The sequence below is a fragment of the Pseudoalteromonas sp. MB41 genome (assembly GCF_020966275.1).
In the GTDB taxonomy this organism is placed as follows: domain Bacteria; phylum Pseudomonadota; class Gammaproteobacteria; order Enterobacterales; family Alteromonadaceae; genus Pseudoalteromonas; species Pseudoalteromonas lipolytica.
In genome coordinates, this window is the sequence record NZ_JAJJZF010000011.1 from 1 (window position 1) to 115,343 (window position 115,343).

Consider the following 115,343-nt stretch of genomic DNA (forward strand, 5'->3'; position numbering starts at 1 on the left):
GGTCAACCTGCACATTTAACTCGACTACTTTGCACCCTAACTGCTCACAATAAACTTGTATGCACCTGTAAACATCTCTGCCTACTTTGTTCTTCAATATTCTGAACCTATACTTTGGTGTCCAGACTATATGATATTGACATCGCCAATACACATGCGATGCTTTCTCGTATCTACTCATGTTTTTTCCTTATATGACTTCGCTAAAAATCAAGTAAGGAATTAACATGAGTATTTTTTCAGGCAAAGCCTAAATGATGATAACCACCTACTGAAGTAGGTGGTTTAGGGCCGAAAATCAAAAATTGCTATTTTTTTACTTCACAATGGATTAAACACTGAGCGTTCTCTTGCCCATTACCAGCACCAAATACCCATACTGTTTAATAGTCTAGCCCGACGAAGGTACACGGTGCTAAATGAGTGTTTTATTCAAATCAGCGATATTGGGCATGCACTGCTTATCTTTTAATTTAACGTCAATCGCGTCAGTTACAAAGCAGCATTTTCAATCAGCGCTTACTCATAGCCATCACGTTAAATATTCTCACGAAGAAAATTGAGTCTATAGCCAGTGGTATTGATTAAACAGGCGCTATTTTGTAATCACTGCCGCCAAGGCATGCCGTTTCTTATTGTTCAAGCAGATTATCTGGCCGCAGGCTGTTAAAGAGCATGGCTGACGGTGAAATAAACCGCTTTTTGGTGTTCATCCTCCCCCTTTTTAATCATGCGGTACGACTGTCTTTAATTACCTAAAAATGTATATACATGGTATGTGTGAATGTATTTTAAACACACTTAAACAGTGATTTTTCCACCAATAAAAAACGCCATAAATAGGGTTAAACACACCAAAGTATTGCATTTAAATAAATAATAAAAACCATTCAACCGCTATTTACATGTAATTAAAAATACAAAGACATGAATAAAAAAACAAATTTAAAAACCGATTAATCCTTCTTTACCAGTTTATTTATAAAATCAAGACTAACCCTAACGTACTAAAAAATATTCCTTACACTACCCTTAGTTAGGTACTCCTTACTAGGTATATCATCTCTCTAAAATTTATACTTAAATTAATTATTAAATTTTCTGTAACACATTAACCCCACTCGAAAAAACACATGTAGTTAAATGTTATCTAGTCAAAAATTGATCAAGGTCACTAAAATCATTGTAAAGAAGAGTAAGGTTATTAATGAAAAAAATAAAACAATATAACTTTCCTAAATAAAGCCATTTATAAGGAATTGTTGGTGCTGTTATGAATATAAAATCAACCTGGCTTTTGTACCTCTGCGCGATGATGTTATTTATACTTACATTACCCTGCGAGGCGGTGTTTGTAAGCCCACCAAAAGATCCCATGCCATTCATTGAGGAAATTTTTCCTCAAGCGACACATATTGGTGAAAAACAGCGGATATCTAACGACGAAAGTGCGCCTTTCGCATGGGTCGTTTATCAAGACAAAAACGTACTGGGCTACGCTTTTGAAACCAATGATATTGCCAAAATTCCAGCTTATTCGGGCGAGCCAGTGAATATGCTCGTTGCCATTGACCCCCAAGGTAATTATTTAGGGGTGAAAGTATTAGAGCATCACGAGCCGATTATTTTAACGGGTATCCCAGAATCAAAACTATGGGAGTTTACTGATCAATACACGGGCTTACATGTTAGCGATCGCCTTAAAGTAGGAGGCAGCAGCTCAGATAATATCGTCAACATTGATGGACTTTCTGGTGCCACAGTCACGGTCATGGTCATGAATGATGCGGTAACTAAGTCAGCAAAAAAAATCGCCGCACGTTTAAACATAATTGATCTTCAAGCTTTAAATCGCTTACCAATGGCCACTATAAAGCACGATGTTTATCAACCAGCAAGTTGGCAAGCGTTAACGGGTGACGGGTCTATTCGCCGCTTGTACCTAAGTCGAGAGGCCGTTGATGAGGCGTTTGTAGGCACAGAAGCAGAACACATTGATGCAGCTGCTCCTGAACAAAAAAGCGCTATGTTCGCTGAGCTTTATTACGCGCAAGCTAATATTCCTCACATAGGCATAAACTTACTTGGTGAGAGTGAGTACCAATGGCTTATGGCGCAATTAGCCCCCGGTGAGCATGCCTTTATTGTGCTAGGAAATGGCTATTCTTTTAAAGGCTCAGGCTACGTTCGTGGCGGTATTTTTGACCGTATTCAACTTTTGCAAAATGGCGACACCATTTCATTCCACGATTTAGACCACTTTCGCGTCACTGATATTTATGCCACAGGCGCACCCAAATTCAAAGAAATGTCTATTTTTATCGCACGCGCTCACGATGAGTTTAACCCCGGAGCCGATTGGCAATTAGAGCTATTAGTACGCCGTCAAATGGGCGCTATTGACAGCACATTCACGAGTTTTAAAGGCGATTATCATACTTTAGATAAATATGTCAGTCGCCCCGCTATGCCTGAACCCGAAGCTGAATTATCACTGACGCAACAAGTATGGCAAGACAAGCAAGTGGAAGTGATTATTCTGCTGTTCCTCATGCTTCTATTAGGCGCTACCTTAATATTTCAGGATATTCTGGTGCGTCACCCAACCTTTTTACACAATTTCCGACACATATTCCTTATCGTGGTGGTGGTGTTTATCGGCTGGAGCTGGGGCGGACAACTCTCTGTAGTGAACGTATTCACTTTTTTACAAGCACTGATGTCTGATTTTTCGTGGGATTTATTTTTACTCGACCCCGTTATTTTCATTCTTTGGTGTGCTGCAGCGGTGACCATTATGATGTTCGGGCGCGCCGTATACTGTGGTTGGTTATGTCCATTTGGCGCTTTGCAAGAGCTACTAAATGTATTTGCACGCTATGTGAAGCTGCCGCAAATAGAGCCCCCTTTTGCAGTGCATGAACGTTTATGGGCCATTAAGTACCTTATTTTACTGGCTTTATTCGGCATGTCTCTTGACTCTATGGCTGTTGCAGAGCAAATGGCTGAAGTTGAACCATTTAAAACCACCTTCTTACTCAAGTTTGATAGACAATGGCCATTTGTGCTGTATGCCGTGTCTTTGCTGGTAATTAATTTATTTAACCGAAAATTCTTTTGTCGCTACTTATGCCCATTAGGCGCAGCGCTCTCTGTGGGCTCTAATTTACGCTTGTTTAGTTGGTTAAAACGTCGGCCTGAGTGTGGTCAGCCATGTAAAACCTGCGCTAAAGAATGCGAAATACAAGCTATTCACCCTGATGGTTCAATCAATATGCGCGAGTGTCACTACTGTCTTGACTGTCAAGTCACCTATTTTAATGAACAGAAATGTCCACCACTAAAGAAACTTGCCAGGAAGAAGAATAAATTTCAGGAAAAAGAAATACCCACGGTGGACGTTAGCTAACTACGCCCATCACCAAGCACAATGAAATAACCGGAGGAAGTCCATGAGTGATAGGAAAAAGCTCCCAGAACAAAAACAGCTGAAAGACGAAAGCAGACGTAAGTTTTTTGCTAAAAGTGCTTTATTAGGTGCAGGTGTAGTTGCAGCGCCTATGTCAGCTACTATGTTCGCATCAATGGCTAAGGCACAAGCCGCAGAAGCAGGCAGTAACAGTGCCACTGTTCACCCAGGTGAACTAGATGAATATTATGGTTTTTGGAGTGGAGGCCACTCGGGGGAAGTGCGTATTTTAGGTATTCCGTCAATGCGGGAACTCATGCGTATTCCTGTTTTTAATACCGACAGCGCAACAGGCTGGGGTCTGACGAATGAATCTAAACGCATCAAAGGCGACAGCGCACATCTGCAATGTGGTGACTCACACCATCCGCATATGAGTATGACTGATGGCCGTTACGACGGTAAATATGTGTTCATTAACGACAAGGCCAACAGTCGTGTAGCACGTATTCGCTGCGATGTTATGAAAACCGATAAAATGCTAACCGTTCCTAATGTTCAAGCAATCCATGGCTTGCGTGTGCAAAAGGTTCCACACACTAAATATGTGATCTGTAATGGCGAATTCGAAATTCCCATGAACAACGATGGCAAAGCATCAATGGACGACATTAGCACCTATCGTTCATTGTTTAATGTGATTAATGCCGAAACCATGGAAGTCGCATTCCAAGTAATGGTGGATGGTAATTTAGATAACACCGACGCCGACTTTGACGGAAAGTATTTTGCATCAACCTGTTATAACTCAGAAATGGGAGTCACACTCGGTGATATGATCTCATCTGAACGTGACCATGTTGTTGTATTTAACTTACCGCGATGCGAAGCCGCCATTAAAGCAGGCAAATTTAAAACCTACAATGGCAATAATGTCCCAGTGTTAGATGGCCGTAAAGGGTCAACACTCACAGCGTACATTCCGGTTCCTAAATCACCACATGGTTTAAATACCTCACCCAATGGCGACTACTTTGTTGCTAATGGTAAGTTATCACCGACTGTTTCTGTGATTTCAATTAAGAAACTAGATGACCTATTTGATAACAAAATTAAGCCTCGCGACACCATCGTTGCAGAACCTGAACTAGGCTTAGGGCCACTTCATACCGCATTTGATAACCGTGGTAACGCTTACACCACGCTGTTTATCGACAGCCAAATTGCGAAGTGGAGCGTTGAAGATGCTATCAAGGCATACAATGGTGAGAAAGTGAACTACATACGTCAGAAGTTAGATGTTCACTATCAGCCGGGGCACAACCATACTTCACAAGGTGAAACCCGTGATGCAGATGGTAAATGGCTTATTGCACTGTGTAAGTTCTCAAAAGATAGGTTCTTACCTGTCGGGCCATTACGTGCAGAAAATGATCAGCTCATAGATATTTCAGGTGATGAAATGAAGTTGGTTCACGATGGCCCAACTTTCGCTGAACCTCACGACTGTATCATTGTTCACCGCTCTAAGGTGAAGCCAAATAAACTGTGGGAGCGAAACGATCCTTTCTTTGCCGATACTATCGCAATGGCAAAAGCAGACGGCGTTAATGTTTACGCTGATAACAAAGTGGTGAGAGACGGCAAAAAAGTACGTGTCTACATGACCTCAATTGCCCCTAGCTTTGGCATGACTGAGTTTAGAGTGAAACTAGGTGACGAAGTCACTGTGGTTATTACTAACTTAGACCAAGTTGAAGACGTGACACACGGTTTCTGTATGACCAATCATGGTGTGCAGATGGAAGTTGCACCGCAAGCAACGGCATCCATAACGTTTATCGCTGATAAACCGGGTGTGCAGTGGTACTACTGTAACTGGTTCTGTCATGCACTGCATATGGAAATGCGAGGCCGCATGTTAGTTGAAGCGTAAGCTTCGTATTTGGGTATGGGACTTTCCCATACCCTTTATCGTTACAAATAGAAGGTTTATTGAGTGCAATTAATTTGGTTACACCGTTTATGTGGAGCAATACTGCTCTGTTTTTCATGTTATTCGTTGGCAGTGAGTACGCGACTCTCTGCAGCTGATGATTTACAAGCGCAGTTAGATAGCGCAAAAGCAGGCGACACAATTGTTTTAACGAAAGGTATTTACCAAGGAAATTTTGTTGTCAATAAAGCCATCCACCTTATTGGTGAAACAGGTGCTGTCATTGATGCTTTAGGCGAAGGCCACGCATTACTGTTAAAAAGTTCACATATTTCGATTAAAAATCTCGAGATAGTGAATTGGGGAAATAACTTAACCGAACAACATTCCGGTATTTATTCAGATCAAAAAGCAGAGCAACTAATGATTGCCAATAACCACCTTAAAGGCGATGGTTTTGGTATTTGGTTACAAAAAGGCCAGCATGTACAGGTTTTAAATAACGTGATTGTTGGCAATAAAGCCCTGCGTTCAGCAGATCGCGGCAATGGTATTCAGCTCTCCAATGTGCAACATGTACTGGTTAAAGGAAATGATGTCTCTTACACGCGCGATGGCCTGTACATAATATCAAGCCAAGATAACGTATTAGAAAATAACACGCTTCATGATCTACGCTATGGCGTTCATTACATGTATTCCCACGACAATAAAGTACTCAATAATAACGCATACAATACGCGGGCTGGTTATGCCTTAATGAGCTCGCGCAATTTAGTGATCCAAGGTAATCGAACGACTAACAGTGAAGATTATGGGTTACTAATGAATTTTATTACCTCGTCAGACATCCTAAACAATCACATTTCTAATGTGTGGACCAAGCCCGAAAACAAAGTATTAGGGCGAGACGGAAAAGGCTTTTTTGTATACAACTCAGCGTATAACAACATTGTCGATAACGTGGTTGATACCACAGAAATTGGTATTCACCTCACTGCAGGCTCTGAGCATACGCAAGTGTATGGCAACAGCTTTATAAATAACCCCACGCAAGTCAAATACGTTTCCAATAAAAAACAAGAATGGAGTCACGATAGCCGCGGTAACTATTGGAGCAATTATTTAGGCTGGGATATGAATAATGATGGCGTGGGTGATGTTGCCTTTGAACCCAACGATGGAATTGATAAATTGGTTTGGCAATACCCAGAAATGAAAATGCTAATGGATAGCCCATCGGTATTAACACTGCGCTGGGTACAACGCCAATTTCCTGTATTAAAGCCTGCAGGGGTTAAAGACAGCTACCCATTAATGCGCTCCCCACACTCACCTCATGTTATTAAATCGCAGAGTGATATCAAGGACAAACAACATGACTAACACGCCCGTGGTTTCAATGAACCAAGTAACAAAAAGCTATGGCAGTCTCACAGCAGTCAATAACCTTAGCTGCGAGCTCGCGCCCGGTGAAGTGCTCGGCCTTTTTGGTCATAATGGTGCTGGCAAAACAACCATGATGAAACTCATTCTGGGTATCACATCGCCAACAAATGGCCGTGTCGATGTACTCGGTGCTAAACCAGACTCCAAAGCCGCATGGCATATTCGCTCCCAAGTCGGTTACTTGCCTGAAAATGTCAGTTTTTATGAGCATTTAACAGGAATAGAAGTACTCAATTACTTTGCAAAACTGAAAGGTTTTAACAAACAACACGCAAAAGATTTAATAGCGCAAGTAGGATTAACAGAGGCAATGAACCGCGCGGTTAAAACATATTCCAAAGGAATGCGTCAACGTTTAGGACTTGCCCAGGCATTTTTAGGTAAACCTAAATTACTATTACTAGATGAACCAACGGTTGGGCTTGACCCGGTTGCAACAACTGAATTTTACCAACAAGTTGACAACCTTAAAGCACACGGCACCAGTATTATCCTGTGCTCTCATGTATTACCAGGGGTTGAGCGCCATATTGACCGTGCGATTATTCTGAGTAAAGGACAACAACTTGCTTGCGGTAATTTAGCCAGTCTACGCGCACATGCAAACTTAGATATACGCATTAAAACTCGCGGTGTTTCCCCTTCTGAGCTCGTTAATGACTCACAATTAATGACTCATGTTGAACTCTGTCACGATACCGATTTATTGGTAAAAGATGAGAATAAAATGAATGTTCTCCGCGAGCTCGTTAAATACCGTCATTTAGATGATATACACATTGAACAACCCGATTTAAATCAGGTTTATCAACAAATTTTATCTCAAGCGCCACAAAAGGGAAGCATATGAAATCAGTCTTCACTGTTGCTGCAAAAGAGTTTAGCGATGGTCTTCGCAACCGTTGGTTGCTCTCAATTACAATTATTTTTGCCTTATTATCAGTAGGGCTGACCTATTTTGGCTCAGCGGTCGCAGGAGAAACAGGGTTAACCTCAACCTCGACCACTGTAGCAAGCTTAGCAAGTTTAGCTGTTTTTCTTATTCCCTTAATCGCCTTGTTACTCAGTTACGACAGCTTTGTAGGTGAGCTAGAAAGTGGCACCTTACTCTTATTACTCACCTACCCTATCAACAAAACCCAATTACTAATGGGTAAGTTTATAGGGCAAGGAAGTATCATTGCACTGGCAATTTTAATTGGTTTTGGTGCTTCAGGCGTCATTTTATATGCCCATACTCAACAAACAGAAATTATTACCGTATTTTCATTATTCATAGCCAGTGCCGTTATGTTAGGCCTTAGCTTCATTGCTATTGCCTTCATAATTAGTATCTCGGTGAGTGAAAAGTCAAAAGCTGCCGGTGCCGCTCTAATAGTCTGGTTTATTTTCGCACTCATATTTGATCTCGGTTTACTCGCTCTTCTCGTAGGCACAGAAGATGGTATAAGCCAACAATCACTCACGTTTCTGATGATGTTGAATCCCGCTGATATTTTTAGATTAGTGAATCTAGCAGGCTTAGACAGCGCCGATGTAAACGGGGCTCTTGCTATTGCAATACGCTCAAGCCTGTCGCTTACTCAGTTGCTTTGCATGCTCGTCGTCTGGGTTATCTTGCCATTAATTTTAGCCATCACACTATTTACTAAAAAGAGAATGTAATGAACGTTAAAACCTTACTGCCGATACTGCCACTTCTATTCATGCTTTGTGCCTGTGGGGAGAATGAAATTAAACAGACACCCAGCCAAGCAGTTGCAATTGAAGCAACCGATGAATGTCATTTATGCGGCATGTTGATTTCAGAATTTCCAGGCCCGAAGGCTGAACTACTGCAAACTGATACAAACTCGGGCTCGGGCAAAAAAATACATAAGTTTTGTTCAACACGAGATATGTTCAGTTACTACCTAGAACCTGAAAACACACGTAATGTAAGCGATATTTTTGTACATGACATGAGTAAAACACCCTGGCATAAACCCGCCGATAATTACTTTATAAATGCGCGAAAAGCTTGGTATGTTGCGGGCTCATCTCAACAAGGCGCTATGGGGAATACATTGGCCAGTTTTGCAACTGAACAAGATGCGATAAACTTTCAAAATGAATTTGGCGGGCATGTCATTCGTTTCGAAGATATCACACACGCTATTCTAATGCCTGCTCATCATTAAAAATGATAAAAGCGATACGCAATCTACCCATGTAAATCAGGTAGATTGCTTTTATGTACACGATACTTTTTCTAGTTTACTAGCTTCTGACAACAGTTCCCAAAGATTCACGGTGTTGAAGTAATTCATCAACGCCTTGCTCATGCAATATAGCAACGAGCTATTCAAGCACGTCATCTTTTTGAGGCGCTACAGGCTGCGTTAATAGCAAAGAAGTAAGATTACCAAACCCAGGATGCTCAAAATCTGGATTCTCAAGGCCATGATGTGCTCTTAGCGTTAACAGCATAAGTGCAGCATAAGGTGTAAATTGCCAATTCATATTGTCGAACTCAAAAAACATCTTACTTGGTGGCGATGCAACCTGAGCGACTTGATCATCATATAACTGATTAAGATAAGCGGTGATTTTTGTTACGTCAGTACTATCCCTGTTATCTAAAATAGCTTGGTAAGCAAAATCATCAACTACTGGTTTTAAGGTATTGCCACCAGCTATGTTATCGAGAACGTAATCTAAATCGACTTAAAACTATATAAGAAGCAATACCTGGTACAAAATTGGGGGTTAAGCGATAAGTACAGTGTTGTTGGTGAAGCGAGCACCAACAACACATAATAGTTGAAGATAAAATTGAGCAAAACGCCGTTATAGCGTTTACTTTTTCAAACTCAATGTGCCAGTACGTTTTGTGCTACTTCGCTTTATTTGGTTTGACCTAGGTTTACCTTGATTCGCTTTATTCGAGCCTGGTTTTGAGTCTGTGCGGCCTTTTTTAACATAGCTAGAAAAGTCGCGTTTTTTCTCGCCTTCTGAACGTGGTTGAGGCGTTCTTGGCTTAGTTGGCTGTTTATTATCGTCAATTGAACGTTCCTCTGTTTTACCCGAGTCAGCAATTGAGTTATTAATTTCAGCCATCTCTTGCTCAGTTAAATGGCGCCATTGCCCCACTTTTAAGCCTTTTAACGTCACATTCATAATACGTGTACGTTTAAGCGTGACCACTTCGTAGCCGAGGTATTCACACATACGGCGAATTTGACGATTTAGCCCTTGCGTTAACACAATAGTAAACTGCTGTGGGCCAGTTTGTTTCACTTTGCACTTTTTCGTCACGGTATCTAAAATTGGAATACCATTTGCCATTTTGTTTACAAACTGACGATTAAGTGGCTTATCGACAGTGACTACATATTCTTTTTCGTGGTTATTGCCCGCTCGTAAAATCTTATTAACGATATCGCCTTCGTTGGTTAAAAAGATTAAGCCTTCAGATGGGCGGTCTAATCGACCAATTGGGAAAATACGCTCAGGATAATTAACCGCTTTTACGATGTTACTTTGAATTTTTCGCTCAGTGGTACAGGTAATACCAACGGGTTTATTATATGCAATATAAACACGTTTCGGTTTGGCTTTGAGTGGTTTACCATCAATAAGTACTTCATCAGCATCACTGACTTTAACACCCATTTCTGGCAAATTACCATTAACAGTAACACGACCTTCCTCAATATATTTATCAGCCTCTCTGCGCGAACAAAACCCTGTTTCACTGATAAATTTATTTAATCGCTTTAACTCTGTCATGGCACACTTCTGTCTTAATTTTAAAGCCGCTAGTTTATACCAGAACCCTATAGCACGCTAGGCAGATTAATCTTCGTTTAACGGCTCGCTTTAATGCAGTGCAGGTTTTTCGGTGAGCAACGTCTGCAATGTGTCAAAATCAAACCGATACTCTGCATTGCGAGTATTGCGCAGCAAAAAAGCATCGAATGGAATAACTGACCAGTCCGTGATATCACTGAGCCAATGGTAACTTGTCACATTTTGGTTCGTGATCACGCCTAATTTAAATTTAATTTCATGATGAGTTTGCCAATATGGATGACCATTATGATGATCGACCAAACTAATTAACGCCCACGCCCCCATCATAAAGTGCCCGCCTACACTGGCTGTTAAGCGCCCTTGTTCAATTAACCTTAAGTTGTCATCAAGCCAGTCTATGCCGCCGATAAAATAGCGTTTGCCTGACTTTTCTTTAACTGCATCAAGTGCGCCCAGTGCCATTAAATCCGATGCACACCAAATAACATTCGTTTGTGGGTAACGGTGCAATAGACGGCGCACTTTTTCAGTGGCTTCGGTTTTATTCCAATTTGCATAAACAACTTGCTCAAGCTCGACATGTTGGGTTCGTAAATAGTGACTTAAACCATTACTGCGAGTATCTGATTCAGTCCCATAGTGACCGTTAATGGCCACAAATTTGGGTTCTTGTTTTGCTTGTTTAGCATTATCAAACAATGCTTTTCCTAATTGTATACCCGCTTCAAAATTATCGTGATAAACCTCTGCGAGCCAATATTTAAAATGCTCTGAGGGTTTACCAATTTGCTGGCGCTCTGCGCCGAGGATGGTTTCTTCTAATGTGATGAACTTTATCTTGTGACTTTCAAGTAAGCTCATTGATTGCTCTGCTCCCCCAGGGTAATTAATCAGTACAACATAGTCGGGAGTGGCGTTGTATTTAAGATAGTGTCTGAGCTCTTCTAACTGAATATGCCGATTGCCACCACCGTAAATAATATCAAGCTTGACGTTACTGTGTGTTGCCGCAGCTTGCATTACTGCTGTGACTTTTTGCCAAAAAGGCTCCGCTTTTACCGAGGGATTTACAAATAGCACCGAAAATTGCTCTACAGCAAAGAGTGGTAAAGAGCAAAGCAGTATTAAAACAATCAATATAACCCGTATGTTCATTCCAGCACGTTATTTTTTAAAAGTGTAGTATACGGGTAATTATCGTGACAGTTTTCGCCACACAGTCTCACACGGACCGTATCGAAACAGTTGAGTATATACTTTGCAAAATACCAGCTGAAAGACAACCACACCCGCAATAAGAAGCCAATAATTAATGCGATCAAAACTCAACACCCACTCAGGGAACATGACTTTAAAACACACTAAAAATATCACGGTTTGCATTAAGTAAAGGGTTAAAGACATACGCCCTGCTTGTTGTAATACTAAACACTTTTCGGGGTTATTCTTAACGTATTTTACGAGTATATGAATATACAACGTTGCCATCGCAAGTGCTGCAAACCAAGAGAAAGGCTCAGCCAATGCGACCATAAGTACATGTGTATTTGGTTCAACCGCTAATCGTAAAACGGTAAAGCCCAGCGCTGCAGGCACAATAAAGTTTAACTGTTCTCTAGTAAGGCCATTTGCGAAGATCTTTTGTTTATACAAATACATCCCAATCAGCATGAGCCCGCCAGCCATCCACAGCGTAATAAGCGGAACAGCTATAATCATGATGATAAACATCAACATATTACTCATAAAGCCCGCTAAATAGGATGAAAATGCCGCATTGTATGCCTCTAAAAAAGCCGCAGAGTCACGCGTAACAGGAAGCAGTTCAGGTTCAATAAATGCCAATAAAAAAGAGGAGAGTGCACCGAGTAGCAGAAATAGCATGCCCATTCTTACTATTTTATCATTCGGTTCATGGCTGAACTTGAGTGCCAACCACCCTGCACATGCATAAATGAATAAAATATCACCAGCCCAAAGTAAAAACCCATGGGCCAACCCTATAAACGCTAATACTTTTAAACGCTTATGCAATGCATCTATGCTTTGCCAGCGCTGTAATTGAATTGTAAGTGCTGCGCCAAACAATAAACAAAAGAGGGTTCGAAACCGGCCATCAATAAAGACTAAGTTAATAATATTTATAAACTTATCCGCCACAGAAGGTGTTGCACTTGTTACATAGCCATACTCAAAAACACCAAAGTAATAGGCATTCATGAACATTAAACCCAGTACCGCAATCCCTCTTAACACATCCATATTAATATTGCGCATATATCACTTATAAATTTTGTCTGCAGCTATCGCTCCAATTTACAGCATTTTCATATATTTTGGGAAGGTCTGCGCTTTCTATTGTTAAAAAAGCCACTGCTTGTTCTAATGCCCACCAGCTTCCAGTTTCGTAGGCTTTAACTGTTTCGAGAATATAATAAAGAATGTTCTTTTCTTGCATTAATGCACTGTGTATTTCATCTGGAAATGGTAAACGTTCAAGCAACTTTTCCATTGGTTGGTCAAGAATAGCATCGAGTAATGAAAACAACCCTGTTAAAAACGCTTCTCCGGTTTGCTGCTTAGCCACACGCTGTGCTATTAGCTCACAAAATCGAGCTCTTACAACACAAAGCCGCGTGAGCTCGGCAGGTTTAGTTTGTGCGCTATGTGCAGTAATAATTAAGCTAACAAACTTTTTCAGTCGTTCATGACCAAGATAAACAAGCGCTTGTTTTAACGAACCTATTTTACTTTTTATAGGAAATACACCACTGTTTATTAAGCGTAAAAGCTTATAAGCTAAAGCAGTGTCTAGCGAGAATAACCCCGCTATTTCGCTAATATCGGGGTCTGGACGCATGACTTCAGCATAAATTGATAAAACCAATGCGTAGTTATAATCAATATCACGCTGTTGGATCATGGTTGGTTTGGCAAAGAAATAGCCTTGAAAAAAGTCAAACCCCATTTCGTAGGCTTTTTCAAAATCATCTGCCGTTTCGAGCTTTTCTGCTAATAACTTTATTTTTTTGTGTTTTTTTAATTTTTTAACTACGGGTAGAATTTCTTCAAATGGGGTTTGTTTTACATCAAACTTGATAAGTCGAACAAGCTTTAAAAAGCGGTCCCACTCGGGCTGGTACACGAAGTCATCTAAGGCAAGTTTATAATTGTTATGAAATAACTCACGACAAAACGCATAGTTTTCATCGGTAGGCTCCATCGTTTCTAGCAGCTCGATAACGACATCTTTCGTTGGCAAAAAAGCACATAGATCCAGTTTTAAAGACTCTGGACCTATATTAATTAATGCTTTTTTGCCCGACGTGATATGGCGGGTACCTAAATTGAGCTGATTTTCCATAATGAGACGTGCCGTTGCGGTGCTTTCTGACACGTTTGGAAAACTGTTTTTTTCACTATCGCGAAATAGTAGCTCATAGGCGACAACTTGTTGACGACGATTAAAGACCGCTTGCCTAGCAACAAATACAGCCACTTTACCTACTTTTTATCATTTATATAACACTAAGTAATTAATAGCGGAAATTGACATAAAAGTCACTTAATTGCCATGAATCAGGGTGTTTTTATTGATATAAGTACGATAAATAACCATCTGCGACTGATTGCCACGAGAAACGCGCATTTTTAGCCTGTTCACAAATTCCTTGCCACTTTTTAGGATCTGCATTTTTTAGCGCAAGCGCTTCAGTAAAACCAGTAATAAGTTCGTAACTTTGAGCGGTTAAACTCTCACCTTTAAAACTAAATCCCGTTTCAAGGTGCTGCACAGTATCACGAAGTCCACCGACACCATGCACTAGACACGGTTGACCTGCGCGCATGGCGAGCATTTGACTAATACCACAGGGTTCAAATGAACTGGGCATTAAAAACAGATCGCCTAAATGATACAAGTACTCGCCAACAAAATGAGCATATCCTTTCAAAAATAATAAGTTATCTTGTCGGGCCATGACTGTGGTCATCACTTTTTCAAGTTCAGTATCACCTGAGCCAAGAATAATCATATACCCATCATGTTGCTTTAAACGCTGGCATAATTCATCTAGCACTAATGCTTTATCATACGGCTGACAAAGCAGGAGCACTTTTTGATCTGTTAATCGCCCAACACTCGTCACTAAAGGGCCAGAGAAAGGCTGTGTTTTAAACTTAAGCACACGCTGATGTGCAATATAATGCGCTGAGTCAAGCTCAGACGTTTTTGCCATCCACTGAAAAAGTGCTGACTCAGCGTGCTGATATAAATGAGCAAAACTGACATCGGATAGTTCATCACCTGGATACTCACACCCGTTTAGAATGCCTACTACACGGCCTTGCTGATATGCAGCTTGTAAATCAAGCTCGAGCCCTTCTCCGCCAAAAAAGCCATTAACAGGATCGCTTGGTTTTAGCACCTCTTGGCAATATGTGGGTGATACTAAATGTATTTTATCAACCAAGTTAATCGCTGTGCGCATTGGGTTGAAACAGTCGGGGTAACGTGGATCGCATAACTTTTGGCCATCATAACCCAAGCTTGGAAACCACGCTTCTAAACTCGAAGTATCCCCTTTAAAAGGACGGATCCCTTGCAGAGCAAGGTTATGTACGGTGTAAGCTAAAAATAAGGTGGAGAAATCGTTATAGCGACTATCTGTTTTAAGTAACAACGCAACACACGCACTATGCCAATCATGTAAATGAATAACATCAGGCTTACAAATGAGTCCTTGTAATAAGGCTTCGCACACAGCGGCATTAAATAAGGCAAATTTACTGGCATCGGTTGCAAATGGGCGACCTGCCTCGTCATTACAATAAACAGCGCCATGGTGACGGCTAAATTCCCAATGAGAAATAACCAGCTGTCTAACCCCTTTCTGAGAGTGAGCAAGTTGCCACACTTCGAGTTGTTGCATGTGTCCGGCAAACGCCACATTGACCACACCTAGGCTATGACGCTCTAAATCGTGAAAACCATAATCGGGGATCACCACATCAACTGTCAGCCCCTTTTCAACAAGGGCTTTGGGACAATCTCTTACGACATCGGCAACACCACCTACTTTTGCATTCGGTAATGCATCATTCTCTGCAGCAACCATCAATACATGCATGCTTTGCCGTACTCCTTTTTACTTCTATTTTTTATGCTGGGGGGTGATATTAGTACCTTCCACCCCACCCATATTTAAGCAAGGCGTTTGTTATCTTGCTCTTGTTGTTTTAACTTTTTTGCCAGTTCATTCAACATATCACGCGTCACTAAGACAATCCCTTTTTTCGAGACTCTAAAACCATTTTCTTTATCAACTTTATGATCATAGCCTATTTCAAGACCTGCGGGTATCTCGCAGCTACGATCAATAATCGCGCGTTTTATGCGACAATTACGTTGAATTTTAGCCCCTGGTAATATAACTGACTCTTCTATTTGACAATAAGAATGGACATGTACATTAGAGAACAATAGCGATTTTCTCACCAAAGACCCCGAAATAATACACCCGCCAGACACTGTTGAATCGACCGCCATACCTCGTCTGTCATCATTATCAAAAATAAATTTAGCCGGTGGAAGTTGCTCTTGGTAAGTCCAAATAGGCCAGCTAGGGTCGTATAAATCTAGCTGCGGTTCTGGCATAACCAGCTCCATGTTCGCTTCCCAGAACGAATCAAGTGTTCCTACATCACGCCAATAAGGTTGTCCATCATAGCCTGGGTCTCTAAACGGATACGCAAAAACGTTATGCTCTTCAATAATGGCAGGAATGATATCATGACCAAAGTCACGGCCAGAGCCCTCTGTTTCGGCGTCTTTTTTCAGTTGCTCAAATAAAAACTCAGTATTAAAAATATAGTTCCCCATTGAAGCGAGGCACGTGCCAGGTTTGCCGGGGACTGAGGTTGGCGACGCAGGTTTTTCATCAAACCGGCGAACGCGCTTACTTTCATCCACAGTCATGACACCAAAAGTATTCGCGGCCTCTTCACACGGTACCTCGATACAACATACGGTCATGTCTGCACCATTTTCAACATGCTTTGCGAGTAAACCACCGTAATCCATCCGATATACATGGTCGCCCGATAATATCATGACGTATTTTGGCAGCTCATGACGAATAATATCCATATTTTGAAACACAGCATCAGCTGTACCACAATACCATTCATCACCATAACGCTGTGACGCTGGCAGGATTTCAACCGACTCACCCAGCTCTTTCTTAAAGTGACCCCATGCACGATTAACGTGGCGGATCAGTGAATGCGATTTATATTGTGTAGCAATGCCAACACGACGAATGCCCGAGTTAATGCAGTTCGACAGCGGAAAGTCGATGATCCGGTGTTTACCACCAAAATACACCGCCGGTTTAGCTCGCCAATCTGTTAATTCGTGTAAACGTGAACCTCGCCCCCCTGCTAAAATAAGGGCATACGTTTCTCTTGTTAAACTACTTATATATCGATTTGCATAACTTGGCATAACTCTCTCCGTCTTAAGTTAGCTGCTTTTTTTCTGTGTGTGTTGCTGTGCGCTCGTGTCTAAAAGTGGTTCCAAATGCCAAATATCATCGCTGTATTGACCAATGGTTCTGTCGCTTGAAAACATGCCACTGGCAGCAGTATTCAAGATACTCATTCTGGTCCAGTGTGCGCTGTCTAAATAGGCTTGTTCAACTTGCTCTTGCGCTTGAACAAAGCTGGCAAAATCATGGGCTACAAGCCATGGATCGTGCGGACTCTTTATCGCAGCAATAATGTCGTCGAATAAATTTGGTTCAAATAAATTAAAATGACCGCTTTCTAAGAGTTGCATTACTTTGTATAAGCTTTCGGTCTGATAAATAACTTGCTCCGGATTATAGTGCGCTTTTATATCGTCAACTTGCTCTGCTCGTGCGCCAAACAAGAAGAAATTATCAGCACCTACAGCATCACGGATTTCAATATTTGCACCATCTAATGTCCCTATCGTCAACGCGCCATTCATCATAAACTTCATGTTACCAGTGCCCGATGCTTCTTTACCGGCTGTTGATATTTGCTCAGATAAATCGGTTGCAGGACAAATCGTTTCCATCGCGGTGACGTTGTAATTAGGTAAAAATGCAACCCGTAAATATGGCTTTGCAAGGGGGTCTTTATTAATGACTTCAGCCACATTATTAATTAACTTAATAATTTTCTTCGCCATGTAATAACCTGGCGCAGCTTTCCCCCCGAGGAGTACACAACGTGGCACACAGTTTTCTGTATCGCCCTGACGAATCCGGTCGTATAAATGAATAATATGCAAAACATTAAGTAATTGGCGCTTGTACTCATGAATGCGTTTAACTTGCACGTCGAACATCATCGTGGCGTCAAACTCAACACCACATCGGCTTTTTACAAGCTCAACAAGACGTTGTTTGTTGGCATATTTAACATCCTGCCACTGTGTATGAAATTCGGTATCGTCGTAATATCGGCGCAATTGGCCAATTTTGCTAAAGTCAGCCACCCATTCATCGCCAATTTTGCTGTTCAGTAACTTAGTCAGTTCTGGATTACAGTGGGCAAGCCACCGACGCGGCGTAACACCATTGGTTTTGTTGTTGAATTTTTCTGGCCATAATTGATAAAAGTCATTAAATAAACCGGCTTTTAATAGTTCAGTATGAAGCGCCGCAACACCATTGACAGAATAACTGCCGACAATCGCAAGGTACGCCATGCGAATTTGTGGCTCTGGGCCCTCTTCAATCAGAGAAAGGGCGCGCTGTTTAGCCACATCTCCCGGCCATGCTTGTGCGACGTCGGCGAGGAAACGGGCATTAATTTCGTAAATTATTTCTAAAATGCGCGGCAATAAGCGCGAAAATAATGACACTGACCATTTTTCTAAGGCTTCTGGTAACAAGGTATGGTTGGTATACGCCATGGTTTTTGTCGTAATGTGCCACGCTTTATCCCAATCAAGTTCATAGTCATCGATTAACACGCGCATTAATTCTGCAACCGCAATACTGGGGTGAGTGTCATTGAGTTGAAAAACATGGTAGTCAGCAAACTCATCAAAGTTTTCACCTGACTTGTTTACCCAAATATCAACCACATCTTGAATACTGGCAGACGATAAAAAATACTGCTGACGTAAACGCAACTCTTTGCCATTTTCGCTACTGTCGTTGGGGTAAAGCACCATGGTGATTTGTTCAGCGAGATTTTTACGCGCCACCGCTTCTGAGTAGCTGCCCGCATTAAACTCACTCAAGTCAAACTCATCGGTTGCCTCTGACTTCCATAACCGTAACGTGTTTACAATATCGTTTTTGTAGCCTGGGATCGGCACATCATATGGCACCGCCAAGACATCTTGGGTATCGAGCCATTGACGAAGCACACGCCCTTGCTTGTCGGTGTAACTTTCTACATGACCAAAAAATTTGATTCGCTTAGACTGCTCTGGTGCGCTTAACTCCCATGGGTGGCCTTCGCGTAACCAGTTATCGGGCTGTTCAATTTGGTGACCATTTTCTATCGCTTGATTAAACATGCCATATTCATAACGAATGCCATAACCAATAACAGGTAGCGCAAGGCTGGCACAACTATCTAAAAAACACGCAGCTAAGCGACCTAAACCACCATTCCCAAGCCCTGCATCATGTTCAGCTTCGGCAACACTTTCAAGCTCAGTACAATACTGTTGCAATGCCTTTGCTACCTGCTCATCAAGGTCAAGATTTAAAATCGCATTACCCAGTGCACGCCCCATCAAAAACTCCAGCGATAAGTAAGCAGTTTTGCGGCGTTTTTGTTCATGTATTTGCTGTTTTGTGTCACGGCATCGCGCCACGAGCCTGTCGCGAATAGTTAACGCCAGTGCATGGTATAAATACAGTTGTGACTTACCCACTTTGTCACGCCCTAAGGTGTAATAAAAATGGCGTGATAGGTCATCCTCTAAGGTGCTTTTATCAATAATAGGCGCATCTTGCCATCCTTTTACAACACATGCTTGTTCACCTTTTTTAGTCATGACTTAAGTCCTCTGAATCGGCGGTAAAAACCCAGCTGCTCATCGCAGCAATCTGTTGTTCGGTGTCAACATTCGCTGTCGAAACCGAATGAATACTGGTAAGTGCCAAAGACCATTGACCGCTTGATAAGCGCGGTAATTGGCAAGTGATAGGCAAGGAGCCAGCATTTAAAATAATCAGTAAAGCTTGTTTCGTGTGCTTATCAGTCAGGCTATACATTAAAAATTGACGGTCGCTCTGATGCCAGTCATCTTGTTGCATATCGGTGCCTGATTCTGTAAACCACGCAACGGCATAACGAGGGTCACTGTCATGCACAAAGAAGGGGTGCTGAAAAATGCTAAATTGCTTGCGTAATCTAAGCACATCATCAATAAATCGGGTCAGTGGATGGTTAAATTGCGATTCTTTCCATGCAAGCCAACTAGTACGATTATTCTGACAATAAGCGTTATTATTACCGCCTTGCGAGTGCGCCATTTCGCTTCCTAAAGAAAGCATAGGCACCCCTTTGGAAAGTAACAAAGTCAGCAGCATATTTTTTTGCTGTTGCAAGCGTAATTTGCTTATAGCTTGGTCGCTGGTATACCCCTCTACACCACAATTAAAGGAATGATTCGCACTGTGTCCATCGCGATTTTGCTCGCCATTCGCTTCATTGTGTTTTTGTTCATAACTCACTAAATCTGCCAAGGTAAATCCATCATGGCTGGTGATAAAGTTAATACTATTAAGGGGTCCACGCAGGTTATGTTCAAACAAATCAAACGAGCCATGTAAACGCTTAGCAAGTTCCCCTATTACACCTTGTTCTTGCTTCCAAAAACGTCTTACGGTGTCGCGGTATTTGTCGTTCCATTCGCGCCAAGGCGCTGGAAATGCCCCGAGCTGATAACCACCTGGGCCTATATCCCAAGGCTCTGCTATTAATTTAACTTTATTTAAAACAGGGTCTTGATTAACAGCTTGCATAAAAGCATGCGCATGATTAAAGCCATTTGGATTGCGCCCAAGTATGGTGGCCAGATCAAAACGAAAACCATCAACCCCCATTACTTCTACCCAATAACGCAGGCTATCAAGCACCAATTGCAAAGCACGTGGTGAATCGATATTAAGCGTATTTCCGCAGCCCGTATCATTTATATAATGCTGTGGCTTATCGGCAACCGTTCGGTAGTAACCCAGATTATCTAACCCACGTAGAGATAATAGCGGCCCATCAGTGCCAGCCTCTGCGGTGTGGTTATAGACGACATCTAGAATGACTTCGATATCAGCTTTGTGCAGCTCAGCGACCATCTCTTGAAACTCGCTAATATCATCGTCGACCAAGTAGTCTTTATGTGGGATAAAAAAATTAAGCGTGTTGTAGCCCCAATAATTTTGCAGCCCTTTAGCCGTTAAAAATTGCTCACTAATAAACGCATGAATAGGTAAAAGTTCTAAACACGTGATACCTAAAGTCCGCAAGTGTTCAATAAAACGAGGGTGGCTTAAGCCTAAAAATTTGCCTTGCAACGCTTTCGGTATATCAGGGTGGCGACAGGTCGCGCCTTTTACATGACACTCATAAATGACGGTTTTTCCCCAACTGTGCTGTGGCTTAGTGCCCTTGTAAAGCGCAAGCTCTCTAACGCGTGATTTAGGCATATCTATCGCGTTGTTCACAGTGCTTAATGTGCCAACCGGCATCTGCCCGTAGTGGCGCTCGCTCCACGTAAACTCGCCATAAATGTCGCGTGCATAAGGGTCGAGCAATAACTTATGAGGATTAAAAAATAACCCTTTTTGAGGTGAATAGTCACCATCAGCTCGAAAGCCATACAACGCACCGGCTTTTAAAGGACTAACACGTAATGTCCACACTCCCCCTTCATTCATTCGCATGGGCAGTGTGAGAATTTCTGAATGACCGCTGCTGTCAAATAAGCATAAAGATAGGCTGTGTGCCTGGGGTGCATAGACGGCAAAGTTAACCCCATCCCCCTGCACCGAGGCGCCTAACGGCATCGTTACCCCTGTTTCAAGTGCAACACTATGACTCATCGCTCACCTTCTTAAGGTACACAGTTGCAAGGCCTGGTAATGACACGACCACGCTCTGTGTAAACCCATGATTGAGCATATTTTGAGTTAAAATAATCTGTTCAGGATCGCTTGTTACCTCAACCCCTGAGCCAAAAAATTCGGGTTTGTCTGTATTCAAGATCACTTGATAACGCCCTGCTTTTGGCACCCCGATAACGTAATCATGGTAAACCTGTGGGGTTAAGTTGCTCACAACCACAACAAAATCATCAGCTTGTTTTGCATAACGAATAAAGCTAAAAATGCTTTGTGCTGAGTTGTTGCTATCGAGCCACGCAAACCCCGCGGGGCTAGTATCTTGCTCGTAAAGTGCGGGTGTATTGCAATACACTTTATTGAGCGCTTTTATTGTTTCTTGAACACCACGATGACTCGTGTGCTCCAGTAAATGCCAGTCAAGAGATTGATCATGATTCCATTCTCGACGCTGGGCAAACTCAGCTCCCATGAATAACAACTTTTTACCTGGGTGAGCCCACATAAAGGCGTAGTAAGCGCGTAAATTTGCAAATTTCTGCCAGTCATCACCTGGCATTTTTTCAATTAAGGAACCTTTGCCGTGCACTACTTCATCATGGCTTAATGGCAAGACATAATTTTCGCTGTAGGCATACACCATCGAAAATGTCATTTCATGATGATGGTGAGCACGATACAAAGGATCGCGTTGCATGTAGTGCAAACTGTCGTTCATCCACCCCATGTTCCACTTATAGCCAAATCCTAAGCCATCATGCTCAACGTGTCTGGTTACGCCTGGCCATGCTGTCGATTCCTCAGCAACCATCATTATGCCGGGGTTATTAGCATAGCAGCGCAAATTAACTTGCTTTAGACATTCTATTGCTCCGAGGTTTTCGCGCCCACCATATTGGTTCGCAACCCACTGCCCTTCTTCACGGCTATAATCGAGGTAAAGCATGGATGCCACGGCATCAACCCGTAAGCCATCAATGCCAAACTCGTGTAACCAATACATGGCATTGGCTATTAAAAAGCTGCGCACTTCAGCACGGTCGTAGTTATAAATGTATGTATTCCAGTCAGGGTGGAATCCTTGCCGTATATCGGCGTGTTCATATAAGTGCGAGCCGTCAAAGCGATGCAAGCCATGAGGATCACTTGGAAAGTGCCCAGGGACCCAATCAAGAATAATCCCTAAGTTAGCCTCATGGCATTGTTGTACAAAGTAAACAAAGTCGTCAAAACTACCGTAACGACTTGTCACAGCAAATAAACCAACAGGCTGATAGCCCCACGAACCATCAAACGGGTATTCACTAATTGGCATTAACTGTAAGTGAGTAAACCCGAGTGCTTTGGTATAGGGAATCAAATTATCAGCTAATTCACGCCACGTTAGATACCGGCTACTATCATCTCTGCGCTGCCAAGAGCCCGCATGTACTTCGTAAATACTAATAGGCGATTCAATACTGTTACGCTTTGCACGATTTTTAAGGGCGTGCTCATCAAGTTTTACGGTTGCTTTGCTAGCGTGTAAAACCGATGCTGTACCCGGTGCTTGCTGCATTTTAAATGCAAACGGGTCGGCTTTATCGAGCACTTCACCCATTAGAGTAGTTATTGCAAATTTATAGCACTGATCTTCTTTAAGCCCTGCAATAAATAACTCCCATACGCCACTTGCTGGGTGAAAACGCATAAAGTGACGCTGGCGTTGCCAAAAGTTAAATTCACCAATAACCGATACGCTGCTAGCATTTGGCGCCCATACGGTAAAGCGCACGCCCTCTACACCTTGCTGTGTAGTAAAATGCGCGCCAAAATGGCGATAAGCATGCTCTAAACTGCCCTCATTAAACAAATACATTGCTTGTTCATCGAGCGTGCTCGCAAAACTATATTCATCGTAGTGTCTGTGGCTCGCTTTGTCGGCGTAACTCACATCTAACTGGTACTCAGGGACTGATGTGCAATCAATCGTTGCTACAAATAAATCACTTTCCCCTTGCCTTTGAGCTGCAATCTGCTGCGACCCCATAACAACAGATACCATAGTGGCACCCGGTAAAAAACAGCGCACTTCATAACGGCTATCATTAATTTTATGCGGTCCTAAGAAACTAAAAGGATCTTTAAAACAACCTGCTGACAACGCCTCGATTTGCGACTGATAAATCAGTGGTTGTGCACTTTGCTCTTGACGAACACGACTTCGCATTTATTGATTCCTTATAGAAATTAAACTGGCTAAAAATGACTGCTGCGAATGCATAATTTGCTGCGTCGGGCGCGACAATAAGCGCCGCCAGTTGGGGTATTCTTTATCCGTTCCGGGAATATTCACCGGTAAAATTTGCTGATCTAAATCATCTATCTGAATGGTAAACAATCGAGCGGGTGCTGCCGCAAGGCAACATGCTAATGCTTGGTATACTACAGAGGCCTCTGTATCTAAGGTCAGCTGCTGAGAAGTTTCGCGCATGATGAAATTAAGCATACGTTGCTTTTCAATCTCTCTGGCTTCGAGCAAGGCGTTGCTTTGCGCTTCATCAATTAAGCTATACTGTTGTTTAACAGTTATATCGTGCCCTGTCCACCAGCCATTAAAGGGGGGGACATCATGATTAGCAATCATCAGTAAGCTATGTGGAGCAAAATGTTCACTGGCTAAAAACTCACCATTGTGATCTTTTTCAAAGTAAAATAAGCCATTAGAATATATAGCACTGCTTTTCAATGCATCACGCACTTCGGTGGGCACAACCCCTAAATCTTCGCCTATAACCACGCATTGGTTAAGATGTGACTCTATTTTTAAAATAGCTAACAAATGCTCAAAAGGGTAATAAACATAGCAACCATCCTGTTGGCCTTGATTATCAAAACACCACCAGAGCCTGCGAATAGCCATAACATGGTCTATTCGCAACCCACCCACATCTTCCATATTGGTGCGAATAAGCGATCGATAAAACGCAAAATTATCTTTACTTAATTTTTGCGGGTTGAGTGCAGGTAAGCCCCAGTTTTGTCCTTGTTCAGCCCATGGGTCTGGCGGTGCGCCAACATTTGCACCATGAGAAAATAGCTCATCTTGGCTACGGTATTCACTGCCGTCACCCGCACACCCCACCGCTAAATCGTTGATGAGACCAATATCCATACCACATTCATTCGCTATTTGCTGGCATAGGTTAAGCTGTAAATGCGCTTGCCATTGCAAGTAGCTAGCGTATTCATTATCACCCACCACCAGCGTTGCTAAACTGTGTTTGTGAGTTAGGCAAAATGCTTCGAATTGTGCTTTACGCTCAACCGATGCTGTCTCACGAAAGTGATGATACAAACAGCTAAATAATTGGTATTTAAAATCACTGACACTTGTGTAATCAATGTATGTATCGGTGCCTTGCGGTTTTTCATTAAGCAGCTTTTCGAGTGCCAAATTATCTTTAGCGTCTTCGCATAATGACAATGCAATATAAAGCGGATTTAATAACGCACGACTATTAGGGCTATACGGACTGGCTCGCTCAGGGCTGTGTTCAAACAATAAATGCAATGGATTTAATAAAATATAATCCATACCATTGGCCGCAGCTTCGCGCATTAGCGACGCTAAATCTGCAAAATCGCCGATACCTAAACCGTGCGCGTTAAATAGGCTATATAGCTGTATCGACACACCCAAGCGCTTTTTATCATCCACTGTAAAGCACTGTTTTGGCATGATCCACAGCTCAGAATGTGCTTCTTGATCAGCCACTGTAATCACAGCATCATGATAGCCTATGGGCATGTCGGGTAAGGGAAGCGCTACTTCAAGGTAACGAATATCATTAAAACGGTAATCACCTGTCACGCTCAATTCGTGCAAGTTCTCTCGACTAACAACAATATCGAGCGATGGCAGGCGTAACTCACAGCCGCGTGATAAAAGACGCTCATCAACTCGCACTCGTAAAAAGGGCTCATCTGACTCAATAAGGCTAACGTTAGGTAATAACGTTAACCACGTTCCTGCATCCAGGGCAAAGTTGAGCTGGTTAATGGTGTCTGTATCAGTGCAATCGATACCACAACAACTGAGTGCACTGCGGCGCGTACTTTCATCAAAAACGACGTGCTCGCCAGTGTACTTTGTATATTCGTAACCGATACCATGCAGATAAAATAACTGCGCAAGTGACTGCATTAATACACCTAAGCGCGTTGAGTGTTAACAATACTGTTTTCGGTACCAAAACCGTTTGGAATATACCCATCAGCTTGATGATCGTTATCCCAAACTTGGCCATTGATCAGATAGCGGAAATGAAATTCTTTATCCAATGGCAGACGTTGCTTACACTTGAATACTTGTTCTTTTTTACTGAACTTCATTGGCACAGGTTGCCAATCTGTAAATTCAGCAACTAATTGCACATCTTCAGCATCAGGGTGCTGAAATTCAAAGGTGACTTCTGTTTCGTCTTTAGTCTTAAAAAAACGTTTACTTAACATAGTGGGCTCCAATTCAACCAATCGGTAAATTAATCCTTGCCACAGTGCCGTGTTCAACTACTCAACAGACGGAGGCTGTGCGTTACATGATTTAAAACAACGTCCAATCTAAAGCATGCATTTTGCTTTAGTTAATCAAATCTATATTTACGCATTATGACAGTGCAATTTTTTATTTTTCGCACCATTTCAGTGCGCAAAATAAATAAAAGTACTCAAAATCATATTGCTTATTCAATAAGAGCAATAACCGAACCAAGTTGAAAATAAAATACACTTAATTTTCAGGCTCTTTTATTGTTTTGATCAGCGCATACTCATAAAAGTAGTTAACAAGTAGACAGGGGTAAAGTGAATAAAATTTAAGTCAAAAATAGAGTAAAAACACTAACGTAGATGCAAAATTTTTCATTTGCAAAACTATTAACAAATTAATTACATTAAAAAGACTTTGTCTATTTTAGTGACAAACAATATACTGAATAACTCAGAAGTGGGTTAAAAACTATTTTACCCGGGATGGTAGCGACTAATGACCAACGCGTTTCGTACATTATCTATTTGTATTATTACCTTAATTGCATTTGTGTATGGTTTAAATATTTTATTAACGAAACAAGTTAATGATTTAGCACATTTCAATAATAATACGCAGTTACAATCTCAGCCAAAAGTAAACACTCAGCTAGAATCTGCACCGTGGTATAATATGGTGTTTAGAGGTCAGCAACTCATTAACAAAGATGAGCTGCAGTATGTTGTAGTCAAATCAACACCCACTTCATTTATTACTATCAGTGCATCATCCCTGTTTTGGTCAACGCTCCTCTCGCCCATCAATATCAGTATATTTTTATTGCTCGGTTTAGCGATTAGTTGGCTTATCAATATAAAAAGACAAACAGAAAACGATACACACACCTTAACTGAGCTCAATAATCAACTATCAAACCTTCTCAAATCCTTACATTTAGCGCGTAATAACGATACAAGCCAACCAATAGTAAGCCAGCTAAAAACACACATTCATACATTAAGCTCACACATTACGACCTACACCCACGAATCGCAGGTCAGTATCTGCCAAGACAAATTAACGCTGTTAATTGACCGCCATGCCTATATTGAACATTTAACAAGGCAATTAAGTCTGGCTGAAATCGATAAGTTAAATTGCGCGTTATTATTCATCGATTTAGATGGGTTTAAACAAGTTAACGATTCATTCGGCCACAGCTTTGGTGACGAAGTGCTTATTCAAGTTGCAGCCCGTTTAACCAGTGTGGTACGCCACCATAAACTTAATAATGTGTCTGCTACAAATGGGCTTGAACAAAACTTAGCGCGTCTAGGCGGTGATGAGTTTTCAATCTTTATAAGTCAGCTCGACCACAAAGATAAAGCCCTAGAAATTGCGCAAAATGTATTGCAAGAAATCGAACGCGATTTTGTGCTCGGCAATAAACTGATTAAAATTAGTGCAAGTATTGGTATTGCCGTTTATCCCGATAGTGCAGCAACGCCCCATGCATTATTACAAATGGCCGATGTTGCAATGTATCGCGCTAAAACAGATGGTCGCGGTATCTTTAAGGTGTACTCCCCCGAAATGGGCAATAAAATGCGCCGTTATCACTATTTACTTGAAGAAATGCGTTTGGCGATTGCCTGCGAGAACTTTCATTTATCGTTCCAGCCAATTGTGCACGTAGAAAACTGCACTATCGATTACTTTGAAGCTCTCACCCGCTGGGATCATCCGGTAGAAGGCGCAATCGCACCTGCTGAGTTTATTCCTATTGCCGAAGAATCGAACCTGATCCTCGAACTAGGCGATTGGATTTTACTCGAATCATGCAGACAAATGTCAGCGTGGTATAACGCAGGGATGAAAAAAGTTAAAATATCGGTGAATATATCAGGCATTCAACTTAAACACCGCGCTGTGTATGATTGGGTAATGAACATATTGGCTAAAACAGGCTTGCCTGCAAGTGCCTTAATGTTAGAAATAACCGAATCAACACTTATTACAGCCAGTAAACACATTATTCAGCAACTTGAGAAATTACGAGCCAGTGGCGTCACTATTGCAATTGATGACTTTGGAACGGGTTTTAGCTCGTTAAGCACGCTGGCTGATTTACCAATCGACGTCATTAAACTCGATCGTCTGTTTATTGCCCAAGCGAATAGCAATCCTAAATACAATGAAATACTGCATTCAATCAGTGAGCTTGGCCATAAATTAGGACTAAAAATTGTGGCTGAGGGTGTCGAAGAATTTGCCCAGTTTGAACTCGTAAAATCAATGGGGATACGCAGTGTACAAGGTTATTTAGTCAGCCACCCAGAATCATCAGTGAATGTTGGACACAAAGTCTTGCAAGACAATATTAACTTTATGGCCGCGACAGGAACTGGGGTATGGAATATACAAAGATAAAGATTGTAGGGTATACTACTTTACATCTTCCAAAGCCATTTCCTTGTTAATGTTAAAGAAAAGCGTATTCACCTTTTTTATCCTTGCCGTGACTGTTGTTGCAGCGCTGGTCGGGTCTTCTATTTACACCCTTTACAGTAAAAAGCGATTAACTGTTGATCCTAAAGTCAAAGAAATCTCTGGTATTGAATTTGATAAATACAAACGGCTTTGGGCAATAAACGACAGTGGCGATAAGCCCAAGTTATACCGCCTTAACCAAGATGGTTCAATTGCCAAAGAAATCCTTGTCACTAATGCCAAAAACATTGACTGGGAGGACATGACCCAAAACACCTTCGGGCATTTCTTCTTAGGCGATTTCGGCAATAATAAAAACGACAGAAAATGGCTAACAATTTATAAAATCGAAAACCCCATTGATATCAAAGGGGACACAACTGAAGCCGAAATCATCAAATTCACCTATCCAGAAATGGATGGCACCCCTATTGAGCCTGACAAACGAAACTTTGACCTAGAGGCCTTTGTCGCCTTCGGTCGTCATTTATACTTATTTACTAAAAATAGAACAGAACCATTTGATGGTATAACGAATGTCTATAAAGTAGGCGATCACGCTGCTAATTTTGACGCTGAGCTGATTGATTCATTTCAGACCTGTACCACATTAGAAAAGTTATGTTGGATCACCTCCGCGGCTTTAAGCCCCGATAGAACTAAGTTGGTTCTTCTCGATTCAACAAGTATCTGGCTATTTGAAAACTTTAAAGAAGACAAATTCTTTTCGGGTGATGTATCACGTATCGACCTAGGTATCGTTACTCAAAAAGAGGCTGTCACCTTTTATGATGACAACACCATCGTGTTTACCGATGAAGAATTTAAAGGCATTGGCGGCAATGCCTACGTCATAAAACTGGATGAAGTTGAAAAGAAAGTTATTCGTAAAGCAAGCAACTAACCCAACATTAAGCGCTAAATGGCCCTATTAGCGCTTAAACTTTGTTTCTAATATTACCGACGAAGTTGTTCTTTCTACTCCATCTAGATTACCTATATCATCAAGCAAATGACTCAATTTTTCGAGGTTTTGAGCTTGTACGACTGCAATCAAATCAAATTCACCACTAATCGCATAAAGCTGAGAAATTGCGTCAATTTGCTTCAGTTCTATATTCGTTTTTGTGGTTAACTTTTGTTTCACCTTAATTGATACATGCGCTGAGACCATTTGGCTTAAATAGGCATCACCGTAATCAACGCTATACCCTTTGATCACACCCGACTCTTCCAGCCTTAACATCCTACTTTGTACCGTAGAGCGTGATAAATTTAAGGCTCTTGCTAAATCCGACACACTTGCGCGAGCGTTAGTTTTTAATATCGCAAGCAACTTTTCATCTTGAGGAGTTATCATTTTGTTTAATTCTTTCGTCAATTTGCTTTTTATTTTAGTCAATTTACACAAAATAGCACTGCAAATTTAAGTTCGCAAACCAGATAATATAAATAATTGATAAGAAAAATAATCTCATCGTGCGTAACTAGGCAGGAACGGCTTAACTAACCTAGTTTTTGCAATTTTAATTTTTTCATATTAAGCCAGATTTAGGTGCAACACATGCAAGTAACAAGAGAATTATTCAACGACGTAATGGTGCCAAACTATAACCCTTCAGAGGTTATCCCAGTTCGTGGCGAGGGTTCACGCGTGTGGGATCAAAACGGTAAAGAGTTTATCGACTTTGCAGGTGGTATTGCAGTGAACTGCTTAGGTCATTGTCACCCTGCCCTTGTTAATGCATTAAAAGAGCAAGGCGAGAAAATTTGGCATTTATCAAATGTAATGACGAACGAACCGGCATTGCGTTTGGCTAAGAAGCTCACTGATGCGACCTTTGCTGATAAGGTTTATTTTGCAAACTCAGGGGCAGAAGCAAACGAAGCAGCTTTAAAACTCGCGCGTCGTTGGGCATTAGATGTACATGGTGAACAAAAGAATCAAATTATTGCCTTTAATAAAGGCTTTCATGGCCGTACATTTTTTACTGTTACGGTAGGTGGTCAAGCGGCGTATTCTGATGGCTTTGGTCCAAAACCAGCTGCCATCGATCATTGTGATTACAATGACCTTGCTGCATTTGAAGCGCTTATCAGCGACAACACATGTGCGGTTATGATGGAACCTTTGCAAGGTGAAGGCGGTATTATTTCACCAACTAGCGACTTTGTTGAAGGGGTCCGCGCATTATGTGACAAACACAACGCACTTCTCATTTTTGATGAAGTACAAACGGGTGTTGGCCGCACAGGCGCTCTATACGCTTACCAAGATTTAGACGTAACACCTGATATCCTAACAACAGCAAAAGCACTGGGTGGTGGCTTCCCTATCGGTGCCATGATCACCAAAGCTGATATTGCCGAGCACCTAAAAGTAGGGACACATGGCTCTACTTATGGCGGTAATCCATTAGCGTGCGCTGTAGCTGAAGCGGCATTCGATACAGTTAACACACCAGACGTGCTTGCTGGAGTTAAAGAGCGCGAACAACTTTTACGTGATGGCTTAAAAGCCATTAACGAAAAATACGACGTATTTAGTGAAGTACGTGGTAAGGGTCTATTATTAGGTGCAGTGCTTAACAGTAAATATGAAGGCCGTTCTCGTGACTTCCTCGTTGCAAGCACTCAGCACGGTTTAATGAGCCTAGTTGCTGGCACAAATGTTGTGCGCTTTACGCCTTCTTTAGTGATCCCACTTGAAGATATCAAAGAAGGTTTAGCACGCTTTGAAAAAGCGGTTGCAGACGTTGTAAACGGTTAATCCAAGTTGGCGTGCTGTTAATTCAGCACGCCATCGGAGAGCAATGAATGCAAGTATTACGTCCAATTACTGCAAATGATTTTGCAGCTTTAAAGCAAATTGCCATTGAATCGGGCCATGGTTTTACCTCACTCCCGGTTGATGACAATTTATTGCTAGAAAAAATTGACCGCGCTGAACGCAGTTTTGCCAAAGACATCAACAAACCACATGATGAAACCTATTTATTTGTTTTAGAAGACAGTAAAACCGGTCAAGTCATTGGTACCACAGCCATTGAGGCTGCGGTAGGTATGTCGGTCCCACTTTATCATTATCACTTAGGTAAAACAGTCCATCATTCTCGCACGCTTAACGTGTATAACACGGTTGATATTTTGAGCATGTGTAATGATTACACAGGCTGTTCCGAAATTTGTACCTTATTTTTACGTGAGCAAAACCGTAAAGGGTTAACCGGACGATTTTTATCACGCTCGCGCTTTTTATTTATGGCGCAGCACAGTGAGCGTTTTGCAGACACCGTTATCGCAGAAATGCGCGGTGTCAGTGATGAAAAAGGACATTCACCCTTTTGGCAATGGTTACAAGAACACTTTTTTAGTATTGAGTTCCCACAAGCAGATCACTTAGTGGGCTTGGGCGATAAAGTATTCATTAGCGAACTCATGCCAAAATACCCAATTTATGCCAACCTTTTAAGCAAAAAAGCGCAAGCTGTGATTGGTAAAGTGCACGAAAAAACCAAACCAGCACTCAAATTACTCGAAAAAGAAGGTTTTGAGCATCGCGGCTATGTTGACCTATTCGATGCAGGCCCCACGGTAGAAGCAAAACTTGGCAATATTCGCAGCGTTCGTGAATCACAGGTATGCCCTATTACCATTGCTGAACTGGCGCATATAAACGAAAAAAGCTCAGACACATTGGCAATCTGCAATCAAGGTGTGAATGACTTTAGAGCCACATTCACAAAGCATGCTCATTATAACCACGCGAAACACACGCTTATTGTCAGCCAAGAAGTGGCCAATGCACTTAAATTAAAACAAGGGGATGCAGCGCGATTTTTCCGCCTGTAGCCGCTTAAGGAGATTACGGTGAGTCAAATAACTCAAGATACGCAATTAATAAATAACCAGTGGCAGCATGGTCTAGGCCACGAGTTCAACTCTGTTAACCCAAGCAATGGTGATATTGTTTGGCAAGGCAAAACAGCCACAGCAGAGCAAGTGGATGCTGCCATAAAAGCAGCACGAGAAGCACAACTAGACTGGGCAGACAAAACCGTTGATGAACGCATTGCAGTATTAGAGCGCTTCGCAGACCAATTAAAAGAACATAGCGAAGAGTTTGCAACAATTATTGCCCGTGAAACCGGTAAGCCATTATGGGAAACGCGCACTGAAGTAGGCGCGATGACCGGTAAAATTGCTATTTCAGTTAAAGCATACCACGAACGTACTGGCACAACCGAGAACCCAATGCCAGGCGCCAAAGCGTTTATTCGACACAAACCACACGGTGTTGTCGCAGTGTTTGGCCCTTACAATTTCCCTGGTCACTTACCAAATGGCCACATTGTTCCTGCTATTTTAGCGGGTAATACCGTGGTGTTTAAACCTTCTGAACTGACCCCCCATGTTGCAGAGTTTACATTAAAACTGTGGCTAAAAGCCGGTTTACCAGCAGGTGTCATCAACCTTGTACAAGGTGAAGTGGATACTGGGATTGCCCTTGCCAGCCATAAAAATATTGATGGTTTATTCTTTACCGGCAGCTCAAACACAGGTCACCTATTACATAAACAATTTGCAGGCAACCCAGGTAAAATTTTAGCGTTGGAGATGGGCGGTAATAACCCGCTTATTGTAAAAGATGTCGCTGATATCAACGCTGCGGTTCACGATATCATTCAATCAGGTTTTATTACCTCAGGTCAACGCTGTACCTGTGCACGCCGATTATTCATTGAGAATACACAAAATGGTGATGCTATCTTAGACAAATTAGTGGCAGCAACTAAGCACATTGTCGTCGCAGATAGCTTTAGTGAAGAGCAGCCATTTATGGGCGCAATGATCAGCGAAAAAGCAGCGCTTGGCATGGTTGCTGCGCAGCAACAACTTATTGAAATGGGGGCAACTTCCCTTGTTGAACTAACACATCTACAACCGGGCACAGGCTTTGTAAGCCCAGGAATTATTGATGTGACGAATGTAAAAGAGATGCCTGATGAAGAGCACTTTGGACCACTCATCAAGGTATATCGCTATACAGACTTTGATAGCGCGATTGAAGAGGCAAATAACACCGCATTTGGTTTATCTGCCGGTTTATTAAGTGATGCAAGTGCAGACTATGATCACTTCTTAAAACGTATTCGTGCTGGTATTGTTAACTGGAATCGTCCAATAACAGGGGCTTCTAGCGCCGCACCGTTTGGTGGTATTGGGGCAAGCGGAAACCACAGAGCAAGCGCATACTATGCAGCAGACTACTGTGCATACCCTGTTGCTTCTGTAGAGGCCGACAAAGTTAACTTACCTCAAACCCTTGCGCCGGGCTTAATTATTGAATAATTGATTGGCGGTCTTACCGCCTTAAATGAAGGAATTTAAAATGCACACAGATGTAAATGCCCTATTTGAAAAACTATGGGATAACTATTTATCAGTTACGCCTTCGGCAGTGAAAGTTCATGAGTTACTGGGTTCGACACAAAAAGATGATGTAATAAACGACCACATTGCATTACGTACTTTTAACCATGAAAAGATTGGCCTCGAAAAGCTCGCAGCCCACTTCTTAGCCGTGGGCTATAAAGAGTGTGGTGAATACCACTTCGAAGCAAAAAAACTGTATGCAAAGCACTATGAACATTCAGATCCGAAACAACCTAAAGTGTTTATTTCTGAATTACTTGTAGAGCAATGTTCAGCAGAGTTACAAGCCATTGTTAACGACATGGTAGAAAAAATTGATGCCGATGCCGTCACTGCTGATGACTTTTTATACTCAGGGACTCATTGGCAAGTAAGCTCAGACACTTACAAAAAACTATTAGCTGAGAGTGAATATGCAGCGTGGATGTCAGCATGGGGCTACCGTGCCAATCACTTCACAGTTAGCATTAACGAACTTGCCAAGTTTGATAACATTGAGAGCGTAAACCAAGCATTGAAAGACGCAGGCTTTGCACTCAATACCTCTGGCGGTGAAATTAAAGGCTCACCAGAGGTACTTCTTGAGCAATCATCAACTTTAGCTGATGACAGTGAAGTAGAATTTAGTGATGGTAAAATGGCAGTACCAAGCTGTTTTTACGAGTTCGCGCTACGTTATCCAAAACCCGATGGCGAACTTTACACGGGCTTTGTGGCGGCCTCTGCTGATAAAATATTTGAAAGTACCAATGCACGCTAATTAGCGGCAAGGTTCTGCAATTATAGAATTGATAAATCCCCTTTTTAAAGGGGATTTTTTTCGTTTAACAAACAATATTAATCCATAGAATAAATATTATCAATCGATTTATACCATTGAAAAATAACAATAAAAAATTATTTTTATTTTCCTAAAAAATTTTATTGCACAAATAAAAAACCAGATCTATTATCTCGCTGCTTCTTGATGATAGCCAATCCGAGTACATTACAAACCCTGTTTGTAGCAAGGCGATAGAGCAACTATCCAAGAGTGAATTTGATTGCACACCCTGTATAAATATGTGCGCTTTTAATGACACTCAACTGACTCGGACTTCCATTTTTACCGAGCGGTTGCTTAATTGCCGGAGAGTAAAATGGCTATTTCAACACTTACACAAGACTTAACAATCAAAGTACCTGCAGCTACGGTTGCTGCAAACCAAACATTACATTTTGCACAATCGTCGAATCAACTTATTGAGCAATTAGTTGCACAACACGGTGCCCCGCTAATGGTTTTAGACTGCGAGTCTGTTCGCCAACAGTACCGAGCTTTAAGCCGTGCTTTGCCGGGTGTGACTTTATACTTTGCACTGAAACCACTCCCGCATGCTGCTGTTGTACGAACTTTACTTGAAGAAGGTGCAAGCTTTGACTTAGCAACCAGTGGGGAAATTGATTTAGTTGCAAACCAAGGCGTGCCCAGTGAGCGTACTATTCACACTCACCCAATAAAACGCGATGCAGACATTCGTGATGCGCTTGAATACGGTTGCAATGTGTTTGTGGTTGATAACATCAACGAACTCGAAAAGTTCATTGCATACAAAGACGACGTTGAACTTCTTGTTCGCTTAAGCTTTCGTAATGCAGACTCATTTGCTGATTTATCGAAAAAGTTTGGTTGCAGCCCTGCAATGGCGATTGACATTATTACCTACGCACAGCAACTGGGTATTCGTATTAAAGGTTTATCGTTCCATGTTGGTTCGCAGACAGCAAACCCAAGCAAGTACGTTACAGCAATTTCAGCATGTAACCACGTAATTAATGAAGTGACAGCGCTGGGATTACCTGCATTAAGCACGCTTGATATTGGTGGCGGTTTCCCTGTGCCTTATAACAAAGATGTACTGCCTATTGATGAGTTTTGTGCGCCAATAAACGACGCGTTAGCGCAATTACCAGACACCGTTCGTGTAATTGCTGAACCCGGCCGCTTTATTGTTGCCGGTGCCGTCACCAGTGTTGCATCAGTCATGGGTCAAGCTGTACGCGAAGGCAAACCATGGTATTACTTAGATGATGGTATCTATGGCTCATTCAGTGGTTTACTTTTTGACGAAGCGAGTTACCCGATTGACTCATTAAAACAGTCAGGCGAGCGCGTAGAATCGGTACTGGCAGGCCCAACATGTGACAGTATTGACGTAGTAAGCGAGTCAATTATGCTACCAAAACTAAACAACGGTGATTTAATCATCAGTCGCATGATGGGTGCATATACATTAGCAACCGCAACCGACTTTAACTTTTTTAAACGTGCAGAAGTCATTGTGTTAAACGATGTTGTACACGTTGATGCACTAACAGGTTAACAAGTTCCTCGACAAAGCATGCAAGGCAAACATGCTTTAACTCTACAAAACGCAGCTGCTCATTCCAGCTGCGTTTTTTTATTAAAAAAGCCTTTTCAAATGAAAAGGCTTTAATTATTAAACGACTTAGAGTGCTGTCTTAAAACTTAAAGCTTGCGCTTAAACGAACATAACGCGGCTTTTGATAGTTAGTTGCTAACAAGTAATCTGGGTTAGCTGCACCTCGATAACCACCAAAATCCGGATCATATGCTGAAATAAACTCTGCAGTTTCATTGTATTCCGTTATTTCATCATTGTTGAATACATTGAATACATCCGCTCTAAATGTTAAGTCATGCTCAGAAATTTTCATGTTATATTGCAGACTTAAATCTAGGTTCCAAGTGTTTGGTGTGCGTCCTGCACTGCCACGAGGCACTAGCTCACCGTCTTTATAGAATGCTTCTGCACCATATAAAGATGCAAAGGCATCAGTTGGGTGTAGACCAAATGCTCCATAAGGACGACCAGTACGCCAGAAGAAATTAGAACCCATTGTTAGGTTTTCTGTAATTTCATAAGCAAACTGCATCTTAACCTGATGGCGTCTGTCATTTGGTAAGTTACCAGACGCACCATCCGTTAAGCCTGGTTGGTCAAAGTTAGTTGTTAAACCAGCATCGGTCTGTTCATTATCTGAACGAACATAACCTTCATTATTACCCCAGCTATGTGACCATGTGTAGGTAAAGTCTAACATCCAGCCATCAGCCCATGCTTTATTGAAGTTCACATCAACAGCACCATACTGACGCTCAGCTTTAGGATAGCCTAAATCTGAATTTGGAATCGTGTAGGCTCCGTATGCAAGTGGACCATCGCCATCAGGGTCAGTGGTAATTGTTACGTCTTCACCTGGATTTGTTAGTACATAATAATGGAAACCATCACACATGGTACATGAACTACCAAACTCTCGCTCAACATAATCGTTAAAGCCTTTATCGATAGCGATATCTTCTAATGAGCTTTTCAAGTCACGGTATGTTGCTTTTACACCCATACTCCAATCTTCAGTTAATACCGTTTGGAAACCTAAGATAAACTCATCTTGATACATTGGCTCAATGTCAGCGTTAACTGTTTCATCCGTGCCTTTTAACGTACCATCAGCAAGGATATCTTTTGCCGACAATGCTTCTCCAAGAATAGGCGCCTTCGAAATATCATCTGCAATTCCTAACACTTCGAAAAACTGACGAGTGTACAGTTCATCACCAGCTAGACGAATGTTGGTATTTGTTGCAACTGGTAAGAAGTAACGACCGTAGTTTGCAAATACTTTAAACTCGCCTTCACCGAATGGGTCCCAACTTGCACCTAAGCGCGGCGCCCATTGATCTGACACATCAACAAATTTTTGATTTTCTTTATTATAGTTTTCGAAGGTTTCATTACGTAAACCAAGTGATAGGGTTAAGTTATCGGTCACTGTCCACGTATCAGTAATATAGTATGCAGAGCTTTTCGTTGTGAAATCACCGTTGTTTATATAAAACTCTTGGCGAACCACACCACAGCTAGACGGATCACCGGCTTTCACAGCATCTAAATCATCACAGCCTTGATAACGATAAGCAACACCACCTGAACGTTGAGTATTCTCAGTAGAATCAAGCTCTTCATAATCTAGACCAAAACGTAGTGTATGAGAATCTGTCGCATACCAGTCAAAATCAAGACGATATGCAGTACGTTTATCTTCTTGTAAACTAGGCGAGCTTAAGGCCCACTCGCCTAAATCAGTACCGCTAAAGCGCTCGTAAACCATAGGGTATTCACCAAACGGACTCGAACCAGCGTTTACATTACTGTAGTTCGCTTCGTTAATTCCACCCATCGCACTGACCGTTAAAGTGTCAGATAAAATACCTGTGTATTTTAATGAATAAGTCTTACCACCGCGTTTTAAAGTATAGTCACCTCGACGGCTAGTAATTTGACTTGCCTCTGGATCCCAATTGTATTTAATACTATCAAGATCACTTGAACTATCCCAACCCGTGAACTCTAAGATGTGATCATCTGTAATATAGTAATCAAGTTTAAGTGCTACAAATAAGTCGCCTGACTCACGTTCATACTTATTAGAAGTTGATGCATAGTCAGAGACACGTTCGTTGTAATTAACTAAACCAAAAAAGAATAACTTATCTTCAACAATTGAACCGCCAGCCCATAAGTTATAGTCATTTTCACCAACTTTACGCTGACTTTGGTCGCCATTAAAATATTCAGTGCCGTAAAGATCGACCCCTTCCTCTGTACGGTATGTTTGTGGAATGTCTTCTGCCATTGAGCTTGGCTCGAAATAGGTGCTCGCACCCCATACAAATTCATTTGTACCACGTTTGGTTGTCGCGTTGACTACCCCACCAGTAGAGCGACCAAATTCTGCAGAGTAGCCACCGGTTTTAACTTCAAATGTATCGTAAAATTCAAATGGTACATCTGCACCACCTAAACCGTTTCTGAAGTTAGTTACGTTCATGCCATTCACATAGTAACTATTTTCACCCACTGACGCGCCACCAAATGATGCTAAATTACCGAAACCTGCATCACCTTGTGTCGTTCCTGGCGCTAATAATGCAACTGAAGTTACATCACGTGCGACTGGTACGCGTGCCAATAATTCTTGGTCAACAAAAGTCACGGACTCACTTGATGAAACATCAATTGAACTAATTCGATTACCCATCACTTCAATCACTTCAGGTTTTTCTCCTGATGCGTATAGCGTCACAGGTAAACTTGTTTTAACACCCATATTGATTCTTAAACCAGACTCTTGAGCCAGTACATAACCGTCTTTTTTTACAGACACGGTATAAGAACCCGTTGGTAATAGAGGAAAACGGTATGAGCCATTTTCTGATGTAACAAGCGTACGTGTTAGGCCTGTTTCTTCATTTTTTATTTCTATTACAGCCCCTGACAATTGCTGACCCTGGCTAGATTCCACAACACCTGTTAAAAAGCCCGATGATGCACTATCTGCAGCCATTACATTGTGTGCGCTCAATGCACCCATAATAGTCAACGCTATTATGCTTTTTTTATAATTATTAAATCCCATTTGGACACCTCTCGTTATTGTTACCAAAATGTAACATATCTTTTCTATCACTATATCGTTTACAACAACAGTAAGATGAGTAACAAAAATAAAAACATAACGTTAGCATCATGTAAATTAGCGAAAAGGAGGTTATACGGGGGCTGTAAGAAAAACCAGGCTGTTTACATAAAAGAAACAAAAGTATATATCGTAAACAAAAATTTACGATATATACTAAATTTAGATGGAATTTGCTTTATATAATTATTGCATTACTTTTGAGTTTTTTATTCTTAAATAAACAAAGGTTTATAGTCATTCTCAAGTTGTTCAAATGACAAGTTGCCAATAAAACGCCCGAAACTGAGCCACGTAGCTAAACCTCTTAAATCTTTGAAGTGTGGAGGAATAAATTTAGGATCTTCAATCACTCCTAAGTCATGTAATTGTGAGATAAGCCTAAAATCATCAATTGAGATTTTACCGACTAACAATAAATGTAATTGATCAATGCGACCTAACTGAATTGCAACACGGATCAAGTTATACACCAACACAAAACCTTTAATGTAAGCAATGTCTTTCGTAAATGGCAGACCCGTTGCTGTGCTTCCTCTAAAGACACGTTGCGTTAACGTATAGCTGTCGTCTTTACTTAGCCCTTGCGCAATATAATCTCGATAAATATCAACAAACTCTGCACCATCAATTACTTTGGTAATACCTTGAATACGATTAACTAATTTAGCTAACCGCCTTGGTGTTGACTTAAGCGTAATTATTTCTGTCAAAACAGCTAAGCCTTCTTGGGTAACTGTTGAACTTGGGGTGCCCTTACTTAAACAGGTTAAATAAGGTTGAGCTAAACCATTTTGCGTGGTGCCGACGTGGATCCAGCCTTCATGCACTTCAAGAATATCAAGTTCTCGTTGTGAGAATTTCACATCTTGATTCAGCTTAATATTGTCAGCCCCTGCTGCTGCATCACTGACAATACCATCACTTAAAATAACTTCTACATTTATACCCGGCATACTCTGCTTCACTTGCTCAGCCAGAATCTTTACCGCATCCACTGCCTCAATATTTTTTGGGTCATCGGGTAAAATGTCTGCATCAAGCATGCTTTTAAGAGGTTGTTCTAACATCGTAGCCAATTCAGCAAGCGAAGGTTCACCCGCATGGAATAAATCTTTTGGGTGACCAAATAACTCCACCGACAGGTCATGAAACTCGGGGGTTCCACGATATTCAATCATACTAAGTACGGTTTTATACTCTGTGCACATTTTACTCATGTACTGTGCAATAGGATTTAACTGACCGAGTTGACTGATGATATCGCGGTTAAGATCTGAAAATGCTCGGCGTAAATCACTTGGCACAAAACCAAGGTCACGCTGTTGGTAATAGGCTTGGTCAACAGTCGGGTTTTTTTGACATTTATGTTTAAAAAACTCTTCTTTGATCTGTTTATCCCAATTAATCGCATCAAGAATTCTGATCGGAGTTTGTAGGGCGATTAATCGGTCAGATAATTCGCGAGTTTTTGTTAATAATGCCTTATCAATCATGCTTTAAGCTCACAAGTAAATGAGCTTTGAGCATAGGCTAAATTCAGTGAATTACAAAGCAAATTCGCAGCGTTTTGACTAAAATTTTTCGCGTTTTGCAACACGCTTTCCATTCTCAAAGATTAATAAACTTGGCACCGAATTTATCCCATATTCAATAAATAAATCATTACCATAGTCAATTGAAACCGGCATATTGGCGGTGAATTTTTTAACATACTCAGCGACCGCATTATGGTCTGTCCAAAGCTGACTCACTTTTACTTCCACATCAATTCCCTGTACTGCAAGTTCATTAATGTACTTTTGAGCAAGTACACATTGCTTGGCCATTTGTGGACGGGTATCAGCTAAATACCAATCGCACCACGTTGTTGTAAACAACACCGCTTTTTTAGCGTCTTTGGGGATCACTAATTGCGTGCCACTCTTTTGCTTTTCATTAAGCAGCCTTACTTTATCAACTCGGCCATTGTGCGAGAGTAACCGTAACGTATTATCGAGTGGCTGATCGGCATCATGCCCTTGAAAAATCACATTTTGGTTATTATCAATTAAGACATGAAAAGGCGTACCTAAAAACTCATAATGCTTTGCAACCTTCGCTGTATGGTCTGTGTACATAGGCATTGTGAGTGAAAACTGGTTTTCAACTTTCGCAACGGCATCCGCGTTATCATTAAGGTCTATATTGATAGCGATAAACTGAATTTTATCACCGTACTGTTCATAACTTCGTTGAAAATGTGGCATTTGCTGCATACAAGGTTTACACCACGTGGCCCAGAATTTTAAGTAAACAGGTTTTTGTCCAAATAGGCTATTAAGACTAACCTCTTCGCCTGTGTGGGTTTGTAAAGTGAGTGGAGGTTGCGCTGACAACGGACTTCCTATACTCATAAGTAACGTGAATAAAATTGTAATAGCTAAACGGCTCATACGGTCACCTGCAAATAGAAAACAGTTTAGTGGTGGGGTGTCGCTAAGGTATTGTAAATTTTCGACACCCACGGCACTTTTTTTGTTTTTTAATGACCTAACGCAAAACACTGGCGTATGAAAATTCACATTACACAAAATAGCACTAAACTTTTTATAGGTATTTAACGTACTGAGAATAAAAGGAGTCATCATGAAAAATGAATTAGACGGTAAATTAATTCTTTCTGTTTACGAAAAAATTATCCAACACGGTGAAGACCATGAAGACGGCAAGCTCTATGAAGGCATTTGCGCTTTCTCTGATATTGATGGCTACACCGTTTACTTAAAAGGCAGTGGTGTTTTGCTTCGCTTTGGTTTTCATAATACTTATCACCTTGATTACCAACATGAGAAGAATAAAGACGACTTTATAAAGAAAATTCAATTTATTGCTAACGAGGAGCACTAACTTAACAATGTCGCGACGTGTAAAAGCTGAATCAAAGCAGCAAGTTGCTTACATAAATGAGGTAATTAGCGCACTGAAGGATGATCCTCGTAAGTTAGACATCATTCGTAAAAACTTGGACTTTTATCGCGAACAAAGCTTTCTCAAACGAGGTTTCTTGCTAGCAATAGAACGTTTCGATTGGGTCTTTGAAGCCAGTAACGGTGTAGACGAAGTGTGTGCGCAAATTCTTGCCGATGATTATATCGGTAAACGTTTACGCCGTTATCCTTTGCTGTACAAAGGGGTAATCAACCGCACTTAAAACATATCTTATCGCTAAAAACATGACCCAGAGGTCAAAAAATGCTAGGTTAACGCCATTTTGTAATTATGAGAACTGGATATGTCAAAAGCAGTAGATTCACCAACCACAAACGATGGTGATAACAATGGATTGTTTAACAGGTTCCTAGCGACTGTCGAATTTTTAGGGAATATGCTCCCCCACCCAATCACACTCTTTGCAATGTTTTGTGTAGCAATTATTGTTTTTAGCGGTGTTGCAGATTGGTTTGGATTAAGTGCCATAGACCCGCGCCCCGAAGGTGCCGCTGGCCGCGATCCTGATGGTGTGATTGAAGTAGTCAGCTTACTTAGCGCTGAAGGCTTGCAACGTATTGTGACAGGTCTTGTAACCAACTTCACCAGTTTCGCCCCGCTGGGCACTGTATTAGTTGCTCTTTTAGGTGTCAGTGTTGCTGAACATTCGGGACTACTCTCTGCAGCAATGCGCGGTATGGTCATGGGTGCATCAAAACGTTTAGTCACGTTTATGGTGGTCTTTGCGGCAATATTATCAAATACTGCATCTGAGCTTGGTTATGTTGTATTAATTCCTTTAGCCGCAATGATTTTCCACAGCTTGGGGCGTCATCCATTAGCAGGTCTTGCTGCAGCATTTGCAGGGGTATCCGGTGGTTACAGTGCGAATCTATTGCTAGGTACGATTGATCCACTGTTAGCGGGTATTACGACACCCGCTGCACAAATGATTGATCCAAATTATCAAGTAGGCGCCGAAGCTAACTGGTATTTCATGATGATTTCGGTATTCCTAATCGCTATTTTAGGCACTTTCGTTACCGAAAAGATTGTTGAACCACGCTTAGGTAAATACAACCCAGAAGAAGCAAGTAATGACTTACCTAAAAACGATATCGCAGGCTTAACGGCAAAAGAAAAATCAGGATTAAAGTGGGCGGGTGTCTCATTATTGGTTGTATCGCTGTTACTTGCATGGACCATTGTTCCTGACGATGGCATTTTGCGTAACCCTGAAACAGGCTTAGTTGCACACTCACCTTTCTTAAAAGGTATCGTGGTTTTTATTTTTGTCACGTTTGGTATTCCTGGATTTGTCTATGGCCGAATTGTCGGCACGATGAAAAACGATAAAGACGTCATCGATGCGATGAGTAAAAGTATGAGCTCTATGGGCATGTATATCGTCTTGGTGTTCTTTGCAGCTCAATTTGTTGCCTTTTTCAAATGGACTAATCTAGGTACTATTTTAGCTATCAATGGTGCTGCACTTCTGCAAGCTTTAAACCTGACAGGCCCAGAGGTTTTCGTACTCTTTATTTTAATGTGTGCGCTAGTTAACTTGAGTTTAGGCTCATCCTCTGCACAGTGGGCAGTAACAGCACCTATTTTCGTACCTATGTTAATGCTAATTGGCTACGCACCCGAAACCATTCAAGCGGCATACCGTATAGGTGACTCTGTGACAAACTTAATTACACCAATGATGAGCTACTTTGGTTTAATTTTGGCGGTTGCCACTAAATACAAAAAAGACATGGGTATTGGCACACTCGTCGCCACTATGTTGCCTTATAGCATGATTTTCTTTGTCGGTTGGGTTGCCCTATTTTATCTTTGGGTATTTGTATTAGGCCTTCCGGTGGGACCTGAATCACCTATTTATTACCAACCTTAATCACGATTAACGTTTAAAAGCCAAGTAGAATACTTGGCTTTTTTGTTTCGATTGTTGTGAGGCTGTGTATATACTTCTATGATTATTACTCCTGTTCCTATCCTTTATTTTTTATGACGTTACCGATAAAAGTCTGTGCTTTACTATGCTGTGTAATGACTTTCAGTTTGCAAGCAAACCCAACCAAACAGCTTGAAACTGCTTTATCAACGTCTTTAGTACTTACTGATGGCGACAGTATTACCTTGGGGTTTGGTGATTTTGATCCTCAAAAAATATTTAACCCTCACTTTACCAATAAAGATGGCGAGAGCATTGCCCTTCGCAAAAAGTTGCGCTTATACAGTGTTCCTTTCTCATGGGAGGCAAAACAGCCCTACTATGAACATAAGTGGCATATAAACGGCCGGGTCAGTTATTTGAATCAAGCTGATTTCATTTCACTCTTTGACGAAGCCCAATCCGACTCTATTTCTGAAACTGTCTATAGCGCCACGTTTGGCATTAATGCTGAAAAAGCACTCGGCTCAAAATGGTCCTATATTATTGGCTTAAATAGCCACTACCTACATTACGACAATGACTACGATTATAACTCTCAGCAAAGCCGTGACGTATTAAAACCGCTAACCAACAATCTCTATACTAATTTAAACAGTAATGCGCTGGTGTTAAATCCCAGCCTGTCTATGGTTTATAGATTGCCTCGACATTGGGGCTATTATGAATATAAGTTAAATATTAATTATTATTACGGCTGGGCTTTATCACAACCTAACGAAATTGAAAGTGCAAAGCCTGAAACAACACGGATACTTAATGGCATAAAAGCTAAATTTAATATGTTCAAAGTGGGCCCCTTTGAACAAGCTTTCTACATTAAAGGGCAACGCATTGACTTAGGTGGAGACAGCCAAGCTGCGTTTGGCACTGATCACTTTTATGAATATGGCCTTGGCTTTTTGTGGGACAGCCGTCACTGGACCTCATGGTTCGATAATTTTGGTATTGGTATCAATATTCATAGTGGGAGTAGTCTAGAGGGAGCCGCCATTGTGCTTTACTTCAATGAAATTTAGTTACTCAATTTTGATAGTTATTTCTCTTTTAAAGCACAACAATCAAATTTAAAACTAAGATGTACATTTTTAATCCGACAGATTAGAGTAAATACATAAAAGCAGTGTAAAAAGGGATGAAAACACATTTTATCATCCTAAGTAACCACGCCTTTACTGAATAAGTCATCATAGACTGAGCATACGTGCGTGCGAACTGTTTATACCAAACATTAACCTAATTAAAAGAGACATTATGAATAAGCTCATACACTTAGCGTTATTCGCTTTACTGTCGTTTTCAACGATAGCCGCTCAAACAGACGTAACACAACTTGATATTTTAAACTTAAAAGCACAATCAGAGTCTGTTTATACCTCGGGTCAACCCAGCCAAACAGACTTTGCTAAGTTAAAAGACGTGGGGCTGCAAACAGTTATTAACTTACGCGGCGATAATGAAACTAGCTGGTCGGAGAAAGAGTTAGTAAGTGGACTCGGTATGAATTACTACCATATTCCAGTTCGTTCGAAAGCAGATATTACGCTTGAGAATGCCACAAAACTTCAAGCCTTACTGCAAACACATCAACAAGAAACCACCTTATTGCACTGTGCTAGTAGTAATCGTGTCGGTGCTTTGGTTGCGCTTTATCATGCTGTGACACTTAAAAAACCGATAGATGAAGCAATTGAAACCGGTAAACAATGGGGCCTGAAAAGCCTTGAAAGTGTGGTAAGAAATAAAGTTAAAGAAGAGATTGGTCAGCCATAGGCTGACCAACTTAATTAGATCGCTGTTTTTTCAGATTTATTTTTGTTTTTGCTTTCAACTTGCTGAAACATCGCATCAACCAGTTCGATAATTTTATCATTAGCATCAATAAACTTATCTAGCCCACCACCAGTGCGGTAGCTTGCTTGAGCAATCGTTTCTTTTTGCTCAGGATCCATCACCCAAATATTAGCATACGCCATGTACAGGGCGAGATCCCAATGCCAATTAGCGACATAAAAAGCAACTGCATCACAGCCATCCGTGTTAGCCGATGTAATATCCGTTTGGTACGCTTGATGTTTTAAAACATAATTTGCTGGGATAACACGAGTTTTCACGTTATGTTTGGCAAACCCTGATTCTAGCGCCGTTACGACCCCCTCTTTAACAGCTTGATGCTCTGCAATACACACTGTTTTTGGTACTTCGGCTTCAAAATGTGAGACGTCTTGTTTTGCTGCACACCCAGCAAGCACTGTTGCTACCGCAGTAACGACTGATAACTTTAATAACTTCATTGTTTTCCTTACTTATAATTATAACTAAAGCTGCCATGCATAGCTTAGTTTTGTGAAAAATGTTCGTTGATCACGTTCTAGCTCTTTTAAAGAGTCATCCTGATAGCCTTTATCCGAATAACCTAAATAGAACAGGGTTTGTGAATTTATTTTGTATGAATACACTAATTGGCTGGCGAAATCACGGTTAATTTCACTCACGTTAGAAAAATAGGCATCTCTATCACGATCTATGTCTTTAAATTGCAATACCAGCTTGAGCATTGAGCGCATATTAAATTTATAATACACACGTAAATCAGTGAGGTTTGCAGTATAAACGCGTTCATTTTGCTCGTTATCAAGGTAGCTATAACTATGCTCTAATTGAACTTGCCAGTGGTCATTAATATCCCAAGTCATTTCAGGCTCGACACGCACCATCGTGCCAAGTTGCGCATTGCTGTAGTCTATTTTGCTGCCATACTGAGCATACAGTAAAAAGCGGATATCGCGGATGGGCCTAAAACCGCCATAAATATAAGCGATGTTTTGATTAAAGAACTGCCCTGCGTAAAATTCATTGCGGTGAATAAAGCCGATTTCAGTCTGTGACTGCATTTTACCTTTAAAGGTAAAGAAGCCATCGTATTCTTCTTCGAGTAGGTCACCATTTTGTGCCCAGGTTTTATCCCACTCAGCATTATAGCTGTACTCAGTGACAATATCATCGGCATCACGATACCAGGTTTGACCGCCTCCGAGTTGAGCTTGTTTATAGTCAACTTTTGCTTGATAACCTAAGTCAGAGCGATACTCCTCACCAATGTTTTCATAGCTTGCATACAGTTCATAATCACGTTTGGTACGACTAAACTCTACTTTATAGGCCTGATCTGATTGCGTTTCTTCTAAGCCATAAACATCAACTAAAAAATCAGAGTTTTTTGTATCGGTTGTTGCAACTTGGTATTGCAAGCTGTCTGTTTGGTTAAACCAATAACTGCCATCGAGTGATAATACCGAGTTATGATAATCATCATTTTCCCGGTGTGTACTCATAACCCCAATAGTGCCTTTTTGACCAATATCAAATTGATAGCGCCCCACAGCGGCATGAGTTTTATCGCCTAGATTTGCAAAATATGAGCCTTGGTTGGTTGGTAATAACACACTGGTGTTGTCATCATCTGCATATATAAACCCATAGCTGTGGTTACCGGTCTTGCCTGTTAACTTAACGCCTACGTCAGGCTCGGCTATTGTGCGTGTATATAACAACTCGAACTGACTGGTTTTAAAATAGGATGCTCCATCTAAAAAGAATGGGCGTTTTTCAGCATAATAAATCGAGTAAGTGGTGTTAACATCAAGTTCAAGAGAGTCCGCTTCAACTTGCGAAAAGTCAGGGTTAATCGTTGCATTAATCACTGCATCTTGTGTAACGCCCCAGCGTAAATCAAGGCCCGCTTCTGTATCAACATCTCCATTTTGCCAATCACCTGGCAGCGTATTTTTTGTATCATTACGAAGCGCAGTTAAAGTCGGGGTAAGCTGAATATTCATACTTTGTGTCATGTCAGCAAACCCCGTTAGTTTATCAAACTGACAAAAACTGCACTTTACATCACGGTCAAAGCCTACGTTAGACATTTGATAAAACACATCACGCGGATAATTACGCCAAACAGCCAAGCTCCAAGTCAGTTGTTCTTTACCTTTTGGAAAACGCAGTGCCGTAAAGGGAATGCGCATCTCAACCACATAACCCTCATCGGTAATTTGACCCGCACTATCCCAGATTGCATCCCATGATGGGTCTTCCACCCAATCATCGATATCGGTCATGCGCATATCGCCTTGCGCACCTAGTGGGTTTACGTAAAACTCATAACCCGTTCGTTCGTCGTTAAAGGTATCGATCATCAGGGCAACATTATCGTCTTGCCACAGTGTATCTCTGTCACGAAGTGCTGCACGTATTTGTGACGGGTCTGGGTCTTTAGCAATAAAGCCAACGTACAAGTATTGGCCATCTTCATACAGGTAGGCATCGGTGTGTACCGGTGGCGTGCCCTTTTCATTAGGCTCATTCTGATATTTTAGCGGTACTTTTGTTGCTTGTTGCCAATGAGCTTCATCCATAACGCCATCAACACTGATTGATTCTTTAATATGCGCTAAAGCAAACTCCACTTTGTCGCTAGCCGTTGCTAGCGAAGAAATACTGACGCAACTGAAAATTAGGCAGGATTTTACAACACGGGTTATTATTTTTTTTAAGTACAGCATAAACATCCATTTAGACACGTGCGCACAAATTACACGACTTCATTGATTAAAAAAGCAATTGTAATTCAACAAGGTACACTTGTTAATAACAAACCACTCTTTTAACCATAAAAATTAACAAAAACACTCCTTTTGGACTAGTTTTAGGTTCAAAAAAGCCCCATGGCCGAAAGGCGATGGGGCTAATTACGACCAATAAACGCTATTTTTTTAAGCTAAGTTTATTGCCTTTAAGTGATTTTCTCACTTTAGCAATACGCGAGCGGTTCTTGGCTCTGGCTTCGCCGGTTGCCTGCCCTGATGGCTTATTGCTTCGGCTACGACGTAAATGAGATGGCTTTTTACCAATTTTGTCGATCAGGACTTCACGATTACTTACTTCATAACCCGGCAGCACTATACGGTTAATACGTTGACCAATTAACTTTTCAATATCGAATAACGTATTCTCTTCTTCGCGACTTACAAATGAGATTGCCTGTCCCGGTTTACCAGCACGACCTGTACGACCAATACGGTGTACATAGTCTTCAGCAAGCCAAGGTAAATCAATATTGATCACTCGTGGAAGGCCTTCAATATCAATACCACGAGCTGCGACTTCAGTTGCAACAAGCACACGTACTTTACCTTCTTTAAATTCACGTAGTGCACGACGTCGATTACCTTGGGTTTTATCACCATGGCACACAGCCGCAGGAATACCATCAAGGTTCAATTCTTTAACGAGCTCATCGGCTGTTTCTTTCATGTTGACGAACACTAACACTTGCTGCCAATTTTTCTTACCGATCAGTTCTGAAAGAAGCTCTTGTTTACGGCGCTCTTCAACAGGATAAACAACGTGCTGTACGGTTTCTGCGGTACTGTTTGTTTGATCGACACGAATAATTTCAGGTTGTTTAAGAACTTTGCTTGCAAACTGTTTTATCGCCGCGGGGTACGTTGCTGAAAAGAGTAAAATTTGACGTGTTTCATCACAGCCGTTTATAACCGTTTGCATATCAGTTATAAAACCCATATCGAGCATACGGTCTGCTTCATCAAGAACCAAGTGCTTTACATTTGCTAAGCTAATATTACCCAAACGAAGATGATCTAATAAACGACCAGGTGTCGCCACAACGATATCAACACCCGCTTTAAGATCGTTTGCTTGTCCGGCTAAATTAACACCGCCAAATAAACACACTGTTTTTAGCGCCGTGTATTTAGCAAACGCTTTAACGTTATTGGCGATTTGCTCAGCAAGTTCACGCGTCGGAGCAAGCACAAGTGCGCTCGGCGCATTGTTATCGCTTAAGGTTGATTCAGATAATTTTTGAATAAGTGGCAGCGCAAACGCAGCGGTTTTGCCGGTGCCTGTTTGTGCGCTAGCAAGTACATCTTTCCCTTTTCGTACCGCAGGAATTGCACTGCGTTGAACGGGAGTAAGCGTATGGAAATTAAGTTCTTCTAATGCCTGTAAGAGCTCAGAAGAAAAACTAAACGATTTAAAGTTCATGCTGTATAACCTGCGGCCATCATATCAAGGGTCGCAAATTATACAGAAAAAAAATGACTTTAGTTAGTTATTACTTCACTAAAGTGCCTTTTAATAAAACAAGTGAGGGGAATCGTCGTTTAATATGTGCCACACTCATTAAAAATGCTTACGGTAGAATTTCCACGCAACACCAAAGCCAATAGACACATTATAGTCTTGCTTAACGAGCGGGCTTGCATGTTGCTGACTATTAGCAAGATGATGATATTTAACAAAGCCACCTAGCCAGTAGTTAGGTGTATCGAAATGGAGCCCAATTGACACATCAGCGCCTGAAAAACCTGAACGGCTTGCGTATATTTGCCGTGTTGCATTACTTTCTATTTCGTTAACCGCGTAGTAATAGTTCAAATAACGCTCTGTCGCAAAATTTACATTACCACGAAATGCGACTGAAAACTGTGAGTGTGCTTGCTCTAAAAGCGGTATGGTGTAATAAATACTGGGACCATAACGCCAACCTATATCATCTACATCACCAAAATCAGTCGCAATGGCTTTACGTACAAAGAGACTAAAATACATGTGCTCTTTGCTATTTGGTTCACCGATAACGTAATAATTTAAGGATGGTCCTAATTCAAACACCCAATCAAGGTCGTCCATGCCCTCGCGTGCTTTGTTATCTTTACTATCAACGGCTAAACCAACACCCGCCGATAAATCTAAATGCAGGTTTTCATGTTGCCACAGGTAACCGGTGAAGTTATTACGGTCAATGGCCATTTTCTCACTTTGATAGCGGAAATAAGGCACTGGAAGTAAATATTTTTCGCTCTCATCTGACCCTAAATAATGGGGAATATCAGCATAAAATACCCCAGCCCCCAACTCCATTTTTGCTGCGCTGTACGCCTTAACGCTAACCAGAACTAAAATAACAACAACGCAGCGCCAGATCATGCTTGCCACTTCTTAAAAATTAACGATGTATTAATACCACCAAATGCAAAATTGTTAGACATAATATAGTCCGTACGCATTTCGCGGCCTTGTCCAGTTATGTAATCAAGGTCAGCACATTCAGCATCAACGTGGGTCAAATTAATAGTCGGTGCAAACCAGCTATCATTCATCATATTAATACTTGCCCATGCTTCAATTGCACCACAGGCACCGAGTGTATGTCCTAAGTAACTTTTTAATGAACTAATTGGCTTTTTACCTAAGGCATTAAAGGTCGCATGAGATTCAGCAATGTCACCTCTATCAGTCGAGGTGCCATGAGCGTTAACATAGCCAATATCATCGGCACTTAACTGGGCATCTGCCAGTGCCAATTCAATAGCAACTTGCATGGTTTCAGCTGTAGGTTGGGTCACATGTTGACCATCTGAATTACAGCCAAAACCTACCAGCTCTGCAAAAATTGTCGCTCCACGAGCGACGGCATGTTCATACTCTTCTAAAATTAACGTACCAGCCCCTTCACCAATAACAAGACCATCTCGATGTTGATCAAACGGACGTGGCGTCTGTTTTGCTGCATCATTTTTTGTGCTGGTTGCATATAACGTATCGAAAACCGCCGCTTCGGTAATACATAACTCTTCGGCACCACCCGCAACCATCACTTTTTGACGCCCAAACTTAATGGCCTCATACGCGTAACCGATTCCCTGTGAGCCTGAGGTACATGCGGAGCTTGTCGTGATTACTCTGCCCTTTATTTTGAAAAACACGCCCACATTGACGGGGGCCGTATGTGCCATCATTTGAATATAGCTGGTTGCTGTCACCCCTGTCATTTCGCCCGTTTCCATCATTTTGGCAAAGGCAAGCAACGGCGGCGTTGAGCCTGTTGATGAGCCAAACGCAATCCCTGTAGAGCCATCGGTTAAACTTGGGTGCTCTAACAGTCCCGCATCTTGTAAAGCATGCTCGGTCGCACAGGTCGACATTAAGGCAACTCGCCCCATTGAACGCACTTGTTTACGCTTGTAATGGCTGGGTTTTGTAAAATGAGTAACCGGCGCAGCTAAGCGAGTGTTAAGCTCTGGTGCGCTATCCCAGTCGGTCATGTACTGAACGGCGTTTTCACCTTTTTGCAAAGCGGCTTTAAATTCCCCCCAAGTATCGCCCAGCGCAGTAATAGCCGACATACCTGTAACAACAACACGTTTCATTACAGCATTCCGCCATTGACCGAGATAACCTGACGCGTAATGTAAGCCGCATCTTCAGAGCATAGGAATGAAACGGTTCCTGCAACTTCGTTTACTGAGCCCATACGTTTTAATGGGATCATTTTTAGCATGTCATCGACGGGTAAATCATCGGTCATTGCTGTTTCAATAAGTCCAGGGGCAACACAGTTCACCGTAATTTTGCGTTTTGCAAGTTCTAGCGACAATGCTTTGGTTGCACCAATGATCCCCGCTTTTGCGGCACTGTAGTTTACTTGACCACGGTTACCCGCAATACCAGACACTGATGCCATAGTAACAATGCGGCCCCCTTTACGGGTTTGAACCATTGGCATTACCGTGGGATGAACCACATTGTAGAATCCATCAAGACCAGTGCGAATAACTTTATCCCAATCATCACCTTGCATCGCAGGAAAGGCCATATCGTTAGTAATACCCGCATTACAGATCACGCCGTAATATGCCCCATGTGCTGCAATATCTGCTTCAATTTGTTGTTTTGCCAACGCCCGATCACACACATCAAACTGTAACAAGCTTGCATGACAACCACGCTCCCTGATTTCTTTACAAGTTTGCTCAGCCTCAGTCACACCACTTCGACAATGAACCGCAATATCAAAGCCATCTTTTGCTAATCGTAATGCGATTGCTTTACCTATTCCACGGCTCGAACCTGTGACTAAAATTCGTTTTGTCATTGATTTTCTCTTATAAACTGCATGGGGTCCTGAGGCTGAAACACATTTATTTTTGCTTCTGCTAATAATGTTTCAGCATCATGAATTTGACACTCAAACACACTCAACCCGGATTCTTCTTGATATAACCTTGCAACGGATACTTTTAACGTACTGCCGTTATTAAATACAGGCGCATACGTTTTATACTTACGCGTCCCGATTAAAAAGCCAATTTGGACAGCATCGCCTCTGTCTTTTGCCAACGCCCCCGCATACGCAGCAATGGCTTGTGCCATATATTCACAGCCAATATAGCTGGCAACGCCGCGCAAACTCTCATCGTAAAAAGGGCTGTCAGGGCTGATATCTACTTCACAGCAGCCAGATTCATCGGTGTAACCGTTAAGGCGATTGAGCAAAATCATTGGGTCACTATGAGGGACGACGTGCTCAATTTTATAGTTATTCATGCAGATGTCCTAATATTACACTGACATTATTGCCCCCGAAGGCAAAAGAATTCGATAAACAATAGCTAACAGATGCGTCTCTGGGCTGAGTTATTAGGTTAATGTCACTCAGGGATTCATCTACTTCTGCGTTATTAAACACCAAGCGCGTAAACTCAGGGTAAGCTAAATATAACCAACATAGGCCTGCTTCTAGTGCACCTGCAGCACCTAAAGTGTGACCCGTTAAATGTTTTGATGAGCTAACGGGCGTATTGTTGCCAAACACCTTACTGATTGCAAGTGACTCCATGGCATCATTTTGCACTGTTGCAGTTCCATGAGCATTGATATAGTCAATATCTGTTGCGAGTAGATTGGCATCATTAAGTGCTTTTTGCATTGCACTTATTGCACCCGAACCATCACTAATTGGCGCTGAAATATGGTGAGCATCGGAGCTTTCCCCCCCTCCTAAAAATGCCACTGCGTGATCATTGAGTTGCTCTTTACTCATCACAAACACGGCTACTGCTTCACCAATATTAATGCCTTTTCTATCCTTACTAAATGGCTTACAAATTTCATCGCTAATTGAAGAGAGTGAATCAAAACCGTTCACTGTCAGCTGGCACAAGCTATCAACTCCACCACAAATAACCACATCAGCTAAGTCTGCACTGAGCAAGGCACGTGCACTGATCATTGCCTTGGCACTTGAGCTGCATGCTGTCGAAATGCTGTAACAGGGACCCGTTGCATCAAGTGTCTTTGCAATGTAAGCCGCGGGTGCGATGAGAGCTTGGTCGTAATAATTAAACTGAGCCGGCCATTTTCCTTCTTTAGCGTGTACTTTACGTGCCCTCTCCCCCTCTTGAATAGCAGCCGTGCTAGTGCCCATAACCACTGCAATACGATCGCGTGAACATGTTACTTTTGCTAGCGTGTCGGTCAGTTCTGCCAAGGCTAAGTCAATAAGCTTATAGAATCGCATTGATTCTGTTAACGGTAACACATCCACTAACCCCACAAATGTTGGGCGCTGTTCAAAAACAAGTGAAGACACGTTTGTAAGTGTTTGAGTTGGCGCTTGACTGATGCGCGCCATGGTGTGCTTTTGCCCAACCCCTAATGCACTCACAATTCCTAAATCATTGAGCCAAAATGGCATAATCAATTAACCCTTTGAAATATTATTTTGTAGTTTCGCTGATAATTTACGAGCTCTGTTTTTTCTTCTAAAAAACGGATCTCACTAATCAACTCATCACCTTTATAAAGCAAACGCTTTGAGTCTTTTGCAACTATTTTTAAACCATAAAGCTGCGAACTGAGTACTTCCACTGGCCAATGCACAAGCATTATATCGGCCAAAATATAGCGCGGGTCAAGACGCTCAATTGGCAGCATTTTTTTACTTTTAACGGGTCCTGAAATCGCTTTTTCCAATTGAAAAACAGGCACTCCTTGTGCGGTCATTACCACGAGGTTAATTCCACTAAGACTGTTAATATCGAGCTGTGCTAGTAACGTGTGGCTTTCATCGTTGTGACTGACTTCTAACACCTGCTGCCAATTATCTGCAACAAATGAAGCAGGCGGATCCATTAAATAAATCCCCGCATTGGGAGCAAGATCCACCCCTGTTTTAACTGCAAACTCACTTGCACAGCTCGCTAATAACAGCACCATTGCTGCAATGACTAACGTTTTTAATCTCGACATAGCTCAACCAAGGTATTCAAGCGTCGCTCGCTTTGTTTTACAAATGGATTATCAAGGTCCCACGCGTACCCTGCCAAAATAGCACTGATCATTTCTCGTACTTGCTGGTTTTGTTCACTGTAAAAAATCACATCTTGAAACGAAGTATCATACCAAGCAGCCACATAAGTTCGAAAACAGTTTACACCCTGCTGCAATGGCTCACTGTACTGTGCTTGAAAATCAACCTGTTTGCCCTGTAAGTAGTCATCGACTAATGGCGCAACTAATGATGCCGATTTTAACGCAATTGTGACTCCCGATGAAAACACCGGATCTAAAAACTCACCCGCATTGCCCAGTAACGCAAAGTGTTCCCCATGAAGCGAGGCTACATTGGCTGAGTATCCTTTAATTGTTCGTGCTTCGCCAATTGCAACTCTACGTGCAAGTAATTCACTTAAATACGTATCTTGCTCAATAAACTCATTTAAACAAGCTAAAGGCGCTGTGTCTTCAAATTGGCTAGGTTTTCCAACCACACCGATACTGGCAGTCCCATCACTGAATGGAATAAGCCAATACCAAATATCGTTATGTTTTGGATGCACATTGATCAGGATTTTTTCGCGATCAAATTTATCATCAGTAATATTGTCTTCAAAATGACTGAAATACGCCCAGCGTACAGGAAAATTTGATGGCGTTTCTAAATCAAGTAAACGTGGTAATACGCGGCCAAAACCACTGGCGTCTAATACAAACCGCCCTTTTATTTGGTAGCGTTGATTTTTTTCATCATCAACGGTGAGTAAAGCACCATCGCCATGGTCTGTGTACTCTATGACGCTGTGCTGATAACGAATTTCAGCCCCTTGTTCCATTGCGCCATCTGCTAAACACTTATCAAAATCAGCCCGTTTTACTTGAAATGTCGTACCAGGGCCTTGAGTAAATTTTTCGGTAAAGTCGATCGCCGTATGCTCGCCTCGACGTTGAAATGCAGCACCATTTTTAAATTGGAAGCCCAACGTGTCAGCTTGCTCTTTGACACTCTCAGCTAAGTTTGCTTCTGCAAGAAAGTGCATACACTGTGGCAGTAAACTTTCACCAATTGAAAATCGAGGGAATACTTGTTGTTCTAGCACCACGACACGCCAGCCTTTATTCACCAGTAAACTGGCTGCAACGGCACCCGAAGGCCCTGCGCCAATAATGACGACATCTGCCTGTTGAATCTGATTATTCACCTATTATTTTTCCTTATTATTAGGTAATGCGACACAGAGCGGCGCTAACAAATAAATGCAAATCAGCCCCACTAACACGGTTAAACCAAAACTAAAAATAGCGGGCGTTTCTGATACCGCTAGCATACCAAATACCCACATAGAAGAGGCGGCAGATAAGCTAATCGCTAATACATTGCTCGGGGTTAACTTATTGATTTGATAAAACACTAAATAGTCGATTGCGAGCGCTAAAATAAGCAAGCATCCCAATAAGTTAAATATTGATAATTGTGTTTGAATTGCACTACAAAGCAGTAAAACGGCTGCTAATGTTAACCCCAATATTAACCCTTGCTGGTAAGCGACTTTAAAACCAAACTTTAAGGCAAACAATAACATGGCAAACGTGATAGCGATTGCAATGGTTACCAATAACGAGTGTGAGTAATCCTCTAGCCCCGCAGTTATCATGGCCACTTTATCGTACATTAGCAGCTCGCTTTCAGCGCGAGCCCACTCAGCTAATTGCGTTTTATCGATACCCGTAACCATAAACCAGCTTGCAGCAAATTCGTTGTTTAAGATCACTTGATTAGCAATAAGAGGACCTAACGGTGAGTTTAGTGCAGCGTCCAGAGTAAGGATTGAATCTGACAACACTAAAGGACTGCCTGTCAATTGTGTGACAACATCGAGTGATGCGTGATGCACACGCATCTCATTGTTATTTTTTTGTTGTGTACTTGCACTCGGCACAAGGTCACTGAGCATCAATGCCTGACCACCTTGCTGCTTAATTTTAACTTTTAGTGCTTCTTGTTTAAGTAAAAGCTGCTCAGCATTTTCGGCAAACATGATCATTATTTGCCCATTATCTTTACCTAATAAAGACATGTGCAAGGCTTCGTTGTTCATAAGCACTTGAGGACTTGCATTGAGCAGCTTCACATCATCATTTAATACGGGAGGTTTTAACAGCGAAAACACACTGAGGCTAACGAGCAGTAGCAAGATGATCGCGACTTTTTGCCGATGAATAGACTTAAGCAGGCCACTTAATTTTTCCGCAAATTTTCCTGCCTCAACACTGATTGTGAGTCTTGCTTGCCAACTAGGGAGTAAAAGCCGTGTAGTGAGCCACGCGGTTATCAGTCCTGCTACAACAAAAACCCCAACCTGAGTTAATAACTGCACAGGCGAGAAAAATAAACTCGCATAGCCTAATGTTGTCGTCACTAAAGACAACAAAAGAGCAAGTTTAAGGCCCCGACTAAAGCCATTTTTATGCGTTGTTAAGTCCAGCATGCTATGAAATGCGTAATCAATTGCAATACCAATTAAGGTCACCGCAAAAACAAGCGTTAACACATGAATCTCAGTAAAAAAGATAGCCAAGGCTATGCTGCCACCAAGCGCTGCGCTGATAACCGTCACAGAAGCAAGCCATAATGCGTTAAACGACCTGAAAACCCAAACCACCATAATAATCAGCGCGATTAAGCTCAAAGTCCCGAACAAGGTCATTTCAAATTTTGCTTGTTGTGCATTTTCTGCGGTATGAAATAAAGCACCTGAATAATGTATACTGGTGTGTGGGTAATTCGTATGTAGTTGGGCAAGTTGAGCGAGCACATCATCATTTAATGCCACTGCTTGGTCTATCGAAAATGCATTATCGGCTGCGTGTACAAACAACATCAAATAGTCATTATCTAAATGGCGAATACTAATGCGGCCATCTGACATTTCAAATTGCTGTAATTGTGTGATTACCGAGGTTAAAAATTCTGCGGTACTTAAACTCGGATCCAGATTAATCGTACTCGATACAAAAGGATCGGCCACTTTACTCAATTGACTAAAATAGTAGTGCTGAAAACGACTCGCATCAGTTAATGCATGCTGATAGCTTGGAGTCAGCAAGTTGCCCGCATATTGACTATAGAACGTGGCAAGCTGTTCGACCTTGGGGACGCTAAAGCGCGGTGTGATATTTTTTTTAGCTAACCATGCAACCATTTCATCGTAAGCTTGCTCTTTATTTTCTCCCGAAAATGAAAAGCTTAATTGCTGTTTGTTACTAGCAAAAAAGTGCGTTTCGAGCTGTTGGAGTCTAGGTTCTGACTGGGGAAGTAATGCCAAAATATCATTATTTAAGGCGGGCTGTTTTATGACAAAAACAGCAACCAATAAGCTCGCCATTACTGTTAACCAACCCAGTGTTACCCCCCAAACTTTCACTGTGGGCTTCCATCTTGTGGGTATGAAAAGCGCAGTAACGTAACATTGCCATTTATCTCTTGTAAACGCACGCTGTTAACGTTTTTTTCATCAGCGCACACTGTAAACTGGCTAAAAATCTGCTGGAGCGTTTCATCGTTAGGAAGTAATAATTGGCAATCATTGTCAGCGTGTTCACGGGTATCAAACTGTAAAGCCAGCGCCGCTTTATCGTGCTTTATAATCGCTTGTAAAAGGGCTACATATGGCTCGGCACCTTTTTGTAATTGCGCTTCCCCACGCTCATTATAGGTATAAACTTGGCCTTGTTTTATGACTAGTTTACTTTTTATGGGTGACTCTACTTGCCAAATAAGTCCTTGCTCAGTAAGTTTGAATAGCCCTTCAGATATAAACGGCTTAGTGAAACCTTTGAAATGTTTTTCTTGGCTAAAGGTGCCTTGCTTCAGACCAACTTGGTTTGCCATAAGTGGCCAAGCCATCATAAAACACAGTAACATTAAGAGGCTATTTCGCATTACATCACCTTTTGCAGCTTGTCATGCAACACGGGGGGAGACACAAATTGCATGTCTTTAGACTCAATATCAACCGCCACCTGAATCGTCGTTGCTTTGGTGAGCTTTTTCCCTGTTTCGACATCGCTAATAACATAATCAATACGTAAGCGAGTTTCGTACTCTTTTAAATACGCATCAACCCTAATTTTTTGAGTAAACAATGCTGAGCCCACATACTTAATGTGCATATCAATGATCGGCCATGCATAACCCGACGCCTGCATTTGCAAATAGTCATAATCAAATAAACGCAGTAATTCACACCGCGCTACTTCCAAGTAACGCGGGTAATTACCATGCCATACCACATTCATTGGATCGCAATCATGAAAAGGAATTTCAATCTCTACATGGGTGCTTAATAATGCGCCACGACTATGCATATAAACTCCATCGTTTGGTTTGAATCGCATCAACAGTAAAACGTAATACGGCTTCTAAAGGACGATCTTCATCAAGCAGTGGGAAAAACTCACTAATATCTTGATACATGGCCTGCACATCGGCCGTTAAACTAGTAAATTCAAGCTCGCCTTGTGCAATACGCAAACGTAAACCCTGAATACTTGCTAACAGCGTGCTTGCAATCACTTGTTCTGTAAGCTGTAAAATACGCAAACAATCGCGCGCTGCAATCGTACCCATACTCACTTTATCTTGGTTATGACACTCGGTTGAACGTGAAAACACACTCGCTGGCATAGTCAGCTTTAATGCTTCAGCCGTATAAGCACTGGCACCAATTTGCACAGCTTTAAAGCCGTGGTTAATATAACGACGTTCGTCGTTACTGCCCGATAAGTTCGATGGCAAACCGTTGTTGTAACGCGTATCAACTAACGACGCAATTTGACGATCGGCTAAATCAGCTAAATTTGCAACCGCCGTTTTCATTGTATCCATTACCATTGCTATATGGCCGCCGTAGAAATGACCGCCATGGAGCACATGCTCTCCCTCACCATCGATAATAGGATTATCATTTGCCGAATTAAGTTCATTTTCAATCATTTGCCTGAACCATGGCAGGCTATCTTGCAGTACACCAATCACATGAGGCGCACAGCGTATTGAATAACGGTCTTGTAAGCGATCAGCATTTCGAGGGTGTTCAACATGATTTAAATCCCCTCTGATCCACGCTGCAACCTGCTGTTGCCCGGGGTGAGGTTTTACAGAAAACAGTATGTCATCAAAGTGGTGGCTATTCCCTTTCAAAGCAAGGCTGGCAAGCGCCGTAATACGGCTAGTTAATTGCGCTAAATACGCCGCTCTGTCGAAGGCTAAACACGCCAGCGCAGTCATAACTGCAGTGCCATTCATCACTGCCAACCCTTCTTTAGGGCGCAGTTTCAATGGGGTTAAACCCAATGATTTCATCACTTCTAAGCTGTTTTTAATTTCGCCTTGATAGTATACGTCGCGCTCACCGACCATCGCACCAGCAACGTATGACAATGGCGTTAAATCGCCACTTGCTCCCACTGAGCCTTCTTGTGGAATAACCGGTACGATATTGTGATTTAAAAAGTCTTTTAGCAGGTTAAGCATGTCCCAGCTAACACCTGAATACCCTTGTGAAAGTGACGCTAATCGCGTGGCTAAAATGGCACGTCCTTGCTCAGGGGTAAACATACTTCCCATACCGCAACCATGAAAACGAGTAAGATGAAGAGGTAATTCATTCACCAAATCAAGCGGCACTTTAACGGTCACAGAATCGCCGTAGCCCGTAGTTACGCCATATATAACGCCATCATCTTCCAAAAGCTTGTCTAAAAATGCTACAGCACTGTCGATTTTCTTGGCAAATTGATTGTCTGACGTTAACGCGACAGCTCCTTGCTCTAACGCAATATGAACAATATCTTCGATAGATAAACGTTGCTTGCCAAATGTTGTAGTAGAGTGCTCTGGCACCTTAGTTCTCCTTGTTTTGGTCGCGAGACACGTGCTCGTCATTTTGCCAAAAGTCATAAAAATTAAACCATTGATATGGGTATGCGGCAGCGTAATAGCTTAGCCTTTGAGCATAATCGCTGACAATCTTGTGTAATGTCTGTTGCCTTGTTTTACGCGGTAGAACAAGTTTATCAGCGTATTTTTCAAAAATAACACGATAAAATACTTTGCCATCGGCCGTCTTATCTTTTAAACAAAACAAATGAAAAACAGGGCAATCTAATAACGCAGCTAGAATAAATGGACCTTGAGAAAAAGGAGCTGGTTTTTCTAAAAAATCGGCCTCGATGACACGCCCCGCTGTTGTCGTACTGGTTCTATCGCCCACAATAACAACTATTTCGCCTTGCTCAACTTTATCTTTAAGCATTATTGCCATATCAGGGCCTAAGTCTGTCACTTGAATTAGGTTAATTGCGACATCTGGATTGATACTTTTTAAAAGTTTATTAAATTCCACGGCATGATGCGTAAATACCAATACATTAATCACTTTACTTGAGCGGTGCTGACTTAAAGCGCGGCACACCTCTAAATTACCCAAGTGTGAACCAATAAAAATGGCACCTTGCGCGTGTTCATCAAGCTCTATGAACAAAGCCTCATTGGTGTAAGAAATGTTACTTTGGGGTATACGCGCAAGCCACGCATCGATTTTGTCAAAGGCGCTGTCCGCAAAACAACGAAAGTGTCGAAAGCTGTCTCGCCACGTAACTACTTTGTCATTACCATTAACTTTGCGTACTTGCGTTAAAAAGGCATAGGATGCGCGGCGCGCGGTTTTACCTGTTAAAAATAAATAAAACACCACAGGAAAAAGGATAATCCAGAGCCCTTTTCGACCCAATATACGGTAGCTAAATAACAATATTTGCATACCCAGTCGATTGCCACGCTCTTGCATTTTTGACCAGTGCTTTGCAGCCATTAACCCACCACCTTTCGCCAAATAAGTAGGGGCGAACGTAACAGCATGCCAAAGAACAAACGCGTGTGAAGCCATGAAATCCCCAAATTATCATGTAAAGCGCGAAAGTGAGAAACGCCGTTTTCGGGGTAAATAACCTGAGTGGGTAAGAAGGTAACCTTGACACCTTGCCAGTAAAGTCTGACCAATATTTCAATATCAAAGTCCATGCGTTTGCCAAGCGCTTGCTTTGCCATTAATTGCTTTACTGCGGTGAGTGGGTACACCCTAAAACCACACATTGAATCGACAATATCAAAGCTCAATGTTTCAACCCACACCCAAAAGTGAGTGATGTATCGACTCAAGTAACGATGTTTTGGTACTGAGCTGTCATATATTGGACAACCACTGATTACATTGTTTGGCTCGTTATTACTTAACTCAATGAGTTTAGCAATATCGTCTAGTGAATGCTGACCATCAGCATCCACCTGAATTGCATGACTAAAGCCGTGTTCATGCGCATATAACAACCCAGTTTGTACAGCGCCGCCTTTGCCCTGATTTTCTGCGTGTGTAAGTACCGTTAAATCGTCATATTGTTGCTGTAAAGACGCAAACACTTGCTTTGCATCATCGCAACTCCCATCATCCACCATAATAATCGGTAGTTTTAATGCATTGAGTTCTAAAATCACGGTTGCGATAGCATGGGTGTGGTTATAATTAGGAATGACAATACAAAATTGATTCATTGTTTATTCGCAAAACACTATTCGACCAGACGCATGCTGGCCTTTATCTGATTGATAACTAAATACACATTTGCCTTTAGCGTTGCGCTCAAGGGTTAAATTTACGGTCATATTTGGCATGGTGACGACCTGAAACTTTAACACTTCTAAATCTTGCACCTGTGGACCAAACCCAAGGTACTGCTGCGCATATTTCACAGCCCAATCTAACTGCACAACCCCAGCTAAAATGGGAGCATCAGGGAAGTGCCCTCGAAAATAATCTAAATCAGCCGTAATCGTTAACGCTAGACTAACGCGGTGCTCTGTTTGCGATAAAACCGCCACCTGTGGGGTGACTTTATTCAGGCTTGGCAAAATACTGCTCCAGTGTTTTTAAACTCAACTTTGCTTGACTGTTAAAAGGTAATGCATCGATATAGCGCCACTTGCGAGGTAAACAAACACGCTCAAATCGGTTTGACAAATACGCTTGCAGGGTACGATTTATGACTAATTTACCATGTTCTTCAAGTTCATGACTGGCCTTATCCGTGAGCACAACGACAGCCCCAATTTGAACTCGTTTGCTTGGCAGAACCACCAGCTTAGCCTCTTTCACCCACTCGTGACTGAGTAAAAAGCATTCTAGCTCATCAAGGTTTAAGCGTTTTTCTTCTATTTTAATGGTTCTATCAATACGCCCAAGGAGCTTAAATTGCCCATTACTATGCACAATGGCTCTGTCATCTAATGGGTAATTCGCATGTTCTAATATAGATGAGTCAAGCATTAAGCGTCCTTCATGGTTAACTGACAAATGGTTACCATTAAAAGGCTGCCAAGGTACATCGACAGCGGCTTGAGTGACTTGCCGATAAGCAATTCCCCCCGTTTCAGTGCTGCCAAACACTTGAGTTACCGGTCGTGCAAGTTGCTCACACAACATTTCGGCTTGTTCGTTATTTAAAGGACCACCCGATGAAAATAACCATGTCAACCTTGCGCGCTCTGGTATCAGTACATTATCTATGCACAATCTGCCTAACTGCGCGGGGCTTGATACAAGCACAGCATGCTGAATATGCTGCAACTTTTGCGCTATGTGTTCTGGATATTGAATTTGTTCACTGTCAATAACCTGCCCTTTTACAAGTGGCCAGAGTAAACGAAATAACAGACCATAAATATGCTGATGAGAAACTGTCGCCAAAAATGTAAACTGGCTTGGCAAATCAAACGCCATAGACAGAACAGATAACTCACGGTTGAGTACCCGCCATGGCTTCACTACCGGCTTAGATTGCCCTGAAGAGCCCGAAGTATAAAAAATAACGGCGGTTTTCGTTGGCCACTGTAAGCGTGGCAAACGGCTGTGAGTATGCTGTTGGCTTAGCTCAAGATTATTAAACACAATGCGAGTGTCTAATTCACGTGCATCACCCGCAAAAATAGGCGACTGCGCTAACAGGAGGCGCAACGTTTCCGGCTGACCATTTGGCGGCAAAATAACATTGTGCCCGCTGCAGGCGAGAGCAAATAGACGCACAGCAAATTGATACGTATCTGGGTGAAACAACACCACATGGCTGGTAGGTTTTAATCCCGCTAATTTATGTTGAAACGCACTGATATCAGCAAAAAACTGCTCACGGGTTATGTGTTTTTCTGCAACAACAAACGCTGAATTTGGGTGAAACTGTAGGTTACTCGCCACCATTATTTTTTACCTTTTGTCTAACTAGCCATTCCACTAGCATCAAAATAGCTATCAAGAGATAGGCAACCAAGCCATTGTAAAGTGTCCACATTGATAACGACGCAAATAGACTGGTGTAGAGCGCAACCGTGCCGTTTAAAATAAAGAAAACGCTCCAAATTTTGGTCACTTGGCGCGTGTACCTTACTCCCTTACTATCTAGATCAGGCTCTTTTAATCGGGCGAAACTTTCAATCACTGTTGGCCCCTGTCGCAATGAGTAGATAAATGTAATCGCCATCACGGTGTTAATGATCACAGGGTATAATCTTAAGCCTAATTCGCTATTAAAAAACGGCGTAGTCGCAAGCGCCACAATTGCCAAAAATGACGCAGGTTTGAGCCAAGGCATTGTGCTTGTCAATTTTTGGCTCAACATTAACCTTATCGCAAGTAATGCGATTAAAATTAAGCTTACCTGCTTGATCGAAACATGCTGTAATCCAAAATACACAATAAATGGGTATAACGATAAGCACACTAAGACCAATGTTGTGGCGATTGCTTTAAGCATAAGCTGTACTTAATAGCTTAAGAAACGAGCTTTTCTACTTCATTTACAACATCTTGAACTGTACGCACTTGCTTAAACGCATCAGGTTCAATTTTCTTGCCCGTGATTTCACGCAATTTCACTACTAAATCAACGGCATCAATACTATCAAGATCTAAATCTTGATAAAGGTGTGCATCTAAACTGATGTCATCAGCGTCAATTTCAAATTCATCAACTAAAATGCCCTGTAAAACGTTGTAAATATCAGCAGCGGTTTTCATGCTTTTTCCTACTTCTAAGTCTGTATTATGATGTGTGTTGGTTTATAAAATTAGCGAGTGCATCAACAGATGCAAAATGTGCTTTTGTTTGTTCTGAGTTGGCATCAATTTTTACGTTGAACTCTTTCTTAATTGCAAGACCAAGTTCAAGAGCATCAATGCTGTCTAAGCCTAAACCATCAACAAAAAGAGGTTGATCATTTTCAATATCATCCACGGTAATATCTTCAAGATCTAAGCTGCTAATGATTAGTTGTTTTATTTGGTTCTTTAGTTCAGTCATAGGTGCCTGAGTTCCTCTGAAAAGTAATGCTGTAAATCACGGGTTAGTTGGCGTGCTTGCATTGCAGGTTGTTCGTTATTATAAAATTTATCGCCTGTAAAGGCGTGCTTTGCAAAGCGCATAGTAAAATGAGCTTTTGTAGGAGCAACACGATACCAAGGTGTGTCTTTCGTTAACGTACTTGGTTTCATATTGATCATGACAGATGTAATCGGTGCTTTGCAGCGCGCAGCTATATTTGCCGCTCCTCGTTTAAACTTGAGGGGATCACCTGGCGTTGTTCGCGTGCCTTCTGGAAATATTATCAGGTTATTGCCCGCAGCCAATGATGCTTCGCACTCATTTAATAACTCCTGAGGATCTTCGTTGCTAATGTACCCAGTCCCTTTTATAACACCGCGCATAAATGGGTTTTTAAATAAATGCGCCTTCACCACACAATCGGCATGTTTAATCACCGAAATAAGCACAACAACATCAATTAAAGAGGGGTGATTTGCCAATACTAGCTGGCCTTTTAACTGACTAAAGCGCTGTTTATCTTCAACAGAAAAATGGATAACGCCCATGTAGTGCATCAGAGCAACAAAAAATTTAAAACTATAATGTACGGTGATACGCGCTTTTTGTTTTTGCTTGTGCTTACACGGTTCAAGCACTCGCTGAAGTGGCAACACCAACAACGTTAAAACGACACCACCGACACCAAACACAGCAAAACAAAACCCTGTTGCGATAATGCGCCAAATTTGATTGAGTCGCTGAAAAAGTTTAGCCACCATAATGTTGAAGCATCCAAGCTGATTGTTGATGTGAAAGTAGTGCACTGGATTCCTTGCTTGATAAAGCCTGTGCTAATTGGATGCTCAAAGGTAAAACTGAGTCCGTATTACCGGCATCAGTGCTGCCCGATAATTTAGTTAACTCAAAATAAGATTCGCCTTCAACGTAAGGAGATAATACAAAAGCCACACTGTGATCGATTTGCTTCTCATCTGCAAAAGGTAAATACTCTTCAGGCAGCACACTTTCAGTGTGCGCTACTAAAATACAATTTTCGATACCAGATTGAATACGGGCGTACCCATCGATCAGATTGCTTATTACACTGTCTTGACCACCGGCAATCGCATTCATAGGCGCGGTGTTATTTTTAATAATTGAAAAAATACCGGTCGCAGCATTATGCACACTGAGCCCAAACGCTGTAGGTGACAGCGGCTCTTCTTCAACAAGCGCATGTAACAAATGGGCCGTCTTTGGCAGATCACCATGACGAGAAGAAAAATTGATAGCAATGTGTGAATGTTCAGCTTGTGCTTGTTGCAAAGTATGCAAGGCCATTTTCATAAAAGGGCTGAGTCTTCGCCGTTGCATAGGTGCAACCCAACTGAGGTCGAGGTCGCAGTATGTATGTTGGCCTAGTTCTGCTATTTGCTGCTCGGGTGCAACCCATAAACACAAATTATTAACAACAAATTTCACAACTTTTATTCTTATAACGCCAAACGATTGCTAATTTTACCCATTAGCAACAAAAAAGTAAAACGTTGGCGCTTAAATGTATCCAAAATTAAGCGCCAATTCATTTTTAGCGTAAAATAACATCCTTTTCGGCTAAAAGTTGAGCTTTATCTCCCACAATGTCAGCAACATTTAGTTCATTAATATAGCCTAAACCCACTTCTTGTTGTGCAGGTGCTAACGGTACGTAGGGTAAGCGGAATACCGGATTGACGGCTCCCGTCATCATTAATGCTGTGTTTATTGCGATTGGGTTTGGCTCACAAAACAACCAGTTCATTAATGGCTGTAGCTTGGTGTTTAATGCATCATTTTTTTCGTCCATTAATTGACGAAACAAACCTGGGATCAAGTTAGATGTCACTGAAATAACACCGTGTGCGTTATAAATATGACGCGCATCATGGCTTTCATCATCATTACCTGACCAACATGCAATACCTTGTTTTTCGTAATGTGCAATACGCTCATTGCCACCACACTCTTTAACACCAATAAAGTTTTCGTGCTGCGCTAACGGTTCAATAATATCAGGGGTTAAATCTTGCCCTGTGCGCCCTGCTACGTTATAAATAAATGCTGGGCCAATATCAAGTAAACGCTTAAAGTGCTCTTTTACTCCAGCCAATGAAGTACGTCCATAATACGGGTTAATTTGCAATGCTGCGTCCATTCCCGTTGCAAAACCATATTCTGTCGCTTTGATAGCTTCGCGCGTGTTATTGCTACCTGTGTTACCCACAATAAGTAAACGAGATGAGAATTTACTGACACTGTGTGCAATAAGCATCAAGTGCTCTTCCCAATTCATTAGTTGGCCTTCGCCGGTTGTACCACCTACGATAATACCGTCAACACCCGCTGCGATTTGTTGTTCAACAAGGTCATCATAGCAGGCAAGATCAATTTCACCGTTGCTTAGGTAAGGCGTTTTAATTGCAGTGATCAAGCTTGCTTGTTTAATTGTTTCTAGGCTACGCATAACTATTTTAATGTTTGGAAAATTTGCGCTAGTTGTATCATAAACACAGGCAATTTCCGAGTAATGTAACGTAATAAATAAAAAACTTGTGAAATGGACAAAGTTAAGACAAAATTAAATACTGTACAAATAAACAGTATTTATTGTGAGTGACTGATAATGCAACTTTCTAAATTCTTGGCAACCTACTTTTATACCACAGAAGAGCTGTGTCAAACCCTCTCGATTGATGAAGATACACTGGGAGCATGGCAGCAAAGTAGTCTATTTCCAAAGCCGAGTTATTGCTTGCAAAGCCAATTAGAGTGCAGCTCTTATTCTGGCATTTACCAATGCGAAGAATACCAAGACTACTACCCTCGCGGTGCCGCAAGTTGGGGTCAGCTAATCATCAAACATGATATTAACTCATCATGCCAAGCTTTTAATTATTTTGCCCAACATTATTCGGCACAATTAAGTAAGCTCACTGAGCAAGGCTTTGCAATAGATGAAGAATTATTTGGCGCTGAAATTGACGAGCATTTACAACAAGTGTGGCAACAATTCTTGTGCAGTAAATATGGTGTCTTGACCCAAAATGGCTTAGTAGAGGAAGCTGTTCAGCTTGATGTCGCCAAATTACTTATTGATGATATCACCGAACTACGCACTAAAACGGGCTTATCTGCTGATGAACGCCAAGCTCTTCATAAAGCATTAAAGCTAATGAACCGCGCATTGAGTCATGGTACAGGCAACGAAGGTAAAAATACGCTTCGCTATCGTTACATTGATAGCGTGGTTGCTAAATACGATTTATCGGTAAAATAGAGACAAACACTCCCTTTCCTCTTCTGAAAATGAAGGGTAACTGAACACCTGAACAAGGTTGCAACAATGTATACATTGTTACATTTTGGTTAATACACTTTGGTACATTTGTTTTGTAGGTTTTCATCTTTTTAGTCGTTAGATTGATGTAGTTGAGTTATTTCTTTTGTCATTTTTGCAGTTTTGACACCCTTGTAATAACTCCTCTATTCAAACTAATTACATCATAATAAAGGATAAATAGATGAAACCTTTTCCAAGGCTGGGTCGATTAAAAGCGACCTACTTGGCTATGCTCGGTTTGAGCTTAGCGCAACCAGTAGCGGCACAAAACACTGCTTTTACAAATAAAACATCCGCTGATGCCCTAACATTTACGTTAATAACAGGCGATAAAGTGTCTGCCATTGTTAATAAAGATGGCCAATTAGGCGGTATTCGTCTGCTAAATGCTGATGGCTCTGATGCCTTCACCAGTATTTTTAAACGGGGAAATAATACGTATGTAGTCCCTGCTCATGCGCAAGCATTTGTTGATTCACAGGCAATTGATTTAGAACTTTTCAACATCAACAAATTGTATGAATCGGGTTACGACGATGCGTCTACTAATGCTTTACCCGTTATTGTTGAATACCGAGACGGGACGTTAGCCGGCAGCGCCGTGCCTAAAGCATTGTCTGGCATGTCATTAACAGGTGAAATTGAACTAATCGACAGTGCTGCCTTTGCCATCACAAAAGAAAACGCCGCTAAAACATGGCAGTCTCTTATTGCTGAAGCAAATGTTGAAGGTATTTGGCTAGATGCCGTTGTCCATGCTCACAAAGTAAGCAGCGCCAATACGCTGAGCCCAACGGTGCCATTAACGGGCGCTTATGGTCAATCAGCTATTAATTATAATGGTGCAGGCATTAAAGTCGCAGTGCTTGATACGGGTTACGACATTGAACACCCAGACCTACAGGGTCGCGTAATTGCATCTCGCGATTTTACTTATTCAAGCAATGGCGTTGATGATATTAATGGTCACGGAACTCACACTGCTTCAACGGTTGCGGGGAATGGTCATGAATCAGATGGTAAATGGGTGGGTGTTGCACCCGCTTCGGATCTCATCATAGGCAAAGTACTTAGTAATGTGGGTTCTGGTTCAACATACGGTATATTAAGTGGTATGCAGTGGGCTGTGCTTTCTGAAAATGCCGACATCGTTAATATGTCTTTAGGTGGTACAGCTACAACGTGTAGTGGCCCACTTGTAGACATGGTTGAGGCACTTAGCGACAAAGCATTATTTGTTATTTCTGCTGGTAACAGCTTTACGCGCGAAACGATCGGTTCACCCGGTTGTGCCCCAAGCGCACTGACTGTTGGTGCAATAGACCGTGAAGGCAATACAGCGTCGTTTTCATCACGCGGCCCGTCACCTGATGGTCATTCAGCAAAGCCTGATATCGCTTCGCAAGGCGTATCTGTTGTTGCTGCAGCATCAGGTGGATTAGGCGAAACAGCCTATCGTGTTTATTCGGGTACCTCTATGGCTGCACCACATGTTGCTGGCGGTGCAGCTCTGGTTATGCAGGCGCGCGGTGACTTAACACCAAAAGAGTTAAAAGACGTGCTTACATCATCCGTATTTAGCGGTGATTCACACGTGCTTGAGCAAGGTGCCGGCGCAATGAACGTTGACCGCGCAATTTCACAAGCTATTGTAGCACCCGCAAATAGAGAGCTTGGCTTTTTCCAAAACGCTATCAATGATGAGCTTACGCATACACACGTAACCTTAACAAACACGTCTGATACCGACATTACGCTGAAACTAAAATTAGACCTACTTGGCGAAGACGGTAAAACGCAACTTCCAGCAACACTTGCTGGCTTAGATGCAAAATCAGTGACTGTTCCAGCGAATGGCGAAGCACAAGTACCTATGTGGATTGACCCAAGTGTTGCACTTAATAACGGTGCTTACGGTGCCATTACAGGCCGTATCACTGGTACAACGGTCAGTAATTTAGACCAACAAGTTACTGTGCCTGTATCATTCTGGATTGACCAGCCTCAGGTTAATTTAACCGTTAACCTAACAGACCGCTGGGGGCACAATGCAACGTCACCATCAAAACTTTATTTAATTAATGAAGAAGATGATTGGGGCAGTATCGTTAGATTAAATAACGGTAAAGCCGATATCAATGTACCTGCGGGTTATTATACTTTAATCGCAAATATCATGACGTTTGATAACCCTGACTCTAACTCGGGACTTGTTGAGTCAGCGGCACAAATGGCAGTGCTTAACAAAAAAGTAGATGGCGCGACTGAAATTAACTTTGATGCGCGTAATGCACAACAAGTGACCTTTAAAGCAGAACAACCCCTTGATCCACAAGGTTACTCATTCGGTTTTACATACGCACTTGATGATGAAAAATCAGCCAAGTTAGCAGCTATCGAGATGGCGCCTGACTATGTAAATGATATGTATGCTTGGTCACAAGGTCATGACAGTCGTTTTCGCTCATTTATTACAACCCGTGCAGTTGCACCAGAAACCACTGTAAAAATGCAAAATGGTGTCGAGTTTGATTACATCAAACAAGGCCTTGCATTATCGTTCCATGGTGAAGGTTCAGCAGAAGTATTACCTGTTGGTGATGCCGGTTATAGTACCGACTGGAGCCAATTTGATCTTGATGGCAAAATTGCTTTAATCGCAAACCCTAACTACCTAACCAATTACATGGTCGGGAATGCAATGAAGCATGGCGCTACGGGTGTTATTTTTTATCGTCCGGGGCGTGAAGGCCGATACAAAGGCACCGTGACTGGCACACCAAAAGTGCCTGTTATTGGTATTAGCTCTGAAGAAGGCGAAGCGCTAATGGCCGAGATTGAAGCGGGTAATAATATTATTACTTGGTCAGGTGTTGCTGCTGAGCGTTCACCTTATGCTTATTCAATCAACCACATTACTGATGGCCATATTCAGTCTGGTCAAATTAATATTGCCGAACACAAAATGCATAAGATTACGGCGACGTATCACTCACAAAATGATGAGCGTCCTGCATGGACCGATGTCATGGCAATGACCAACAGTACGGGAGAGTTTTACTCAACGGGCAGCACACAATTGATCATGCTTCCACAAGTACGTGACGAGTATTACACCGCGACAGCCAAAAATGGCTGGACAAATATTGTCATGCCTAACCATAAAATTGAAAGCAATGGGGCTTATTTTGATGGGCCAAGAGCAATGACTGAAGGTGCACAAGAGACGACCTCATGGTTCAAAGGTCCACGTGGCGGTGCTTTAGGTAGCAGTGGCGCGCCTATTATCACGCGTGATACCAACGTGCTTCATTTTAACCTTGCCTCGTTTGGCGATGCAGCTAATCACGATGGTATTTTTGGTTATATTGGCAGCTCAGCGTTTGGCTTAACTTTAAATGGTGAGCCTGCATCTCCTACAGAAGGGGCATTAACACTTGAGCCGGGCGATCATCAAATTACTCTAGGGATGCGTTCATATGCACGTGGTGTTGGCGAGCGTTCACCTGTAAATGATAGCCTTGGTTCACTGTACCTAGGTTATTACACCTTTACTGCTAACGAGTACCAACAAGGTGTGCAACCCGTACTTGTACCTATGATTGATTTACCTGTTGACATCAACAACACAATGTCAGTAGGTGAAGAAGCAAAAGTGAAGCTCACAGGGCTACTTGATGGCGTCGGCGACGTTGCATTAGCGAATGTGCAATTCCAATATGCATACGGTAAAGAATGTACCATTGAATCGGTGCCTGCTTACATCTACTGCCCTGTGTCAGAAAAATTCTCAACAGAGAACTGGCAAGATGCGAAAGTAGAACAAGTGGATGGTGAATGGACAGCCACAATTCCAAATACAGGGAATACAGGTGAGTTTGTTCACATTCGAACAGTGATCTCAGACTATGGTTCAAGCTCAGCAGAGCAAATTACCATGCGTGCCTACATGTTGAAATAGTAAACGCTAGAAGAGTAAAGCCGCCATTAAGGCGGCTTTTTTACTTTAATAATCCCAATCAGGTGCAAAATCAGGATTGGCTAGGCGCTTATGTTTGTCAAGCGCATCAATTCTGTCTAAATCCTCGTGATCAAGTTTTACGGAATCATCAAAATTGTCCGCTAAATTTTCTCGCTTCGTTGATGATGGAATCGTCGTCATCTTATGTGCATTTATCCACGCAAGGACAACTTGAGCAGGGCTCGCATCATGCTTTTTAGCTATATCAACAATCACGTCGTCTTTTAGCACTTCACCCACGGCAAATGGCATATAAGCCGTAACATGAATACCCTGTTGCTGACAAAAAGCGCGTAACTTAGTGTTCGTCAGATAAGGGTGTACTTCAATTTGATTAGTAAATATTTCCCTCGCGTCAAGGGTTTGCATGGCCTCTTTTAGATTAGCAATTGTGAAGTTTGAAACACCAATGTGTTTTGCTAAACCCAGCTCTTTTACTTTTTTGAGCTCAGTTAAGTATTCACTCATTTTTTCTCCGTTAGACGCAGAAGGCCAGTGAATAAGTAATAAATCAACATAATCGAGTTGAAGCTTTTCTAAACTCTGCTTTACGCTCTCAATAAACTGAGCGCTGTTAAGTTTGTCATTCCAAACCTTGGTTGTAATAAAAATCTCACTACGAGGCACAGAGCTGTCTTTTATCGCTTTACCGACGTGCTCCTCATTACCATAAATTTGCGCCGTGTCGATGTGTCTAAAACCGATATCGAGTGCCATTTTCACTGAATTGTAAGCTGTTTTTCCTTCTAGGCGAAACGTACCGATACCTAAATCAGGCATTTCAATAACATGGTGTGACATAACCTCTCCTTTTGAAGTATTGGTTATACCAATTTGCTTAATTAAGAGCGCTATTTTGACGCAGCTAATCTCAGATTTAGCAGCTCAAAATGATTAAGTATTACTGCAAATTGGTATGATGAGCTTACTTACTTCACTGAGGCCAAAATATAAAGTTTCAAGGTGGGTTTTAAAATTAGTTAACTTTTTGGGCGAGATAATGAGTAGTAACTAAGCATTACTAAACATGCCTATCACCATGAGAGTGAGGAAAACAAACAGTTTTTAAGCTGGGCTAGCAATGCATTTTATATTTTAAGTCATACATTAAAATGTGATTAAAAGTCTAATCTAGGTGCTCATATTGACCACGATACACTTCAAAGGTTTTCACTACCGTATGCTGTTCTTTCGTTAAGTTATCAAACCAAGTATCAAAACGTTCATCGTCTTCTTGTTCACTCAAAGCAAGATACTGCGCTAACAGTTCAATGATATCGTTATGGCTAAATAATAACGTATCGACGCGGTGTGCAAGTGTAGAATGATCCTTATCACGAAGCGTATTCATTACATTTTGGTCTAACTGCTCAGTTTGAATTTCATCGTTCACTGCCTTACTCCTTCTCTTTGTATAAGCGCGTATACCTAGTTATAACAGCCTTCAAGACAATAGCCAGTTTTTTGAATTCAACTGCTTAAGGATTGCTCACACTGCTTATTTTTAATGCTATTTAGCATACATAAATAAGAATTGTTTTTATCTTGAACATTCCCTATATTTACTTTATTATAATTGATACATTATCACATAACATAAGTTAAAGAGATGAAACCTAACATTCACCCGGATTACCAACAAGTGGCTTTTCACGATACAGCCGCAGACAGCTACTTTATAATTGGTTCAACAATTAAAACATCACGGACAATCGCGCTAGAAGGTAAAACATATCCTTATGTACCAATTGATGTATCAAGTGACTCGCACCCATTTTACACCGGTAAACAAAAAGCGGTGGCAAGTGATGGTCGTGTCGCCGCATTTAACCGTCGCTTCAAAAACCTAGCAAGCAAATAACCGCCTAATACGGAGCAAAAATGAAAGTACTGAGTTCTTTAAAAAGCGCTAAAACTCGTTCTGGGTGTCAAATAGTAAAACGCAAAGGGCGTCTTTATGTGATCAATAAAGAAAACCCGCGTTTTAAAGCCGTTCAGGGTAAAAAGAAACGTTAAAAAAGGTGCTTAAGCACCTTTTTATTTACCAAATAATAACTCCCAAAAACCTGGTGGCTCATGAAGTTCATGGTATTTTTTTCGTAATTGATCAATTGATTTAAGGGGGGCTTTTGCAGCTTCTAACCCCTGTACTTCTGCAAGCTGCTTCGCGGATTTTGCTTGCTGAATAACTTTATCAAGTCCCTCTAAAGATTCACTTTCATGCTGTTTAAAATCAGCCTTTTTTGCTTTCTCTAGTAGATGAATAAACTCATCGATGGCTGTATTAAAAGAGTCTAGGTCAGTAGCGCGCACTGAGTTTTTATAAGCCAGCCCCATATTTTTCATATTAGCTTCAAGATCCAGTGGTGCATCTGCCATGCTACTAAGAGAAAAAAGTGTCAAAAAGCACACAAAAAGCGTTTTCATGTTGAGCCCTATTTAAGAATAATGTGCCAATTATACGCTTTAAAAAGAGTGAAACCTAGCCTCCATTTAAGCCAAAGAGTGGGTCGTAACCCTCTGGTATTAACTGTATAATCGATTAACTCTCACTCTTTAATTTATAAAATATTATGTTAAAAACCGTGCTATTCATTGCTTTGCTGGCTTTCTTACCGAGCACCTATGCACAATACAACGTTATATTTATCAATCCGGGGCATGCAAACACCAATGTTACCGGTCCGTTTTGGTATGAAGTTTCACAGTTAATGCGCGATGCAGCCGAAGATTTTGATCTGAACTTGACCATTCATTATGCAAATAGAAATCATATACTGATGAAAGAATTAGTGGCTGATGCAGTAAAACAATCACCCGATATGCTGATACTCGTGGATGAAAAAAGTGTACTCTCCCAACAGCTTTTAAATTTGCCGACCTTCAATACGCCCGTTTACTTTTTATTAAATCGCCCAACAGATAACGAACTACGCGCTCTCAAAAACAAAGGGATTAACATTGCTGGCAGTGTTGTGCCAGATAACGTTCAAGCGGGACACTTACTGGCAAAACAGCTCATTTCTAAAGCCCAACTCCCTGCCAGCATTTATGCTATTAATGGTGATCACACGACCCCTGCCGCTCTAGATCGTAAAACAGGGCTTGAAGCGTTTACTGCTCAACATGCACAAGTAAACATTGCAGCACAAGGTGTTGCTAATTGGTCATCGCCACAAGCATACCGACAAAGCTTAGGTCTATTAACTCATCATCCAGATATTCAGGTTATTTGGAGCGCTAATGATGCGATGGCATTAGGGGCCATTCGCGCATTAAATGAAAAAAAACGACGCACCGATGTGCTCGTTGGCGCAATAAACTGGCCACTCAGAGCCGCAGCTGAAAAAATCGATGTGTGCATTGGGGGGCATGTTACCTTAGGCGCACTCGCAATGATTAATATCCATGCTATTTTAGAAAATCCTAAGCACGATGTTTTGCACCAAAAGATGGCGATTTTTAGGCCTCATACAGAAGAAACACTAAAGTTCGTTGAGCAAATTCATAGCAATACCCTGGCAATTAACTTTAAAGTATTTAGTAAAGCGCAAAAGACACCACGGGTATTCAGCATTGAATCATTACTAGATGAAGCCAGTAAAAACGCGCTGTAAAGGGCGTTTACAGCGCACAATTAAACATTACTTATTGCTTAACCAAATAGCTTGGTAAGGCGATAGCAGCATTGTTTGGGTTTCTTCAGTAATAAGTTCTTCACTTATTAAGTCTTTCCACTGCTCTGTGCCAATTAAATTTAAGTCAGCTAGTGTCAACGTTTGTGGCTCATCACTTATGTTGTAAACACAAAACATGCTTTGCGAGCGATTGATACTTTGACGCCAAAAACCGAATAGCCCTTCACTTAAATGTAACGTGTATTGGGTGGCATTTGGATGAAATGCAGGCTGAGATTTACGAATTGCCATTAAGTTTTTCATCGCTTTAAACACAGTACGATGATGGGCATTTTCATTGCTCAATTTTGCTAATAGGTCTGACTCTTGCCAGCGATGACGATTAATAGCTCTATTATGTTGGCTGTTTTCAAAGCGTTCATAGTCATTGGTTGTCCCGAGTAAGCTATGAATATAAAGCCCTGGTATGCCTTCAAGAGCGAACATAATTGCGTGAGCACATAGAAACCGTGCAATGCCCCATTTATCTGGCCCTCGATGCGTTCCTTGCAAAGCATCAAACAACGCAATATTTAACTCGTACGGCGTATTTGTACCATCTGGAGCCGTTCGCAAAGACACCTTGCCACCGTATTTTGCTGTTGTACTGACCATTTCAGCTATTTGGGTTTGATCGAGCAAGCCTTCGACAGGCCGCAGCCCTATGCCATCGTGTGACGCAATAAAATTAAAATAAGCCGTGCCTTGCTGCGCCGGTGGCATACTCATCATCCAGTGTTTTAATGCGGTGCTATTACCACTGAGTAATGTGTGCAATAACAAAGGTGGCAATGAAAAGTTATAAATACAATGTGCTTCGTTGGCATTACCAAAGTACGACAGATTTTCGCGGTTAGGAATGTTGGTTTCGGTGATAATAATCACATTAGGTTCAACATGCTCTATAAGGGTACGAAGTAACCTGATCACTTCATGCGTTTCAGGTAAATTAATACAGCGGGTATTGAGCTTTTTCCATAAAAAAGCCACCGCATCAAGGCGAAAAATACGCACACCATTGTCTAAATAATGGCGAATTATAGCGACAAATTCATTTAAAACATCGGGATTAGCAAAATCAAAGTCAACTTGATCGTGGCTAAACGTACACCACACATGCTGCAAACCATCTTTCGTTTCTACTGCTTGTAAAAGTGGCGATGTTCGCGGACGAACAACTTGAATTAACTCATCGGTGGGGTTTGCTGTTTTAAAATACTCCCTGCCCGGCTCTTTGCCTTGAATAAAGTTTTCAAACCACACGCTACGACTAGAACAGTGGTTAATAACTAAATCAGCCATCAGCCTGACATCGGCTGAAATATCGCGGATATGCTGCCAGTTACCGAGCGCTTCATTCACTTGCACATAGTTCATCACCGCAAACCCTTCATCGGAGCTGTAAGGGTAAAATGGCAGAATATGCAATGCGTTAAGTTCTGGTAAGCATTGATTTTTAACAAAGCGATGTAACGTATGCAATGGCGGCTCTTCTGGTTTTGCCACTGCTTCCTCCGTGTTTGCATGGCGAATAATCGAATCACCGTACGCAATTAAAATCATATCTTGTTCGTCCCAACGGTTTTTGTGTGGCGTTGGGTCTCGAACAGGATCATCGCATTGCATGGTGTTAATCAATCTATCAGCGAGTTGTTCTAGGGTTGTATTAAGATCAACTTCGCCGTAGATACACGTTAAATGCTGTATAACTCGTTGTTGGAGTAGCTCTAATGTCACGTGTCTTCTCCGTTAAATATAGTCTTTATTATCAAGCTCTACGGCTTCTTCTAAGCGCGCAAATACATCGGGCATCGCCGATGCAACCCGGTTCCAGCTTGGCACAAAGGGGGCTTCCATTGGATTTTCTAAGAAGTGTTGTCCCGCATTCATTATATTTTGCGCAAACATCTCAACGGCTTTTTCTTCTTGGTGAATATCAAGCGTTAGGCCATTCATTAGCGCATCGTTGTGATACGTTTCGATAAAATCCAGCGCAATGCGATAATAGGTCGCTTTTAGAGAGCGGATAGTCTCAGAGGTAAACGTTACGCCTTGCGTTGCTAGCTTTCTAAACAAAGCTTTAGTGATATCAATCGACATTTTTGACAAGCCAGCAGCTTGATTACCCAACGATAAATCTTGGTGTATATGGTCGTAATTATCAGCAATATCAACCTGACATAACCGATTATGTGAGTAGTTACGATACATTTCTGATAACACACCAATTTCAAGACCCCAATCACTTGGAATACGAATGTCGTTCAGTACATCACGGCGAAACGAGAATTCACCAGCAAGTGGGTAACGAAACGAGTCCATGTATTCAAGATAGTCACTGCTACCTAAAATAGTTTTAAACGAGCGCAGCAGTGGCGTGACCAATAATCGTGACACTCGGCCGTTTATTTTCCCCTCAGCAGTGCGCGGATAAAATCCTTTACAGAACTCATAGTTAAAGCGCGGGTGTGCAACGGGGTAAATAAGTCGAGCCAGTAATGCTCTGTCGTAAGTTAAAATATCACAGTCGTGTAACGCGATAGATTCAACTTTTGCCGTTGCAAGTTTATATCCCATGCAGTACCAAACATTGCGACCTTTACCGAGTTCTCTTGGCGCGACGCCCAATTTTTGCAACTCTTTATCGAGCGCTTGTAAACGCGGACCATCGTTCCAAAGCACCTTGTGGTGTTGGTCAAGCTCAGCAAAAAATTGTAAAGCATGGCGATATTGGCTTTCATCGGCACGGTCTAAACCAATGGTGATTTGTGAAAGGTAAGGTACATGCTTTAGTTCAGCAATGATGTTTTGCAGCGCGGGTCCTTCAAGCTCACTGTATAACGAGGGTAAAATAAGCCCCATAGGCCGTTGCTTTGAAAAGCTAATTAACTCTTTTTCTAGTTCTTCTACTGGTCGATCAGCAATATTGTGTAGCGTAGTTATGATGCCATTTTGATAAAAATCAGCCATGAGATTGCTCCTTTTTTGCTGCTAAATGCGCTTTAATAATGCTTAATGCCGAGACTTCTTGAACCCAGCCCTCAGGGGCGGGTTTATCACTGAGCTGCCACGCTTTTTGTAATATGTGTGCTTGCACTTGACTGCCCGGGTTCTTGATAAGAACAGCGGTATCTGCCGCTTTTAGCATGGCAACATCATTTTGACTGTCGCCCAAAGCAATAACGGTAAAGGGGTTGCGATATGCTTTTTTAAATTGATTTAATAACCACTTTTGCGCTAATCCCTTATTTGTCCCTTTCGTAATATGAATAAAACGACCGCCAACCAACACCTCGTAATCGAGTGACGACATAATGTCTATAAATTGTTGTCGCTGTGTATCACTGCCTGAAAAACAAATAGGATCTGAATATTGACGCTGTAAAGCCAGTTCGCTTTTATCGAGGGGTAAACCAGTAAGTTCAGCAATTTCTTGGGCTGAAAACTGACTAAATAAACGCACACAATGACTAAACTGGCTTGCATGCTGATTAAGGTCATCGTGTAATTTATCGCAGCTTTGTGTGAGAGCATACCGCCAAAACCCATGATATTCGTCACAACCAATTGGTTTTACTGCAAAGTAGTTTTTGGGAATATACACTGCCGCCCCATTCTCAACAATAAAGGGCTGGTGATGTTCAAGGCCCGCTTGAATATCTATAACCTCAGCAAATGTTTTACTCGTATTAAAAATAACGTTAATACCCGTATCGTTCAGCTCAGCTAAAAAAGGTTTTATAACGTCACACTCGTAACTATCGTGATCAAGCAAAGTGCCGTCTAAATCGGTAAAAATAAGTGGTTGTGAAATTTTATCTGCCAACAACTGCATTTTTGTAATATCGCGTTGGCTATCAAGTAATAATAAGGCATCAACATCATGTGCGAGCGTCGCTAAGTTTTCACGGGTGATTCGTTCAAAATGAGATATAAAGCGCCTCAGTGTTATTTCATCAAATGTGCCTTTACCTAATCCATTTTTAGCAATTAACTTGTGTTCTTGCTCTAAACGCCATGCATACACATCTTCAAACGATGGTGCTTTTAACATAATGGTGTAATCAGCCATAGCAAATACATTCTGATATTCATTCGCTAAACAGCTGTTCACACAACGCCGCCAAACGCCATCAGCATCCTCGTATTGCTCTAAGTCATTGATAGGTGTTTGCAGCTGATATGGCTGCTGCGCAGTACTGGCAACGCACCATCCTTCAAAAAATATGATATCGACCGGCTTTTGGTTAGTTGGCCAGTGTTCTTTTGCGACAGGGTCATCCGTGAGCTTGTCGAATTGCGGTAAAGGCACATTCTTTTTGCCAGCCATTAACGCCGATAAGGTTTGTTCCATTAACTTTATATCGTGAGTACCGGGGACCCCTCTCGTTACAAAGAGTGGGTGTACGTCTTCGGCCAACTCGGCTCGTGCTGCATGACTAAGATAAAAGTCATCAATAGACAAGGAAACACTATTAAACTCTGTATTGCTGTTGACCCACGTCACAAGAAAATCAGCAAGGGTTGTTTTACCAGAGCCCTGACAGCCATTAATCGCCACCAGCATCGGCTGTCCAGCCATTTTTGCGCTTAACACATCGTGCGCGAGGGGTATAAAGAATTGTTCACTTAAATATTGATATTTAAGTGGTAACTGATGTTTCGCTAAAAACGGGGTTATATCCACAACATTTGCCTCTTGCATAATCGCTCCTACCAGTATGACATAGAGATAAATGCAGTTAGTAGACCAGTTTTATAATTCCTTACTTTTTATGAGGTTACAAAAAAAGCGCATATTAAATGCGCTTTTTTGGTGCAAATTCACATCATTTTTTACATGCTATTGCTCAGTCTGCACTGCTTTGGGGAGCACGGCATTTAAAATAATACCGAGAATGGCACATAAGCTTACACCTTGTAGGCTAAACTCATTACCACCAATATGCATACCACCAATACCAAACACTAATATAAGTGCGATAATCGTTAGGTTGCGTGGGGCTGTCAAATCTTCTCCCGATTTAACCAAAGTATTCAAACCAACTACCGCAATAGAGCCAAACAGCAAGATCATAATACCGCCCATCACTGGCACAGGAATGGTCTGCAAACCCGCGCCCATTTTTGCTACAAAGGCCAGCACAATAGCAATAATCGCTGTCCACAACATCACACGCGGATTAAAGTTTCGTGTCAGCATCACTGCCCCTGTCACTTCAGAGTAAGTGGTATTCGGTGGCCCACCGAAAATGGATGCCGCAGACGTTGCCAAACCATCACCTAATAAGGTGCGGTGTAACCCTGGTTTTTTTAAGTAATCTTTTCCCGTTACTTGGCTAATAGCCATCATGTCGCCAATGTGTTCTATTGCAGGCGCAATAGCAACTGGCACCATAAACAAAATAGCTTGCCATTTAAACTCTGGATACGTGAATGCAGGCACAGCAAACCAATTGGCTTCGGTTACTGCATTAAACTGCACAATACCAATGTATAAAGACGCAACATAACCAGCAACAACCCCAGCCAGAATAGGAATAAGCTTAAAAACACCTTTGCCCCACACAGCAAAAATAAGTGTGACGAGCAAAGATAAACCCGACACCCAAATAGCTTGCTCGTAAGGCACTAACTGCGCAATGCCATCACCAGCCTTGCCCATTGCCATGTTTACAGCCACAGGTGCAAGTGCTAACCCTATCACCATGATGACAGGACCAACCACCACTGGCGGCAACACTTTTTCTAAGGCGCTAACACCTTTAAACTTAACAACTAAGCTTAAAATTAAATAGCAGAACCCTGCTACCATCAAGCCACCCATTGTGGCTGGAATACCCCACATTTGCACTGAAGCGATAATAGGAGCAATAAACGCAAATGACGAAGCTAAAAAAATGGGAACTTGGCCTTTAGTCACAAAATGGAACAACAAAGTGCCTAAGCCTGCGGTGAATAGCGCAACATTAGGGTCAAGCCCCGTCAGTAAAGGGACAAGTACCAACGCGCCAAATGCGACAAATAGCATTTGCGCCCCCGTTAAAATAGTTTTTAACGAAAATGTTTGATGATTTTCCACGCTATTTACCTAAACTGTGCCAAAAATTTTGTCGCCGGCATCTCCTAAGCCTGGAATGATATATCCTTTTTCATTTAAGTGACTGTCTAATGAAGCCGTAAAGATTTCAACATCTGGGTGAGCTGCCAATGTTTTCTCAACACCTTCGGGTGCTGCAACGAGAACAATGACTTTAATATCTTTACAACCTGCTTTTTTAAGCATATCGATAGTGGCAATCATTGAACCACCTGTCGCAAGCATTGGATCAATTACGAGACTTAAACGCTCATCAATCTTGCCAACTAATTTTTCAAAGTACGGAACGGGTTCTAAGGTTTCTTCGTTGCGTTGCAAGCCAACAACACTCACTTTTGCAGCAGGTAATAACTGCATAACACCATCCATCATACCAAGCCCAGCACGCAAAATAGGCACAACTGTAATTTTTTTACCTTTGATATGCTCAACTTCTAAGGGAGAGCCATCCCACCCTGTGATTTGCACATTTTCTAGTGGTAAATTTTTAGTCGCTTCGTAGGTAAGCAGGGTCCCCACTTCAGACGCTAATTCACGAAAACTTTTAGTACTAATACCTTCTGCGCGCATAAGGCCAAGTTTGTGTTGAACTAACGGGTGAGTAATTACATGGATAGACATAAGTAGAACCTAAAAGAAATAAATTACGCCTATTTTAGCGCATAATAGACAACTCGACTGCAAAAAATCCCCCTTCATTGCATTAATTTCTTTAACTGGTCTAATATTAAACAGTAGGCAGTGTCTATTAAGCGCTTTGCAACAACATCGGCTACTTCCGCTTAACAATTCATTTAATAAAATTGGGCATCAGAATGGCATGAAACTATACGCAACGATTCTTTTATTATGTATTTATGCTGTGCCGGTTAATTCTGAGCCATTGCATGTAAAAATAATGACTGACTTTATTCCGCAAGCAGACGGCAGTCCCGAGAATGAGGCAACTGAATTCGTGTTAGCTGCGGTCACTGAGTTGGGCAATAAAATCAGCTTACAGTTTGTACCTGGCAGCCAATTACAGGACTGGAAACAACTTAGTCAACTTCCCGATGTCTGTTTACTCAACAAGCTTAAAACACCTGAACGAGAAGCGAGTGCTATTTTTACTCGGTATCCTCTGATGGCCTTTCCCGAAAACAAACTGATTGTATTCAACAAACCAACCTTACCCAACTCGATTTCATTAACCGACGCCGTAAATTATTATGACCTCACCATTGGCGTGACGAGTCGGCGGTCTTACTCTGCTAAAATCGATGATTTTATAAAACGACACGAAGAACATTTTTTTAAAGTAGATGGGGCTGCCAATGCAATTCAGCTTGGCTACATGCTTTTTGAAAATAAAATTGACGCTATTTTTGAATATAAATCAATGTTCATTCACCGTTATCAACGCGCACATGGTATTGATAAAATCCGTTACTTAACGATTGAACCCTCTGAGCCTGCTGCATTTGGTTACATAACCTGTTCGCCCTCGCCGCAAGGTAAACAGGCCATTGCATTATTTGAACACGCATTGCAAACAGAGAAAATAAAGACTCTCATTAGTACAAGGCTCATGGAATTATTTCCTGCACCCGACAATACGTTGATTGTTGATGCTTTTAATGCCGCCTATAAAAATTAAGACATTAAAATTTGTTCCATTACCCAGCTGGTGTGTAAAGCGGTTACACCGGTTGAGGGATGAGGCGCGCCCAAATCAAAAAATTGAGCCATATTTTCTACATGAAATTGCTGTATATGAGTTGGGTTTTCAATAGATAGTTGGCGTATACCCTGTGTGTTGTTGAGCTCGATAGGTTTTTCGTCAAACACACTAAAACATATTTCACCCTCACTGCCATAAATAATAACGTCGTCAAAGCGGTTCGCACACGCAAAGTTCCAACTGCCAGAGCCCGTAATCCCCGATTTATGATGCCAGTGCGCTGTAATAGCATCAAAAGCGGAATAAAGCCCTTGTTGATTAGCACAAAAACCGTGTACTTTTTCAAAATCACCTAATAAATACGCTAACAAATCAAGACCATGGCTTGCTAAGTCATCAAAGTAACCGCCACGTGCAATCTGTTTATCAGTTCGCCAGTTATATTCTCTAGATAAGTCCAAAGCACTTGCTGGTTTGCTCAAATGCCAACTTACATGACGCACTTTACCAATTGCGCCACTTTCAATAAGCGATTTCACTTTATTAAAACGTGGCAACGAACGACGATAATAAGCAACAAATAAAGGCTGTTTTGCCTCTTTGAATGCTTCAACAATGGCTAAACTGTCTTCATAGCTAGGCGCTAAGGGTTTTTCGATACAACAGGGTTTGCCAGCCGCCGCCACTTCAAGTGCAAACGTTTTATGGCTGTCGGGCGGCGTTGCAATGTATACGGCATCAACCTGTGCATCGTTTATTAACTCACTGGGGCTTGCAAACACCTTGGGCACATGATGACGCTGTGCATAGTCGCGAGCTTTGTTTAAATCTCGACGCGTCACGCCCACCAGCTCAATGCCATCGGTTTGTTGATACGCGGGACCACTTTTAACTTCGGTTACTGCGCCACACCCAATTATGGCAAAACGAATTGGCTTATTCATTACATTCCTTTTTTAGTGAGATAATAGTTAAACTGACTTTGCATATAGCGATTAATTTTTAAATGCTCGGGACTCCACCCAGCTAAAAAGCGGTAAAAATCAGCCCAAGCATATGCCCAGAGTTCATCCCAGCTAGCAATCACATCTGCCGCACTGATATTCGGTTTATAACGTTTTAGAGCTAAGGCGAGCTCATCGTAATACTGGTCTAAATATGCGCTGGCATAGGTATGGAGCGCCTTATCACTTAAGCAACTACCTAAAAAGTACATAACATCAATAATACCGACACCCTTTCCAACGTATTGAAAGTCATAGCCATATACACAATTAGTGTGTGGCTTTATGGCAAAATTAGCAAGTTTCGCATCGCCATGTATGAGCGTTTGATATACACACTGCTTAAGTGCTGTATCGATATTTTCTGCTTCAACTTTTAGGCTTGAATGTGTCATTCGCGCATACTCATCTGGACGAGTCGCTAAGTGCCAATAGCTACCTTGCGGCCAAAGCCCCTCAGCAGTGCTACTTAAATTAACAGCATGAAAATGCGCTAACCATCTAAGAATCGCATCAATATAAGCAGAGCTTGCTTGGGCTTGTTGATAACCACACGCAGTAAAATCAGCAAATAAGAGTGCTTGCTGGTTATTTTCTTGCACCGCGTTTAAGCAGGGAATGGCTGCAGCCTCAAGCGGTAACTGTCCACTAAACTGCTGATACCAATTAAATTCGACTAAATATGATTGCCGCTTTCTTGCTAATGCAAACTCACTTTGCGTGATCCGACTATGATTAATTTGCCGAGGGACTTCTATGGCTTTTATGACACATGCCTCACCGTTAAGTTTACAGCGAATAATTTCGCCGCAATCACTCCATACAGAGGCTGCATGCTCTATGTCTTTAATATCAGGAAAGTGCTTTTTAACAAATTGCCTTACGTTCATACAGTCATGTTTTAACAAAAAATCTATGGGCAATGGTAGGTGATATCCCTTTCGGGCACAATATTGCATCCCTAAGCTGAACTTTTTACACTGATCACACTCATTAAAAAAATAAGCGTATTTGACCTGAAAAACTCAGGATTAGATCCACGCATTTGATATGTTTTTAATCCATGTTTTTCTACCATAAGTCATCAAGCAAAAAGCGAGGGGCGGCTTATGAACACCACGGTAAAAGATTGGTACATTGTTGCTGTTATGGATGGTGAGCAATTGGTCGGTGAAGTGCTGTACGGTACAGTTATAGAAGATGCGACCATCCGCTTTTATGAAGGGGACTACGTGACAACATCAAGGATCGTATCAATAGATGTTAAGGCTCAGCAGATAATAACAGCAAGCAACTCTTGCTACGCTCTCAAGGGACGCGGAAAACGAGCTGTTATCGATTTAGACGATTTCGAAATGCTTCGCCACGGATTTTCGCCTGAGCAAATTAGGGCGTTAAATAGCTCATCGCCACTTTTAGCCCATTAGCACTGGCACCAAGCGGACTTTCATCAATCAACCACTACTACGTTGGAGCTAATAATGCCGACACACAAAATTGATTTTCACAATGCCGAATGCTCGGCCTGCCATAAAAAGCATGTCGATATTAGAACTGAGATAATTGCACCATCACCAGATAGACCAAACGCTATTCGCAAGAAAATTATCTTTCGATGCGAAGAACACCTCGATTGCGATGTCGATGAGATTGAAAAGCTTGCGCTAGTCAAAAAGCGTTTTCAAAATCTAGACGCAAATGACCTTGTTGATGGTGAAACTTTCCTAAAGCAATTGGACTCTGATTAAGTAAAGCATAAAGCAGGTCACCTAAAAAATTCAAAGTATTGCCAAGTATTAAAAAAATAGTAATTACTGAAATCCATAATACTTCCCAGTAATTGGAATGCCTTTGATGAGAATAGCCGTCTTATTCTAATCAAAAACAGGCTAATTTTGATTAGAATAAGGCGGCTTCCCAGCCCACCTCTTTTGGCATCAAGCCAAATAGAGTTAACTAAGTAGGAAGTGAGCTAGTCCCTATTAATTTCTTCAATGTTATCACTTAAGGAAGGTAGTCGCTTAGTCATTTCGTCATGATCTTCATGCTGCACTAATAAAGGCATTACTGTTATATTTAATGCATTAATCATCGCATAACGATGATTGCCACCAAGTAATAGCACTTCACCATCAAAATGTGGTTGTGGCTTAGCAACTACAGGCGTTAAAGGATTCCCCTCACTACAATAAGCAATAACATGGGCAAGCTTGTCAGCAAAGCCTAGTTCCCATAATTCTTCTGGTGAGCGTTTATTGTAGTGGCATAAACTATTGTAAAATTCAGTTTGAAACACCCAGCAAAGCCTAAGGCCATCTGGATACTCTTTGGCATATTGATTCGGTGACATACCATCGAAAGCGAACCTAAAGTTATTAGGGCAAAGATCCCAATTAATATCAAACGAAGGCCAGAATTTAACTGGCTTGTCTATAATATTTTTTGCTTTGTCTTGAAGGCTCAACCTAAGCTCCCTGATTTTTCGATATTGCGCTAGGTCCCTACCATCATCTACTGCTTGGCTCTCCATGATCGATTCATGAGTAATACCTTCTGCTTCCATTTCCTTCAATATACTCTCAAAATCAGTCACGAATTACTCACGCAAAATTATAACGGGCTTATCACCATAATTACTTTCTAGATTAGAAAGTTCATCATATATCTCTTCAACTGAGATTGGCGAAGATATATTGGTTGATATTCTATCTAAGATAGTTATTTTCGGGCCATTTACTTCGTATTCTCGCTCCGTATCTTCACTTTTTACAATTTTATCCTCAGCGGAATACAACGTATAAAAAATGACATCACCTATGCGGTAAGCTATTGCGCCCAGCAATACAATTTCATCATCTAAATTTAACTTCCCGTCTACAACATCGAATGAAATACGAAATCGAATAGCATTCCCACTAAAAAAATCAAAAATACTAGAACATGATGGCGCTAAATACTCAACTTCTTCGAGGCTAACATAAATTTCATTTCCGACATCAAATAATCGTGCAATTCGCATTAACGTATTCAATGCCTCAATATTATCGGAGTAGTCAATACTATTTCCCTCAGAGTTGATACTTCCCAAAACCTCCTGTCCACTATCACCCTTTATTAAAACTTTAAAAGTATCGCCACTAGAAACATCAGAAATAAATTTCAAATGTTCTCTTAAATCTCTTAATTTAAAGGGCTTTACACCGAAATCAAATCTGAAATTTAAATTTTTACTATTGTGCTTAAGTGTAAGGTCAAAAAAGCTAGACTTATATCGTGACTTAAATAGAGGATGATTAAAGTCACCTAAGAACTGAGGAAAGTAGGCTTCAACATCAAACCTGTAATCATTACTGATACTACCTTTGCGAAATATCATTTTTGCTTTAGCAGTAGGCTCTAGGCGAGTTAACGACAGCTCAGCCGACTCTGCACTCAGATCAGTTTTTTCGTGCAACAGCCCAAATCGCTTTTCTACAGCAGCTATATTTGAGATGTTAGCCTTTTCTTTTAGGCCAAGATGCACATCAATAAGCGCTTCTAGGTTTTCTTTTCCTATTAGGTCAAACTTTATTTTTAAGCGCTCATCATCATACCCCACGTTTTCCAAAAAATTCTTTTTGCGATAGGTATAATCATTAAGATTGCCAATATAAGATTTCAACTTTTGCGATAGTGATGCACCTGTTAGCTCACTTAATAAATGGCTTTCATCATAATGAACGGTGTAACTCTTTTTATCTGTTGTAGCGATTAATTCAAGGACTTTTTCAATAAGCTCTTCATCCATATGCCTAAGAAAAGCCCTGATGGGCTGGTTAGTAGCGTCATATTCAATGAAAATGTAAAAACAAGGAAGTGGATCAACAGCCAATTTACGTAGATTAGGCAAATCAATAGATAGCTTTCGTTTTTGACCATCTGTTGCCTTGACCTGCACTTTACACTTTGGTGCAGACTGATGAACTGTTAGACCTGTGATTTCGTTGCTAAATGGAAACTCAACGATGAAATCCCAGCCCATTTTATCTTTAGTAGATTTGTTAGCGATTAAGCCAACTTCTGAACACCAAGCATAAAAGTGTGACTCACCTAGATCGCCCAAATCTCTCATTTCTTGACTTCCTTAATAGCTTTCGTTATTTCTTAAAATAAGAAAACCAGCTCCCGCTGGCTTTCGTTTGCTTGGCTTAGGTTGTCCCAAACTAAATCAAGGTATTAGCAGAGTGATTTTAAATCAATGGTTCTGCCCACCTTGATTCTTATATATTACCATTTTGCTCTCGCTTCTCGTTGATGAAAAGCATGATAAACATAAAGGCAATTACAAAATAAATTGCACTATAATTTCCAAAGTTTGCTTTTTTCTCTTCTAAATATTGCTCAAGGCTGTATAGCTGCTCTCCCTTAATATTAAGAGACATAATTTCTCCGCCATTCACATTAATATGAGAGCTAACCAAATCGCCTTCTTTTAGTTTATTTAAAGCAAATGCACAATTAAAAGCACCACCAATATGAGCAAATAGTGAAACCCCATTTTCCTTAGCTACGAGTTCAAGCACATCACTTGTACGATTCTTTGACGTACATTGAACCTTATCAATAGTAAAAGAGACCAATTTAGCTTCTTTTTCTATTTCAGTAAGATAGCTGCTAGGTTCAGTAAACCAAAGTTGCTTAATTCCTAAAACTAGAAACAAGACGGTTCCAAATAAAAAACATACTAGTTTGATGTTCATAGATTTAATTGTCCCGACTTAGTAGTTTTTAAGCGTATTAGCGTCATTGATGGCATTAATCACATCCATTGTATTTCCCGTACCATTATACAAATTCAAGGTTGATACACCTGCACCTCCTGCTGCAAAAGTCGATATATCAATTATTGTACCTGCGGCATTGTGCGGGTTTTCTATAAATGGAAATGCAGCCCTTGCGTCAGGGTGAGACAGTACATCCCCTAGGTATTGCTGGCTTGTAGTCATATTGTTTCCATTAACTAATGCATGAGTCTGATCTACACCATAAGCGATCATTGGCCCCCCCAATATACATCCCTTAACTGTCATGCAAGCCGCTAATCCACCAATAACTGATCCGCCAGCAGCTAATGTTTTAGATGGGTTATTATATGCAATACTTGCTGCATTAGCTGCACTATCAGCCGTAGTTGTAAGTGCATTACTAATTGAGTTTCCTAAATCAGTTAAAGCGCCCTCTATGCTACCTCTAATTTGTGCAGCTCCATCAGCAATACTTCTAAACCATTTAGCTAATGGGGCATCAGGCGATTCAAACTTGGGATGGTTGGCGTCATTATACGCTTTCATGAAGGCTGCGGTTATTGCACCATTTGCAAACTTACCACCTGTAACTTGGCTAACAGTACCACCGACGACAGCAGCGGCAACAACTCTTGCTCCCGTATCCTTGAAGGCTGCATCAATCTTGCCTCCTGCCATACTTGATACGCCTGCCGCAGCAAAACCATGTCCAAACTTACCACCAGAAAGGACACTACTTATTCCGCCTGCCATCCCTCGAATAAGTCCTTTTCCGAGTATATTCTGTATCCCGTTATTGGCAATTAACTCACCAGCACCGTAGAAAAGCGCCCCACTAAATGCTCCAACTAATGCCCCCTTTAGAGAGCCAGTTGCAACGTAACCAGATAATGCCCCTCCTGCAATTGCCCAAGCTAATCCAGCTCCAGCAGTCATCACTGTAATGCCTATTTGAACAATCGTTTTCCAATACTTCTTAACAAACTTAGTCAATGACTTAAAGAAATACCCACTCGGATCGGTATAGCTCATCGGATTATTCAAAACATAACTATAACGGTTATAGTTTTGGCTATTCATTGGAGCTTGAATATGCGGATCAGCCTGAAGGAATCGTCCCAAGGTTGGATCGTAGATCCGACCGTTCATATGGATAGTGCAGCTTTAAGAACCTTTACGAACCTTTAAGAGTGGAAAACATCTGACCTTTAATGTACTTAAGAAACTTATAATAACGAGGCTAAAAATTTTGTAAATGGTACAATATCTTCACCAACGCTAGCAGCTTCTAATACTTGCATATACTCGTCTCGTCGCTCCATAGGTACAACAGTCCATGGGTAACCGCCAGAGGCCATCATTAAATTCATAATGAACCTGCCCATTCTGCCGTTACCATCAAAGTAAGGGTGGATGTAAACGAAAATGAAGTGCCCCAGTACCACTCTGACTGCTGCATTACCCTCCTCTGCGAGTAAATCGAAAAATGTCGGCATCATGTCGCGTACCGCATCTCGATTAGGGGGAGTATGCATAGACTGGCGAATATAAACAGGCCCTGTTCGGTAACCAGCTAAGTCCGATTGTTTAATAATACCAGCCGCAACACTTGGGCCAAATAAGGCAAGGTAACAATCACTGTGCGTCTGTTCCAATACGTCACCAGAGTTCTTACCTTCTAATACTGCTAAAACGGCTTTTTTAACTTCTTGGAACGCATCCCAGTAACCTTTAGCAGCCATGGTATCTAGGTGCTTTTTACTCTCGTCTGAACCATCAATTTGCCAGTTACCTGAACGAACAAGTTCAATTAGTTCACGAGTCACTCGATAGCCTTCAATAGACAGTGAGTGGTAGGCGTCGGTAACGTACTTGTCTTCTACTTCTGCCATGTAGGTTTCGATGTCGATGGTTTGGTGTGGTTGTTCAGGGAAGTGCGCAATAACACTTTCACGCATTTGCGCCCACATTAACCGCATGCGATTAACATAGGGCGATACATCACGACGACCAAAACTCACCTGTAAATTCTCGGCGAATGGGTCTTCTTCTTGCACTTTCAAATCGGCTGCCTGCATACCTTTTAAGATATTGTCAGCAATTAGGTCGCGGCCAATATTTCTAAAAGCCCCCACTAATCTGCCTGCAATCACGCTGTGATTACCGGCAAGTAAAACAGACAATACGTCTGATGCATCTGTCACCATTGATAAGGCTGTACGCATTAAGATGGGTGCATTTTTAAATTGGTTAGCCGAGCAATAAACCAGTGCTGAAGCCAAGCTGTATACGTTTAGTCCTGCTACGTTTTTAATATACTCAACATCAGGTAAATTTAACCTAACATCGAAAATAGAGGTATTGTGTAAAAAAGCGGTGGGTTTATTGTTGCCTTTGGGGGAGCGAACGAGCAATTGCTGAGGCACGGTTCTATCGCCGATATGCAGACTAAGTGATTGCTCAGGTGAAAGACACCATGATTTGGAGAACCGCTGTGACAAATATGCACCGCAAAAATCCCAGAAAGAAGTATACCAAGATGTACTGTCGCCCGGCTTTTCATCTGGCATAGCCGGTATGTACCAGCCTCGAATAACTTCACGAATAAACCCATGCTTCAAGAGCCGCTCTCGATGCACTCGACTAAGTTGCTTTGACTGAATGGCTACAACTCCTGACTCCTGAAGCTGTTGTAATTGCTCAAGCGAAGCTGCCAGTTTTTGTGATATGTCATTCATGTTCGCTCCAACCATTACTTACGATACTTACCCGTTATTAACTTCACCGCTAGGTTTTAGAGTTATATCATTTATAGGTTTTAATGTCATATCATTTATAGGTTTTAATGTTTCTAGGTAAAGCTAGTAATGAAGATAAACACAACACATCACGGGTTGATGTCTTTTTTCCACAATCGTAATTACTTAAGAGTGATGCAACTGAAAATATTCATCTAATCCAAAGTATATCTGCTTGGGGTTCATAATGCAGGTCTGTTGTACATTTTGTACCATGGCTATGTTGAATTATTCCATTCGCTTAATTACGGTCTATTTTTAGGCAATAAAAAACCCGTGTTAAACACGGGTTTTTAAAGATAAAGTCCTAGAACTGCTGAGGACTTGCATTGTTGAATGACTTACTCGTTTACCACACTTTTAAGTGGGTTAACTGGCTTTGCATTATCGTCTAGCAAGTTCATATCAAAATCGAACTCGTCAACGCGAATAGCTTTTTCGCGTTTCTTGTTGTAATCGATTAATTGCGCATATTCTTGCTCACTAATCACGTTAGCAACAAGTGCGTTATCAAGTGTTTCTGCAAAACGAACGCCCGGTTTAATTGTTTTAGCACGCAATGCTTTCTTCACTTTTGCAAGTAGTTCAAGACACGCCATTTTCGCTTTGTAAGCCTGCTCATTGATGTAATGACCATCACCTTCAATTGGCGTTACTAAGTGCGTGATTTGTGCCTTAAACGCAGTATCCATTTGTGCTTGTGTTGCTAGCTCACGAATTAGATCATCGCTAATTTTCGGCATTTTCATCGAATAATTCATGGTGATGAAACGCATGAACTTACGCGTACCACTTGCAGGGAAGTTATCTAAGAACTTGTGCAGTGCTTCTTCAGCACTTTGAAGTGCAAAGCGTGTTGCATAGTGGAAATACGGCGCAGCTTGCTCGCGTTCACTGCTTGCTACTTTTTGCTCGTAATACTTAATTGATGCCATGGCAGCGTATAAGAAACTCATTACATCACCTAAGCGTGCAGATAGCATTTCTGCTTGTTTAAGCTTGCCACCTAACACAAGTAACGAGAAATCAGCATAAACAGCTAACTTAGCCGACAGCTTTTGTGCCGCTTTTTCGTAATCACGAACTTCTGGTAACGACGACTTAGCACCTGCTGTAAATGGTAATACACCTAAGCGGAATGCACGTAAGCTGTTCGCGACACTGTAGCCCACTGTTTTACGTAAAATACGGTTAAATTCTTTATCTGCGTTTTTGTCTTCACTATGAATAGACTCAACCATAGATTGCAGATATGGGTGACAACGCATTACACCTTGTCCAAAAATCATTAGGTTACGGGTAAGAATGTTCGCACCTTCAACCGTAATAGCAATCGGTTGAGCAACATAGCCACTGGCTAATGTATTTTGCGGACCATTTTGAATCGCTTTACCAGCTTGAATATCCATTGCTGAATCGAGCACATCACGGCCAATTTCAGTCATGTGGTACTTTGCAATTGCAGTCACAACCGATGGTTTTAAGCCCATGCCTAAACCTTCGGTTGTTAGTACGCGCATAGCTTCTTGTAGGTATGTTTTACCTGCAATATCAGCTAGTTTCTCTTGGATACCTTCAAATTGACCAATCGCTAAACCAAACTGTTCACGAACAGCAGCGTATTCAGAAGCCCCTTTAAATGCCACTTGTGACGAGCTAACACCTAGCGCTGGAAGCGAAATACCACGGCCAGCACCTAAACAGCTCACCAGCATCTGCCAACCACGACCAATGTTCTTTTGACCACCAATGATGAAATCCATTGGCACGAATACTTTTTCGCCACGAGTGGTCCCGTTATAAAAACGGATGCCCATTGGGTCATGACGATTACCAAGTTCAACACCTGGGTGATCTTTAGGAATAAGCGCACAGGTAATACCTAGGTTTTCTTTGCCACCTAGTAAACCATCAGGGTCAACAACTTTAAACGCCAAGCCTAATACAGTCGCAATGGGTGCAAGCGTAATGTAACGTTTGTCCCATGTGATCTCTAAGCCTAAAACTTCTTCACCATTAAATTGACCACGCTTAACAACACCAATATCTGGAATGCCACCGGCATCAGAACCCGCTTCAGGGCTCGTTAACGCAAAGCATGGAATGTCACGACCATTCGCAAGGCGAGGTAAGTAATGATCTTGTTGCTCTTTAGTACCAAAGTGCAGTAATAGCTCACCTGGGCCTAATGAATTAGGCACCATAACCGTTACCGCGACCGCAGAACTCTTCGTTGCAATCGTGCCAACAATTGTTGAGTTTGCATAAGGGCTGAACTCTAAACCACCGAATGACTTAGGAATAATAAGCGAGAAAAAACGCTCTTTTTTCAAGAAATCAAGAATGTAGTCAGGAAGATGAACGCCATTTTGGATTTCAGAATCATCAATCATCGATAATAATTCTTTAACAGGGCCATCTAAAAACGCTTGCTCTTCGGCGCTCAGCTTTGCAGCGGGGACATCACGAAGTGCATCGAAGTCAGGTTTACCTTGGTAGATTGAACCTTCTAACCAAACATCACCTGCATCTAACGCTTCTTGTTCTGTAATTGAAATACTAGGTAATACTTTTTTTAATTTTGTACGTAAGCTCATAATAAACTCATCCGACCAGACAGTAATACCTACATTACGTCATAAATTGCACAATAGATCAATTGGTCCAACCAGTTTTTTTAACATTTTTTTATATTTATTTTTTCCTTGCACGCTAAGCACTTGAATATATTGAACTTACACGTGTACGCTCAATTTCGATTTTTTATATCAAAATAGTTAAACCTAAAGGATGAAAATAAAAAGCCCAACTAAAAAGTTGGGCTTAGGAATAAATAACGTTAAAGCTCGTCTTCGATAGGAAATAAAGAGATAAACCATACTTGAAAGCGCCGCCAAGACGAGGTTTGTGGCTCTTCATCAAATTGCTGATTACTTATGGTATCAAGCCAAATTAGTTCGTCATCATCTGGGCTTTTTAACTCAACTTTCCACGCATACTCAGGCATCTTTTTATCAACCCAGTGGGCTAAAAAGCCGCTCAACTTTTCACTGTCTATTAGTACGCCCATTTCGGTATTTAAATCAAGTGATCGCGGGTCAAGATTCATGGTACCAACGAATATTTTTTCATCATCAAATGTCATCGTTTTTGCGTGCAGACTTGCCTGTGATGATCCGGTAACCTTTCGGCCTGCTTTTCGTTTAATTGCCACTAAGTCACTTGGTTTTAGTTCCCACAATTTAACACCGCCACGCACTAAATCAGCACGGTATTTTTTATAGCCCGCATGCACAGCAGACACATCCGTAGCAGCCAGCGAATTAGTCAGCACAGTTACATCAACGCCCTTTTTAACCCAGCTGGTTAATAACTGCGTACCTTGCTCGCGAGGGATAAAATACGGCGATACAATAATAGCCTTGCGCTTTGGCTCTCCCATCTTTTTAAACAATGAAGGCGACATATTTGCCGACTTTTCATCGACATCATTCATTACTTTATCTGGGTGATCGTAAAATAAGGTCGACTCCTGCCAGTCAAACTCTATTTCATCGTTAAGCAAACGATTTACAAAGGCACTTTCACGTAATTGTTCAACATAATTGCTTTGCTGATTGTCTGCTACATAATTTTCTAGTGTCTTGGTTATCTCGATAAGTGATTGTTCATCACGCTCACCATGTAAATTTTGAACAGGGTATGAAAGTGTGTGATTCCAATATAAATCAAATGCATCTGAGGCTTCTGGCACAATATTACCCACGCTCATGACATCTAAATCGATAAATTCAGAATGATCTTCTGCTGAAAAGTAAGCATTACCAATATTGCGCCCCCCCGTAATAAAAATACGGTTATCGACGATAAAGCTCTTGTTATGCATGCGTCTAGAAAGTTGGCTGTAGTTAGTTATAAATCCCAGAGCCCTAAACCGTCGATTTGGGAACGGGTTAAACAGCCTAACCTCAACATTTGGATGAACAGCCAGTGCTGCTAAATCAAGCTCACTGTCGGCTTGCGATAAGTCATCAAGCAGTAAGCGAACCCTCACTCCTCTTTCTGCCGCTTTCAGCAAAAACGCGGTAAATAAAATGGTGGTTTGTTGTCTATGGTATAAATAATACTGCACATCAATGGTGTGCTCTGCAGAATCAATCAGTGCAAGCCTTGCGACGAAGGCATCGACACCATCTACCAAAGGATAAAACCCTGACAAACCAGGATGATTACTACCCACAGCCTCTCCTATTGTACTCGGTGTATCAGCAGAAATAGCGTAACTTGGTTGAATAGATTCCCTTGAAGGCAGCTGCGCACAGCCCGTTATAGTAAAGATAAGTACTGCACAAAAAGTTGCTTTAAAAGAGTTTATTATCATGGTTCCCTACCAATGATGACCAGGTGATACCAGTTCGCTACATTACATGATGTATTTTGAGACAAAAAAGCCTTGTTTGTAACAAAGCACACGTTTCGTTATTTAGTCTGATTGTGCAATTGCATATGCCCGTACTGCTACAAGCAGCAACTTTTAACGCTGCACGCATCGGGTTTATCCGCCAAACCGAACAAATAACACGTACGATACACACATAACACTTAGATATAACGTAATAAATGAAAGGCTTAAAAGCAAATAAAAACTGGAATCAAGGGGTAAGGAGCAAAGAAAAGAAGTAATTAAATGAAGAGCAAGTACATTAAGCGACTTGCTCTGTAATGTCAGCGATTTCGATAAGTTTACGATTAAGGATTTTTTTACAGCAACCACAGCACTTGCCGCACTGGCTACCTACCTGCAACTCTTTTGATAGCTCACGCATTGTCATTGCGCCGTTATCAATCGTTTGTTCGATTTTTTTATCCGTTACACCATGGCATAAACAAATATACATGAATGCAAACCACTCTCAATTACATTTAATAAATGCATATTAATCTAAACGGTAATAGTTCGCAATAGTATTATGAGCAATATTTGCTGTAATTTTAGCCATAGCCACATTGAAATAAATGCAGCTGCCATTTTCCCTTTATGTTTTACTAAGTTAGCTGCAACTTTGAACAATGAAAATTTTTATCTTTTTTGTTCGTTGTGCCGATGATTATTTGTGTACCGCTCATCATCCAATGCCAGCAATATGTTCATTAACGCAAACAATTTTATATCCGCCGAGATAAGCCAGCATGTCGTTCATAAAGTAAGTGTGTGACATTGATGAAAATTAAGTAAAAAGCATTATTATTTTTACTTTATTGTACTATTTTGATCCTTCTATATTTACTCGCCGTATTCCTAGCTGAAATGGACACGTCGTAACGTCCGAACATAAAAAAATATATAAGGAACAACGATGAGATATTTACTCTTATTAAGCAGTATATTGTTCATCAGCGCATGCAGCGATGATAACGACGACAACAACGTAGAAATTATAACTCCCCCTCCTGTTCAGGAATTTAGCCCCAGTAAAACGTATTCCGTGACGCTGAGCGGTAAACAAGAAGTTCCTATGAATGCCTCTATGCAGACAGCAACAGCAACCGTAGAGCTAGATGAAAGCTTAATGCAGTTCCGCGCAACTCTTGATGCGAGTGCAGTCGAAGGGTTTAGTGCTGCTCATATTCATGACGGTGATTTAGGTGCTAATGGCGACGTTGCATTCACTTTTGAATCCACAAGTGAGGGCATGTACGAGGTTGCTATTACTGACCTCGACGAAGCTTTAATAGCCGATTTAATGGATGGTGATTGGTATATCAATGTTCACACCGAAGAATTTGCAAATGGCGAGTTACGCGCCCAAATCGTTCCTGATACAACAAGTATCATTACTTTCGCCTTAAACGGCAGCCAACAAGTACCTATGAATGACACTGATGCCATGGGATACGGATACGCCTCGTACGACAGTGCGAGCACAGAGTTACGCTTGCGAGCAGTCACCATGGGTGTAGACGACGCCACAGCAGCTCATATTCACACTGGTAAGTTAGGCTCTAATGGTGATGTGTTTGTCACATTAGAACAAGACGATGAAGTGATGACTGATTGGGTTGTACCAGAAGGTACCACTATCGACAGTGACACGTTAGCAGTCCTGCTTGATGGTGGGCATTATGTCAATGTACACACACCTGAATTTGCAGGCGGTGAAATTCGTGGTCAAATACTAACAGATAACTACGCTGTTGCTACCTTTGATTTAAGCGGCTCTCAAGAAGTCCCAATGGTGACCACCACAGCAGAAGGTGATGGCTATGCCCTCGTCGACACCACTGACTACAGTGTGGAACTCACGGTGGTAACTTCTGGTTTAGATGACGCAAGCGCAGCGCACATTCACACCGGTCGAATTGGTGAAAATGGCGATGTGTTAGTCGCGTTAGAACAATCAATGGATGATCCAAATGTATGGAGGACACCCAGCAACACCATGATCAACGCTGATATTTTTACCGTACTAGCATCAGGCGGCCATTATGTGAATGTTCACACACCAACAAACACAGGTGGCGAATTGCGTGGTCAAATTCTTACTAGTAACTATGCATTTACCAGCTTTAAATTAAATGGTGCTCAAGAAGTACCAGCGGTTGACAGCGATGCCAGCGGCGAAGCGTATGCACTCGTCAACATGAATGATTATAATCTAGAGCTGCGTGTTAACACGACCGGTGTTGATGACGCGACTGGTGCTCACATTCACACAGGCCGAATTGGAACAAACGGCGAAGTACTTGTTGCACTTGAACAATCACCAACCGATTCAAGTAAATGGATGACACCTGAAAACACCCAGATTAATGCTGATATGTTCGCAGTGCTTGCGTCTGGTGGTCACTATGTCAATGTTCATACACCAGCAAATGCAAGTGGCGAAATTAGAGGACAAATCCTAACCGATAATTACCAACTTGTGACCTTTCCTTTAAGCGGTATGCAAGAAGTGCCCGCTGTTGATACTACAGCATCGGGCAGCGGTTATGCTCTTGTCAATATGGATAACTATCACCTTGAGTTAAGAGCACTCACCCAAGGCGTGAGCGATGCTACAGCAGCCCATATTCATACAGGCCGTATTGGCATGAATGGTGAGGTGCTTGCAGCACTGGCGCAATCTGCAGATAACGTTAACCTGTGGGAAACACCTGAAAACACCATGATTAATGCAGATATATTCGCAATTCTCGCGTCGGGCGGTCATTACGTTAATATTCATACCCCAGCACACCCAAACGGTGAACTACGTGGTCAAATTTTAACGGATAACTATGTATTTGTTACCTTCCCATTAAGTGGAGCCCAAGAAGTCCCAGCGGTCACGACTGACGCATTTGGTGATGGCTATGCATTAGTCAACACCACTGATTACAGCGTAGAACTGCAAGTTTTAACCTCCGGTGTGAGCGATGCCTCAGCCGCGCATATTCATACAGGGGTTGCAGGTGAAAATGGCCCTGTTCTTGTTGCCCTAGAGCAAGATGAAAGCGATATGAACCGTTGGATGACCAGCACTGGCACGATGATAAATGCTGATATTTTCTCAGTACTCGCCATGGATGGACACTATGTAAATGTGCATACTCCCGCAAACCCAAGCGGTGAGTTAAGAGGTCAAATTCAATAAAGCTTTACCTTTACATTCCTTACTATTAAGGCCAAGCAGAACTTGGCCTTTATTTTAGAAAGTGCTAAGGAATTTAGAGAAAGGATTCTAATCAGAGAAGAGTCACTACCGCTAAGTACAGAATCTTGTGGAACTCCTCCAGATTTAATGTTTTGCCACTCAGCATAGGCCAGAGGTGCAAGATGGTTAAGTTGGGTTCAATCGAGCCCAAATTTTGTTAAAGACTAAAATTTTAATTCTGTACTAGATCTAAACATAAAAAGACCCCAGTAATTGGATAGTTCAACTATTGGGAGTCACGTCATCCATGAGTGCGAGGATTTGGATTCAAAGTTGTAAGGATAACCAACTACTGTTTAACCTAACAAATCTTATAGAACCAAAGCGCCCTTCAGCCCAAATTGGGCAAATTTGTTATTTGGGCTTGTCTAATGACCGAATTGCTAATCATTATTCGCGAAGCATAATCAAAACCTGTCCTATAGCTTTGCTGATAAAAGTTCAATTTAATTTAATTAAAAAAACCATAAGTAAAAATATTACTACGACTGCTAAAGATGAGTATTTAATGGCTTTACAAGCCCAAACTTTATCTTCCCGATAGTATTTAACTCTGAACAACTTAAAACCATGATAAATAGCACCTGTTCCACTGTAATAACTAGTGAAAAGCTCTTTCTTTGCGTATTTTGGAGCTAAGATAAACAAAACCATTAAAATTAAAAATAAAATCGATGAAAGTATCATAAGTATACTAAGTAAATAATCTATCATTTCATCTCACCGGTAAACATCCAACCATTACTCTCTTGATAAGCTACACCCAAAAGAGGTAACTCCACAGTAACTCCCATATTAATACCTCCCCCCATTTTAATGCCAAGACCACTCCAATTATTTTCATTATCAAACGAAACGTGGCCTCCAAACCTACCAGCTATAATTGGAGATTACAGCTTTTTTGTGAAAGGATTCTAATCAGAGAAGGTCAAGAATCCACTGTTACTGGACCAACTCATTCCAATCACTTTGGACCATTAACCTAAATCATCAAATTAAAGTACATCTTTATAATTAATTTAATATAAATTAAAGAGTTAAGTAATTTGTCAAAGATTGAAAAGATTTTCCCTAACAAAAGATTAATCATTACAGCAAGTGGCAGTTTCTATAATGTGATCGGCAGTGGTGATGTTGCACAGGTGCAATTAAAAGACTTCGAACTCCTTCGCCACGGCTTTTCGCCTGAGCAGATCACCCAATTGAATTTGGCACCAAACGGATTTTTTCATTGAGTAGCTCAGCCTGTCTTGAAAACAACCCCAAGCCACTTAGCCAGAAAAAACAAAGCCCCGCAGCTTAAGTAAGCGAGTGCGAGGCTTTGGATTAAAAATTAGCCATCGTATCTTTTTTTATAGATCCGGTATGTGTTTGCTGCTACGAGTGCCATAAGCACATTGTAAGCCACTAAAAAAATAAACCGCGTAATGGGCTGTAGAAAAAGCCTATAACCAATCCTGCTAACCCACCCAAAATAAGATGAAATAGCAACTGTCCTTTATAGTATGTAAAAAATGTCATCTAGTCTTACTCATTTATTTCTTTATTGACTACAGAAAGAGCTGCATCGGTTACAGCAGATGCTGCTGTTGCGCCGCCAGAGGTTAGCTGTTCACTAACATTAGAACCAACATAACTACTTCTAGTTGTATTTGATATCTGGGAGCTAATTCCACCTTAATTTGATAAGTTATCAAGCTTATTCGTTATCGAATTTGCCCCCTTAGCACCTACGAAACCGCCAGCTACAGTGCTTGTCGCTGCTTTAGTTAGATTTACCTCTTTGCCATTCGCAATATCAGAAGTAACTGAACCAACACCATTTGCAGCGCCACTTACAGCGGTTGTTCGAGCTACAGCTTTAGACCCAGTTATAGCTCCTTTAACAGCTTGTGTTGCTGCTCTACCTGCAAAACCGCCAGTTACGGCACCTACTGCTCCAGCTATAGCAATATCAGTAACATTTATATCTTGACCAGTCGCTACCTGAGCAATTAACTCGACACCTGCACCTATAACAGCTCCCCACAAAAATTCGCCATCAGGGTCAGTATATTTGTAAGGGTTATTATTAACATACATGTAGCGGTTAAATTACATAACAGGATTGGCCGAAGTATATCCAACAGGATCATTCGAGTAGAAACGCCCATAACTGGATCATAGTATCGTGCCTGCATATAAATTAGCTCAATACTGTCTTAGTATTACTCACTATAGGACATTATCTCAACTAATCTGGCAATAACAGCCTTTGGCATCAGAGTTAATAAAACGACTATTAAATCCTGCGCGTAAGTTTGCAATTACTAGCTCCACAAAGCCGTTTTGGCTTGAGCATGCTAAACCTTTTGATAATGGGCCGGCGTAAACAAGCTGTTGCTCTTTTGATACTAGGATAGCTGCAGGTTGTGCTGGTAAGAGTCTGGCAAGGGCTGGGGTAGGCGTTAAATTAACAACATGAATGCCATTATTTAGAGCATATTCTGACAAGCTCTGAATATGAGGCTGTGAACGGGTTGAACATACACAGCTGTCCTCATCAACAATATAAAGTGTATCGGCATAGGTTAACTCGATACCCTTTGATTTTATACCCATCGTAGCGTGAAAAGATTGCAACCAATCAGTTTGAGCCATTTTGTTATCAGGATCAAAAACCTGTGCTTGTTGTTGATAAGCAAGGTACAAAGCGAATACCACCGCGAATACCCACCCTATCGCTGCAATTGCAATCCCTAAATTGGCATTATTTAAATTTGGCAATACCTTGCTCCAATACATCGATACTCACGTCAATTAACTGTACGCGTTCAGTTAATTTTTCAATCATTTCATTGTCATTGGCTTGGTTTTCAATCAATGTTTGAGAGTTTTCTGCAATTGCACGCGTGTTTGCCGCTTGGCTTTGTACTACATGAGCAACTGATTCTGAGCTCGTAGCAGCTAAGCTTACTTGCTCTGTCATAACACTAATCTGTTGTTTCATTTGCGAACTAATTGCGGTCAATTGTTCTATAAGTGCAACACTGCCTTGCATTGAATCCGTAGAAGAGGCACTGTTTTGCAACAGGCTTTCTAGAGTTTGAGTTATTTTATCTGTGGTATTTTTACTCCGTGTGGCAAGATTTCTGACTTCATCTGCAACAACGGCAAAGCCTCTTCCTTGTTCACCTGCCCGCGCAGCTTCAATTGCGGCATTAAGTGCCAGTAAATTTGTCTGCTCTGCTATTGATGAAATTTCATTTAATAAGTCAGATATATGGCTACAAGCACTGACTAATTGAGAAATATTTTTATCGGCTTGGTGCAAATTATTTGCGAGCTCAGCAGTTTTACTGTCGGTATTAGCAACTTCATTTAACGCTTCTTTTGCACTTAAATGTAAGTGTTTAAACTGTGTTTGCAGTTCTGTACTTTCATGTTCAACCTGCGAAAACCCCTCTGCTACTCGCTCGCCAGACTCAGCAATATCTAAAGAGAGTCGCTCACGCTTTGTTGCAAGCTCATGCAACTCATCATGTACTTTTACAAGTTGATTAGATTGATCTTTTAATACACTACTTTGGCTTTTAACATCGCCAACAACACGCGAAAAAAACCCTAAGAGTCTATTAAAACCTGCCACAGCTTCACTGTGCCTTTCATCCGCTCTTAAGCCGATGTTAATGCTATTTTCGTTCGCCATGATTTGTTCGGTTGTGTTACTTAACGATAAGCCAGCGCTGCGTTCTCGTTGTAACGTTTTGGCTATGTAACCCGCTACAATTGCTTCAACAATAGCGTAGGCTGCGTGGATAAGTACGGTGCTAAAAAATAGCCTGTCTGGGTCGAATACATAAACGCCCGCATCATTTATTTGCAAATAATAAAAGCTCAAATGATGAACAGCTACAAACGCTAAAGCGGTTATAAACACGCGCCACTCAACAAACATGATAAGAACAGCCATCAATATAAAAATTTCAAAATGAACTTCTATGAGACCAAAGCTTTGTTGAATATGTAAAAATGAAAACATCATACAACCCGCAGCCACTATGTGCGCTGTTAATGCGCTGTCGGGATGTTTGTGTAACATCCATAAAGGCAGTGAAAGCAAGATAAGGCCAGTGAGCACACCAGATAGCAAAGTAGAAAACACAACCCCTAAAATTAATGACTCTAAAAATAATAGGATGAACAAATAGGTAAAAAGGCGACTAACACTGGTCATAACTAAAGCCTTAAAAATTAAACTAATTCACTAAATAAAACGCAGACTCCGTCTTACGAAGAAACCTGCAACATAGTTCACTTAATTAACTGTAAAACAGTTCTAAACTGCGTTGTTCCCGCTTTTTCTAACCATTGAAATAACACGCTTTCAGCACAGGTAACAATTGCACCCACTGCACTCAATTGTTTAATGGCTAATGCTTTATGCTGTTTATTACGCGATGCTATTGCATCTTCAACAACAAACACCTGATAACCGGCCGCGATTAAATCAAGACTTGTTTGTAACACACAGACATGTGATTCAGTCCCAGTCACAACAATTTGCGGTCTTTGATACTCAGCGAGCATATGAATAAACCCAGGCTCTACACAGGCACTAAAATGCATTTTTTCATACATATTCGTGCTACGGATAAAGGACTTTAACTCAGGACTCGTTCTCCCTAGTTTGCTTGGATTTTGTTCAGTAAATATAAATGGTATATCCAATAATGACGCTGTCTTTAATAACTTTGATGTATTTTCAACAACAACGGCAAAGTCAGTAATGACAGGAGCAAGCCCTGCTTGTTCATCAATAACTAATAGAATGGCCTGCTTTTTTTGGCAAATAAACGAATGGCGCATTTCATTCCTTAACGTACTTTAACTAAGGTATTTATAGCACATACACTCATTTTATGTTTCGCGTGCGACTATTTACTAAATTATCTTTTCAGGGGCCTCAATTACATCCATAATTGTGCTATATTTTGTTAAAAGTTTTGCGCAAATAATAATTTAGGGTTAATCAGTCAGTGCCTAAACATTTCCATTTTGTTTTCATTTATCTTTTTTTAGCGCTTATTCCTAACGCGTATGCACAAAACTATGCACTGCAAATGCAACGTATTTCAACAGATGAAGGACTCACACAAGGCAGTGTAACGAAAGTAATTCAAGATGATTTAGGCTTTATTTGGATTGGTACTTACCAAGGCTTAAACCGTTATGATGGCTACCAAATGGCGGCGTTTGCGGGAGAACATATTCTCGATCAGCGCCAGATAAATACGTTAGCCAAAACTCGCGACGGAAGAATATTTGTAAGTACCGAGTTTTCGGGCGCTTTTTTTATCGATCCTAAAACACTCAAGGTAGAAAAAATTTACGCTGGAAAGCTCGACCCAGAAGACGCGTTTTTCTCACCTATACTCGCTTTAACAGAAGACGATAGTTATTTTTATTTTGCTATTGCTCAGCATGTTTACTCTTACCACAAGCAATCAAAAAAGTTCTTACATGAGTTTTCTATAAACAAAGAAGAGCATATTGTACGAGCCCTCATCATACATGATAACTTTTTGTATATGGGTACATCTAATGGCTTGTTTTCTAAAAACTTAGCCGATGACCATATTTCAAATATTCCATTAACAGAAAAACTAAAAGTCACGGATGACAACAAAAACGTAAAATTATTGCGTGTAGATCCGCAACTAGGGTTACTTGTTGGCACTGTTGAGGGCATGTATGCCATCCCCTTTGATAACAAACGTTTGTTCGCATTTGGTAGCGTTAAGTTATTAATTCCTGAGTTAAATATTTGGGACTACTCGGCAAGCTCTTTTGGTGAGTATATAGTTACAGAAAAAGGGTTATATGAATTCAACCGTCAAACTTTGTCAGTTGAATATATTCTTCGCTTCGATCAAAGTAAATTCAACATGACCGACAACACCATCCCTGACATGATGGTTGATAAAACAGGGTTACTCTGGCTAGCATCTCGCTCACAAGGGGTATTCACATGGTCCACCCTAGCGAGACGGTTTAAGCATATAGAGTTAAAAAACGACACCAATAACTTTAACAATAATGTATGGTCTGTTGTACAAGATAAAGACCACACCATTTGGATCGGGACCGATAATGGTCTAATGAAATACAACCAACTAACCAAACGAGCTCAAGCATATTTAACAAGTGCCGACGAAAAAGCATTCCACGGTGAGTATGGTATTTTTGGCGTTGCAGAAGCAGAAATCGAAGATACAAAACGTTATTTGTGGGTGATGAGATACATGGGGTTAGTCCTTTTCGATAAGCTCACAGGCAAACTGGTTCCCTTAAAAGGTGATGAAGAAACAGTACGTATTTTAACAACTTATACAAGTTGGGGGTTTCACGTGATTGGACCCGATCAGTTCGCATTTATTAACGATAATGATTTTTATAGATACGATGGTAAAACGGGTGAACTACGCGTTATAGAAGGCCTAAAAGAACAAGTTGAAATTATTAATGCAAATGGTTTTCTAAAGCCATTGCCAACCCACCCTAATGAGTACTTATTGAGTATGTCGGGCAAGCTTTATCGCTATAACGAAGAAACACAAAAGCTGACATTACTATACCAAGTCGAAAACTATAACCCATCGGCCTTCTTTGTTACCACTGATTGGATTATTGATTACAACAACACACTGTGGCTAGCTTCTTCAGATGAAGGGCTGATAGGTCTTGATGCCGAAAACTATGAAGTAAAATACCGCATAAATACGCAATCAGGTTTAAAAGCTAAATCAATTTTTGGCTTGCAAATTGATCGCTTTGGCTTTTTATGGATGAGCTCTCAAAATGGCTTATACCGTTTAGACTTAAGTTCGTTAGAACTCGACCGCTACTTTATTCGTGATGGCCTTGCCGTTAATGAATTTAATTACGATGCTGATGCAACATTACATAATGGCCAGTTGGCTTTTGGATCTACGCGCGGTGTACTGCTTGTGTCTCCTGAAGATTTCTTATCGTCACCTGTAGAGCCTGGTAATGTAAAAACAGAAATTACTAATGTGTCTTTGCTTTCTCGAGAATTAAATTATCATCCCTATAAATACGTTGATGATCCGCTACAATTGACCGCTGATGATATGGGATTAGAAGTCAGTTTTTCTAACTTTGACACTATAAATAAAGACAAAACGGTGTACAAAGTTACGCTTGAAGGCCCTACATCACTTCATTACGACAGACTAACAACAAACAAAGTGTTTTTCACAAAATTACCTCCTGGCGATTATACGTTATCTGTTTCTTCAGTGTCTGACCTTAATAATATTATTTCTGAAAGTAGGCAATTACGCTTTAAAGTTGCCTATGCAACGTGGTCATCCCCCCTTGCTTATACCTGTTATACGATGATAACACTGGCCATTTTGTTTTTTATTTTCTGGCAATATCAAGCCCGTCAAAAAGCGATTCGTAAAGCGCACGATGAAGTATTAAAGTCTCAACAACAAACTGAATTAGCTTTAAGCAGTAATAAAAGTGGCGTATGGGAGGCTAACTTAGCCGAGCAAACCTTTTTTAATAGCCGCTGTGCAGTGGAGCTTGGCTACAGTGAATTTAAAGACAGTCTGCCCATTGCAGATTTCATGCAACTTATTCACCCTCTTGACCGCCGATTAGTTATCAGCCAATGGGAATCATTTTCTAAACAATTAAATAATGAACAATGGAATGTAACATACCGATTAAAGCACAAAAATGGAGAGTGGCTTTGGTACCAAGATGTTGGCCGTGTTGTTGAAACAGATGATGATAATAAGCCGTTAAAAATTTCAGGTATTTACACCAATATCACAGAGCAAAGAGCCAATGCACAACAAGCAGCTGTGCTAGGTGAGGCCTTTAGTCAAATTAACGATTGGTTACTTATTTTAGATAGCCAACTTAAACCGTTTTCAGCAAATACGAGCTTTAGCGAAGCCTTTTCAACACCTAAAAATATTACCGAGTTAACAGTTAAAGACTTTATCGGTGCGATTGGCAAATCTCATTATCTCGAATACTTAAATGTACTAAAAACACTTAAACCTAAACAAAACTGGAAAACAGAAGCCTATATTCGCACACTAAAAAGCCCTGCTCATCCAGTGCACATCAGTGTCACTGCGGTGGCCAAAGACAGCCAAAGCATTAACTATTATGTTATTGTTATTTCAGATTTAACAGAGCAAAAACGAGCTGAAGATGAACTTCGCTACTTAGCAAATTACGATCCTTTAACAGGGCTTCCTAATCGCACATTAATGCACTCTAAAATTAATAGTTGTATAAACAGCTCTAAAAAACGTAACAAGTTAGCAGCACTGTTGTTTATTGACCTTGATAAGTTTAAACCGGTTAATGATTCATTTGGTCACGCTGTGGGTGACCAATTACTGTGTAATATTACTCAACGCGTAAGCTTAATTTTGCCTGAAAACGCTGTTATTGGCCGCCAAAGTGGTGACGAATTCTTAGTGTTGGTCAAAGATCTGCATTCTCCTCAAAGTCTGAGTGAACTGGTTAAAAAGCTAACCGAAGAGCTCGCGAGCAAAGTAATTATCGATGACTTTTCTATTAATATTTCAGCCAGTATCGGGGTTGCACTCTACCCATTTGATGCCAAAACGGCAGACGACTTAATTCGTAATTCTGATATAGCAATGATGCATGCGAAACAATCTGGCAGAAATAACTTTAAGTACTTTACCGAGCAAATGAATAATCAGCTGACAAAAAAACTGTTGCTCGAAAACGCGTTAAAAGATGCCTTTAAAGATGATGAGCTATTTAATAATTATCAGCCTATCGTTAATGCGAAAACGAAAGAAATACATGGGGCTGAATTATTAATGCGATGGAGAAACGAGCAAGGGTTTGTTTCGCCTGCTGAATTTATTCCCATTGCAGAAGAAATTGGTTTAATAGAATTATTAACTGAACAAGCACTCGATCGCGCTCTGACTGAGCTATTGCCACTACTTCGCGCAAATCCGCACTTTTACTTGTCGTTGAACTTATCGCCAATGCACATTTTAAAGTCTAACTTAACTGAGCGATTACTCATGATTCTGAGCAATCATTTAATTAAACCTGTTCAGTTACGACTTGAAATAACAGAAAGCACGCTACTCGAAGATAAAGAAAAAGCATCAAAACAATTAAAAATGCTAAAAAATGCAGGGTTTAAACTTCTTTTAGATGATTTTGGTACGGGTTACTCATCACTGACTTACTTAAGCCAGTTCCCTATTGATGTGATTAAGATAGATCAGAGCTTCGTACGCAACATTGGCTTAGATAAAAGCAACGAATCAATCATTCGTACTATTCATGCACTCTCATCAAACCTTGGTTTATATTGTATTGCTGAAGGGGTGGAAACTCTCGACCAAATAAACTTTTTAAGAAATATGGGCTGTAATGACCTGCAAGGTTATTATTTTGCTAAACCCATGTTAGCCGATGAACTGATTGCACAGCAGACTATTCAAAGTATTGTCGAGCGCCTAAACAAACTGTAATACCCAATTTGCTTGATTAAGTGGGCTCTTTAGAGCTGAAAAAACCGCGTTGATAACAAGGCAAAAATTTAGTTATTTAGTTGTTCTAAATCAGAAATTTTTAACGCAGGTAGCGACTGGTTTAATCACTCAAAATGATTAAGTATTTTTGCGGAATGGTATATCATGGTGGCATTCATGGCTTTCAATTTGTAGCACGCTTTTTGCGACTTTAAAACGAGACAGTAAAAGCTTTTCGACCTTTAAGCGGCAAGCTTCATCATGCTTTTCAACAGTGCAATGTTGCTTTAAAACCACGTGAGCCCCTACAACTAACTCTTTGTCTTGGCGAACCACGGTCACATTATGAACATTTTCAACATGTTCAACTGACGCAATACTTTGCTCTATTTCATTTACGTCTGGGAGCTTTCCGCTGTTTTCAAATAGACCTTTTAAACACCGACTAATAACTTTGACACCCGTGAATAATACAAACATGGCAATCAACATGCTCGAAATAATGTCGACCTCTGCCCACCCTGTTAAATAAATCAGAATACCCGCAAAGAACGTAGAAACGGTTGAAATCAAATCAAAAAATGAATGCAAAAATACTGCATACACATTAATACTGGCTTTTCGGCCTTTATACAGTACCCATGCTGCTGCACCATGAAACAGAAAGCCTATCGCCGATATTACAGACATTAGGTAACTATTGATGTGTAACTCATGGCCATCACTGTGATGAAAGTATCGCTCTCCACCTTCGTATAGAATCACCAAACTGATACTTAAATATAAAATACCATTGATCAACCCACCTGTTAGTTCAGCTCGTTGATAGCCATCATTAAAGTTTTTTGCAAAATAAATTGCCATGCTTGAAGCTATCAAAGCTATAAATAATGAACTGTTATGAACAAACAGATGCCCAGCATCAGCAAGAACAGCAAGCGAATTTGAATAATAGGCGCCAATGATCTGAATAACCATAAACGAGCAGGTTATGGCTAGCGCGATCAATAAACGGCGTCTTGATGCTTGGTGTGTTGTAATATCTGTCATGAAGAAGAGAGTAACCTATTCGCTGGATAAAAAGTAATGATATACAGTCTCAATTGTAATACGTGACGCCTTTAAACGCACTAAAAACTTAATTCATCCTACCTATTAAACTAATTTATGGCTTTCAGAGGACCTCAAAGGAAAATTTTATATCAATTATTTGTTAAAATATGTAAACTTATGCTGTTCGTTTATATAGGGTAAAGTGTACGATGGGTTCAAGTGAGCAAACATGGCAAACGTTATCGGCTCTGCCGCTTGCAATAATCATGTTTAATGAAGAGCAGAATCGCTTTTATTTTAATTCACTTGCACAATCGTTATTCTCAGTTGAAGAATACGCTAATTTACACGATTTAAATGTCGATCACTTAAGCCTAAGCGATACACACTCGAGCCGTCTGTTATCCTACGATGATTTTTTACCTTGCGCACAAAAAAGCAAACCACTGAGTATTACGCTGGCAAACAGTAAAAACAATACGCTTAAGTTACTTGATTTCAAATTTGCTTCACTCAGTCAGTCTTTATTTATTACTATTTGTGAACCTCGGACATTTAAAAGTCACGATCAAAGGCAAGACTTTGATGAGCTAATTTCACAAATTTCCACAGAACTTATCGATATTCAAAACGAAAGTATGGATAAGCAAATAGGAAAAGCGCTAAAAACCATTGGCTTAAATTGCCAAGCTGATCGCACCTATATATTTGAGTTTAGTGATGATGGCTTATCAATGAGTAACACTTACGAGTGGGTAAATACGGACATTGTTCCTTTTAAGGAGCACTTGCAAAATATTCCACGCACTCCCTGCCTTACTTTTTTCAGCAAATGCAAACTCGTCATGTATTTAATGCATCTAATACCGCTGAGCTGCCCGATGAAGCTGCGGCCGAAAAAGCCGAGTTTACCAATGAAGGCATTCAATCAGTATTATGTATTGGCTTAGTAAGTGAGCAAACACTGTTTGGCTTTATAGGCTGTGATTGCGTAAAACAAGCACGCCAGTGGTCGCAAACAGACTTATTGCGGATCAAATTAGTGGGCGACATGATCGCCAACGCGTTAAAAAGCTGGCAATACAAACATAAACTTGAGCACTCTCAGCAATTGCTGATTGCCGCGAATAAAGAGCTGCATCAACAAGCTCACATTGATAGCTTAACAAACATCGCAAACCGCCGGCAGCTCGACCTTGTTCTCCAGCAAGAGCTCAATCGTTGTGCTCGAAGCGATTTACCACTGAGTTTAATCCTCTGTGATATTGATGCGTTTAAGCTTTATAACGACTCACTTGGTCATCAACAAGGTGATTTAGCATTAAAAGACGTTGCAAGTATTTTAGCAAAACAGTGCCAACGTGAAGGTGATTTAGCCGCACGGTACGGGGGTGAAGAATTTGCCATCGTTTTATCTGCAACCAATAGCCAGCATGCCCTGACATTCTGCCAAAAACTGCAAAAAGCAATTAAGAAGGCCGCTATTGCACACCCAAGCTCGAACATAGATCCTTTGTTAACCATGAGTTTTGGCATTTATACATGCACACCCGATAAACAGACAACAGCAGATTCCGTGCTCGATATAACCGATAAAGCACTGTACAAAGCCAAGCAAAATGGCCGAAATAGAATCGAAATGGGCTAAGAGTAACCCGCTTCGATTAATATTCTATATCGTATAATTCAGTTGATTAGATAAGCGCACTTTAAACTGTGCTGAAATTCTCAACTACCTTACAAATTACACTCTAAACTGACTAACCAAACCTTTTAGATGCTGAGCTCGCGATAACAAACTTTGTGTGCCTAGTTGTTGCTGTTGAGCGTTATTATGAATCTCAGTTGCACTCCCTGAAATTTCATGAGCAGATTGGTTTATATGCTCAACAACTGTGCCTTGTTCTTCTGTTGCTGCGGCAACTTGATGGTTGCCTTGACTAATCATTTCAAATTTATGTTGAATAGCTTGCAAAGATGACAACGCAACCTGAGTCAACTCTGTTACTTTTTGACTACTCAACGTACCTTGGGCTATCGCCTCTTGCGATTGTAGCGAAGAGCTTTGCAATCGAGACACTTGCTCACGAATTTCAGATGTTGAGTTTTGTGTGCGCTGTGCAAGTGAACGAACTTCATCTGCAACGACAGCAAACCCTCTACCCTGCTCTCCCGCTCTTGCAGCTTCAATAGCAGCATTTAATGCCAACAAGTTAGTTTGCTCAGAAATTGCATTAATTACTTCTACTACCGAGTTAATTTCAGCTGCTTGAGCTGCAAACTCACCGATACTTTTATCGACATCCATTAAAATATTATTCAGTTCTGTCATGGTCTTAGCTGTGATTGCCATACTTTGAGTGGTCTCAGCCGTTTCTTTAACCGCTTCTTCTGTATCGCTTGCAGTCCGATGAGCAATATCAGAGACCTCATTGATAGTTTGCCCCATTTCAGTGATAGCCGTTGCGACTTGATCAGTTTGCGCTTTTTGATCATCGGTAGCTGCAAACGTTTTATCAGCTGAAACGGCTAGATCATCAATCCCTTTACGCATCGCTTCTTCCGTTATGCTAATTTCATCAACTAGCTCAGCCACTTTTCCTATGATTGCATTAAAACCTTTAGCAAGGTGTCCCAATTCATTATCAACGCTGTCGTCTAGGCGCTTATGTAAGTCACCACCTTGACCAGACATTTCGAGCAGTTCATCACCCACACCACGAATTTTTGCGCTCAACCAATTAGCAAAGTACAGAGTTAGTACGAGGAAAATTGCGGCAAGGACAATACTAACAATGATTGACATGATAACCACTGCATTTATAGCCGATGAAATTTCGTCTTTTGGCTGTATCGCAACCAACGTTAGACCCATGCCTGAAATGGGCATCAAACCGGCGTAAACATCATTGCCATCAAGTTTAATTTGCGAAAGTGTAAAGCTACTTTTGTTAGCATTCGTAATATTTTTAAATGAACTCAATTCATTAATATTTGATACTTGTTTACCAATGTAAGAATTATTCTCATGCGCAATAACACGGTTACTATCATCTATCAAAAATAAATAACCATGTTCACCTATTTTGCGTGACGTCACAATGCTCGATATGTCTGAAATGTCATACCCAAGGCCTGCAACCCCCACTTTTTCACCATTAATTTGCACTAAAGTATTTACATAAAGTGTAAGTTGCCCTCCTTCTTCACTAACATCTAATGCAAGTGCCTGACGTTCATTAGAGCTTAGGAAATCGAAAAACCAGTTATCGCGTGGTTCGTTTGCCGAAACAGCTTTAAAAAAACCTGCCTGAGTGTAATAACTTAAGGTATTGCGACTAACCCAAAAGACAGAAGAGGCGCCACTTTTAACTTTTAAATCAGCAAAATAATCCATAACACGATGATGGATATTTGAGTTTTTTTCTCCCTCACTCATCCACTGATG

97 protein-coding genes (1 of these 97 running past the window's edge) are annotated in these 115,343 nt (G+C 41.2%); 32 read left to right on the top strand and 65 right to left on the bottom strand.

Annotated elements, in window-relative coordinates; genetic code table 11:
- Window positions 1-181, bottom strand: a 181-nt coding sequence (tnpA, locus tag LPA49_RS11975; protein ID WP_230236583.1) for an IS200/IS605 family transposase, incomplete at its 3' end; no start/stop codon positions are given.
- A 1,134-nt stretch (window positions 182-1,315) separates the two neighbouring features.
- Here tnpA and nosR point away from each other — a divergent pair.
- From nosR to LPA49_RS12005, 6 genes are all read left to right on the top strand, one after another.
- Window positions 1,316-3,409, top strand: coding sequence for a transcriptional regulator NosR (gene nosR, locus LPA49_RS11980; RefSeq protein ID WP_230236672.1), 2,094 nt, complete (start codon window positions 1,316-1,318; stop codon window positions 3,407-3,409).
- A gap of 43 nt (window positions 3,410-3,452) precedes the next feature.
- Entirely contained in the window at window positions 3,453-5,345 is a 1,893-nt protein-coding gene (nosZ, locus tag LPA49_RS11985) for a TAT-dependent nitrous-oxide reductase (protein ID WP_230236585.1), read from the top strand.
- A 99-nt stretch (window positions 5,346-5,444) separates the two neighbouring features.
- Window positions 5,445-6,731: a nitrous oxide reductase family maturation protein NosD gene (locus tag LPA49_RS11990; RefSeq protein WP_081759774.1), complete on the top strand. Its 1,287-nt coding sequence runs from the start codon at window positions 5,445-5,447 to the stop codon at window positions 6,729-6,731.
- Window positions 6,724-7,644, top strand: coding sequence for an ABC transporter ATP-binding protein (locus tag LPA49_RS11995; RefSeq protein ID WP_075593249.1), 921 nt, complete (start codon window positions 6,724-6,726; stop codon window positions 7,642-7,644). Before LPA49_RS11990 ends, LPA49_RS11995 begins: the two co-directional genes overlap by 8 nt.
- Window positions 7,641-8,459, top strand: coding sequence for an ABC transporter permease (locus tag LPA49_RS12000; RefSeq protein ID WP_075593248.1), 819 nt, complete (start codon window positions 7,641-7,643; stop codon window positions 8,457-8,459). The genes LPA49_RS11995 and LPA49_RS12000 overlap by 4 nt, the downstream gene beginning before the upstream one ends.
- Complete coding sequence (locus LPA49_RS12005) at window positions 8,459-8,974, top strand: nitrous oxide reductase accessory protein NosL (RefSeq protein WP_075593247.1); 516 nt, start codon at window positions 8,459-8,461, stop codon at window positions 8,972-8,974. Before LPA49_RS12000 ends, LPA49_RS12005 begins: the two co-directional genes overlap by 1 nt.
- A gap of 160 nt (window positions 8,975-9,134) precedes the next feature.
- Here the strand turns inward: LPA49_RS12005 and LPA49_RS12010 are convergent, their stop codons facing one another.
- From LPA49_RS12010 to LPA49_RS12065, 12 genes are all read right to left on the bottom strand, one after another.
- On the bottom strand, window positions 9,135-9,296 hold the full coding sequence (locus tag LPA49_RS12010; RefSeq protein WP_178387074.1) for a hypothetical protein: 162 nt from the start codon (window positions 9,294-9,296) through the stop codon (window positions 9,135-9,137).
- A gap of 336 nt (window positions 9,297-9,632) precedes the next feature.
- Entirely contained in the window at window positions 9,633-10,565 is a 933-nt protein-coding gene (gene rluF, locus LPA49_RS12015; protein ID WP_075593245.1) for a 23S rRNA pseudouridine(2604) synthase RluF, read from the bottom strand.
- 90 nt (window positions 10,566-10,655) lie between these two features.
- Window positions 10,656-11,744 (bottom strand): ABC transporter substrate-binding protein, encoded by a 1,089-nt coding sequence (locus LPA49_RS12020; RefSeq protein WP_118844856.1) that lies wholly within the window; start codon window positions 11,742-11,744, stop codon window positions 10,656-10,658.
- 39 nt (window positions 11,745-11,783) lie between these two features.
- Window positions 11,784-12,866 carry a DUF418 domain-containing protein gene (locus tag LPA49_RS12025; RefSeq protein WP_083633611.1) on the bottom strand — a complete coding sequence of 361 codons (1,083 nt, stop codon included), beginning with the start codon at window positions 12,864-12,866 and terminating at the stop codon, window positions 11,784-11,786.
- 7 nt (window positions 12,867-12,873) lie between these two features.
- Window positions 12,874-14,088: an EAL and HDOD domain-containing protein gene (locus LPA49_RS12030; protein WP_036972050.1), complete on the bottom strand. Its 1,215-nt coding sequence runs from the start codon at window positions 14,086-14,088 to the stop codon at window positions 12,874-12,876.
- A 91-nt stretch (window positions 14,089-14,179) separates the two neighbouring features.
- Complete coding sequence (locus LPA49_RS12035) at window positions 14,180-15,718, bottom strand: glycogen synthase (protein WP_118844855.1); 1,539 nt, start codon at window positions 15,716-15,718, stop codon at window positions 14,180-14,182.
- A 74-nt stretch (window positions 15,719-15,792) separates the two neighbouring features.
- Entirely contained in the window at window positions 15,793-17,094 is a 1,302-nt protein-coding gene (gene glgC / locus LPA49_RS12040) for a glucose-1-phosphate adenylyltransferase (protein ID WP_036972054.1), read from the bottom strand.
- Between the two features lie 18 nt (window positions 17,095-17,112).
- The gene (locus LPA49_RS12045; RefSeq protein WP_230236587.1) at window positions 17,113-19,635 is read right to left on the bottom strand and encodes a glycogen/starch/alpha-glucan phosphorylase; all 2,523 of its coding nucleotides are present in this window, start codon (window positions 19,633-19,635) and stop codon (window positions 17,113-17,115) included.
- Window positions 19,628-21,685 (bottom strand): glycogen debranching protein GlgX, encoded by a 2,058-nt coding sequence (gene glgX, locus LPA49_RS12050; protein ID WP_230236589.1) that lies wholly within the window; start codon window positions 21,683-21,685, stop codon window positions 19,628-19,630. The genes LPA49_RS12045 and glgX overlap by 8 nt, the downstream gene beginning before the upstream one ends.
- Window positions 21,675-23,912 carry a 1,4-alpha-glucan branching protein GlgB gene (gene glgB, locus LPA49_RS12055; RefSeq protein WP_118844852.1) on the bottom strand — a complete coding sequence of 746 codons (2,238 nt, stop codon included), beginning with the start codon at window positions 23,910-23,912 and terminating at the stop codon, window positions 21,675-21,677. The genes glgX and glgB overlap by 11 nt, the downstream gene beginning before the upstream one ends.
- Window positions 23,913-25,889 carry a 4-alpha-glucanotransferase gene (gene malQ, locus LPA49_RS12060; protein WP_230236590.1) on the bottom strand — a complete coding sequence of 659 codons (1,977 nt, stop codon included), beginning with the start codon at window positions 25,887-25,889 and terminating at the stop codon, window positions 23,913-23,915.
- Window positions 25,890-25,897: 8 nt separating this feature from the next.
- Window positions 25,898-26,197, bottom strand: a complete 300-nt coding sequence (locus tag LPA49_RS12065; RefSeq protein WP_036972063.1) for an isoamylase early set domain-containing protein — start codon at window positions 26,195-26,197, stop codon at window positions 25,898-25,900.
- Window positions 26,198-26,729: 532 nt separating this feature from the next.
- On the opposite strand from LPA49_RS12065, the gene LPA49_RS12070 reads away from it, so the two are divergent.
- On the top strand, window positions 26,730-28,643 hold the full coding sequence (locus LPA49_RS12070; RefSeq protein ID WP_065979024.1) for a bifunctional diguanylate cyclase/phosphodiesterase: 1,914 nt from the start codon (window positions 26,730-26,732) through the stop codon (window positions 28,641-28,643).
- Between the two features lie 49 nt (window positions 28,644-28,692).
- Window positions 28,693-29,607: a hypothetical protein gene (locus LPA49_RS12075; protein ID WP_036972067.1), complete on the top strand. Its 915-nt coding sequence runs from the start codon at window positions 28,693-28,695 to the stop codon at window positions 29,605-29,607.
- Window positions 29,608-29,634: 27 nt separating this feature from the next.
- Here LPA49_RS12075 and LPA49_RS12080 read toward each other — a convergent pair whose 3' ends face one another.
- Entirely contained in the window at window positions 29,635-30,063 is a 429-nt protein-coding gene (locus tag LPA49_RS12080) for an Lrp/AsnC family transcriptional regulator (RefSeq protein WP_036972068.1), read from the bottom strand.
- A 204-nt stretch (window positions 30,064-30,267) separates the two neighbouring features.
- Between LPA49_RS12080 and LPA49_RS12085 the strand changes: the two genes are divergently transcribed.
- The 5 genes from LPA49_RS12085 (at window position 30,268) to LPA49_RS12105 (ending at window position 36,502) form a co-directional block, all read left to right on the top strand.
- Window positions 30,268-31,473, top strand: coding sequence for an aspartate aminotransferase family protein (locus LPA49_RS12085; protein ID WP_036972070.1), 1,206 nt, complete (start codon window positions 30,268-30,270; stop codon window positions 31,471-31,473).
- A gap of 47 nt (window positions 31,474-31,520) precedes the next feature.
- Window positions 31,521-32,555, top strand: a complete 1,035-nt coding sequence (gene astA, locus LPA49_RS12090) for an arginine N-succinyltransferase (RefSeq protein ID WP_036972072.1) — start codon at window positions 31,521-31,523, stop codon at window positions 32,553-32,555.
- 27 nt (window positions 32,556-32,582) lie between these two features.
- On the top strand, window positions 32,583-34,055 hold the full coding sequence (gene astD / locus LPA49_RS12095; RefSeq protein WP_230236674.1) for a succinylglutamate-semialdehyde dehydrogenase: 1,473 nt from the start codon (window positions 32,583-32,585) through the stop codon (window positions 34,053-34,055).
- A 40-nt stretch (window positions 34,056-34,095) separates the two neighbouring features.
- Window positions 34,096-34,899: a DUF1338 domain-containing protein gene (locus LPA49_RS12100; RefSeq protein WP_182396510.1), complete on the top strand. Its 804-nt coding sequence runs from the start codon at window positions 34,096-34,098 to the stop codon at window positions 34,897-34,899.
- A gap of 379 nt (window positions 34,900-35,278) precedes the next feature.
- A complete protein-coding gene (locus tag LPA49_RS12105) occupies window positions 35,279-36,502 on the top strand; it encodes a type III PLP-dependent enzyme (RefSeq protein ID WP_199524412.1) in 1,224 nt (407 codons plus the stop codon).
- Between the two features lie 139 nt (window positions 36,503-36,641).
- Here LPA49_RS12105 and LPA49_RS12110 read toward each other — a convergent pair whose 3' ends face one another.
- The 3 genes from LPA49_RS12110 to LPA49_RS12120 all read right to left on the bottom strand — a co-directional run bounded on the left by LPA49_RS12110 (window position 36,642) and on the right by LPA49_RS12120 (window position 42,118).
- Window positions 36,642-39,623: a TonB-dependent receptor gene (locus LPA49_RS12110; RefSeq protein ID WP_036972078.1), complete on the bottom strand. Its 2,982-nt coding sequence runs from the start codon at window positions 39,621-39,623 to the stop codon at window positions 36,642-36,644.
- Between the two features lie 275 nt (window positions 39,624-39,898).
- On the bottom strand, window positions 39,899-41,179 hold the full coding sequence (locus LPA49_RS12115; RefSeq protein WP_036972081.1) for a flavohemoglobin expression-modulating QEGLA motif protein: 1,281 nt from the start codon (window positions 41,177-41,179) through the stop codon (window positions 39,899-39,901).
- A 78-nt stretch (window positions 41,180-41,257) separates the two neighbouring features.
- Window positions 41,258-42,118: a redoxin domain-containing protein gene (locus LPA49_RS12120; protein WP_065979298.1), complete on the bottom strand. Its 861-nt coding sequence runs from the start codon at window positions 42,116-42,118 to the stop codon at window positions 41,258-41,260.
- A 193-nt stretch (window positions 42,119-42,311) separates the two neighbouring features.
- On the opposite strand from LPA49_RS12120, the gene LPA49_RS12125 reads away from it, so the two are divergent.
- The 5 genes from LPA49_RS12125 (at window position 42,312) to LPA49_RS12145 (ending at window position 46,386) form a co-directional block, all read left to right on the top strand.
- Window positions 42,312-42,572: a DUF3081 domain-containing protein gene (locus LPA49_RS12125; RefSeq protein WP_036972083.1), complete on the top strand. Its 261-nt coding sequence runs from the start codon at window positions 42,312-42,314 to the stop codon at window positions 42,570-42,572.
- A gap of 7 nt (window positions 42,573-42,579) precedes the next feature.
- Window positions 42,580-42,876 (top strand): hypothetical protein, encoded by a 297-nt coding sequence (locus LPA49_RS12130; RefSeq protein WP_051501861.1) that lies wholly within the window; start codon window positions 42,580-42,582, stop codon window positions 42,874-42,876.
- An 81-nt stretch (window positions 42,877-42,957) separates the two neighbouring features.
- Window positions 42,958-44,553 (top strand): AbgT family transporter, encoded by a 1,596-nt coding sequence (locus LPA49_RS12135; protein ID WP_230236592.1) that lies wholly within the window; start codon window positions 42,958-42,960, stop codon window positions 44,551-44,553.
- A gap of 113 nt (window positions 44,554-44,666) precedes the next feature.
- Window positions 44,667-45,632 (top strand): Solitary outer membrane autotransporter beta-barrel domain, encoded by a 966-nt coding sequence (locus tag LPA49_RS12140; protein ID WP_081759750.1) that lies wholly within the window; start codon window positions 44,667-44,669, stop codon window positions 45,630-45,632.
- A gap of 235 nt (window positions 45,633-45,867) precedes the next feature.
- The gene (locus tag LPA49_RS12145) at window positions 45,868-46,386 is read left to right on the top strand and encodes a protein tyrosine phosphatase family protein (RefSeq protein WP_075593237.1); all 519 of its coding nucleotides are present in this window, start codon (window positions 45,868-45,870) and stop codon (window positions 46,384-46,386) included.
- Between the two features lie 14 nt (window positions 46,387-46,400).
- Here the strand turns inward: LPA49_RS12145 and LPA49_RS12150 are convergent, their stop codons facing one another.
- From LPA49_RS12150 to dapA, 24 genes are all read right to left on the bottom strand, one after another.
- A complete protein-coding gene (locus LPA49_RS12150; RefSeq protein WP_036972093.1) occupies window positions 46,401-46,907 on the bottom strand; it encodes an Sbal_3080 family lipoprotein in 507 nt (168 codons plus the stop codon).
- Window positions 46,908-46,931: 24 nt separating this feature from the next.
- Window positions 46,932-49,184 (bottom strand): carbohydrate binding family 9 domain-containing protein, encoded by a 2,253-nt coding sequence (locus LPA49_RS12155; RefSeq protein ID WP_143474472.1) that lies wholly within the window; start codon window positions 49,182-49,184, stop codon window positions 46,932-46,934.
- Window positions 49,185-49,380: 196 nt separating this feature from the next.
- Complete coding sequence (locus tag LPA49_RS12160) at window positions 49,381-50,682, bottom strand: DEAD/DEAH box helicase (RefSeq protein ID WP_036972099.1); 1,302 nt, start codon at window positions 50,680-50,682, stop codon at window positions 49,381-49,383.
- A gap of 138 nt (window positions 50,683-50,820) precedes the next feature.
- Window positions 50,821-51,627, bottom strand: coding sequence for a MipA/OmpV family protein (locus tag LPA49_RS12165; RefSeq protein ID WP_227006860.1), 807 nt, complete (start codon window positions 51,625-51,627; stop codon window positions 50,821-50,823).
- A complete protein-coding gene (locus LPA49_RS12170; protein ID WP_118844844.1) occupies window positions 51,624-52,850 on the bottom strand; it encodes a beta-ketoacyl-ACP synthase in 1,227 nt (408 codons plus the stop codon). The genes LPA49_RS12165 and LPA49_RS12170 overlap by 4 nt, the downstream gene beginning before the upstream one ends.
- The gene (gene fabG, locus LPA49_RS12175; protein ID WP_230236594.1) at window positions 52,850-53,575 is read right to left on the bottom strand and encodes a 3-oxoacyl-ACP reductase FabG; all 726 of its coding nucleotides are present in this window, start codon (window positions 53,573-53,575) and stop codon (window positions 52,850-52,852) included. Before fabG ends, LPA49_RS12170 begins: the two co-directional genes overlap by 1 nt.
- Entirely contained in the window at window positions 53,572-54,027 is a 456-nt protein-coding gene (locus tag LPA49_RS12180; protein ID WP_230236596.1) for a 3-hydroxylacyl-ACP dehydratase, read from the bottom strand. Before LPA49_RS12180 ends, fabG begins: the two co-directional genes overlap by 4 nt.
- Window positions 54,020-55,177, bottom strand: coding sequence for a beta-ketoacyl-ACP synthase (locus LPA49_RS12185; protein ID WP_230236598.1), 1,158 nt, complete (start codon window positions 55,175-55,177; stop codon window positions 54,020-54,022). The genes LPA49_RS12180 and LPA49_RS12185 overlap by 8 nt, the downstream gene beginning before the upstream one ends.
- Before the next feature lie 2 nt (window positions 55,178-55,179).
- Window positions 55,180-55,731, bottom strand: coding sequence for a DUF3261 domain-containing protein (locus LPA49_RS12190; protein ID WP_230236600.1), 552 nt, complete (start codon window positions 55,729-55,731; stop codon window positions 55,180-55,182).
- Window positions 55,719-56,960, bottom strand: coding sequence for an NAD(P)/FAD-dependent oxidoreductase (locus LPA49_RS12195; protein WP_065979015.1), 1,242 nt, complete (start codon window positions 56,958-56,960; stop codon window positions 55,719-55,721). Before LPA49_RS12195 ends, LPA49_RS12190 begins: the two co-directional genes overlap by 13 nt.
- Before the next feature lie 3 nt (window positions 56,961-56,963).
- Window positions 56,964-59,183 carry a transporter gene (locus tag LPA49_RS12200; RefSeq protein ID WP_230236602.1) on the bottom strand — a complete coding sequence of 740 codons (2,220 nt, stop codon included), beginning with the start codon at window positions 59,181-59,183 and terminating at the stop codon, window positions 56,964-56,966.
- Window positions 59,180-59,701 (bottom strand): outer membrane lipoprotein carrier protein LolA, encoded by a 522-nt coding sequence (locus LPA49_RS12205; RefSeq protein ID WP_074988763.1) that lies wholly within the window; start codon window positions 59,699-59,701, stop codon window positions 59,180-59,182. The genes LPA49_RS12200 and LPA49_RS12205 overlap by 4 nt, the downstream gene beginning before the upstream one ends.
- The gene (locus LPA49_RS12210; RefSeq protein WP_075593231.1) at window positions 59,701-60,126 is read right to left on the bottom strand and encodes a thioesterase family protein; all 426 of its coding nucleotides are present in this window, start codon (window positions 60,124-60,126) and stop codon (window positions 59,701-59,703) included. Before LPA49_RS12210 ends, LPA49_RS12205 begins: the two co-directional genes overlap by 1 nt.
- Window positions 60,119-61,663 (bottom strand): histidine ammonia-lyase, encoded by a 1,545-nt coding sequence (gene hutH, locus LPA49_RS12215; protein ID WP_036972108.1) that lies wholly within the window; start codon window positions 61,661-61,663, stop codon window positions 60,119-60,121. Before hutH ends, LPA49_RS12210 begins: the two co-directional genes overlap by 8 nt.
- 1 nt (window position 61,664) lies before the next feature.
- On the bottom strand, window positions 61,665-62,633 hold the full coding sequence (locus LPA49_RS12220) for an acyltransferase (protein ID WP_065979013.1): 969 nt from the start codon (window positions 62,631-62,633) through the stop codon (window positions 61,665-61,667).
- Window positions 62,633-63,370, bottom strand: coding sequence for a glycosyltransferase family 2 protein (locus LPA49_RS12225; RefSeq protein ID WP_180311668.1), 738 nt, complete (start codon window positions 63,368-63,370; stop codon window positions 62,633-62,635). The genes LPA49_RS12220 and LPA49_RS12225 overlap by 1 nt, the downstream gene beginning before the upstream one ends.
- Window positions 63,371-63,373: 3 nt before the next feature.
- Entirely contained in the window at window positions 63,374-63,727 is a 354-nt protein-coding gene (locus LPA49_RS12230) for a thioester dehydrase (protein WP_230236604.1), read from the bottom strand.
- Window positions 63,711-65,069, bottom strand: coding sequence for a class I adenylate-forming enzyme family protein (locus LPA49_RS12235; RefSeq protein ID WP_230236606.1), 1,359 nt, complete (start codon window positions 65,067-65,069; stop codon window positions 63,711-63,713). The genes LPA49_RS12230 and LPA49_RS12235 overlap by 17 nt, the downstream gene beginning before the upstream one ends.
- Window positions 65,056-65,622 carry a hypothetical protein gene (locus tag LPA49_RS12240; RefSeq protein WP_118844839.1) on the bottom strand — a complete coding sequence of 189 codons (567 nt, stop codon included), beginning with the start codon at window positions 65,620-65,622 and terminating at the stop codon, window positions 65,056-65,058. The genes LPA49_RS12235 and LPA49_RS12240 overlap by 14 nt, the downstream gene beginning before the upstream one ends.
- A 17-nt stretch (window positions 65,623-65,639) precedes the next feature.
- A complete protein-coding gene (locus LPA49_RS12245; RefSeq protein ID WP_054554554.1) occupies window positions 65,640-65,885 on the bottom strand; it encodes an acyl carrier protein in 246 nt (81 codons plus the stop codon).
- Between the two features lie 25 nt (window positions 65,886-65,910).
- The gene (locus tag LPA49_RS12250; protein ID WP_036972123.1) at window positions 65,911-66,168 is read right to left on the bottom strand and encodes a phosphopantetheine-binding protein; all 258 of its coding nucleotides are present in this window, start codon (window positions 66,166-66,168) and stop codon (window positions 65,911-65,913) included.
- Window positions 66,165-66,950, bottom strand: a complete 786-nt coding sequence (locus LPA49_RS12255) for a 1-acyl-sn-glycerol-3-phosphate acyltransferase (RefSeq protein WP_036972125.1) — start codon at window positions 66,948-66,950, stop codon at window positions 66,165-66,167. The genes LPA49_RS12250 and LPA49_RS12255 overlap by 4 nt, the downstream gene beginning before the upstream one ends.
- Window positions 66,940-67,653: a beta-ketoacyl synthase chain length factor gene (locus LPA49_RS12260; RefSeq protein WP_074988759.1), complete on the bottom strand. Its 714-nt coding sequence runs from the start codon at window positions 67,651-67,653 to the stop codon at window positions 66,940-66,942. The genes LPA49_RS12255 and LPA49_RS12260 overlap by 11 nt, the downstream gene beginning before the upstream one ends.
- A 106-nt stretch (window positions 67,654-67,759) precedes the next feature.
- On the bottom strand, window positions 67,760-68,674 hold the full coding sequence (dapA, locus tag LPA49_RS12265; RefSeq protein ID WP_074988758.1) for a 4-hydroxy-tetrahydrodipicolinate synthase: 915 nt from the start codon (window positions 68,672-68,674) through the stop codon (window positions 67,760-67,762).
- Between the two features lie 159 nt (window positions 68,675-68,833).
- Here dapA and LPA49_RS12270 point away from each other — a divergent pair, with 159 nt between their 5' ends.
- Together LPA49_RS12270 and LPA49_RS12275 are read left to right on the top strand one after the other, a co-directional pair.
- Entirely contained in the window at window positions 68,834-69,487 is a 654-nt protein-coding gene (locus tag LPA49_RS12270; protein WP_036972129.1) for a DUF6058 family natural product biosynthesis protein, read from the top strand.
- Window positions 69,488-69,731: 244 nt separating this feature from the next.
- A complete protein-coding gene (locus LPA49_RS12275; RefSeq protein ID WP_230236608.1) occupies window positions 69,732-73,511 on the top strand; it encodes a S8 family serine peptidase in 3,780 nt (1,259 codons plus the stop codon).
- 45 nt (window positions 73,512-73,556) lie between these two features.
- Here the strand turns inward: LPA49_RS12275 and dkgB are convergent, their stop codons facing one another.
- Window positions 73,557-74,372, bottom strand: a complete 816-nt coding sequence (gene dkgB, locus LPA49_RS12280) for a 2,5-didehydrogluconate reductase DkgB (protein WP_036972132.1) — start codon at window positions 74,370-74,372, stop codon at window positions 73,557-73,559.
- 325 nt (window positions 74,373-74,697) lie between these two features.
- Entirely contained in the window at window positions 74,698-74,964 is a 267-nt protein-coding gene (locus LPA49_RS12285; RefSeq protein WP_036972133.1) for a hypothetical protein, read from the bottom strand.
- A gap of 216 nt (window positions 74,965-75,180) precedes the next feature.
- Between LPA49_RS12285 and LPA49_RS12290 the strand changes: the two genes are divergently transcribed.
- Window positions 75,181-75,432: a type B 50S ribosomal protein L31 gene (locus tag LPA49_RS12290; RefSeq protein WP_036972134.1), complete on the top strand. Its 252-nt coding sequence runs from the start codon at window positions 75,181-75,183 to the stop codon at window positions 75,430-75,432.
- 20 nt (window positions 75,433-75,452) lie between these two features.
- Window positions 75,453-75,587 (top strand): type B 50S ribosomal protein L36, encoded by a 135-nt coding sequence (gene ykgO / locus LPA49_RS12295; protein WP_065979009.1) that lies wholly within the window; start codon window positions 75,453-75,455, stop codon window positions 75,585-75,587.
- 21 nt (window positions 75,588-75,608) lie between these two features.
- Here the strand turns inward: ykgO and LPA49_RS12300 are convergent, their stop codons facing one another.
- A complete protein-coding gene (locus LPA49_RS12300) occupies window positions 75,609-75,998 on the bottom strand; it encodes a cytochrome b562 (protein ID WP_182396500.1) in 390 nt (129 codons plus the stop codon).
- Window positions 75,999-76,144: 146 nt separating this feature from the next.
- Between LPA49_RS12300 and LPA49_RS12305 the strand changes: the two genes are divergently transcribed.
- Window positions 76,145-77,188, top strand: a complete 1,044-nt coding sequence (locus LPA49_RS12305) for an ABC transporter substrate-binding protein (protein ID WP_065979007.1) — start codon at window positions 76,145-76,147, stop codon at window positions 77,186-77,188.
- A 27-nt stretch (window positions 77,189-77,215) separates the two neighbouring features.
- Here the strand turns inward: LPA49_RS12305 and LPA49_RS12310 are convergent, their stop codons facing one another.
- The 5 genes from LPA49_RS12310 to upp form a co-directional block, all read right to left on the bottom strand.
- Window positions 77,216-78,985: a sugar phosphorylase gene (locus LPA49_RS12310; RefSeq protein ID WP_230236610.1), complete on the bottom strand. Its 1,770-nt coding sequence runs from the start codon at window positions 78,983-78,985 to the stop codon at window positions 77,216-77,218.
- A 12-nt stretch (window positions 78,986-78,997) separates the two neighbouring features.
- Window positions 78,998-80,218, bottom strand: a complete 1,221-nt coding sequence (locus LPA49_RS12315; RefSeq protein ID WP_230236612.1) for a glycosyl transferase — start codon at window positions 80,216-80,218, stop codon at window positions 78,998-79,000.
- Entirely contained in the window at window positions 80,211-81,953 is a 1,743-nt protein-coding gene (locus LPA49_RS12320) for an HAD-IIB family hydrolase (RefSeq protein WP_230236613.1), read from the bottom strand. Before LPA49_RS12320 ends, LPA49_RS12315 begins: the two co-directional genes overlap by 8 nt.
- 138 nt (window positions 81,954-82,091) lie before the next feature.
- Window positions 82,092-83,330, bottom strand: a complete 1,239-nt coding sequence (locus tag LPA49_RS12325) for a uracil-xanthine permease family protein (protein ID WP_230236615.1) — start codon at window positions 83,328-83,330, stop codon at window positions 82,092-82,094.
- A 9-nt stretch (window positions 83,331-83,339) separates the two neighbouring features.
- The gene (upp, locus tag LPA49_RS12330; protein WP_036972148.1) at window positions 83,340-83,969 is read right to left on the bottom strand and encodes a uracil phosphoribosyltransferase; all 630 of its coding nucleotides are present in this window, start codon (window positions 83,967-83,969) and stop codon (window positions 83,340-83,342) included.
- Window positions 83,970-84,168: 199 nt separating this feature from the next.
- Here upp and LPA49_RS12335 point away from each other — a divergent pair, with 199 nt between their 5' ends.
- A complete protein-coding gene (locus LPA49_RS12335; RefSeq protein ID WP_230236617.1) occupies window positions 84,169-84,984 on the top strand; it encodes a hypothetical protein in 816 nt (271 codons plus the stop codon).
- On the opposite strand, the gene LPA49_RS12340 is transcribed toward LPA49_RS12335, so the two are convergent.
- Both LPA49_RS12340 and LPA49_RS12345 read right to left on the bottom strand, forming a co-directional pair.
- Window positions 84,981-85,952 (bottom strand): Gfo/Idh/MocA family protein, encoded by a 972-nt coding sequence (locus tag LPA49_RS12340; RefSeq protein WP_230236620.1) that lies wholly within the window; start codon window positions 85,950-85,952, stop codon window positions 84,981-84,983. The two genes, LPA49_RS12335 and LPA49_RS12340, sit on opposite strands and share 4 nt — an antisense overlap.
- On the bottom strand, window positions 85,952-86,902 hold the full coding sequence (locus LPA49_RS12345) for a phosphotransferase (protein WP_230236623.1): 951 nt from the start codon (window positions 86,900-86,902) through the stop codon (window positions 85,952-85,954). The genes LPA49_RS12340 and LPA49_RS12345 overlap by 1 nt, the downstream gene beginning before the upstream one ends.
- A gap of 219 nt (window positions 86,903-87,121) precedes the next feature.
- Between LPA49_RS12345 and LPA49_RS12350 the strand changes: the two genes are divergently transcribed.
- Together LPA49_RS12350 and LPA49_RS12355 are read left to right on the top strand one after the other, a co-directional pair.
- Window positions 87,122-87,439 carry a hypothetical protein gene (locus LPA49_RS12350; protein ID WP_230236625.1) on the top strand — a complete coding sequence of 106 codons (318 nt, stop codon included), beginning with the start codon at window positions 87,122-87,124 and terminating at the stop codon, window positions 87,437-87,439.
- A 54-nt stretch (window positions 87,440-87,493) separates the two neighbouring features.
- Window positions 87,494-87,760 carry a hypothetical protein gene (locus LPA49_RS12355; RefSeq protein ID WP_230236626.1) on the top strand — a complete coding sequence of 89 codons (267 nt, stop codon included), beginning with the start codon at window positions 87,494-87,496 and terminating at the stop codon, window positions 87,758-87,760.
- A gap of 224 nt (window positions 87,761-87,984) precedes the next feature.
- Here LPA49_RS12355 and LPA49_RS12360 read toward each other — a convergent pair whose 3' ends face one another.
- From LPA49_RS12360 to LPA49_RS12395, 8 genes are all read right to left on the bottom strand, one after another.
- Complete coding sequence (locus LPA49_RS12360) at window positions 87,985-88,605, bottom strand: hypothetical protein (protein ID WP_230236628.1); 621 nt, start codon at window positions 88,603-88,605, stop codon at window positions 87,985-87,987.
- Window positions 88,606-88,608: 3 nt separating this feature from the next.
- Window positions 88,609-90,123, bottom strand: coding sequence for a hypothetical protein (locus LPA49_RS12365; RefSeq protein WP_230236630.1), 1,515 nt, complete (start codon window positions 90,121-90,123; stop codon window positions 88,609-88,611).
- A gap of 148 nt (window positions 90,124-90,271) precedes the next feature.
- Window positions 90,272-90,751 (bottom strand): hypothetical protein, encoded by a 480-nt coding sequence (locus LPA49_RS12370; protein WP_230236632.1) that lies wholly within the window; start codon window positions 90,749-90,751, stop codon window positions 90,272-90,274.
- An 18-nt stretch (window positions 90,752-90,769) separates the two neighbouring features.
- The gene (locus tag LPA49_RS12375; RefSeq protein WP_230236633.1) at window positions 90,770-91,945 is read right to left on the bottom strand and encodes an RHS repeat-associated core domain-containing protein; all 1,176 of its coding nucleotides are present in this window, start codon (window positions 91,943-91,945) and stop codon (window positions 90,770-90,772) included.
- Window positions 91,946-92,022: 77 nt separating this feature from the next.
- On the bottom strand, window positions 92,023-93,534 hold the full coding sequence (locus tag LPA49_RS12380) for a Fic family protein (RefSeq protein WP_230236635.1): 1,512 nt from the start codon (window positions 93,532-93,534) through the stop codon (window positions 92,023-92,025).
- Window positions 93,535-93,935: 401 nt separating this feature from the next.
- A complete protein-coding gene (locus LPA49_RS12385; protein ID WP_230236638.1) occupies window positions 93,936-96,191 on the bottom strand; it encodes an acyl-CoA dehydrogenase in 2,256 nt (751 codons plus the stop codon).
- 242 nt (window positions 96,192-96,433) lie between these two features.
- Window positions 96,434-97,975 carry a phospholipase D family protein gene (locus LPA49_RS12390; protein WP_230236640.1) on the bottom strand — a complete coding sequence of 514 codons (1,542 nt, stop codon included), beginning with the start codon at window positions 97,973-97,975 and terminating at the stop codon, window positions 96,434-96,436.
- 322 nt (window positions 97,976-98,297) lie between these two features.
- The gene (locus LPA49_RS12395; protein WP_036972167.1) at window positions 98,298-98,492 is read right to left on the bottom strand and encodes a (2Fe-2S)-binding protein; all 195 of its coding nucleotides are present in this window, start codon (window positions 98,490-98,492) and stop codon (window positions 98,298-98,300) included.
- A 459-nt stretch (window positions 98,493-98,951) separates the two neighbouring features.
- Here LPA49_RS12395 and LPA49_RS12400 point away from each other — a divergent pair, with 459 nt between their 5' ends.
- The 3 genes from LPA49_RS12400 to LPA49_RS12410 all read left to right on the top strand — a co-directional run bounded on the left by LPA49_RS12400 (window position 98,952) and on the right by LPA49_RS12410 (window position 102,523).
- Window positions 98,952-101,228, top strand: a complete 2,277-nt coding sequence (locus LPA49_RS12400) for a CHRD domain-containing protein (protein WP_230236642.1) — start codon at window positions 98,952-98,954, stop codon at window positions 101,226-101,228.
- A 307-nt stretch (window positions 101,229-101,535) separates the two neighbouring features.
- Entirely contained in the window at window positions 101,536-101,832 is a 297-nt protein-coding gene (locus LPA49_RS12405) for a hypothetical protein (protein WP_230236644.1), read from the top strand.
- A 502-nt stretch (window positions 101,833-102,334) separates the two neighbouring features.
- A complete protein-coding gene (locus LPA49_RS12410; RefSeq protein ID WP_230236646.1) occupies window positions 102,335-102,523 on the top strand; it encodes a hypothetical protein in 189 nt (62 codons plus the stop codon).
- Between the two features lie 442 nt (window positions 102,524-102,965).
- Here the strand turns inward: LPA49_RS12410 and LPA49_RS12415 are convergent, their stop codons facing one another.
- The 4 genes from LPA49_RS12415 to LPA49_RS12430 all read right to left on the bottom strand — a co-directional run bounded on the left by LPA49_RS12415 (window position 102,966) and on the right by LPA49_RS12430 (window position 106,136).
- The gene (locus tag LPA49_RS12415; RefSeq protein ID WP_230236648.1) at window positions 102,966-103,370 is read right to left on the bottom strand and encodes a hypothetical protein; all 405 of its coding nucleotides are present in this window, start codon (window positions 103,368-103,370) and stop codon (window positions 102,966-102,968) included.
- A 147-nt stretch (window positions 103,371-103,517) separates the two neighbouring features.
- Entirely contained in the window at window positions 103,518-104,054 is a 537-nt protein-coding gene (locus tag LPA49_RS12420) for a DUF6436 domain-containing protein (RefSeq protein ID WP_230236649.1), read from the bottom strand.
- Complete coding sequence (locus tag LPA49_RS12425; RefSeq protein ID WP_182396487.1) at window positions 104,038-105,504, bottom strand: methyl-accepting chemotaxis protein; 1,467 nt, start codon at window positions 105,502-105,504, stop codon at window positions 104,038-104,040. The genes LPA49_RS12420 and LPA49_RS12425 overlap by 17 nt, the downstream gene beginning before the upstream one ends.
- Before the next feature lie 77 nt (window positions 105,505-105,581).
- On the bottom strand, window positions 105,582-106,136 hold the full coding sequence (locus tag LPA49_RS12430) for an isochorismatase family protein (protein ID WP_036972211.1): 555 nt from the start codon (window positions 106,134-106,136) through the stop codon (window positions 105,582-105,584).
- A gap of 170 nt (window positions 106,137-106,306) precedes the next feature.
- Here LPA49_RS12430 and LPA49_RS12435 point away from each other — a divergent pair, with 170 nt between their 5' ends.
- A complete protein-coding gene (locus LPA49_RS12435) occupies window positions 106,307-110,842 on the top strand; it encodes an EAL domain-containing protein (protein WP_306822760.1) in 4,536 nt (1,511 codons plus the stop codon).
- 138 nt (window positions 110,843-110,980) lie between these two features.
- Here the strand turns inward: LPA49_RS12435 and LPA49_RS12440 are convergent, their stop codons facing one another.
- Window positions 110,981-111,892: a cation diffusion facilitator family transporter gene (locus LPA49_RS12440; RefSeq protein WP_036972213.1), complete on the bottom strand. Its 912-nt coding sequence runs from the start codon at window positions 111,890-111,892 to the stop codon at window positions 110,981-110,983.
- Window positions 111,893-112,104: 212 nt separating this feature from the next.
- Here LPA49_RS12440 and LPA49_RS12445 point away from each other — a divergent pair, with 212 nt between their 5' ends.
- Together LPA49_RS12445 and LPA49_RS12450 are read left to right on the top strand one after the other, a co-directional pair.
- Window positions 112,105-112,845 carry a hypothetical protein gene (locus LPA49_RS12445; RefSeq protein ID WP_230236652.1) on the top strand — a complete coding sequence of 247 codons (741 nt, stop codon included), beginning with the start codon at window positions 112,105-112,107 and terminating at the stop codon, window positions 112,843-112,845.
- On the top strand, window positions 112,728-113,543 hold the full coding sequence (locus tag LPA49_RS12450; RefSeq protein WP_230236654.1) for a diguanylate cyclase: 816 nt from the start codon (window positions 112,728-112,730) through the stop codon (window positions 113,541-113,543). The genes LPA49_RS12445 and LPA49_RS12450 overlap by 118 nt, the downstream gene beginning before the upstream one ends.
- A gap of 96 nt (window positions 113,544-113,639) precedes the next feature.
- Here the strand turns inward: LPA49_RS12450 and LPA49_RS12455 are convergent, their stop codons facing one another.
- Window positions 113,640-115,343 carry the 3' portion of a methyl-accepting chemotaxis protein gene (locus LPA49_RS12455; RefSeq protein WP_036972216.1) on the bottom strand. 231 nt of this gene lie beyond the right edge of the window, so only the last 1,704 of its 1,935 coding nucleotides appear in the window; its start codon lies beyond the right edge, outside the window; its stop codon occupies window positions 113,640-113,642.

What these genes read in the sequence shown, in the direction of transcription:
- nosR (WP_230236672.1), top strand. Translation starts at nt 1,316, where the DNA reads ATGTTATTTATACTTACATTACCCTGCGAGGCGGTGTTTGTAAGCCCA.
- nosZ (WP_230236585.1), top strand. Translation starts at nt 3,453, where the DNA reads ATGAGTGATAGGAAAAAGCTCCCAGAACAAAAACAGCTGAAAGACGAA.
- LPA49_RS11995 (WP_075593249.1), top strand. Translation starts at nt 6,724, where the DNA reads ATGACTAACACGCCCGTGGTTTCAATGAACCAAGTAACAAAAAGCTAT.
- LPA49_RS12000 (WP_075593248.1), top strand. Translation starts at nt 7,641, where the DNA reads ATGAAATCAGTCTTCACTGTTGCTGCAAAAGAGTTTAGCGATGGTCTT.
- LPA49_RS12005 (WP_075593247.1), top strand. Translation starts at nt 8,459, where the DNA reads ATGAACGTTAAAACCTTACTGCCGATACTGCCACTTCTATTCATGCTT.
- LPA49_RS12010 (WP_178387074.1), bottom strand. Translation starts at nt 9,296, where the DNA reads ATGAATTGGCAATTTACACCTTATGCTGCACTTATGCTGTTAACGCTA.
- rluF (WP_075593245.1), bottom strand. Translation starts at nt 10,565, where the DNA reads ATGACAGAGTTAAAGCGATTAAATAAATTTATCAGTGAAACAGGGTTT.
- LPA49_RS12020 (WP_118844856.1), bottom strand. Translation starts at nt 11,744, where the DNA reads ATGAACATACGGGTTATATTGATTGTTTTAATACTGCTTTGCTCTTTA.
- LPA49_RS12025 (WP_083633611.1), bottom strand. Translation starts at nt 12,866, where the DNA reads ATGCGCAATATTAATATGGATGTGTTAAGAGGGATTGCGGTACTGGGT.
- LPA49_RS12035 (WP_118844855.1), bottom strand. Translation starts at nt 15,718, where the DNA reads ATGCATGTATTGATGGTTGCTGCAGAGAATGATGCATTACCGAATGCA.
- glgC (WP_036972054.1), bottom strand. Translation starts at nt 17,094, where the DNA reads ATGCCAAGTTATGCAAATCGATATATAAGTAGTTTAACAAGAGAAACG.
- LPA49_RS12045 (WP_230236587.1), bottom strand. Translation starts at nt 19,635, where the DNA reads ATGACTAAAAAAGGTGAACAAGCATGTGTTGTAAAAGGATGGCAAGAT.
- glgX (WP_230236589.1), bottom strand. Translation starts at nt 21,685, where the DNA reads ATGAGTCATAGTGTTGCACTTGAAACAGGGGTAACGATGCCGTTAGGC.
- glgB (WP_118844852.1), bottom strand. Translation starts at nt 23,912, where the DNA reads ATGCGAAGTCGTGTTCGTCAAGAGCAAAGTGCACAACCACTGATTTAT.
- malQ (WP_230236590.1), bottom strand. Translation starts at nt 25,889, where the DNA reads ATGCAGTCACTTGCGCAGTTATTTTATCTGCATGGTATCGGTTACGAA.
- LPA49_RS12065 (WP_036972063.1), bottom strand. Translation starts at nt 26,197, where the DNA reads ATGTTAAGTAAACGTTTTTTTAAGACTAAAGACGAAACAGAAGTCACC.
- LPA49_RS12070 (WP_065979024.1), top strand. Translation starts at nt 26,730, where the DNA reads ATGACCAACGCGTTTCGTACATTATCTATTTGTATTATTACCTTAATT.
- LPA49_RS12075 (WP_036972067.1), top strand. Translation starts at nt 28,693, where the DNA reads ATGTTAAAGAAAAGCGTATTCACCTTTTTTATCCTTGCCGTGACTGTT.
- LPA49_RS12080 (WP_036972068.1), bottom strand. Translation starts at nt 30,063, where the DNA reads ATGATAACTCCTCAAGATGAAAAGTTGCTTGCGATATTAAAAACTAAC.
- LPA49_RS12085 (WP_036972070.1), top strand. Translation starts at nt 30,268, where the DNA reads ATGCAAGTAACAAGAGAATTATTCAACGACGTAATGGTGCCAAACTAT.
- astA (WP_036972072.1), top strand. Translation starts at nt 31,521, where the DNA reads ATGCAAGTATTACGTCCAATTACTGCAAATGATTTTGCAGCTTTAAAG.
- LPA49_RS12100 (WP_182396510.1), top strand. Translation starts at nt 34,096, where the DNA reads ATGCACACAGATGTAAATGCCCTATTTGAAAAACTATGGGATAACTAT.
- LPA49_RS12105 (WP_199524412.1), top strand. Translation starts at nt 35,279, where the DNA reads ATGGCTATTTCAACACTTACACAAGACTTAACAATCAAAGTACCTGCA.
- LPA49_RS12110 (WP_036972078.1), bottom strand. Translation starts at nt 39,623, where the DNA reads ATGGGATTTAATAATTATAAAAAAAGCATAATAGCGTTGACTATTATG.
- LPA49_RS12115 (WP_036972081.1), bottom strand. Translation starts at nt 41,179, where the DNA reads ATGATTGATAAGGCATTATTAACAAAAACTCGCGAATTATCTGACCGA.
- LPA49_RS12120 (WP_065979298.1), bottom strand. Translation starts at nt 42,118, where the DNA reads ATGAGCCGTTTAGCTATTACAATTTTATTCACGTTACTTATGAGTATA.
- LPA49_RS12125 (WP_036972083.1), top strand. Translation starts at nt 42,312, where the DNA reads ATGAAAAATGAATTAGACGGTAAATTAATTCTTTCTGTTTACGAAAAA.
- LPA49_RS12130 (WP_051501861.1), top strand. Translation starts at nt 42,580, where the DNA reads ATGTCGCGACGTGTAAAAGCTGAATCAAAGCAGCAAGTTGCTTACATA.
- LPA49_RS12135 (WP_230236592.1), top strand. Translation starts at nt 42,958, where the DNA reads ATGTCAAAAGCAGTAGATTCACCAACCACAAACGATGGTGATAACAAT.
- LPA49_RS12140 (WP_081759750.1), top strand. Translation starts at nt 44,667, where the DNA reads ATGACGTTACCGATAAAAGTCTGTGCTTTACTATGCTGTGTAATGACT.
- LPA49_RS12145 (WP_075593237.1), top strand. Translation starts at nt 45,868, where the DNA reads ATGAATAAGCTCATACACTTAGCGTTATTCGCTTTACTGTCGTTTTCA.
- LPA49_RS12150 (WP_036972093.1), bottom strand. Translation starts at nt 46,907, where the DNA reads ATGAAGTTATTAAAGTTATCAGTCGTTACTGCGGTAGCAACAGTGCTT.
- LPA49_RS12155 (WP_143474472.1), bottom strand. Translation starts at nt 49,184, where the DNA reads ATGTTTATGCTGTACTTAAAAAAAATAATAACCCGTGTTGTAAAATCC.
- LPA49_RS12160 (WP_036972099.1), bottom strand. Translation starts at nt 50,682, where the DNA reads ATGAACTTTAAATCGTTTAGTTTTTCTTCTGAGCTCTTACAGGCATTA.
- LPA49_RS12165 (WP_227006860.1), bottom strand. Translation starts at nt 51,627, where the DNA reads ATGATCTGGCGCTGCGTTGTTGTTATTTTAGTTCTGGTTAGCGTTAAG.
- LPA49_RS12170 (WP_118844844.1), bottom strand. Translation starts at nt 52,850, where the DNA reads ATGAAACGTGTTGTTGTTACAGGTATGTCGGCTATTACTGCGCTGGGC.
- fabG (WP_230236594.1), bottom strand. Translation starts at nt 53,575, where the DNA reads ATGACAAAACGAATTTTAGTCACAGGTTCGAGCCGTGGAATAGGTAAA.
- LPA49_RS12180 (WP_230236596.1), bottom strand. Translation starts at nt 54,027, where the DNA reads ATGAATAACTATAAAATTGAGCACGTCGTCCCTCATAGTGACCCAATG.
- LPA49_RS12185 (WP_230236598.1), bottom strand. Translation starts at nt 55,177, where the DNA reads ATGCCATTTTGGCTCAATGATTTAGGAATTGTGAGTGCATTAGGGGTT.
- LPA49_RS12190 (WP_230236600.1), bottom strand. Translation starts at nt 55,731, where the DNA reads ATGTCGAGATTAAAAACGTTAGTCATTGCAGCAATGGTGCTGTTATTA.
- LPA49_RS12205 (WP_074988763.1), bottom strand. Translation starts at nt 59,701, where the DNA reads ATGCGAAATAGCCTCTTAATGTTACTGTGTTTTATGATGGCTTGGCCA.
- LPA49_RS12210 (WP_075593231.1), bottom strand. Translation starts at nt 60,126, where the DNA reads ATGCATAGTCGTGGCGCATTATTAAGCACCCATGTAGAGATTGAAATT.
- LPA49_RS12220 (WP_065979013.1), bottom strand. Translation starts at nt 62,633, where the DNA reads ATGGCTGCAAAGCACTGGTCAAAAATGCAAGAGCGTGGCAATCGACTG.
- LPA49_RS12225 (WP_180311668.1), bottom strand. Translation starts at nt 63,370, where the DNA reads ATGAATCAATTTTGTATTGTCATTCCTAATTATAACCACACCCATGCT.
- LPA49_RS12235 (WP_230236606.1), bottom strand. Translation starts at nt 65,069, where the DNA reads ATGGTGGCGAGTAACCTACAGTTTCACCCAAATTCAGCGTTTGTTGTT.
- LPA49_RS12240 (WP_118844839.1), bottom strand. Translation starts at nt 65,622, where the DNA reads ATGCTTAAAGCAATCGCCACAACATTGGTCTTAGTGTGCTTATCGTTA.
- LPA49_RS12245 (WP_054554554.1), bottom strand. Translation starts at nt 65,885, where the DNA reads ATGAAAACCGCTGCTGATATTTACAACGTTTTACAGGGCATTTTAGTT.
- LPA49_RS12250 (WP_036972123.1), bottom strand. Translation starts at nt 66,168, where the DNA reads ATGACTGAACTAAAGAACCAAATAAAACAACTAATCATTAGCAGCTTA.
- LPA49_RS12255 (WP_036972125.1), bottom strand. Translation starts at nt 66,950, where the DNA reads ATGGTGGCTAAACTTTTTCAGCGACTCAATCAAATTTGGCGCATTATC.
- dapA (WP_074988758.1), bottom strand. Translation starts at nt 68,674, where the DNA reads ATGCGTAGCCTAGAAACAATTAAACAAGCAAGCTTGATCACTGCAATT.
- LPA49_RS12270 (WP_036972129.1), top strand. Translation starts at nt 68,834, where the DNA reads ATGCAACTTTCTAAATTCTTGGCAACCTACTTTTATACCACAGAAGAG.
- LPA49_RS12275 (WP_230236608.1), top strand. Translation starts at nt 69,732, where the DNA reads ATGAAACCTTTTCCAAGGCTGGGTCGATTAAAAGCGACCTACTTGGCT.
- dkgB (WP_036972132.1), bottom strand. Translation starts at nt 74,372, where the DNA reads ATGTCACACCATGTTATTGAAATGCCTGATTTAGGTATCGGTACGTTT.
- LPA49_RS12290 (WP_036972134.1), top strand. Translation starts at nt 75,181, where the DNA reads ATGAAACCTAACATTCACCCGGATTACCAACAAGTGGCTTTTCACGAT.
- ykgO (WP_065979009.1), top strand. Translation starts at nt 75,453, where the DNA reads ATGAAAGTACTGAGTTCTTTAAAAAGCGCTAAAACTCGTTCTGGGTGT.
- LPA49_RS12300 (WP_182396500.1), bottom strand. Translation starts at nt 75,998, where the DNA reads ATGAAAACGCTTTTTGTGTGCTTTTTGACACTTTTTTCTCTTAGTAGC.
- LPA49_RS12305 (WP_065979007.1), top strand. Translation starts at nt 76,145, where the DNA reads ATGTTAAAAACCGTGCTATTCATTGCTTTGCTGGCTTTCTTACCGAGC.
- LPA49_RS12315 (WP_230236612.1), bottom strand. Translation starts at nt 80,218, where the DNA reads ATGGCTGATTTTTATCAAAATGGCATCATAACTACGCTACACAATATT.
- LPA49_RS12320 (WP_230236613.1), bottom strand. Translation starts at nt 81,953, where the DNA reads ATGCAAGAGGCAAATGTTGTGGATATAACCCCGTTTTTAGCGAAACAT.
- upp (WP_036972148.1), bottom strand. Translation starts at nt 83,969, where the DNA reads ATGTCTATCCATGTAATTACTCACCCGTTAGTTCAACACAAACTTGGC.
- LPA49_RS12335 (WP_230236617.1), top strand. Translation starts at nt 84,169, where the DNA reads ATGAAACTATACGCAACGATTCTTTTATTATGTATTTATGCTGTGCCG.
- LPA49_RS12340 (WP_230236620.1), bottom strand. Translation starts at nt 85,952, where the DNA reads ATGAATAAGCCAATTCGTTTTGCCATAATTGGGTGTGGCGCAGTAACC.
- LPA49_RS12345 (WP_230236623.1), bottom strand. Translation starts at nt 86,902, where the DNA reads ATGAACGTAAGGCAATTTGTTAAAAAGCACTTTCCTGATATTAAAGAC.
- LPA49_RS12350 (WP_230236625.1), top strand. Translation starts at nt 87,122, where the DNA reads ATGAACACCACGGTAAAAGATTGGTACATTGTTGCTGTTATGGATGGT.
- LPA49_RS12355 (WP_230236626.1), top strand. Translation starts at nt 87,494, where the DNA reads ATGCCGACACACAAAATTGATTTTCACAATGCCGAATGCTCGGCCTGC.
- LPA49_RS12365 (WP_230236630.1), bottom strand. Translation starts at nt 90,123, where the DNA reads ATGAGAGATTTGGGCGATCTAGGTGAGTCACACTTTTATGCTTGGTGT.
- LPA49_RS12370 (WP_230236632.1), bottom strand. Translation starts at nt 90,751, where the DNA reads ATGAACATCAAACTAGTATGTTTTTTATTTGGAACCGTCTTGTTTCTA.
- LPA49_RS12375 (WP_230236633.1), bottom strand. Translation starts at nt 91,945, where the DNA reads ATGAACGGTCGGATCTACGATCCAACCTTGGGACGATTCCTTCAGGCT.
- LPA49_RS12380 (WP_230236635.1), bottom strand. Translation starts at nt 93,534, where the DNA reads ATGAATGACATATCACAAAAACTGGCAGCTTCGCTTGAGCAATTACAA.
- LPA49_RS12385 (WP_230236638.1), bottom strand. Translation starts at nt 96,191, where the DNA reads ATGAGCTTACGTACAAAATTAAAAAAAGTATTACCTAGTATTTCAATT.
- LPA49_RS12390 (WP_230236640.1), bottom strand. Translation starts at nt 97,975, where the DNA reads ATGATAATAAACTCTTTTAAAGCAACTTTTTGTGCAGTACTTATCTTT.
- LPA49_RS12395 (WP_036972167.1), bottom strand. Translation starts at nt 98,492, where the DNA reads ATGTATATTTGTTTATGCCATGGTGTAACGGATAAAAAAATCGAACAA.
- LPA49_RS12400 (WP_230236642.1), top strand. Translation starts at nt 98,952, where the DNA reads ATGAGATATTTACTCTTATTAAGCAGTATATTGTTCATCAGCGCATGC.
- LPA49_RS12405 (WP_230236644.1), top strand. Translation starts at nt 101,536, where the DNA reads ATGAGTGCGAGGATTTGGATTCAAAGTTGTAAGGATAACCAACTACTG.
- LPA49_RS12415 (WP_230236648.1), bottom strand. Translation starts at nt 103,370, where the DNA reads ATGTATGTTAATAATAACCCTTACAAATATACTGACCCTGATGGCGAA.
- LPA49_RS12425 (WP_182396487.1), bottom strand. Translation starts at nt 105,504, where the DNA reads ATGACCAGTGTTAGTCGCCTTTTTACCTATTTGTTCATCCTATTATTT.
- LPA49_RS12430 (WP_036972211.1), bottom strand. Translation starts at nt 106,136, where the DNA reads ATGCGCCATTCGTTTATTTGCCAAAAAAAGCAGGCCATTCTATTAGTT.
- LPA49_RS12440 (WP_036972213.1), bottom strand. Translation starts at nt 111,892, where the DNA reads ATGACAGATATTACAACACACCAAGCATCAAGACGCCGTTTATTGATC.
- LPA49_RS12445 (WP_230236652.1), top strand. Translation starts at nt 112,105, where the DNA reads ATGGGTTCAAGTGAGCAAACATGGCAAACGTTATCGGCTCTGCCGCTT.
- LPA49_RS12450 (WP_230236654.1), top strand. Translation starts at nt 112,728, where the DNA reads ATGCAAACTCGTCATGTATTTAATGCATCTAATACCGCTGAGCTGCCC.